The sequence below is a fragment of the Rhizobium sp. GR12 genome (genome assembly GCF_036596185.1).
Classification (GTDB): Bacteria; Pseudomonadota; Alphaproteobacteria; order Rhizobiales; family Rhizobiaceae; genus Agrobacterium; species Agrobacterium nepotum.
The window spans coordinates 230687-343436 of record NZ_JASXTH010000003.1; the positions used below are offsets into that span (position 1 = coordinate 230687).

At 57.9% G+C, this 112750-nt stretch carries 118 protein-coding genes and 3 pseudogenes (1 of these 121 only partly in view); 69 read left to right on the forward strand and 52 right to left on the reverse strand.

What is annotated here, in order from left to right:
- The first annotated feature begins 25 nt into the window (after positions 1-25).
- The 4 genes from QSK43_RS06925 to QSK43_RS06940 all read left to right on the forward strand — a co-directional run bounded on the left by QSK43_RS06925 (position 26) and on the right by QSK43_RS06940 (position 1893).
- Positions 26-778: an NADH dehydrogenase ubiquinone Fe-S protein 4 gene (locus QSK43_RS06925; RefSeq protein ID WP_332302828.1), complete on the forward strand. Its 753-nt coding sequence runs from the start codon at positions 26-28 to the stop codon at positions 776-778.
- Positions 779-787: 9 nt separating this feature from the next.
- Positions 788-1108, forward strand: coding sequence for a DNA-directed RNA polymerase subunit omega (rpoZ, locus tag QSK43_RS06930; RefSeq protein WP_332302829.1), 321 nt, complete (start codon positions 788-790; stop codon positions 1106-1108).
- Positions 1109-1140: 32 nt separating this feature from the next.
- Positions 1141-1506: an SPW repeat protein gene (locus QSK43_RS06935; RefSeq protein ID WP_332302830.1), complete on the forward strand. Its 366-nt coding sequence runs from the start codon at positions 1141-1143 to the stop codon at positions 1504-1506.
- A gap of 96 nt (positions 1507-1602) precedes the next feature.
- Positions 1603-1893 (forward strand): hypothetical protein, encoded by a 291-nt coding sequence (locus QSK43_RS06940; protein WP_332302831.1) that lies wholly within the window; start codon positions 1603-1605, stop codon positions 1891-1893.
- A gap of 76 nt (positions 1894-1969) precedes the next feature.
- Here QSK43_RS06940 and QSK43_RS06945 read toward each other — a convergent pair whose 3' ends face one another.
- Positions 1970-3772: a diguanylate cyclase gene (locus QSK43_RS06945; RefSeq protein ID WP_332302832.1), complete on the reverse strand. Its 1803-nt coding sequence runs from the start codon at positions 3770-3772 to the stop codon at positions 1970-1972.
- Between the two features lie 349 nt (positions 3773-4121).
- Between QSK43_RS06945 and corA the strand changes: the two genes are divergently transcribed.
- Positions 4122-5087 carry a magnesium/cobalt transporter CorA gene (gene corA / locus QSK43_RS06950; RefSeq protein ID WP_332302833.1) on the forward strand — a complete coding sequence of 322 codons (966 nt, stop codon included), beginning with the start codon at positions 4122-4124 and terminating at the stop codon, positions 5085-5087.
- A 515-nt stretch (positions 5088-5602) separates the two neighbouring features.
- On the opposite strand, the gene QSK43_RS06955 is transcribed toward corA, so the two are convergent.
- The 6 genes from QSK43_RS06955 to QSK43_RS06980 form a co-directional block, all read right to left on the reverse strand.
- Positions 5603-6241: a nucleotidyltransferase family protein gene (locus QSK43_RS06955; RefSeq protein WP_332302834.1), complete on the reverse strand. Its 639-nt coding sequence runs from the start codon at positions 6239-6241 to the stop codon at positions 5603-5605.
- Positions 6238-7140 (reverse strand): XdhC family protein, encoded by a 903-nt coding sequence (locus QSK43_RS06960; protein WP_332302835.1) that lies wholly within the window; start codon positions 7138-7140, stop codon positions 6238-6240. The genes QSK43_RS06955 and QSK43_RS06960 overlap by 4 nt, the downstream gene beginning before the upstream one ends.
- 68 nt (positions 7141-7208) lie before the next feature.
- Positions 7209-9413, reverse strand: coding sequence for an aldehyde oxidoreductase molybdenum-binding subunit PaoC (paoC, locus tag QSK43_RS06965; RefSeq protein ID WP_332302836.1), 2205 nt, complete (start codon positions 9411-9413; stop codon positions 7209-7211).
- A 5-nt stretch (positions 9414-9418) separates the two neighbouring features.
- Positions 9419-10369, reverse strand: a complete 951-nt coding sequence (locus tag QSK43_RS06970; protein WP_332302837.1) for an FAD binding domain-containing protein — start codon at positions 10367-10369, stop codon at positions 9419-9421.
- The gene (gene paoA, locus QSK43_RS06975) at positions 10366-11013 is read right to left on the reverse strand and encodes an aldehyde dehydrogenase iron-sulfur subunit PaoA (protein ID WP_332302977.1); all 648 of its coding nucleotides are present in this window, start codon (positions 11011-11013) and stop codon (positions 10366-10368) included. Before paoA ends, QSK43_RS06970 begins: the two co-directional genes overlap by 4 nt.
- 742 nt (positions 11014-11755) lie before the next feature.
- Complete coding sequence (locus QSK43_RS06980; RefSeq protein WP_332302838.1) at positions 11756-11980, reverse strand: hypothetical protein; 225 nt, start codon at positions 11978-11980, stop codon at positions 11756-11758.
- Positions 11981-12454: 474 nt separating this feature from the next.
- Here QSK43_RS06980 and QSK43_RS06985 point away from each other — a divergent pair.
- From QSK43_RS06985 to QSK43_RS07050, 14 genes and pseudogenes are all read left to right on the forward strand, one after another.
- Positions 12455-12649, forward strand: a pseudogene (locus tag QSK43_RS06985) (SDR family oxidoreductase); the annotation flags it as partial.
- A 56-nt stretch (positions 12650-12705) separates the two neighbouring features.
- Entirely contained in the window at positions 12706-12879 is a 174-nt protein-coding gene (locus QSK43_RS06990) for an SDR family oxidoreductase (RefSeq protein ID WP_332302978.1), read from the forward strand.
- A gap of 680 nt (positions 12880-13559) precedes the next feature.
- Positions 13560-14333, forward strand: a complete 774-nt coding sequence (locus QSK43_RS06995; protein ID WP_332302839.1) for an aspartate/glutamate racemase family protein — start codon at positions 13560-13562, stop codon at positions 14331-14333.
- A gap of 21 nt (positions 14334-14354) precedes the next feature.
- Positions 14355-15284: an ABC transporter permease gene (locus QSK43_RS07000; protein WP_332302840.1), complete on the forward strand. Its 930-nt coding sequence runs from the start codon at positions 14355-14357 to the stop codon at positions 15282-15284.
- Positions 15284-16087, forward strand: a complete 804-nt coding sequence (locus tag QSK43_RS07005) for an ABC transporter permease (protein ID WP_332302841.1) — start codon at positions 15284-15286, stop codon at positions 16085-16087. The genes QSK43_RS07000 and QSK43_RS07005 overlap by 1 nt, the downstream gene beginning before the upstream one ends.
- A gap of 63 nt (positions 16088-16150) precedes the next feature.
- Complete coding sequence (locus QSK43_RS07010) at positions 16151-17254, forward strand: ABC transporter substrate-binding protein (protein ID WP_332302842.1); 1104 nt, start codon at positions 16151-16153, stop codon at positions 17252-17254.
- A 73-nt stretch (positions 17255-17327) separates the two neighbouring features.
- A complete protein-coding gene (locus QSK43_RS07015) occupies positions 17328-18386 on the forward strand; it encodes an ABC transporter ATP-binding protein (RefSeq protein WP_332302843.1) in 1059 nt (352 codons plus the stop codon).
- 104 nt (positions 18387-18490) lie between these two features.
- Positions 18491-20032, forward strand: coding sequence for a hydantoinase/oxoprolinase family protein (locus QSK43_RS07020; protein WP_332302844.1), 1542 nt, complete (start codon positions 18491-18493; stop codon positions 20030-20032).
- Between the two features lie 11 nt (positions 20033-20043).
- Positions 20044-21132: a DUF917 domain-containing protein gene (locus QSK43_RS07025; protein WP_332302845.1), complete on the forward strand. Its 1089-nt coding sequence runs from the start codon at positions 20044-20046 to the stop codon at positions 21130-21132.
- Between the two features lies 1 nt (position 21133).
- On the forward strand, positions 21134-22222 hold the full coding sequence (locus QSK43_RS07030; protein WP_332302846.1) for a DUF917 domain-containing protein: 1089 nt from the start codon (positions 21134-21136) through the stop codon (positions 22220-22222).
- 71 nt (positions 22223-22293) lie between these two features.
- Entirely contained in the window at positions 22294-25038 is a 2745-nt protein-coding gene (locus tag QSK43_RS07035; RefSeq protein WP_332302847.1) for a LuxR C-terminal-related transcriptional regulator, read from the forward strand.
- 285 nt (positions 25039-25323) lie between these two features.
- The gene (locus QSK43_RS07040; RefSeq protein WP_332302848.1) at positions 25324-25497 is read left to right on the forward strand and encodes a hypothetical protein; all 174 of its coding nucleotides are present in this window, start codon (positions 25324-25326) and stop codon (positions 25495-25497) included.
- Positions 25494-25694, forward strand: a complete 201-nt coding sequence (locus tag QSK43_RS07045; protein ID WP_332302849.1) for a type II toxin-antitoxin system RelE/ParE family toxin — start codon at positions 25494-25496, stop codon at positions 25692-25694. The genes QSK43_RS07040 and QSK43_RS07045 overlap by 4 nt, the downstream gene beginning before the upstream one ends.
- 4 nt (positions 25695-25698) lie before the next feature.
- Positions 25699-26067, forward strand: a complete 369-nt coding sequence (locus QSK43_RS07050; RefSeq protein ID WP_332302850.1) for an XRE family transcriptional regulator — start codon at positions 25699-25701, stop codon at positions 26065-26067.
- A 429-nt stretch (positions 26068-26496) separates the two neighbouring features.
- On the opposite strand, the gene QSK43_RS27120 is transcribed toward QSK43_RS07050, so the two are convergent.
- Both QSK43_RS27120 and QSK43_RS07055 read right to left on the reverse strand, forming a co-directional pair.
- Positions 26497-26679: a response regulator transcription factor gene (locus tag QSK43_RS27120; protein WP_442967791.1), complete on the reverse strand. Its 183-nt coding sequence runs from the start codon at positions 26677-26679 to the stop codon at positions 26497-26499.
- Positions 26680-27083: 404 nt separating this feature from the next.
- Positions 27084-27998, reverse strand: coding sequence for a LysR family transcriptional regulator (locus QSK43_RS07055; RefSeq protein ID WP_332302851.1), 915 nt, complete (start codon positions 27996-27998; stop codon positions 27084-27086).
- 99 nt (positions 27999-28097) lie between these two features.
- Between QSK43_RS07055 and QSK43_RS07060 the strand changes: the two genes are divergently transcribed.
- From QSK43_RS07060 to QSK43_RS07090, 7 genes and pseudogenes are all read left to right on the forward strand, one after another.
- Positions 28098-28994, forward strand: a complete 897-nt coding sequence (locus tag QSK43_RS07060; protein ID WP_332302852.1) for a pirin family protein — start codon at positions 28098-28100, stop codon at positions 28992-28994.
- 21 nt (positions 28995-29015) lie between these two features.
- Positions 29016-29615 (forward strand): annotated as a pseudogene (locus QSK43_RS07065) (NADPH-dependent F420 reductase); the annotation flags it as partial.
- A 117-nt stretch (positions 29616-29732) separates the two neighbouring features.
- Positions 29733-30341, forward strand: a complete 609-nt coding sequence (gene wrbA / locus QSK43_RS07070; RefSeq protein WP_275791413.1) for an NAD(P)H:quinone oxidoreductase — start codon at positions 29733-29735, stop codon at positions 30339-30341.
- A gap of 73 nt (positions 30342-30414) precedes the next feature.
- Positions 30415-31188, forward strand: coding sequence for an SDR family NAD(P)-dependent oxidoreductase (locus QSK43_RS07075; RefSeq protein ID WP_332302853.1), 774 nt, complete (start codon positions 30415-30417; stop codon positions 31186-31188).
- Between the two features lie 25 nt (positions 31189-31213).
- Positions 31214-31660, forward strand: coding sequence for an ester cyclase (locus QSK43_RS07080; RefSeq protein ID WP_332302854.1), 447 nt, complete (start codon positions 31214-31216; stop codon positions 31658-31660).
- Between the two features lie 11 nt (positions 31661-31671).
- Entirely contained in the window at positions 31672-32448 is a 777-nt protein-coding gene (locus tag QSK43_RS07085) for an SDR family oxidoreductase (RefSeq protein WP_062579293.1), read from the forward strand.
- A 181-nt stretch (positions 32449-32629) separates the two neighbouring features.
- Positions 32630-33064, forward strand: a complete 435-nt coding sequence (locus QSK43_RS07090; protein ID WP_332302855.1) for a DoxX family protein — start codon at positions 32630-32632, stop codon at positions 33062-33064.
- 55 nt (positions 33065-33119) lie between these two features.
- On the opposite strand, the gene QSK43_RS07095 is transcribed toward QSK43_RS07090, so the two are convergent.
- The 9 genes from QSK43_RS07095 to QSK43_RS07135 form a co-directional block, all read right to left on the reverse strand.
- Positions 33120-33890 (reverse strand): SDR family NAD(P)-dependent oxidoreductase, encoded by a 771-nt coding sequence (locus tag QSK43_RS07095; protein WP_332302856.1) that lies wholly within the window; start codon positions 33888-33890, stop codon positions 33120-33122.
- Positions 33891-33963: 73 nt separating this feature from the next.
- Positions 33964-34803 (reverse strand): oxidoreductase, encoded by an 840-nt coding sequence (locus QSK43_RS07100; RefSeq protein ID WP_332302857.1) that lies wholly within the window; start codon positions 34801-34803, stop codon positions 33964-33966.
- A gap of 20 nt (positions 34804-34823) precedes the next feature.
- Entirely contained in the window at positions 34824-35126 is a 303-nt protein-coding gene (locus tag QSK43_RS07105; protein ID WP_332302858.1) for a putative quinol monooxygenase, read from the reverse strand.
- Between the two features lie 37 nt (positions 35127-35163).
- A complete protein-coding gene (locus QSK43_RS07110; protein ID WP_332302859.1) occupies positions 35164-35448 on the reverse strand; it encodes a DUF1330 domain-containing protein in 285 nt (94 codons plus the stop codon).
- A gap of 52 nt (positions 35449-35500) precedes the next feature.
- Complete coding sequence (locus QSK43_RS07115; protein ID WP_332302860.1) at positions 35501-36049, reverse strand: flavin reductase family protein; 549 nt, start codon at positions 36047-36049, stop codon at positions 35501-35503.
- A gap of 57 nt (positions 36050-36106) precedes the next feature.
- Positions 36107-36856 carry an SDR family oxidoreductase gene (locus QSK43_RS07120; RefSeq protein ID WP_062579306.1) on the reverse strand — a complete coding sequence of 250 codons (750 nt, stop codon included), beginning with the start codon at positions 36854-36856 and terminating at the stop codon, positions 36107-36109.
- A gap of 144 nt (positions 36857-37000) precedes the next feature.
- Positions 37001-37996 carry an AraC family transcriptional regulator gene (locus tag QSK43_RS07125; protein WP_332302861.1) on the reverse strand — a complete coding sequence of 332 codons (996 nt, stop codon included), beginning with the start codon at positions 37994-37996 and terminating at the stop codon, positions 37001-37003.
- 293 nt (positions 37997-38289) lie between these two features.
- Positions 38290-38541, reverse strand: coding sequence for an Atu4866 domain-containing protein (locus QSK43_RS07130; protein ID WP_332302862.1), 252 nt, complete (start codon positions 38539-38541; stop codon positions 38290-38292).
- Entirely contained in the window at positions 38538-39104 is a 567-nt protein-coding gene (locus tag QSK43_RS07135; RefSeq protein WP_332302863.1) for a hypothetical protein, read from the reverse strand. Before QSK43_RS07135 ends, QSK43_RS07130 begins: the two co-directional genes overlap by 4 nt.
- A 139-nt stretch (positions 39105-39243) precedes the next feature.
- On the opposite strand from QSK43_RS07135, the gene QSK43_RS07140 reads away from it, so the two are divergent.
- The 10 genes from QSK43_RS07140 (at position 39244) to QSK43_RS07185 (ending at position 52233) form a co-directional block, all read left to right on the forward strand.
- A complete protein-coding gene (locus tag QSK43_RS07140; RefSeq protein WP_332302864.1) occupies positions 39244-40164 on the forward strand; it encodes a LysR family transcriptional regulator in 921 nt (306 codons plus the stop codon).
- 694 nt (positions 40165-40858) lie between these two features.
- Positions 40859-41341: an RNA polymerase sigma factor gene (locus tag QSK43_RS27125; RefSeq protein WP_442967794.1), complete on the forward strand. Its 483-nt coding sequence runs from the start codon at positions 40859-40861 to the stop codon at positions 41339-41341.
- 94 nt (positions 41342-41435) lie between these two features.
- Positions 41436-42380 (forward strand): FecR family protein, encoded by a 945-nt coding sequence (locus tag QSK43_RS07150; protein ID WP_332302866.1) that lies wholly within the window; start codon positions 41436-41438, stop codon positions 42378-42380.
- A 140-nt stretch (positions 42381-42520) separates the two neighbouring features.
- Positions 42521-44956 (forward strand): TonB-dependent siderophore receptor, encoded by a 2436-nt coding sequence (locus QSK43_RS07155; protein WP_332302867.1) that lies wholly within the window; start codon positions 42521-42523, stop codon positions 44954-44956.
- Between the two features lie 110 nt (positions 44957-45066).
- Complete coding sequence (locus tag QSK43_RS07160; protein WP_332302868.1) at positions 45067-45852, forward strand: ABC transporter substrate-binding protein; 786 nt, start codon at positions 45067-45069, stop codon at positions 45850-45852.
- Positions 45845-47830, forward strand: a complete 1986-nt coding sequence (gene fhuB / locus QSK43_RS07165; RefSeq protein ID WP_332302869.1) for a Fe(3+)-hydroxamate ABC transporter permease FhuB — start codon at positions 45845-45847, stop codon at positions 47828-47830. Before QSK43_RS07160 ends, fhuB begins: the two co-directional genes overlap by 8 nt.
- Entirely contained in the window at positions 47827-48546 is a 720-nt protein-coding gene (fhuF, locus tag QSK43_RS07170; protein ID WP_332302870.1) for a siderophore-iron reductase FhuF, read from the forward strand. The genes fhuB and fhuF overlap by 4 nt, the downstream gene beginning before the upstream one ends.
- A 118-nt stretch (positions 48547-48664) precedes the next feature.
- The gene (locus tag QSK43_RS07175; protein ID WP_332302979.1) at positions 48665-49471 is read left to right on the forward strand and encodes an ABC transporter ATP-binding protein; all 807 of its coding nucleotides are present in this window, start codon (positions 48665-48667) and stop codon (positions 49469-49471) included.
- Positions 49472-49895: 424 nt separating this feature from the next.
- Entirely contained in the window at positions 49896-50885 is a 990-nt protein-coding gene (locus tag QSK43_RS07180) for a phosphotransferase enzyme family protein (RefSeq protein ID WP_332302871.1), read from the forward strand.
- Between the two features lie 10 nt (positions 50886-50895).
- A complete protein-coding gene (locus tag QSK43_RS07185) occupies positions 50896-52233 on the forward strand; it encodes an aspartate aminotransferase family protein (RefSeq protein ID WP_332302872.1) in 1338 nt (445 codons plus the stop codon).
- A 49-nt stretch (positions 52234-52282) separates the two neighbouring features.
- Here the strand turns inward: QSK43_RS07185 and fabG are convergent, their stop codons facing one another.
- Positions 52283-53056, reverse strand: coding sequence for a 3-oxoacyl-ACP reductase FabG (gene fabG, locus QSK43_RS07190; RefSeq protein WP_332302873.1), 774 nt, complete (start codon positions 53054-53056; stop codon positions 52283-52285).
- Between the two features lie 305 nt (positions 53057-53361).
- Here fabG and QSK43_RS07195 point away from each other — a divergent pair, with 305 nt between their 5' ends.
- The 10 genes from QSK43_RS07195 to QSK43_RS07240 all read left to right on the forward strand — a co-directional run bounded on the left by QSK43_RS07195 (position 53362) and on the right by QSK43_RS07240 (position 62569).
- Complete coding sequence (locus QSK43_RS07195; RefSeq protein WP_332302874.1) at positions 53362-54498, forward strand: ABC transporter substrate-binding protein; 1137 nt, start codon at positions 53362-53364, stop codon at positions 54496-54498.
- Between the two features lie 29 nt (positions 54499-54527).
- Complete coding sequence (locus QSK43_RS07200) at positions 54528-55658, forward strand: ABC transporter ATP-binding protein (protein WP_332302875.1); 1131 nt, start codon at positions 54528-54530, stop codon at positions 55656-55658.
- A 1-nt stretch (position 55659) separates the two neighbouring features.
- On the forward strand, positions 55660-56556 hold the full coding sequence (locus tag QSK43_RS07205) for an ABC transporter permease (protein WP_332302876.1): 897 nt from the start codon (positions 55660-55662) through the stop codon (positions 56554-56556).
- A gap of 3 nt (positions 56557-56559) precedes the next feature.
- The gene (locus QSK43_RS07210) at positions 56560-57366 is read left to right on the forward strand and encodes an ABC transporter permease (RefSeq protein ID WP_332302877.1); all 807 of its coding nucleotides are present in this window, start codon (positions 56560-56562) and stop codon (positions 57364-57366) included.
- A 10-nt stretch (positions 57367-57376) separates the two neighbouring features.
- Positions 57377-58129 carry a cysteine hydrolase family protein gene (locus tag QSK43_RS07215; protein WP_332302878.1) on the forward strand — a complete coding sequence of 251 codons (753 nt, stop codon included), beginning with the start codon at positions 57377-57379 and terminating at the stop codon, positions 58127-58129.
- Positions 58130-58243: 114 nt separating this feature from the next.
- A complete protein-coding gene (locus tag QSK43_RS07220; RefSeq protein WP_332302879.1) occupies positions 58244-58819 on the forward strand; it encodes an adenosylcobinamide amidohydrolase in 576 nt (191 codons plus the stop codon).
- Positions 58816-59577 (forward strand): DeoR/GlpR family DNA-binding transcription regulator, encoded by a 762-nt coding sequence (locus QSK43_RS07225; protein ID WP_332302880.1) that lies wholly within the window; start codon positions 58816-58818, stop codon positions 59575-59577. The genes QSK43_RS07220 and QSK43_RS07225 overlap by 4 nt, the downstream gene beginning before the upstream one ends.
- 28 nt (positions 59578-59605) lie before the next feature.
- Positions 59606-60772 carry a DmpA family aminopeptidase gene (locus QSK43_RS07230; RefSeq protein ID WP_332302881.1) on the forward strand — a complete coding sequence of 389 codons (1167 nt, stop codon included), beginning with the start codon at positions 59606-59608 and terminating at the stop codon, positions 60770-60772.
- Positions 60773-60969: 197 nt separating this feature from the next.
- Positions 60970-61254: a helix-turn-helix transcriptional regulator gene (locus tag QSK43_RS07235; protein ID WP_332302882.1), complete on the forward strand. Its 285-nt coding sequence runs from the start codon at positions 60970-60972 to the stop codon at positions 61252-61254.
- A complete protein-coding gene (locus tag QSK43_RS07240; RefSeq protein ID WP_332302883.1) occupies positions 61244-62569 on the forward strand; it encodes a type II toxin-antitoxin system HipA family toxin in 1326 nt (441 codons plus the stop codon). Before QSK43_RS07235 ends, QSK43_RS07240 begins: the two co-directional genes overlap by 11 nt.
- Before the next feature lie 141 nt (positions 62570-62710).
- On the opposite strand, the pseudogene QSK43_RS07245 reads toward QSK43_RS07240, so the two are convergent.
- Positions 62711-63252: pseudogene (locus tag QSK43_RS07245) on the reverse strand (DDE-type integrase/transposase/recombinase); the annotation flags it as partial.
- Between the two features lie 488 nt (positions 63253-63740).
- Complete coding sequence (locus tag QSK43_RS07250; RefSeq protein ID WP_332302884.1) at positions 63741-64712, reverse strand: alpha/beta fold hydrolase; 972 nt, start codon at positions 64710-64712, stop codon at positions 63741-63743.
- Positions 64713-64790: 78 nt separating this feature from the next.
- On the opposite strand from QSK43_RS07250, the gene QSK43_RS07255 reads away from it, so the two are divergent.
- From QSK43_RS07255 to QSK43_RS07265, 3 genes are all read left to right on the forward strand, one after another.
- Positions 64791-65399, forward strand: coding sequence for a TetR/AcrR family transcriptional regulator (locus QSK43_RS07255; RefSeq protein ID WP_332302885.1), 609 nt, complete (start codon positions 64791-64793; stop codon positions 65397-65399).
- A gap of 314 nt (positions 65400-65713) precedes the next feature.
- Positions 65714-66049 (forward strand): helix-turn-helix domain-containing protein, encoded by a 336-nt coding sequence (locus QSK43_RS07260; protein WP_332302886.1) that lies wholly within the window; start codon positions 65714-65716, stop codon positions 66047-66049.
- Positions 66042-67289 (forward strand): type II toxin-antitoxin system HipA family toxin, encoded by a 1248-nt coding sequence (locus QSK43_RS07265; RefSeq protein ID WP_332302887.1) that lies wholly within the window; start codon positions 66042-66044, stop codon positions 67287-67289. Before QSK43_RS07260 ends, QSK43_RS07265 begins: the two co-directional genes overlap by 8 nt.
- A 497-nt stretch (positions 67290-67786) precedes the next feature.
- On the opposite strand, the gene QSK43_RS07270 is transcribed toward QSK43_RS07265, so the two are convergent.
- The 7 genes from QSK43_RS07270 to QSK43_RS07300 all read right to left on the reverse strand — a co-directional run bounded on the left by QSK43_RS07270 (position 67787) and on the right by QSK43_RS07300 (position 73246).
- Positions 67787-68191 (reverse strand): RidA family protein, encoded by a 405-nt coding sequence (locus QSK43_RS07270; RefSeq protein WP_205837081.1) that lies wholly within the window; start codon positions 68189-68191, stop codon positions 67787-67789.
- A 111-nt stretch (positions 68192-68302) separates the two neighbouring features.
- Positions 68303-68950 carry a LysE family translocator gene (locus QSK43_RS07275; RefSeq protein WP_035201353.1) on the reverse strand — a complete coding sequence of 216 codons (648 nt, stop codon included), beginning with the start codon at positions 68948-68950 and terminating at the stop codon, positions 68303-68305.
- Between the two features lie 384 nt (positions 68951-69334).
- The gene (locus QSK43_RS07280; protein WP_035201636.1) at positions 69335-70093 is read right to left on the reverse strand and encodes an alpha/beta fold hydrolase; all 759 of its coding nucleotides are present in this window, start codon (positions 70091-70093) and stop codon (positions 69335-69337) included.
- A 105-nt stretch (positions 70094-70198) separates the two neighbouring features.
- Positions 70199-70933, reverse strand: a complete 735-nt coding sequence (locus QSK43_RS07285; RefSeq protein ID WP_035201355.1) for a L,D-transpeptidase — start codon at positions 70931-70933, stop codon at positions 70199-70201.
- Positions 70930-71460 carry a VOC family protein gene (locus tag QSK43_RS07290; RefSeq protein WP_035201356.1) on the reverse strand — a complete coding sequence of 177 codons (531 nt, stop codon included), beginning with the start codon at positions 71458-71460 and terminating at the stop codon, positions 70930-70932. The genes QSK43_RS07285 and QSK43_RS07290 overlap by 4 nt, the downstream gene beginning before the upstream one ends.
- Positions 71461-71525: 65 nt before the next feature.
- Positions 71526-72374, reverse strand: coding sequence for an alpha/beta fold hydrolase (locus tag QSK43_RS07295; protein WP_092990745.1), 849 nt, complete (start codon positions 72372-72374; stop codon positions 71526-71528).
- A gap of 47 nt (positions 72375-72421) precedes the next feature.
- The gene (locus QSK43_RS07300; RefSeq protein ID WP_092990744.1) at positions 72422-73246 is read right to left on the reverse strand and encodes an oxidoreductase; all 825 of its coding nucleotides are present in this window, start codon (positions 73244-73246) and stop codon (positions 72422-72424) included.
- Positions 73247-73353: 107 nt separating this feature from the next.
- Between QSK43_RS07300 and QSK43_RS07305 the strand changes: the two genes are divergently transcribed.
- Entirely contained in the window at positions 73354-74217 is an 864-nt protein-coding gene (locus QSK43_RS07305; protein WP_105431417.1) for a LysR family transcriptional regulator, read from the forward strand.
- 67 nt (positions 74218-74284) lie between these two features.
- Here QSK43_RS07305 and QSK43_RS07310 read toward each other — a convergent pair whose 3' ends face one another.
- From QSK43_RS07310 to QSK43_RS07345, 8 genes are all read right to left on the reverse strand, one after another.
- Positions 74285-74578 (reverse strand): chorismate mutase, encoded by a 294-nt coding sequence (locus QSK43_RS07310; protein ID WP_332302888.1) that lies wholly within the window; start codon positions 74576-74578, stop codon positions 74285-74287.
- 39 nt (positions 74579-74617) lie between these two features.
- Entirely contained in the window at positions 74618-75202 is a 585-nt protein-coding gene (locus QSK43_RS07315; RefSeq protein WP_332302889.1) for a DUF308 domain-containing protein, read from the reverse strand.
- A 51-nt stretch (positions 75203-75253) separates the two neighbouring features.
- Complete coding sequence (locus QSK43_RS07320; RefSeq protein WP_092990740.1) at positions 75254-75577, reverse strand: hypothetical protein; 324 nt, start codon at positions 75575-75577, stop codon at positions 75254-75256.
- 34 nt (positions 75578-75611) lie between these two features.
- Positions 75612-76388: a molybdopterin-binding protein gene (locus QSK43_RS07325; protein WP_092990739.1), complete on the reverse strand. Its 777-nt coding sequence runs from the start codon at positions 76386-76388 to the stop codon at positions 75612-75614.
- Positions 76385-77236, reverse strand: coding sequence for a cytochrome b/b6 domain-containing protein (locus QSK43_RS07330; RefSeq protein WP_092990738.1), 852 nt, complete (start codon positions 77234-77236; stop codon positions 76385-76387). The genes QSK43_RS07325 and QSK43_RS07330 overlap by 4 nt, the downstream gene beginning before the upstream one ends.
- A gap of 109 nt (positions 77237-77345) precedes the next feature.
- A complete protein-coding gene (locus tag QSK43_RS07335) occupies positions 77346-77972 on the reverse strand; it encodes a hypothetical protein (protein WP_105431418.1) in 627 nt (208 codons plus the stop codon).
- A 66-nt stretch (positions 77973-78038) separates the two neighbouring features.
- Complete coding sequence (locus tag QSK43_RS07340) at positions 78039-78629, reverse strand: TetR/AcrR family transcriptional regulator (protein ID WP_105431419.1); 591 nt, start codon at positions 78627-78629, stop codon at positions 78039-78041.
- 54 nt (positions 78630-78683) lie between these two features.
- A complete protein-coding gene (locus QSK43_RS07345) occupies positions 78684-79511 on the reverse strand; it encodes an oxidoreductase (RefSeq protein ID WP_035201380.1) in 828 nt (275 codons plus the stop codon).
- 76 nt (positions 79512-79587) lie between these two features.
- On the opposite strand from QSK43_RS07345, the gene QSK43_RS07350 reads away from it, so the two are divergent.
- The gene (locus QSK43_RS07350; protein ID WP_371411970.1) at positions 79588-80514 is read left to right on the forward strand and encodes an AraC family transcriptional regulator; all 927 of its coding nucleotides are present in this window, start codon (positions 79588-79590) and stop codon (positions 80512-80514) included.
- 70 nt (positions 80515-80584) lie between these two features.
- Here QSK43_RS07350 and QSK43_RS07355 read toward each other — a convergent pair whose 3' ends face one another.
- The 5 genes from QSK43_RS07355 to QSK43_RS07375 form a co-directional block, all read right to left on the reverse strand.
- Positions 80585-81274, reverse strand: a complete 690-nt coding sequence (locus QSK43_RS07355; RefSeq protein WP_105431420.1) for an aspartate/glutamate racemase family protein — start codon at positions 81272-81274, stop codon at positions 80585-80587.
- Positions 81275-81455: 181 nt separating this feature from the next.
- Entirely contained in the window at positions 81456-82211 is a 756-nt protein-coding gene (locus QSK43_RS07360) for an SDR family oxidoreductase (RefSeq protein ID WP_092990734.1), read from the reverse strand.
- A gap of 128 nt (positions 82212-82339) precedes the next feature.
- Positions 82340-83758, reverse strand: coding sequence for an MFS transporter (locus QSK43_RS07365; protein WP_332302890.1), 1419 nt, complete (start codon positions 83756-83758; stop codon positions 82340-82342).
- Positions 83759-83838: 80 nt separating this feature from the next.
- Positions 83839-84450 (reverse strand): TetR/AcrR family transcriptional regulator, encoded by a 612-nt coding sequence (locus QSK43_RS07370; protein ID WP_244529431.1) that lies wholly within the window; start codon positions 84448-84450, stop codon positions 83839-83841.
- A gap of 81 nt (positions 84451-84531) precedes the next feature.
- Positions 84532-84912 carry a winged helix-turn-helix transcriptional regulator gene (locus QSK43_RS07375; RefSeq protein WP_131586769.1) on the reverse strand — a complete coding sequence of 127 codons (381 nt, stop codon included), beginning with the start codon at positions 84910-84912 and terminating at the stop codon, positions 84532-84534.
- A gap of 46 nt (positions 84913-84958) precedes the next feature.
- Between QSK43_RS07375 and QSK43_RS07380 the strand changes: the two genes are divergently transcribed.
- Entirely contained in the window at positions 84959-85768 is an 810-nt protein-coding gene (locus QSK43_RS07380) for an SDR family NAD(P)-dependent oxidoreductase (RefSeq protein WP_131586771.1), read from the forward strand.
- Positions 85769-85812: 44 nt separating this feature from the next.
- Here QSK43_RS07380 and QSK43_RS07385 read toward each other — a convergent pair whose 3' ends face one another.
- The 3 genes from QSK43_RS07385 to QSK43_RS07395 all read right to left on the reverse strand — a co-directional run bounded on the left by QSK43_RS07385 (position 85813) and on the right by QSK43_RS07395 (position 88214).
- Positions 85813-86799 carry an alpha/beta hydrolase gene (locus tag QSK43_RS07385; protein ID WP_105431424.1) on the reverse strand — a complete coding sequence of 329 codons (987 nt, stop codon included), beginning with the start codon at positions 86797-86799 and terminating at the stop codon, positions 85813-85815.
- 193 nt (positions 86800-86992) lie between these two features.
- Positions 86993-87649 carry an NrsF family protein gene (locus QSK43_RS07390; RefSeq protein WP_092990772.1) on the reverse strand — a complete coding sequence of 219 codons (657 nt, stop codon included), beginning with the start codon at positions 87647-87649 and terminating at the stop codon, positions 86993-86995.
- Positions 87642-88214, reverse strand: a complete 573-nt coding sequence (locus QSK43_RS07395) for a sigma-70 family RNA polymerase sigma factor (RefSeq protein ID WP_332302891.1) — start codon at positions 88212-88214, stop codon at positions 87642-87644. The genes QSK43_RS07390 and QSK43_RS07395 overlap by 8 nt, the downstream gene beginning before the upstream one ends.
- Before the next feature lie 158 nt (positions 88215-88372).
- Between QSK43_RS07395 and QSK43_RS07400 the strand changes: the two genes are divergently transcribed.
- On the forward strand, positions 88373-89149 hold the full coding sequence (locus tag QSK43_RS07400) for an alpha/beta fold hydrolase (RefSeq protein WP_105431426.1): 777 nt from the start codon (positions 88373-88375) through the stop codon (positions 89147-89149).
- A 311-nt stretch (positions 89150-89460) separates the two neighbouring features.
- On the opposite strand, the gene QSK43_RS07405 is transcribed toward QSK43_RS07400, so the two are convergent.
- From QSK43_RS07405 to QSK43_RS07415, 3 genes are all read right to left on the reverse strand, one after another.
- On the reverse strand, positions 89461-90723 hold the full coding sequence (locus tag QSK43_RS07405) for a type II toxin-antitoxin system HipA family toxin (protein ID WP_092990774.1): 1263 nt from the start codon (positions 90721-90723) through the stop codon (positions 89461-89463).
- On the reverse strand, positions 90720-90947 hold the full coding sequence (locus QSK43_RS07410; RefSeq protein ID WP_062590678.1) for a helix-turn-helix domain-containing protein: 228 nt from the start codon (positions 90945-90947) through the stop codon (positions 90720-90722). The genes QSK43_RS07405 and QSK43_RS07410 overlap by 4 nt, the downstream gene beginning before the upstream one ends.
- A gap of 149 nt (positions 90948-91096) precedes the next feature.
- Positions 91097-92008 carry an HNH endonuclease gene (locus QSK43_RS07415; RefSeq protein ID WP_332302892.1) on the reverse strand — a complete coding sequence of 304 codons (912 nt, stop codon included), beginning with the start codon at positions 92006-92008 and terminating at the stop codon, positions 91097-91099.
- A 159-nt stretch (positions 92009-92167) separates the two neighbouring features.
- On the opposite strand from QSK43_RS07415, the gene QSK43_RS07420 reads away from it, so the two are divergent.
- The gene (locus QSK43_RS07420; RefSeq protein ID WP_332302893.1) at positions 92168-94516 is read left to right on the forward strand and encodes a hypothetical protein; all 2349 of its coding nucleotides are present in this window, start codon (positions 92168-92170) and stop codon (positions 94514-94516) included.
- 326 nt (positions 94517-94842) lie between these two features.
- Here the strand turns inward: QSK43_RS07420 and QSK43_RS07425 are convergent, their stop codons facing one another.
- Positions 94843-95718: a LysR family transcriptional regulator gene (locus QSK43_RS07425; protein ID WP_236731850.1), complete on the reverse strand. Its 876-nt coding sequence runs from the start codon at positions 95716-95718 to the stop codon at positions 94843-94845.
- Between the two features lie 172 nt (positions 95719-95890).
- Here QSK43_RS07425 and QSK43_RS07430 point away from each other — a divergent pair, with 172 nt between their 5' ends.
- The 9 genes from QSK43_RS07430 to QSK43_RS07470 all read left to right on the forward strand — a co-directional run bounded on the left by QSK43_RS07430 (position 95891) and on the right by QSK43_RS07470 (position 105916).
- Positions 95891-96787: an AraC family transcriptional regulator gene (locus tag QSK43_RS07430; RefSeq protein ID WP_080865299.1), complete on the forward strand. Its 897-nt coding sequence runs from the start codon at positions 95891-95893 to the stop codon at positions 96785-96787.
- 244 nt (positions 96788-97031) lie between these two features.
- The gene (locus tag QSK43_RS07435) at positions 97032-97928 is read left to right on the forward strand and encodes an AraC family transcriptional regulator (protein ID WP_060727482.1); all 897 of its coding nucleotides are present in this window, start codon (positions 97032-97034) and stop codon (positions 97926-97928) included.
- A gap of 515 nt (positions 97929-98443) precedes the next feature.
- Entirely contained in the window at positions 98444-99922 is a 1479-nt protein-coding gene (locus QSK43_RS07440; protein ID WP_332302894.1) for an aldehyde dehydrogenase family protein, read from the forward strand.
- A gap of 30 nt (positions 99923-99952) precedes the next feature.
- Positions 99953-100465: a nuclear transport factor 2 family protein gene (locus QSK43_RS07445; protein WP_332302895.1), complete on the forward strand. Its 513-nt coding sequence runs from the start codon at positions 99953-99955 to the stop codon at positions 100463-100465.
- 226 nt (positions 100466-100691) lie between these two features.
- Positions 100692-101387 (forward strand): hydrolase, encoded by a 696-nt coding sequence (locus tag QSK43_RS07450; protein WP_080865453.1) that lies wholly within the window; start codon positions 100692-100694, stop codon positions 101385-101387.
- A gap of 64 nt (positions 101388-101451) precedes the next feature.
- Entirely contained in the window at positions 101452-101742 is a 291-nt protein-coding gene (locus QSK43_RS07455) for a XapX domain-containing protein (RefSeq protein WP_332302896.1), read from the forward strand.
- Positions 101742-103724, forward strand: coding sequence for an amidohydrolase (locus QSK43_RS07460; protein WP_332302897.1), 1983 nt, complete (start codon positions 101742-101744; stop codon positions 103722-103724). Before QSK43_RS07455 ends, QSK43_RS07460 begins: the two co-directional genes overlap by 1 nt.
- A gap of 153 nt (positions 103725-103877) precedes the next feature.
- Positions 103878-104321: a DoxX family protein gene (locus QSK43_RS07465; RefSeq protein WP_332302898.1), complete on the forward strand. Its 444-nt coding sequence runs from the start codon at positions 103878-103880 to the stop codon at positions 104319-104321.
- Positions 104318-105916 (forward strand): MFS transporter, encoded by a 1599-nt coding sequence (locus QSK43_RS07470; protein WP_332302899.1) that lies wholly within the window; start codon positions 104318-104320, stop codon positions 105914-105916. The genes QSK43_RS07465 and QSK43_RS07470 overlap by 4 nt, the downstream gene beginning before the upstream one ends.
- Before the next feature lie 155 nt (positions 105917-106071).
- Here QSK43_RS07470 and QSK43_RS07475 read toward each other — a convergent pair whose 3' ends face one another.
- Positions 106072-106851 carry a carbon-nitrogen hydrolase family protein gene (locus tag QSK43_RS07475; RefSeq protein WP_332302900.1) on the reverse strand — a complete coding sequence of 260 codons (780 nt, stop codon included), beginning with the start codon at positions 106849-106851 and terminating at the stop codon, positions 106072-106074.
- Positions 106852-106982: 131 nt separating this feature from the next.
- Positions 106983-107552 carry a TetR/AcrR family transcriptional regulator gene (locus QSK43_RS07480; RefSeq protein ID WP_332302901.1) on the reverse strand — a complete coding sequence of 190 codons (570 nt, stop codon included), beginning with the start codon at positions 107550-107552 and terminating at the stop codon, positions 106983-106985.
- Between the two features lie 132 nt (positions 107553-107684).
- On the opposite strand from QSK43_RS07480, the gene QSK43_RS07485 reads away from it, so the two are divergent.
- The 6 genes from QSK43_RS07485 to QSK43_RS07510 all read left to right on the forward strand — a co-directional run bounded on the left by QSK43_RS07485 (position 107685) and on the right by QSK43_RS07510 (position 111904).
- On the forward strand, positions 107685-108542 hold the full coding sequence (locus tag QSK43_RS07485) for an alpha/beta fold hydrolase (protein WP_332302902.1): 858 nt from the start codon (positions 107685-107687) through the stop codon (positions 108540-108542).
- A 264-nt stretch (positions 108543-108806) separates the two neighbouring features.
- Positions 108807-109547, forward strand: a complete 741-nt coding sequence (locus QSK43_RS07490) for an SDR family NAD(P)-dependent oxidoreductase (RefSeq protein ID WP_077979869.1) — start codon at positions 108807-108809, stop codon at positions 109545-109547.
- Positions 109548-109670: 123 nt separating this feature from the next.
- On the forward strand, positions 109671-110072 hold the full coding sequence (locus tag QSK43_RS07495) for a RidA family protein (RefSeq protein WP_111834985.1): 402 nt from the start codon (positions 109671-109673) through the stop codon (positions 110070-110072).
- A 125-nt stretch (positions 110073-110197) separates the two neighbouring features.
- The gene (locus QSK43_RS07500) at positions 110198-110542 is read left to right on the forward strand and encodes a hypothetical protein (RefSeq protein ID WP_020808276.1); all 345 of its coding nucleotides are present in this window, start codon (positions 110198-110200) and stop codon (positions 110540-110542) included.
- 53 nt (positions 110543-110595) lie between these two features.
- Positions 110596-110745, forward strand: a complete 150-nt coding sequence (locus QSK43_RS07505) for a hypothetical protein (protein WP_020808275.1) — start codon at positions 110596-110598, stop codon at positions 110743-110745.
- Between the two features lie 202 nt (positions 110746-110947).
- Positions 110948-111904, forward strand: a complete 957-nt coding sequence (locus tag QSK43_RS07510) for a quinone oxidoreductase family protein (protein ID WP_127583241.1) — start codon at positions 110948-110950, stop codon at positions 111902-111904.
- An 81-nt stretch (positions 111905-111985) separates the two neighbouring features.
- Here the strand turns inward: QSK43_RS07510 and QSK43_RS07515 are convergent, their stop codons facing one another.
- Positions 111986-112384 carry a nuclear transport factor 2 family protein gene (locus QSK43_RS07515; RefSeq protein WP_332302903.1) on the reverse strand — a complete coding sequence of 133 codons (399 nt, stop codon included), beginning with the start codon at positions 112382-112384 and terminating at the stop codon, positions 111986-111988.
- Positions 112385-112508: 124 nt separating this feature from the next.
- Positions 112509-112750 carry the 3' portion of an NmrA/HSCARG family protein gene (locus QSK43_RS07520; protein WP_332302904.1) on the reverse strand. Its footprint extends 712 nt past the window's final position, so the window shows 242 of its 954 coding nt (coding positions 713-954); the start codon falls outside the window, past its right edge — the gene reads right to left on this strand; the stop codon is at positions 112509-112511.

Consider the following 112750-nt stretch of genomic DNA (forward strand, 5'->3'; position numbering starts at 1 on the left):
TTCGCCAACAGGGAGGGATAACATGATGAGGATTTTAAAAGAGACGCATCACCCCAGCCGGAGGCCTGCCAGCATTAACCAGGCCTCCAATGACAACCGGCGGAAAGCGTTGTCTTTCGGGCGCTCTGTATTTCCCGAGGATGCCGTTGCCCGCATCTTCAGGCCATCCCGCTCGTTGACGACATCAGGCAAGGCGCGGACGAGAGGCTGGCGGCTTGTCTTTGAGCGTCGAAGCGCTCCGTTCATCGAACCTCTGATGGGCTATACGGGCGGTGCAGACACGCTGACGCAGGTGGAGCTGGAATTCCCAACACTTAGATCCGCCGTCCGCTATGCCGAGCGGCAGGGTCTGAACTATGTCGTGCAGCGTCTGGCAAGCAAGGCTGCGGTCCGGACAACGCAGAGAATTCGCCCCCGACGGACTCCGCCATCCCACGCATTCTCGGATGCGACATTGAAGCGGCTCGGCCTTTCCGAACTTCGGGAGAGTTACGGTGAGGCAATCGATGAAGCGGCGGAACGGAATGATGCCTCAGGCCCGGCAACATGGTCGTCGCCCATGGATGTCGTCCGTGATCCGACGCTGCCTCTCGAAGCGAAGCGGTCGATCCTGATGAACTGGGCCTGGACCGAATATCTGATCGACCAGGCAACCAACGAAGGCATGCCTGAGAACAATCGTCCATCGTGCCTCCATCAAGTGGAGCAGGCACTGATCGCACTCGAGCGAGACGTCGAGAGCGGGCAGGATCGTACCCCCGATCGGAAAGTCGCATGAGGTGCACCCATGGACCCACATGTTGTTTTCGATTGCCAGGACGTTGTTCCGAACAGGTTTGCGCTGACGGTGGCTGCAGCCGCGCGAGCCCGTGCGCTCATCCGCGGTGCGCAGCCGAGGCTTGACCTGCCGGATGCCGGCACAACCAGCCTTGCGCTGCATGAGATAGCCGCGGGCGCGTTCCGTCAGGACGAACTGAAGCCGTTCCTCTCCGGATCGGCATCCCCGGCACGCCTGCCGGCTCCCAATCCAAAATCAACCGAGCTTCGCGGCGGCGCATCGACCACTGCCGCCGCCGACCCCTCCGCTTCTCCGGAAGCGGTTCATTGATGATGTAACCAACTGAAGAGGAGAAATGTAAGATGCTGAAGTCCCTTTCTTCAAACAACCGGACCGTTTTCGATATCGTCAATATCGTTGCCGGTCTTGCTCTTCTGCTCTCACCGTGGCTGCTTGGCTTTGCTACGGAGACCTATGCCGCCTGGAACGCCTGGATCGTTGGCGCGGCCCTTGCGGTGATCGCTGCGGTCGCCCTCTATGCCTTTTATGAGGCGGAGGAATGGGTCAATCTGGTAGCCGGTATCTGGACTGTGGCTGCGCCATGGGTTCTCGGCTTCTCGGCCATGACGGCCGCGATGTGGGTTCATGTCGTGGCGGGTATTGTTGTCGCCGTGCTTGCCGCCGGCAGCATCTGGTTCAGCCATAACCATCCGTTGTCGACCGCCTAATCCGTGGAAGCGGGTCCGGATCTTCGGGCCCGCTTCTTTTCGGTCCTTCGTGTGTCATCCCCGGAGAGAAACAAATCAAGATCCAAGGAGCAATCAATGTTCGATTTTGCCCCGAGGCTCCACTCGATTGCCATTTCTGTAGCCTTCGCTGCCGGAGCCATTCTGTTCACGACGGGTCCCACACCTGCGCAAATGGCGGAGCCGGCCTTTTCTTCCACCGGTATGCCGACGTTAGCGCCGATGCTGGAACAGGTCACGCCCGCCGCCGTCAATATCGCGGTCGCCTCGCGAGCGTCTGAGCAGGACAATCCGCTTTATAGCGATCCCGCCTTCCGGCGATTCTTGTTTCTTGGTAACCGGCAAGGAAACCCCATCTGGCGCGGCTGATGCTGAGTAGGGTGGCTGCAGGTCCGATCTCTCCGGAAAGACGTCTAGTTCTCGAAGTCCGTTCGTATCGAACCGATCATGCATCCGAGGGCCCTATTCTCATGACCATCTTGCCCGCGGCGACGGCCTTATCACGTCCACTCGCTTTGGCGTACAGCAACGCCGCATCTGCGCGAGACACGAGCGTTTCAATCGAACCGCCGTGTTGCGAAGTCGCAATGCCCAATGACACAGTCACGGTCCCTAACGTGCGGCCCGCATGGGCGAGTGTGACGCTGCTGATTGCCCGTCTTAAGGTTTCAGCGAGAGCCTCTCCTTCGTCTTCGCTTTGCCGCGGGAGGAGCACCGTGAATTCTTCGCCGCCGTAGCGGCATGAAATGCCATTATCGCCAACGATGTCGCGGATGGTCTGACCGACATACTGCATGACCATGTCGCCCGCATCGTGACCGTATTCGTCGTTGAAGCGCTTGAAATAGTCGATGTCGATCATAAGGCAGGTCAGCGGTTCCAATCCATTGTCATCTGCCCACCGCTGTAGCGTCTCGTCCAGATGGCGACGATTGGACAGGCCGGTCAATGGGTCGCGGATGGCCAGAGATGTGAGTTTCTCCCTCAGCTGTAGGTTGGCAATCGCAAGCCCGACATTCTCGGCTATCAGTTCGAGATAAAGCCTCGACTGTTCGAGCTGGATGGCCGCTCCTTTACACTCCTCCAGGTAGATCAGGCCGATCATGTCGCCCTGAGCAGTAAGCGGAACGCACAAAGCAGCCGTGCTGTCACCGTCCATGTGCTGGCAGGGAACGTCGCCGTCGGACAGGCCGCTTGCATGCGGTCGCCCGCGCCGCAGGCCCCAGCACTCCGACGCAGGAAAGCTATCTGGTGAATGATGCGGCGCCAGCCATTCTGCGGCCCGATCGAGCACGGTTTTGCTGAGGTTCAAGACGTAGAGGCCGCCGGCGGTGCCTGGAAAGATCTGGGGCGCGAAGCGCGCAACGATATCGGCGAGTTCGCTTTGGTTCTGGCACGCCTGAAGGCGGTGCATCATCTGCAAGATCAGGTCTTTTGTATGCTGATCGGCTTGCCGTTCCGCATCGAGCCGGTCCCTTTCGATGCCATTGGCACGAAAGATTTCGATGGCGGTATTCATCTCGCCGATTTCGTCACGACGGCTGTCGGTCGGGACCTCAACCGTGTAATCCTGTTTCGCAAGTCGTCCGACGATGCCAGTCAACCTGATGAGCGGCATGGCAACGCGTCGTCTCAAAACGAAATAAAGCACCGCGAGGAAAAGAGCGCCGGTCAGACCGAGCATGGTCTTGGCGACCAAACTCCACCAGTCGCTACGCTCCCGCGCAGCATCCAGTTGAGCACCAGTGCGAGCCGCGGTCAGGTCCCGCAGGTGCGAGACCGTATCGACCAATTCCGTTTGGAGCCGTTCATGCTCCGGCCCGAATATCCTAGCCTGGGCGGATTCCTTGTCGCCACGCTGGTAGGCCTCCACTGCCTCGATCTCGATCTTATCGAGATCCTCGGTACCAGCCTCGATCTTTCTCATCGCATCCGCCTCTGCAGACGGCAAGCCAACCGACAGAAGCTGATCGGCAGCCGCTTCGCGGCGACGCTCGGCTTCCTCATCCCGCTGAAAGGCCAAGAGGTGACGCTCCTCTCCACGCATCACGTAGAGCCTCGCGTCATCGCTTCTGACCTCCGCTCCGAGCGCAAGCTCCTCCGCAAGGGAATCAACCTTCAGGTGTTCTTCGACGGCGATCCGCTCGTCGACGGCGCTACGGACCGACATGATGAAGGCGGCGCCGGATAATGCCGTCAATACGACCGTTACGCCGTAGGCCCAGTTGGTGATGGTGCTTATTCTCATTCGCTAATGATACCACGGGATGCTTGAACGAGAATTTAAGGAGAGAGCAGTCCAGCTCGCGGCAAGGTCCTTCGCAACAGCCGGGAAAATCGGCAAGAACCCGATGGAATGAGGTCTTAAATCGAGGAGTGCTTGGGTTCGAAGGAATTAGGCATTCGCGATCATGCGCGCAGCACCCTTTTCCCCGGCTGCGAACACTGATGGGCAATCCGAATTCGCAACGCCCCAAGTTTGTCGAGATTAGCGGGCAGTTCAGCATCTATATGGCGGCCTCGATGCAGACTATCGTACGATAAGAGGTCTCTCGCGTTTCATCGATCCGTTCGTTCACCCCTGTTCCGAGATATCAATGACAGTTGTTGCATCCTACATCTACCGGAATGGCAAGCGGGCCGAGGAAGTGCCGCTCGCCCAGCAAACTTTTGAAGCTCGTGATGGCGAGTTCGTCTGGATCGGCATTACCGAGCCGACACCCGATGAGATGGAAAGTCTCCGAGCCATGTTCGGCCTGCATCCGCTTGCCGTCGAAGACGCTTTGAATGGCATGCAGGTCCCGAAGATCGACATTTATGGCAACCAGCTGTTTGTCGTCATCAAGACGGCACATCTGGAGGGCGACAAGATCGCCTATGGCGAGACTTGCATCTTTGTCGGAAAGCATCACCTGATTTCCGTCAGGCATGGTTCGGCCCGGTCGCACAAGGAGTTGCGGGAACAGCTCGAACATTCACCGCAGCTTCTTGAACATGGTCCCGACTATGTCCTTCACGGCATCATCGATTTCGTCGTCGACGGATATTTGCCCATGGTCGAGACCATGGAAGACAAAGTGCTTGAACTGGAAAAGCACGTGCTGATTTCGTTTCTGGAGCGCGAGCAGATCCGGCGGATCTTCCGGATGAGGCGTCAGGTGATCAAGTTCCAGCGCGTACTCGGGCCGATGTCGGAAGTGGTCGGGAAGCTCACCCATCTCGATCTTCCCTGTGTCGATGAAAATGCAAAGCCCTTTTTTCGCGACGTCCACGACCATGTCAGACGCGTCGAAAACGTTGTCGGCGGGCTTCGGGACGTCATAACCTCGGTGTTCGAAGCGTCCAATCTTCTTGAACAGCAGCGGCAGGGGACGATCACTCGCCAACTTGCCGCGTGGGCCGCTATTCTCGCCGTGCCGACCGCAATTGCCGGCATCTACGGCATGAATTTCGAGCACATGCCTGAACTAGCAACACAGTACGGCTACTATGTGGTCCTCGGCGTGATCGCGGCCATCTGTGCTATACTCTATGCACGTTTCAAGAAAGCAGGATGGCTGTAGGCAAGCCGCAGGCTGCGGGAAACAGGGCTATACCTCATTGGAGCGGCGTCTCTGCCATGTACTTTGATTCGTTTTCCCGGCGGAAAGACCGGGTCCATGATGGCGCTCTTGACGGGATGCGAACCTACGACCCAACTATCTCATGAAGTCGATTCGCGAGAAGGCCGTGCCTGCGTTGTCATAATGGTGGGATGGCAAGAATACGTCACAAGCAGACATCACCTTGGTCAGTCTATTACTTCTTCGGCGCAGAGGTTTCGACCCACAGGCCGTGCACACCGGGATCAAATTTTGACTGCGCTGGGCGGCTCCGCGCCAAGCTTGAAGGCAGAAAGCGGGCCGAATCTACCCGTTCTGAGTCTTATGTAGGATCCAGTTTCGCAAGATCAGATGCTCGGCCAGGACTCATGGCCTTTGAAATGGGCCTCGATTCGTGAGCGGAATGATACCAGTAGCGTTCCTCTCCCGCACCGGCCTGAACCCCAGCCAACGCTACAGGAACGGGACGCCCCCGTTCAACCTTGGGCGGGCAACCAGCCCCTTTCCCGCAACGACTCGAGCGTATCCAGATCGGTCGTGGCTGCTGGTCCGATCTCGACGTCGACTATCGACGTCCTATGGCGCCGAACCACCGCGCGCGCGCCGACATCTCCAGCCAGCTTCACTAGCTCCGGATACGTGTTATCAGGAAAGATTATCGGGTGGCCAGGTTCGCCGGCAGCTACAGCCCGGACGATTGATTTTCCATCGCATTGTCGAAACTTGGTGGCAAGGAGATCGAGATGCTCACTCGTGAGATCGGGCATGTCGGACAAACAGATCATAACCCCGGCGGCCCGCAAGCGGATCGCTTCCCGCAGGCCGACGATGATCGACGTTGCCATTCCTGACTCGAAGTCCGAATTGTGGACAACTCGTGCCGGAATATCCTCGATCACGGAACGGATTTCGTCATCCAAGTGTCCAGTAACCACGACCACGTTGTCACATTCTGATCTACTCGCCGCCAAGACGGATCGCCGAATGAGTGGGATGCCATCGAATGTCGCCAACAGCTTGTGCGAGCCACCGGTTCGGGTCGATCTCCCTGCAGCAAGGACGAGCGCGGCAATAGTGGGACGTCCGCTCATCTGATCACCCCCGCGTATATTCATGCATAGGTGGCCAGTCTGGAAGCGGCGACATCGGCCAAGACTGACAATGCCAGCGAGGTTGTGTCCCTGGTCGGTCCAAACAATCCGATGGGCGCCTTGATGCGGTCTATCTCAGCTTTCGAAAACCCCGCGCGCCGCAGACGCTCCACACGCTTCCGATGGGTGCGCGTGCTTCCAAGCGCGCCGATATAAAAAGCATTCGAATGCAGCGCATGTTCAAGGATCCGCTCCTCCATATCGAGATCGTGGTGCAGAAGCACGACGGCTGTGAACGGGTCGATCGCCGGATCGCGGCCATCGCATGTTTCACCGTTGCTCAAAACTGTGACGTCGTGCCCCGCCGCTTCCGCAATCCTTGCGACCACCAGTGCCTCGGCGGTCTGGCCCGACACGACAATGCTGGTCCTCGGGCGGTAAACTGTCTCGAAGCGTCCGCACATCCAACGCGCCCGCGAAGGCGGTTCCATGCAGGCGACTGTCTGGCTGTTCGGGCAATACCAGAGTGCGGCAGGCCGACGATGCCGCACTTCGCTTATAACACTTTCCAGCGCCTTGACGTCGCGCAGCACGTGAATGGCGACCGTGATCCCGCCTCCGCAAGGAAGAACGATATCGAAGAACGGCGAACCGTTGCCATAGACCACGGCCCGGTCGCGGCCTTCAGCCATAGCCGCGAACGCTTCCGAGGCGACCGCCGCTTCGACGCATCCGCCGGAAACGTAGCCGCAGAAACTGCCATTGGCCGCCACGGCGACGTTCGCACCAAGAGCGCGGGCGGCCCCTCCCCGGATTTCGACGAGCGTCGCAAGCGCCGCCCCGCCTTGACGAAAAGAGGCAATGGCGAACTCCAATATGTCCAAAGGATCGTCGGTGGTCGACGATCTCCCTGGAACCCGCATTTCCTTCGTCTCCAGCATCACGTTCGTGGACCTTATTCCTGTCAAAGCCAGCTTGACGCCAAGCATGGTTACACAATGTCGGGCAAACCGCCGATCAGCTTGTCCAAGGTCATCGGATAGTTCCGGAGGCGAATACCTGTCGCGTTGTGGATCGCGTTCGCGATCGCCGCCGAGACGCCGCATAGTCCGAGTTCGCCAATGCCCTTCGCCTTCATCGGCGAGGAAATCGGATCGGTCTCATCCATAAACACGACGTCCTGATGCGGAATGTCGGCATGGACCGGCACCTCGTAGCCAGCCAAGTCATGGTTGACGAAGAACCCCCGACGGGTATCAACCGCAAGCTCCTCCGACAATGCCAGACCTGCGCCCATCGTCATCGCACCAATCACCTGGCTGCGCGCAGTGATCGGATTAAGGATGCGGCCGGCGGCACATACCGCAAGCATGCGGCGGATTCGGCTCTCGCCCGTAGCCGCATCGACACCCACCTCCACGAAATGTGCTCCGAAGGTCGACTGCTGATGGCTGTCGGAAAGCTTCCCCCACTCGACCCTGTCCTCGGCCACCAGTCCTTCGGCGCTCGCCGCTTCGGCAAGAGGAACCGAGCGCGAACCGGAGAGGACCCGACCGCCCTCGAAGACGACGTCCTGTTCATTGAACCCGAGTTTCTGGACAATAGCGTGCCGAAGCTTGACGCAGGCCGCATAGACGCCAGAGGTCGAACAGTTCGCGCCGAACTGTCCGCCGGAGCCTGCGGATACGGGAAAGCGAGAATCGCCAAGCTGGACCGCGACCTTGTCGATCGGTAGCCCCATCATTTCCGCAGCGGTTTGGGCGATGATCGTGTAACTGCCGGTTCCGATATCGGTCATGTCGGTCTCGACGGTGACGACCCCTTCACTGTCCAGACGGACGCGTGCGCCCGATGGGAGCAGGAGGTTGTTGCGGAATGCGGCCGCAACACCGAAACCGATCAACCAGTTGCCTTCGCGACGCGAACCAGGACGAGCTCTTCCATGCCAGCCGAAACGTTCCGCTCCAAGCTTGAGACAACCGACGAAATCGCGATGGGAAAACGGACGGTCTGGCTTCTCCGGATCCACCTGCGTGTCGTTGAGGATACGGAACTGTACCGGATCAATGCCGAGCTTTTCGGCCATCTCGTCGATGGCGATCTCGAGCGCCATTAGCCCCGGCGCCTCGCCGGGCGCGCGCATGGCGTTGCCCTCGGGAAGGTGCAGCGTCGCCAGCCGCATCGCCGTCATGCGGTTCTCGCCCGCATAGAGAAGCCGCGTCTGCATGGCAGCTGTCTCAAGCTGGCCATCGGGCTGGTCGCCCGACCAGCTTTCATGGGCAATTGCTGTTATTTTTCCATCGCGAGCCGCACCAATGCGGATGCGCTGGATCGTCGCTGGACGATGCGTCGTGTTGTTGACGAGGAACGGCCTCGGCAGCGCGACCTTTACGGGCCGCTTTGCTGCCTTCGCACCGAACGCGGCCAGAACCGCGTCGGCGCGAAGGAACAGCTTGCCACCGAAGCCGCCGCCGATGAACGGCGACATGAGGTGGATTTTCTCCTTGTCGACGCCAAGCGTCGTTGCGAGGTCGGACCGCCACCAGTCGATCATCTGGCTGGAAGTCCAGATCGTCAGCTCATCACCGTCCCAGGCAGCTATGGATGCATGCGGCTCCATCATCGAATGCGACTGATCCGGGGTCGTGTAGGTCTCGTCCAACGTCACTTCGGCGGACTTGAACGCACCTTCGAAATCTCCAACGGCGGTATCGGGTGGAGCACCGCCGGCGTCTTTCGGCTTGACCGCCGAATCCATCGCCTCGGCGAGATCATACGTACCCTGCTCCTGCATGTAATCCACCTGCACGAGGGCTGCTGCTGCCCGGGCCTGTTCAAAGGTTTCGGCGACAATCACGGCGATTGCCTGGTGGTAGTGCTGGACCTCATCGCCCCCGAAGAGTTTCGCCGTATTGAACTTGCCCTTTTCGCGTTTGCCGACGTCAAGCGTCGTGACCACGGCGAGCACGCCCGGCGCGCGTTTGGCAGCATCGACATTCATCGAGGTGATGCGACCCTTGGCTATGGTCGATCCCACGGGATAACCGTAGGCGTAAGGCATGTTCGGATCATGCCATTCATAGGCGTACATCGCCCGCCCCGTCGTCTTGAGTTCGCCGTCAATACGATGGACCGGCTGGCCGACTATTTTGAGCTGGTCGATCGGATTAGTGGTTGCTGGTGTATCGAACTTCATGGCGATTATCCCCTCGCTTCGGCGATTATGGCGCCAATTACGCGCTCGACGAGATCGATCTTGAACTTGTTCTGCTCGGTAGGACGAGCGTCGGCGAGGAGAAGCTTCGCTGCGACATTCGCTCCCTCGGCGAGTTCTGCGTCAGCAGCTTCGACACGCCACGGCTTGTGAGCAATGCCACCAACTGCCACCCGCCCCGTGCCATCAGGCTGAATGACTGCTCCGACCGAGACCAGCGCAAACGCGTAGGAAGCACGGTCGCGGACCTTGCGGTAGATATGCTTTCCTCCAATCGGCGGCGGTAGCACCACTGCGGTAATGAAACCGCCCTTTTCCAGCACTGTTTCGATTTCGGGCGTATCACCGGGCAAGCGATGGAAGTCTGCGATCTGGATTGTTCGGCGACTACCATCCGGCTTTACGGTCTCGACGACCGCGTCGAGTGCGCGCATGGCGACGGCCATGTCGCTTGGATGCGTGGCGATACAGGTATCACTCACACCCACGACAGCGTGCTGGCGACTGAAGCCGCCGATGGCGGAACAGCCACTTCCCGGCGAGCGCTTGTTGCAGGGCTGTGCGGTGTCATAGAAATATGGACAGCGTGTGCGCTGCAAGAGGTTACCTGCGGTCGTCGCCTTGTTGCGAAGCTGGCCCGAAGCGCCCGCAAGCAAGGCGCGCGATAAAAGCCCATAATCGCGCCGGACGGTTACGTCGGCGGCAAGGTCGGTGTTGCGAACCAGCGCTCCAATGCGCAGGCCTCCCTCAGACGTCTTTTCTATTGTCTCGAGCCCCAGACCATTCACGTCGATCAGATGTGTCGGCGTCTCGATTTCGAGCTTCATCAGGTCGAGAAGATTGGTGCCACCAGCAATAAACTTTGCCTCGGAGTTCGAAACGGCCGCCTTGACTGCAGCCTCTATGGATGAGGCCTTTTCGTAGGTGAAGGCTTTCATGCTTTTGTCCCCGCTACTTCGACGATGGCCTCGACGATGTTGGAATAGGCGCCGCAGCGACAGATGTTGCCGCTCATCCGCTCGCGAATTTCCGCCTCGCTGATCAATGTCTGCGCGTTGAGGTCGCCAGTGACGTGGCTCGGGATGTTCGCCTCGATCTCCTCAAGCACCGCCACGGAGGAACAGATTTGTCCTGGCGTACAGTAGCCACACTGGAAGCCGTCGTGCTTGACGAACGCGGCCTGCATTGGGTGCAGATTGCCGGGCTGTCCAAGTCCCTCGATCGTCGTCACTTCGTCGCCGTCGTGCATTACGGCCAGCGAAAGACACGAGTTGATGCGGCGTCCACCGACCATCACCGTGCACGCCCCACACTGACCGTGATCGCACCCCTTCTTGGTGCCGGTCAGGTGGAGATGCTCGCGCAGAGCGTCGAGAAGCGTCGTCCGATTATCAACGTCGAGGTCGCGGACTTGTCCGTTGACCTTCAATGATACGCTTGATGTGTGATTCATGGTTTCTCCTGCGGGCTGGGCTGCCGCCGCCTCGATGACAGTGGTGGCAGCGACGGTCGCGGCCGAGGAGATAAGTAAATTCCGGCGTGAAAGTTCAAATTGACTAGTGCCTGGCATGGTCAGTTCCACTTCATCGATTGGAGAAACCAAAAGTCGCGCATCACCGGAGCGAGATCGCGGATCATTAAACACTAACGCATCAACGAGTGATCGGTAGTGGGAGTTCCCCGATAGGTCTTATCGATAGGACGCATAAATCAGCGACGGGTCGGGATCCCCTCCTGCGGCGCATTGTGGCGGATCCCCGAACGTCGGTTGCTCAGCTCCCAAGCCTGAGGTGCGACCATCGACGCGAATAAGGCTTGTCGGAGCAACCTTCCAAGCCGATGGAGATATCCTCCACTTAACGAGCGGAGCGTAAAATTTGGCTGAAGAGATTTTTTGCGCGCCGACGCGCTGAGAAACCGGGAGCGCATCCCGGCTGTCGCTGAGGAATTGTTTTTAGAAAAGTCGTTGGTATATCTCTGGACGACAGCCGATGTTTATGGCGGTTAAGCGAAGGATGGCTGTTGAAATGAGCGCCCGTCGTTAGAGACGCAAACCGACCGAGCTGACGCCGTCCTTTCGAGCTACGCATCGCTCGTCGATAGCGTCCGCGACAAGCATGAGTGTCAAGCCATCACCGTTGGGACTGGTCTCGTCTGGGGCAAGCCAAAACGATAATTGCCCTTGTGAAGGGCAAGCGGGAGACCATGAAAGACTGCTACGCCTGGCACAAAGCCGGCAAAAAACTCTATATGCTTTGGTCTGGTGACAAGGACAGAAATGACGCCTACCGCGACGACGAGCCTGATCGTCGTGTCCAGGGTGATCAGGTCTCACAAGATTTCTTGTCGTTCAAAAAGTAGTCCGGATACGAGACGTCTTGAGAAGTGTCGCATCCGACCAGCACGACGAGCGTTTCGCGGGTCGCCGGTTCGGCTTTTGCAAAGATAGGCGCCTCGACCAGGCCCATCCATTCGCGCCAGCGCAGCTCCGACGGCAGGTCTGAAAGCTCAGTGCCGAGGAGCTGCTCGTGCCGTTTGGTTCGGCTCATAATGACCAGTGTGGATTGCAGGCGCCCATTCGCTGTTCTTCCCCGCTCGGTTGATAAGTGACGTTCCCAATCTGCTGCTGGTGCGGACCGAGCGCCATAGCGAGTTGTCTGGCAAATGGAGACGAGAGTTCCGTCGCGCCCGGCAGTCGTCGCTGCGATATATCGCCAGCGTCCTGCGACACGAAAAAATGAGGCCGTCTCATTGCTTGCGGGTGGGGCTTGCCGGTGCCCCGTCGCATTATAGCAGAAGGCGGCAATGTCATTCTGACGGGTTTATGCAAGGAAAGGTTGGAAGCGGCGCGGGCGGAATTTTCAGACAAGGCAACCGTTGTCAGCAATGATGCTGCCGAGCTTACGGCTTCAGCACTTGCGAAGGCGATGAGTGCCTCGGGTAGATTGAACGGTCTTTAGCTCAACGCTGCCTTTGCTACGCCTGGTTCCCTCGAAGACGTCAACGCTGATGCCTTTGACCGCATGATGGCAACAAACGTGCGCGGCCCTATGCTTCAGCTGGCGGCCCTTTCGCCAATACTGAACTCCGGTGCATCGGCCGTAGTGACATCATCCAGCTCGATCAACGAAGGGACGGCAGCAACAAACCTTTACGCTGCAACGAAGGGCGCTGTCATCGCTATGGGTCGCCCCTGGGCTTCGGCACTGGCTCCGCGTGGCATCCGCGTAAATGTTCTGGTTCCCGGACCAGTCGAGACGATTTTCGGAAATTCCTGCCCGATGAAGCTCGTCAGGGCTTTGAGAAGTTCGTTGTCGATCAGGTTCCGCCCGGGCGCGCCGGAACCGTCGAGGAAGCAGGGGCTGTCGCGCTTTTTCTGCTATCCGATGATGCGTCCTATGTTACGGGCAGCCAATATGCGGTTGATGGAGGACTGGTCATGCAGTGAGGCTGGTTATTCGCCGGATCCTTGAATATTGCAGGGCGCAATGTCCGGGTTAAAATATCAGGAAAAAGACGGAATATTCGCGACTAAAGGAAGATCCTGACTGTGGCGGGCATACGGTCTGGCTGGCGCGTCACCGTTGACTATAAGGCACCGCGGCAATTCTGCAGGCTGTGTAAAAACGCAATGAACTCCTCGTTGGCCAATTTTTATCTGCGATTTTTGGTCAACTAAGATGCTAACAAATGCCGGACCTTTCCTGCATCCGATACTCAAGAGTGGGATAGGCCGGCCCTTCTGGCAATCTCCGCGAATGCATATTGCAGCGCATGACGCAACGTTCGGAACCGGAAAGCTTTAGCGCGACTTTCAAGCCGTGACAGTGCCTAAATACAAGCACTTACCGCTTAATAAATAATCATATAATTGAAATGCATCATTCTAGAGCAGAAAACCTGTCCAAAAGGATGGGAAATCTGTCTTGAAGCCAGCCATACTACCCGCCCGAAAGAACGATGACCCTATTCGTCAAAGCTCTTCCGTCCGGCGGCAAGCCGATGCACCGTAAGCCAACGGAACAAGCGGCGCGGCGCACGGAGCTGAGAGGCCTCGGATACGCAACGTTCAAGGCTTGGATTTGTCCCGCAGACGCAGGTCGTTGCGGCGGTGAGGGAGTATCAAGAATGCGTGACAACATCGTCTATGTTCGTGTCGTATCCCCCCTTGTGACGCGCGGCTTTCGCAAGCTGGCGGATCTCAAGGCGCTGGAATATCCCGGCATCAGCCTTTCTCACGCTGAGATCGCGACGGGGCCGGGCTCGATCGAAAGCGAATTTGAGGCCGCAATGTCCGTTCCCGGCACCCTGCTTGAGGTGGTACGTGCCGAGCGTGAAGGCGTCGATGCCGTTATCATCGACTGTATGGGCGATCCCGGCCTGCGCCCGGCCAGGGAGATTTCGGGCATGCTCGTTCTCGGCCCATGCCAAACCGGCATGCATGCTGCCGCCATGCTCGGCCACAAATTTTCCATCATCACAGTGATGCGACGACTGAAGCCATCCTTCGAAAATACGGCAGCGCTGTGTGCTCTCTCCACCAAGCTGGCATCGGTGCGAAGCGTCGATATTCCGGTTCTCGATTTGGAAATGAACATGGCGGAAACGTTGCGGCGGCTTATCGAGGAAGGACGCAAGGCCGTGGAGGAAGATGGTGCGGAAGCGCTGATCTTCGGCTGCACAGGGCTGATGGGCTGCGCAGCCGGTTTGCGGGCTGGGCTGCTCGCGAAAGGAATCGACGTGCCCGTCATTGATCCGATCCCGACAGCGATCTCCATAGCTTATGGACTGGTCCTTGCCGGGCTATCCCAGAGCAGGACGACTTATCCGAAACCGCCGGAAAAACTATTGATCGGTTACGATGCTTTGCGTGATGCAATGCTGCCGCTTGCAGCGGAATAACCAAATGACGGGGTTAAAGATATGGCAGCAAGCATAATGACCAATGAAGCGGAAGCGAGCACTGTGCCTGTTGGTGTCCGGCTGAGGGATAGCTTCTTTTCAGGCGGACTGTTCTGGCTGCTGGTCCTTCCAGCATTTGTTTTCTTCCTCGTGTTCTTCGTCGTGCCGACCGCCTCGCTTTTCGCGCTCGCTTTCAACAAGTCGACGGCTGGCGTCATCAGCCTGTCCAGTGTCATCACTTTTGATAATTTCGTGCGCATCTTCACACGATCAATCTATTACGAGTCGATCCTGCGCTCGGTCGGTATCGCGGCGGCCGTCTCGCTCATATGCCTCGTCTTCGGTTATCCACTCGCTTATGTCATCGCCAAAACCATGAGCCCCGGTCGCAACGCGCTGCTGATGATTTTGGTGCTTTCATCCATGCAGCTCGACATGGTGATCAGGCTCTACGGTCTCATGGTTCTGCTGGGCGACAATGGCCTCATCAACGGAACACTCATCAAGATGGGTTTCATTTCCGCGCCACTGCCGCTGATGTACAATACCTTTGGTGTCGTGGTCGGCCTTGTGCAGATTACGTTGCCCTTCATGGTCTTGTCGCTGATCGGCATCATCAAATCCATCAACCCCTCGCTTGAGGAAGCGGCACGGTCCTTGGGAGCATCCCGCGCAAAAGCGTTTTCCTCGATCGTGCTGCCACTATCCATGCCGGGAATTCTCGCCGGAACCCTGCTCGTCTTCGCGCTTGCCATCTCATCGTATGTGGTTCCAGCCCTGATGGGCGGCTGGAAGGTCATGGTCATGCCGATCCACATCTTTCAGCAGGTCGCAGAAACCGGTCGCTGGCAATTCGGCGCCGCAATAGCCGTCGTTCTCTTTGTCACCAGCCTCATGGCCATCGCCGTCTACCAGCGGGTCGCCATGCGCACGACGGGAGGACGCAGCTGATGCGCGACGAATCTCCTATTCCTCTGGTCTTCAAGGCGATATCGCTGCTGACGCTGACCATTCTGCTTGTTCCGGTCGTCATCGTGGTGCTGGCTGGGCTGAACTCGGGGGATTACCTGACGTTTCCCCCACAGGGCTTTTCGCTGCGGTGGATCTATGCATTCCTCACCTCACCGGCGTTCCTGTCTGCTTATGGGGTGTCGTTCCTCGTTGCCGCGATCTCGACTGCGATCTCGACGGTACTGGGGACTATGGCAGCGGTCTTCCTGTCGCGAGCGACCAGCAATTTGGTCGGGCCGTTGCGGGCATTCTTCATGATGCCGATCGTTCTACCAGGTGTCGTGCTCGGCCTTGCACTCTATGTCTTCTATGTCACAAGCGGGATCGGGCTTGCGCGCAGTCTCACGGGCCTTGTCATCGGCCATGTCATCGTCACCTGCCCGTTCGTGATCGCAACGGTCACAGCGTCCCTTGTCGGTTTCGACCGCAGCCTGGAAGAGGCGGCGCGTTCACTCGGCGCTTCACCGTTCACGGCATTCCGGCTGATCACGCTGAAGATCATCGCACCGGCCATTTCAGCAGGCACGATCTTCGCCTTCATCATTTCTTTCGGCCAGTTCGAAGTGACGCTGTTTCTGTCGACACCGAACCTCCAGACTTTGCCGATGGCGATGTATGTGGCCCTGCGCTACGCCTTCGAGCCGACCGCTGCGGCAGCCGGCATTTTCGCCATCCTTCTCGTGGTTGTCTCGATGATTGCCACCTCCAAGCTCGTCAATTTGAAACGTATCTTCGGCGGCTGAACAGCTGCCCGAGACTGAGAGACCGATCCCGCATCCATAAGTTCAAAAAAGGGGAACATGGACATGACTGGAAAGACATTCGATCCAAATCGTCGCAAGCTTCTGAAACTGGGTGCCGCAGCTGCCACCCTGCCGCTGTTCAATATCAACCACGCCTTTTCCCAGGACGTGACCTATGACGGATCGGTCTTCGATGCGGGTGGCGCAGTCCTGCGCATCGGCGAATGGGGCGGCCCGTGGGGGGAACTGGTTCACAAGTACCTGCTCACGGACTTCGCCAGGGATTTCAACTGCAAGATTGAATACGACTCGACATGGCCGTGGTTCCCGAAATTCGTAGCGAACGGCCCGCAAAAACCACCGCTCGACGTGACCAACTGGAACCTGCCGGAAATGTTCAAGACGGCAGCGGCAGGTGACTTCTTCCACACGATTGAGGAAATTCTGCCCAACCTTCCGAACGGCAAGAACCTCTGGCCCTTCGCAACGTCAAACGGCGTTGGCGTCACCTGGGCTTTCAACCAGTATGTTCACGCCTACCGCACAGATCTCGTCACTCCACCACCGACAGGCTTCAAGGATATGTGGAAGCCGGAGTTTGCAGGCAAGCGCGGAACCTACATCACTTCCAACACCTTGCAGATGGACTTTTTCCTCGTTGCCTGCAGCCTGTTTGGCAAGGACCAGTATGACCTTAACGCCGGTTACGAAGCGATGCGGGCATTGATGCCCGCCAAGATTTCGGACTTTACCGGCAACATGCAGACGCTGATGGATCGTGGCGAAGTCGTCATCGCCGTGCAGAGCGACGCCGAACCCATGCAGGCCCACGACAAGGGCGCACCTTTCGCCGTCATGTACTGGAAAGAATTGCAGCCAATCCTGACGCAGACCTACACGATCAGCCGCTACTCTGAACCGACCCAGAAGAAGCTGGCCTATGCGCTTCTCAACCGTGCGCTGGAGCCATCCTTCATGACCAGCATGGGCAAGGAATTCTATCTGCGTCCCACGGTTTCCAACGCCGTTCTACCCGACAACCTCGTGAAAGCGGGGATCATCAACAGTGCCGATGCGATCAAGGACTTCTGGCTGCCGGACTGGAAAGCCTATCTGGAGAACGAAGACGAGATCGTAGAGACTGTGAATGAAATCTTCGCAGGCTGATTGAGACAGACGATGGAACCGGTGGCCGCGTGGCGCGGCCGCCAGCCAACGGACAGATGGGAAATACAGGACGATGTCGGATATCCAGCTAAAAAACCTCGTCAAATCGTACGGCAACACGATGGCGGTTGCGGGCATAGAGTTGCATATCAAGCAGGGAGAGTTCTTTTCACTGCTTGGGCCCTCCGGTTGCGGCAAGTCCACAACGCTGCGCATGATCGCGGGCTTCATCCGCCCGGGTGCCGGCCAAATCCTGATCGGCTCGGACGACGTGACACGGCTTCCGCCGGAAAAACGCGATATCGGTATCGTGTTCCAGAACTATGCGATCTTTCCCCATATGAACGTCGCCGAAAACATCGGCTTCGGCCTCAAGCTTCGGAAAAAATCGCCCGCAGAGATTGATAAGGCCGTGGCCTTCGCGTTGAGTCAGGTCGGTCTCGCAGGTTATGAAAACCGTTACCAACGCCAGCTTTCCGGCGGCGAGCAGCAGCGCGTGGCACTGGCGCGCGTGCTCGTGACCGAACCTCGCATCCTGCTGCTGGACGAGCCGCTTTCAGCGCTCGACAAGGCTTTGCGCGAGGAAATGAAATACTGGATCAAGGATCTGCAGAAAAAACTCGGCATCACCACCGTCTATGTCACGCATGATCAGGACGAGGCTCTGACCATGTCCGACCGCATCGGCGTGATGCAGAAAGCCCGCCTGGAACAGGTCGGGACACCACAGGAAATCTACGAGCGCCCGAAGACGCTGTTCGTAACGACCTTCATCGGCCAGTCGAACGTCATCGATGTCACCGTCAAAGGACGGGACGGCGACCGGCTGAGCGTCGGTTTCGCGGATTTTACGGCGCTGGCCCGTGCGCCAACGGCTGATCTTGCGGCAGGAACGGAGGTCAAGCTGGTCGTTCGCCCGGAAAATGTGATTGTCGGCCACGCCGGGACCGGCCTGCCCGCAACCGTGATCTCCGAGACCTATCAGGGAGCACTAGTCCGCTACCGTCTCTCCATCGGCACCAAAGAGATCATCGCCGAGAGGCAGAACCAGTCCCATGTGGAACGGCTCTCGCCTGGACAGGCGGTCGGCGTGACGTGGGATCCGGAACGATCGGAGGCATTGATGGCCTGAGGGCCGCAATCGCCGACACTATTCATTGATGCAGGAACGCAAGCGTTCGGGCTGATGTCCGCGCAACGGCCTTGCATTGTCTAAAGACAAGTCAGGAGCAAGACATGCGTATAGGGATTGATGTGGGCGGCACTAACACGGACGCCGCCCTGATGGACGGAGCCGCCGTCATCGGCGCCTGCAAAAGCCCGACGACGGCGGATGTCGGCTCCGGCATCGTTGCGGTTATGAAGAAGCTGCTGGACATGACCGGAGTATCGGTCATGCAGATCCAGGCGGTGATGATCGGCACAACCCATTTTACGAACGCCGTCGTGGAACGCAAACGCCTGCTCGAAGTTGCCGCCATCCGGCTCGGTCTGCCCGCCACCAAGGGGCTACCACCGCTGACCGACTGGCCGAAAGACCTTGCCAATACGCTCGGCCGTCACACCTTCATGCTGCGTGGCGGCCATGAATTCGATGGTCGCAAGATCGCGCCCCTTGACGAAAAGGGATTGATGGATGTCGCAAGCATTATCCGTGAGCGTGGATTGAGAACCGCAGCCGTGACCTCGGTATTCTCGCCGGTAACACCGGAAATGGAGCTTCGTGCCGCAGAAATCCTGCGCGAGGAAGTGCCCGGCATCGCGCTTTCGCTCAGTCACGAGATCGGTCGTGTCGGCTTCCTGGAGCGCGAAAACGCCTCTATCATGAATGCATCGCTGGCCGACCTGTCGAAGAAGGTCGTATCGTCGTTTCGCGATGCCCTGAAAGAGCTGTCGATCACGTCACCGTTCTACGTCAGCCAGAATGACGGGACGCTGATGGCCCCGGACTATGTCGAACGTTACCCGGTCTTGACCTTCGCCTCCGGCCCAACCAATTCCATGCGCGGGGCGGCACTGCTTGCGGGAGAAAAAGAGGCCATGGTGGTCGATATCGGAGGCACGACATCCGATGTCGGTATGCTGATGCATGGTTTCCCGCGCGAATCCGCCGTCGCCGTCGATATCGGCGGCGTCCGTACCAACTTCCGCATGCCGGACGTGCTCGCCATCGGCCTTGGCGGCGGTTCGCTGGTGCGCGATGACGGCACCCGCATCGGACCGGATTCCGTCGGTTATGAAATCACCTCGAAGGCGCTGGTGTTCGGCGGCGATACGCTGACCACCACGGATATCGTCGTGGCCGCAGGCCTTGAGGATATCGGCGACCGTTCACGCGTTGCCCATATACCTGCCAGCACCATCGAAGCGGCGCTGGCTACCATGCACCGGATGGTCGACGAAGCCGTCGACCGCATGAAGACAAGTGCCGAGCCTCTTCCTGTCATCCTCGTCGGAGGCGGATCCATTCTCGTCTCCCGTGATCTGCCGTCGGCCTCCAAGGTCATCAGGCCGGAAAATGCATCCGTCGCGAACGCCATCGGCGCGGCCATCGCTCAGGTCGGTGGTGAAGTCGATCGTATCTTTTCGCTGGAGGGCACTTCGCGCGACATCGTGCTGGCAGGGGCTAAAGCGGAAGCTTCGGAGCGTGCGATCAGGGCGGGTGCCGATCCGGCTTCCGTCAAGATCATGGATATTGAAGAGGTTCCGCTGGCCTATCTGCCGGGCAGCGCCACGCGTATCCGCATCAAGGCGGTCGGCGACCTGGTGATTGGCTGAGGAGTCCCAAGATGAAACTCACACGCGAACATCTTGCCGATCTGGCAGTCGGCGCTGCTTTTCTCGGTACGGGCGGCGGAGGTGATCCCTATGTCGGTCGGCTCATGGTGCAGCAATGCCTTGATGAAGGCTGCGAGGTCGAACTCATTGACCCGCAGGATATACCCGACGGCAGCCTCGTCATTCCCACGGCCATGATGGGGGCGCCAACCGTTCTGGTGGAAAAGATACCCTCCGGAGACGAGGCCATCGCCTCGCTGCATCGGCTGGAGAAACGGCTTGATCGAAAAGCGTCATTCACGATGCCGATCGAGATCGGCGGCATCAATTCAACGATCCCTCTTGTCGTCGGAGCGCGGCTCGGACTACCCATAGTCGATGCCGACGGCATGGGACGGGCCTTTCCCTATCTCGAAATGGAAACTTTTGGAGTCTATGGCATTTCCGGCTCACCGATGGCCGTCAGCAACGAATGGGGTGATTGCGCCCTGATCGAGGCCGTCGACAATCGCCAGATGGAATGGCTGTCGCGTGCCGTCGCCATGCGGATGGGTGGCTGCGCCTATATCGCCGAATATGCGATGAGCGGTGCCGATGTGAAACGCACGGCCATTCCCAACACTCTGACCCTTGCCATTCGTATCGGAGAAGTGATGCGCAAAGCGCGTGATGAGCACCGCAATCCCATAGAAGCGTTGCTGGGTTTTCTGCCATCGACGCTCTACCGCTACGGCCGCGTGATCTTTTCGGGCAAGATCACCGACGTCATGCGCGAGACGCGGTCGGGCTTCACCATGGGGCGAGCGCGTATCGACGGTATAGCTCCCTTTTCTTCGCAGATGGAAATCGAGATCCAGAACGAGAATCTGATTGCCCGTGTCGACGGCAAGGTGAAGGCCATCGTGCCGGACCTGATCTGCATCATGAATACAGAAACAGCAGAGCCGATCACCAACGAGAATCTGCGATATGGCCAGCGGGTCACTGTGCTTGCCGTCTCCGTGCCGGAGATCATGCGCACTCCCGAAGCGCTCGCCGTTTTTGGCCCCGCCTGCTTCGGGTTGAAAGAACCCTTTACCTCGATAGAAGAGATCGATTGAAATGAAAATCATCACGGATCAGGATATCGACGACCTCGCAGTAGGCGCTGCCGTTCTGGGCACGGGCGGTGGTGGCGACCCCTATATAGGCAAGCTGCTTGCCAAGGCGGCGATCGAAAAACACGGCCCTGTCTATCTGGTGCCTTTGGATGATGTACCAGACGACATCGCCATTGTAGCCTGCGGCGCGATGGGAGCGCCGACTATCCTCATCGAGAAGATACCATCAGGCGAGGAAGGCGATCTTGCACTCGAAACCTATGAGGATCACACCGGCATCGATGTCGACGCGATCATTCCCTTCGAGGCGGGCGGGATCAATTCGATGATTCCCATCGTCATGGCTGCCAAGAAGCGCATACCTGTCATCGACGCCGACGGCATGGGACGCGCGTTCCCGCAACTCGAGATGGAAACCTTCAACGTTTATGGCGTTTCCGCCAGTCCCGTCGCCATTGCCGACGAGCAGGGCAACTGTGTGATGATCGAGACGACGGACGCCGCAAAGGCGGAATGGCTGGCGCGGGGCGTGACGATCCGCATGGGTGGGCAGGCCTATATCGTCAATTACGGCATGGACGGCAAAACAGCAAAGCGGGTTTCGGTCCCCGCCACGATGTCGCTCGCCATCGGCATAGGCCGCACGCTGCGTGAAGCCGCGGGCAGCCATCGTGATCCCGTTGCGGCACTCATCGATTTTTTTGCTGGCACGCATTACGGGCATGCCGAAATCATTGCGTCCGGCAAGGTCGTCGATGTGGCTCGCAAGGAAGAAAACGGCTGGTCGGTCGGTATCGCGACAATCGAGCCTTTCGATACGTCGAAACCGACAGTGAAAATCCGTATCCAGAATGAAAATCTGGTGGCGGAAGAGGAGGGTGGCAAGGTGCTGGCCATCGTGCCCGATCTGATCACCGTGCTGGATCTGGACACGGCTGAAGCCATCACAACGGAGCGCCTTCGCTACGGACAGCGCATCAACGTGCTCGCCGTCAGAGTGCCGCCGATCATGCGTACACCGGAAGCGCTTGCGGTGTTTGGCCCCTCGGCCTTTGGCCTTTCCCAAACGTACCGTCCCCTGGGGACTTGACGGACGACGCGCATCGGGGACTGATGGCGAGGAAGGCGCCTGCCTTCCTGCCGTCGAAACAGAGCAAACCGATGACGAAACTCGTGGCGAGCGAAAAGGCAAAGTATGTCGATATAGGTGTCGAGAACGCCAGATCAGGATTGCGTTTTCGTCCTCCACGCATGTTGTTCAATGCCATAGAGCGCCCTTACCTGCTTTCGAAGCTCATGGATGGGTTGGCGCGCCAGATCGTCATTTTGCGTGCACCACCGGGGTTCGGCAAGACGGCGCTGATGAAGGCCGCCTACGACCGCATCCTCGCCGGAACGCTGCTCCTTCCAGGCGTGCACGAGACCCGGATCGCGCATTGTTCCTGGCTTAGCCTGTCCACTCTGCAATCAACCCAGGACTTCGTTGTCGATCTGCGGCAGGCGCTGGATCTTCCGCAGACCACAGATACGGGGAACGCGTTGCTGGAGACAATGGAGACGGTTGGGCGCCGCAATGGCGTGACGGTTCTGTTTCTCGATAATGTCGATGCCGCTGGCGCGCAGCATCGGTTTCTGGAGCAACTGGTGCTTTCCGCGCCAGATAATCTCTGTATCGCATGCGCATCGTTCCTCCCCGCCCCAATACCACTCGCCCGGTTGAAAGCGCGCGGTACTCTGAGCGAGATCAATGTAAGCGACATGGTTTTCAGGCGATCCGAACTTCAACGACTATTGTCCCGCTCATCGACAGCTGCATCGATCGATCAATTAATGCAGATAACGCTCGGCTGGCCGGCGCTCGCGCAACTTGCCTCGACCATCCCCGCCGCCACGCTTCCGCGGGAAGAGCACAAGCTGATTTTGACCGAACAGCACACAGACATCACTGGTTTCGTACGCGAAACAGTCATCGCACAGCTATCGCCGGCTCTTTACGATATGCTCCAGAAGATGGCGGATTTTGACGAATTTCGCCTGGACCTCGCTACTGACCTCGGCGCTGAACAGCTGGCTCCCAACGACCTTGCCGTTCTCGAGGCACTTAACCCCGTCATCCAGAGAAATACCGGCGGTTGGCTTTCTCTCCATCCTGTCCTGCGCTCCTGTCTCAAAGACGATATAGTGGCGGCGACGGGAGACGACCACCGAGCGCTACACCGACGGGCCGCCACATGGTTTGCAACACGCGGGCTTCTGGAACAGGCTGTTTCTCACGCGGCCCGCAGCGCCGACTTCCGAATGGCCGAAGAGATCATCGATCAAGCTGGCGGCGTCGACATCTTTCTTCGCGCCGGACACAAAGTGTTGGAACACCTGATCGACAACTTTCCTCCAGACATTTTGCATGCCTCCCCTGGATTGGTGGTGTGTTACGCCGTCGTGCTTTCCAAGCGTGGCAATGCCACCGCAGGCAGGGAACGACTGGACCTATTGAAAGAAAACGACGAGTGGTCCAAGGTGGCACTGGCAGCGGTCAACCGCAGCGTCCTGGATCACATCGACAGTCTCATCGATGTCTATGTGGATCGTCGGCTGGACACTGCTCACGCGCAACATCTGGAGCGGGTTGCTGCTACGCTACCACCCCACGCAACATGGGAACTGGCCTGGATCCACAATCACCTGTGCATCGTCTACACGCGGCTCGGCGAGTTGGAGGCCGCACGGCGCACGGCGCTCAGGGCACTCGGCTATTATCGCGAGGAAAAGGCGGCTTACGCGCAGGTGTTCATGCTGGTGCATCTCGGTCTTGTCGGCTCGCTCAGCGGTGAGTTCTCCGCAGCCCTGCAATTCTGTCGTGAGGCGGAGGCTCTCGTCGAAAGCGCACATTGGACTGATCGCAATCTTCTGGCCATCGCGCGGCTGGCCTCTGCCGACGTGCTCTACCATCAAGGCGAGGTGCACCTCGTCGAGCAGATTCTCAGCGAATGCGTAGAGCCGTTGGTGCGTGGAGAAAGCTGGGTAGACCTGTTCACACGGCTTTTTTCGCTTCTTGCGCGCAGCCGCCTGCGTGTCGACGGTTTCGATACCGCGATTTCAGCCATCGACAAAGCAGAAGAAGTCGCCGTTGAACGGGCCATGCCACGTTTGACGATTGCTGCGGGGATTATGCGCATCGACCTTCTTCTCAGGGTCGGTATGATCGAGTCAGCGGTGCAGGCCATTGAAAAGGTGGAGGCATTGAAGGAAAGAACAGAGCCTGATGACTGGACCTGGAGGGAAGCTTATGATTATGAGATCGTCGCGGCCCGGCTGGCCTTGGCTCTTGGTCATGGTCAGACTGCGCTGGATGCAATGGAACGGCTCGTTTCAGACAGCAAGACCTCTGGCAGGGGCTACCACCGACTGATCGCAGAAATCCTGTCAGTGCGTGCAGCATGGAAAGCGGGGAAACAGCAGCAGGCGCTTTTATGTCTGCAATCGGCGATCGCACTGGCACGCGCTCACGAAGTCACTCAATTGTTCGTCGATGAAGGTCAGGAGTTTGCAGCCACTCTACGCGCAATCGTTCGTCGTTTCGGGCTGAAGGCCTTCAGCGTCGATGCGGTGGAGTTCCTGAGCCGCATCGCAGGTCACAGTTTTGGCCGCCAGCCACAGGCCGCTGTCAATATTCGCTCCAGACAGGGTGCCACGAGGCCATCCGCCGGGCTTCTGAGCGGTAGGGAGACAACCGTGCTGAAGCTGCTGACGGACGGTAGCAGCAATAAGGAGATGGCCCGCATCCTTAACCTTTCGGAGGCGACCGTCAAATTTCACCTGAAGAATATTTACACCAAACTGGGAGTCAGCCGGCGGACAATGGCCGTGTCCGTGGGCCGCCGTCTCAATCTGACCAATGGCGACTAGGTTGCGAAAAGCGCCGGTCTCCACGAATTTCATTCTCGCCGGCCCGGATGGAGAGGCTCAAACCCTCGAAGACCGGCTTATCTCTTTCGGAACCGGCAGCCGTTGGAGCGTCCTTGCGAACCGGTTTCCTATCCCCTTCTTTTCCCTCTCCGTTTTACCCTCGTGTTAAATCTGCCCGATCCCGATTGGCCATTCGCACCAGGCATTGTAGGACGTTGAGCTTGGATGCCGAACAGAATCACTTCAAAATATAACCTTGACAGCATATAACTCTGAGATCATATTATGACGAAGGAATGGGCAGCTCTGCTCCACGACGAGTTCGACCCGGAGTTTTCAGCCCTGCCGGAAGAGGTACAGGACGAAATCTTCGCGGCACTGCCGCTCCTGAAAGCTTACGGTCACAACTTGGTCGTCCCTACGCCGATACGCTCAAGGGATCGGCACACGCGAACATGAAGGAATTGCGGTTCAAGGCTGCAGACGGCGTCTGGCGACTGGCTTATGCGTTCGATCCCAAGCGCCGGGCAATCCTCCTGGTGGCAGGCGACAAATCCGGCGGCAGTCGGACGCGGTTCTACAAAGTGCTGATCGCAAAAGCCGATCAGCGATTGACACAGCATCTCGACGCAATGAAGGAGAAAAAGAATGGCTAGATCATTGGATGACGTCCTTCAGGGCCTTCCTGCGGAACGTCGCGAACGGCTCGAACAGCTGGGCAACGAGCGGCTCGAGGAATACCGGACACTGCAGGATCTGCGCAAGGCGCGCGACCTCACCCAGGTCCGTATGGCCGAAACGCTCGGTGTAAAACAGGAAAATATTTCGCGCCTGGAGAAGCGGAGCGATCTGCTTCTGTCCACGTTGCGCAGTTATGTCGGGGCCATGGGCGGCACCCTGGAACTTGTGGCTCGTTTTCCGGACCGGCATCCGGTCGTCCTATCTTCCTTGTTCGATGAAGATGCCGGGCCCGTCACAAAAGAAAACCCGGCAAGAACTCGTGCCAAAAAACGCCGCTCCGCAGCCTGACAGGCTGATAAAAAATTTGGGCGCGATGGCAAAAGTGCTCGCACTTGAAAACGAGAGGGCACTCGACACCTTCGGGGAGCGCCCTTCCGACCCGCACAGCTTGGAACGCGCGGAAATCGCCGCTGCAGGAAACCATCGAAACGGGTGATGACCGATAGATGTGTATCGCTCGACCCGTAATGATGAAGGACCGGCCCACGTTCAACCGTCTCGATACGTACTGTAATGTGCTCAGGTGAATTGATCAGGCCGTTTTCCGGTGTGAAGAACGGGCCGTAGAAGCCGCCGATGGCGTTGTTGCCGGGGGGCAGAAGCTCAAAGTCATCCGCAAGTGCCCTACCAGCACTCATTGCATCGCTGGCGAAAAAGAGTGAACTGCCTAATTGTTAGGCTAGCTCGCCGTGTTGTCTGTCCGACTCATCAGGGATGCTAGTTCCGCGGGATTCGAACACCCTTCTTTTCCTTCGTCTTGTTCAAATGGGTTCGGACAGGTGAGAACCCGATGTTGAGCATGTCGCCAATCTCCCTGTCCCGGCAGCCCTTTGCGACGAGAAATGCGATCTCCCTCTCCCTTGGAGTCAAATTCGAGAATTGGTCCAGACTCTTCGACATCGCCCATTCAAGAATGACGAAATGGTATCGAGAAGCAGCTTTTCGCGCTCATCGGAGTCCGGGCTTTTTGCGGAACGCCAGAGGCGGAAGTAGCCAAGCTCCCGGTCGCCCTCAAAAATGAAAATATTGATGCCGCGATGAAGGCCGTCCCTCTTCAGGAAATCGTTATAGAATTCAGTCCGCACCAGGTCTTCATACGGGTCGCCCATCGCTTGCGAAAGTTTGGGATCGATTACGATGATCCGTAGCGCCGCAATGGCCTATAGGCTCTGTCCCGTGCGTATGGACCTCGGCCGCCTTGAGCGGATACGAACCGCCGACACACTGACGAATCGTTGATATCCATGATGATGAACGGGCGATAGGCCGTAGCTACCGCTCCTTTGCCTTAATCCAGCATATGTCTAGCCAGCCGCTATTGGATCATCGATGTCCTGGCTCTGAAAGTGGTCGATCAGAAAACGCGCAGCAGGTCCTGGCGGCGTATCGGTGCGGTAGATGGCCTGAAGGCGATATGGGCCGCCTTTGCAGTCTGGAAGATCAAGTTGCACAAGGCGACCTGATTCGATGTCATCTCGCACCATCGGTTCCGGCATATTGCCCCAGCCGATGCCTTCCTTGAGCAGCATGTGCTTGGCGCCAAGATCGGCTAGACGCCAGGTATGGTTTCCGACGACAGCAAACTCGTGGCCTTGGGTCAGAGGCGATCTGTCTGTCAGGACTAGCTGGATATGGCCCCGCGCTGCGCCCGGTGGATGCGACCCGCCAGCAAGAGGGTGGTCCGGGGACGCGACAGGGATAAGTTTTACAAAGCCGACCCCGATGCGTTCCAAGCCCGCGATCTCGACATCGAGTGGGCCACTGATGCCTATCGCGGCGGTTCGGTTAAGCACGATCTGCGTTACCGCGCCCAAGGCTTCGACGTAAAGCCGAAGAGATACGCTCGGAAATTCTTTTCGAAACGCTTTCAGAGCGTCCATGACGCGGGCGGCAGGAAGCATGACGTCGAGCGCAAGGTGAACCTCCGGCTCCACGCCGCGGAGCATGCTTTTTACTTTGGCGCGAAGATTGTCGATGCCATGGGCGACACTCTTGGCTTCGGCAAGGACAGTCCTCCCCTCCAAAGTCAGCTGCGGTTTCTTTGTCGAGAGCCGATCGAAGAGTGTGACACCCAATTGCATTTCGAGGTTGGCGATCGTGTAGCTGATCACAGAAGTAGCACGGTTGAGTTTCCTGGAAGCAGCCGCGAAGCTGCCCGTCTCGACAACGGTAATGAAGACTTTGAGCTGATCCAGCGTCGGCTGGCCGGGGTCTGACATTTCTAATTCCTCGATCATTTTCGCCGAAATTATCTGAGTTTTCCGAAACGTCTAGGGGGCTTACCTTCAATCCATCGAATTCAACCGCCGGAGCTGACAATGTCCTATTTGTCCAATGCTGACATCGAGCAGGTTATCCTGCCCTCGACCCGTGACCTCGGAGGCTTCTCCGTTCGCCGGGCGCTGCCTGCGGCCATGCGCCAGATGGTCGGACCCTTCATATTCCTCGACAGTTTTGGGCCGGTGCGGTTCGGCGCTGGCGAGGGGATTGATAGCCGCCCTCACCCACACATCGGTCTTTCAACGCTGACCTACCTTCTCGAAGGTGAGTTGCTGCATCGTGACAGCGAGAGCTACGTGCAGTCGATCAGCCCCGGGGAAGTCAATCTGATGGTCGCCGGTTCCGGCATTGTTCACTCCGAGCGAACTCCGGAACACGTCCGCAAGGATGGGGGCAAGCTCACGGGACTGCAGAGCTGGATCGCTCTTCCCAAGCAATCGGAAGAGACCGCACCGCTTTTTCAGCACCTCGGTGCCCATGAAATGCCAATGATCAATGGTGAGGGCATTGATATGAAGCTTCTCGCCGGCACGCTGCACGGGCGACGCTCACCTGCCAGCACCTTCTCTGACCTTTTCTCTGCAGAGATCCAGCTTGAAGCTGGAGCACGCTACAGGATCGACGGCGAGCATATCGAGCGTGCGATCTTCGTCGTCAGTGGTGCGATCGAGATCATGGGTCAGGACGGCACATACGGCCCGGACCGTCTTATCGTGTTCAAGCCCGGCGCCGAGATTGTGGTGAAGGCAAACACGCCAACCCGGTTCCTCGCCTTCGGCGGCGAGCCGTTACCTGAAAAGCGGTTCATCCGCTGGAATTTCGTGGCCACGAACCAGGAGCGCATTCGCCATGCTGCCGACCAGTGGCGCGAACGACAATTCCCCGGCGTGCCGGGCGACGACGAGTTCATTCCCCTCCCCGACAACTTCAACTGAACCTATCAATCAAGGAGAAATACAATGACGACCTATGCAATCATCGGTTCTGGTGCCATCGGCTCTGCACTTGCTGAACGCTTCCACGCCGCAGGCGTTGACGCCGTAATCGCCAACACACGCGGTCCGGGCTCGCTTCAGTCTGTCACCGACAAGTTCGGCAGCACGGTGAAGGCCGTCGAACTCGGTCAGGCTCTTCAATCCGACGTTCTTATTCTGGCCGTGCCTTATGATGCGGTACCGGAAGTTGCTGGCAAAAAAGCAGTCTGGGATGGCCACACCATCGTGGACGCGACGAACGCTATCGACTTTCCTGCTTTCAAGCCTCGTGACCTTGGTGGTCGACTGTCTTCGGAGATCGTCTCCGATCTCTTCCCAGGCGCCCAGCTCGTGAAAGCGTTCAACACTCTCCCGGCCGCCGTTCTGGCTGCTGATCCGGTGAAAGCGGGCGGAAAGCGCGTTCTCTTTCTGTCGGGTAACTTCCCGGAGGCCAGCAAGAAGGTGGCGGATCTGATCGCTCGTCTGGGCTTTGCGCCGTCCGACCTTGGCAGTTTCAAAGCCTCCGGTTCTCTTCAGCATTTCGGGCAGGCGCTGGTCGCGCTCAGCCTGCTGAGAGACTGAGACGCCCAATCGGTCGATAAAATCGAACGTAATGCGCCAAATTATGCAGCTTTTAGCGAATGATGAAAAAGCAGATGTTGCATTCATCGACACCAACATCCTCACGGAGTTACAGAAATGACCAAGGTTCTCGTTCTCTACTACTCGTCCTACGGCCACATCGAGACAATGGCAGGCTCAATCGCTGAAGGCGCAAGAAGCGCCGGCGCCGACGTTACGATCAAGCGTGTCCCGGAAACTGTCCCGCTCGAAATTGCCGAAAAGTCTCATTTCAAGATCAACCAGGAGGCACCGATTGCGACCGTAGCGGAACTCGCCGACTACGACGCGATCATCGTCGGTACCGGCACACGCTTCGGGCGGATGTCGTCGCAGATGGCGGCCTTCCTCGACCAGGCCGGTGGCCTGTGGGCACGGGGTGCTCTCAACGGCAAAGTTGGCGCAGCGTTCGCCTCGACGGGCACCCAGCACGGAGGACAGGAAACCACCCTGTTTTCGATCATCACTAACCTCATGCACTTTGGCATGATCATCGTCGGCCTGCCCTATAGCCACCAGGGCCAGATGAGCACTGAAGAAATTGTTGGTGGCGCTCCTTATGGGGCAACGACAGTTGCCGGTGGCGACGGGTCGCGCCAGCCTTCGCAGATCGATCTCGCCGGTGCCTTCCATCAGGGCGAAATCGTCGCCCGCACAGCCGCAGCACTCGTCGCTGCCCGCAACTAAACCCGCCTGACTCACTCTTAAAATTCAGCTCCAACCAGACCAGCCGATTGCGATCGGCTGGCAAGGAGAAGTCATGTCCTCGCTTTTCTCAAACAAGGTCGTCGCGGTCACCGGTGCAGGCTCTGGGATCGGTCGGGCGATAGCACTTGGGCTCGCTCGCGACGGCGCGACAGTGCATCTGGCTGATCGCGATGCCGAGGGTCTCACCCAAACGGCAGAGCTCATCCGCGCCGAAGATGGCCGGGCATTCACAACCGAGCTCGATGTCGCGAGCGAACTTCAGGTCGTAGGATGGATCGAACAGATCGATGCCGTATCCGGTCGGCTCGACGCGGCCTTCAACAATGCCGGGATAACCGGCCCTGCAAAGCGGATTGAAGATTACCCATTGGAAGACTTTCAGCGGGTCATCGCAGTCAATCTCCAGAGCGTCTTTCTCGGGATGAAGTACCAGATCCCGCTGATCAAGCGCAGTGGTGGTGGATCTATCGTGAACACGGCTTCCGTCGCCGCTTTGACGGGACCGGGAGGCATGAGTGCCTACGCTGCTTCCAAGCACGGGGTGCAGGGCCTGACCCGGGTTGTCGCGATGGAGAATGCAGCGCACGGCATCCGCGTCAACGCGATCGCGCCTGGCTGGACTGAAACGCCCATGGTTGCGGCAAACAGCCACCAGAACCCGGCGTTTGCGGCACTCGCTCAGAACGCCATTCCTGCCAAACGCGGCGGCAAGCCGGAGGAAATCGCGGCCGCGGCAATCTGGCTTGCCTCCGACGCCGCCTCCTATGTCACCGGACACATGCTGACCGTCGACGGCGGCATGACAATCGGTGGTTTTGAACTCTGACACCGAACCTTGAAAGGAAAATCCCATGTCAGACCAACCTGAATCATTGAAAGCAATCGTCCGCCGCAACACACTCGAGGTGCAGTCCGGCGGCAACTTCGAACTTTTCGACGAGCTTTTCGCCGACGATTTTCTGGACCACACACCGCAGCCAGGGGGGACGCCAGATAAGGAAGGAGCGCGTCGTCTTTACCACGCACTGCGCGAAGCCTTCCCGGACTTCCGCGCGGAAATTCACTGGCAAGCGGTCGACGGCGACATCGTCACCACCTTCAAGACCTATCACGGCACACATAAGGGCGTCGTCCTTGGGATCGCGCCAACGGGCCGCCAGATCAAGTTCGAAACTGTCGATGCCATGCGCATTCGCAACGGCCAGATCGTCGAACACTGGGGTGTCGCCAACCTCTATTATCTTCTGCAGCAACTCGACGCCCTGCCCTCCTCGGCCCCCAAAGTGCCGGAACATTAAGGATCACCACAATGAGCAACAGTAACATTCTCGACGGCAAAGTCGTCATCGTAACCGGCGCATCAAGCGGCATTGGACGTGCGATCGCCATCCGGGCCGCCGAACATGGCGCAAAAGCAGTTATCGTCTCGGACGTCGTGGAAGCACCGCGCGAAGGCGGTGAACCAACTGCCTCCGAGATCAGAAAACTGGGGGCCAAATCCGTCTTCGTGAAAGCAGACGTCAGCCGCAAGGCTGACAACGACGCCCTCGTTGCGGCGGCAGAAGAATTCGGCGGCGTCGATGTCATGGTCGCAAATGCAGGCATTACGCTGAAGACAGACGGGGCGGAGGTTCCCGAAGACGATTACCGCCGCCTGATGTCTGTCAATCTCGATGGCCCGCTGTTTGGCGCGCAGGCAGCTGCGCGTCAGATGAAAGCACTCAACAAGCAGGGCAGCATTGTCCTCATGGCAAGCATGGGCGGGATCTCTGGCGCCGGCATCACCGTCGCCTACTCGACCAGCAAGGGCGGCGTTGTGCTGATGGCCAAATCATTGGCCGACGCTCTTGGCCCCGACGGTATCCGCGTCAATGCAGTTGCACCCGGCACCATCGACACCGAGCTTCTTCGCACGAGCCCCGGTATCGCCCAGGCTTCCGAGGGCTTTCGCCAGAGGACGCCGCTTCGCCGGCTTGGCAAACCGGCGGAAGTCGGAGATGCTGTGGCCTTCCTTGGCTCGGATCTGTCGAGCTATGTGTCGGGCACCGCGCTCCTGGTGGATGGAGGGCTGCTCTCCGTTATCTGATTTCTCGACCCTCCAGTCGGACCCGCGCCCTCAAAAGCGCGGGTTTTTCTTTGCCTCCATCGTTCGATTTTTTCGACGATAATCTGCGATATTATCCAGCTTTTTCGTTCGCTCGGATGGTGGCAATTTCTCCTCACGACGCAGCCACGGTGGCTACGCCCCAAACTTAAGGAGAACGTCCATGTCTTATTCCGATGCAATCGCCCAGCGCGTTGAAACTCTTTCCCATTCGGCCCTCATCAACGGCGTCACGCCTCTCACAGGGCGTGTCCTGCTGGCGGCAATCTTCCTTCTGTCCGGTATCAGCAAGATCTCTGATCCAGCTGGAACGATCGGCTATATCAATATGGTTGGCCTGCCCTTCCCGCCGCTGTCCTACGGCGCAGCGGTCGTGACTGAACTCCTGGGCAGCATTGCCCTGATCCTTGGCTTCCAGACCCGCATCGTCGCTCTGATCCTTGCCCTGTTCAGTGTTGCCACGGCACTGACGTTCCACAACAACCTCAGCGACCTGAACCAGTTCATCCACTTCTTCAAGAACATCGCAATGACCGGCGGTCTGCTGCAGGTCGTGGCGTTCGGCGCGGGTCGTTACAGCCTCGACGCCCGCCGCTAAACTAAGCACCCCATCAAAAGAAAAGCCCGGACGATGGTCCGGGCTTCTCGCGTTTTTACTTACCCCATTCCGGACCACCATCCGTGCAGGTCTGGCCCCCATCGACCGGCAAGACAATCCCGGTTATCCAGGCAGCTTCATCACTGGCAAGAAAAGCGACCGCCGAGGCAATCTCTTCAGGTTGGCCTGCCCGCCTCAACGGAATTCGGTCCCAGGCTTTCTCCAGAAGTCCATCATCGTCCATGATGGCATCCACCATTCCCGTAACAGTAAGTCCCGGTGCCACTGTGTTGGCTCTGACGCCGAACCTGCCCAGGTCACAGGCTGCTGAGCGCGTCAGGTTTGCAACGCCACCCTTTGCAGCATTATAGGCCGCATGGCTCCAGCCACCACCAAGGGATGACACGGACCCGATGTTGACGATCGAACCCTTGGTCTCCTTAAGATGCGGAACCGCTGCACGGCTCATGTAGAAGACACCGGAGATGTCCGAGGCAATGCACTCGTCCCAATCCTGATCGCTCGTCTCTTCGATGGTGCCAACGAGATTCATGCCGGCTGCATTGACGACAGTGTCGATGCGGCCGAAGCGCTCGGCCGTCGCCGCGACAAGGGCGTCGCAGTCCGGCCGTGAAGAAACATTCGCGACAAAGGTGCCGCTGCGCTCAGTCGGCATCTTAGAGGCAGCTTCCGATAATCGCTTCCCGGTTCTGCCGGAGATCATCACGGACGCTCCTTCCTCAAGAAGCCGGTTGGCAATAGCGGCGCCGATACCGGAACCACCGCCGGTCACAATTGCTACTCTTCCTTCAAATCGCTTTGACATGACACACTCCTTCAATCTCCGCGGCGATGGCCGCGGTAGTTTTGGTTTCGTGTTGGTTTTTGACTTGATTGGTTCAGGTTGCCGGGAAGTCGGCCGAACGAGACAAGGCCTCCCAGGCGAGGACGTTTGCCTTCAGGTCTTCCGCCTTCTTCAGGGCAGCGTCCGCGGCGTCATTGCCGAGCGGAAGGTGGTGCGGAGGCAGTTGCGCCAGCACGGCTTCCCGGATGGCTTTTGCCGCACGTGCCGGGTCGCCAGCCTGTTTTCCGACCGATGCGTGGTAAGCCCGACGTGCCTCGCCCGCTGTGCCATCGTAGTCGTCGATGGACGCGGAGACCTCGTTTGACGAACCTGCCCACTCCGTCCTGAAGGCGCTTGGCTCGACAGTCATCACATTGATCCCGAGCTGAGCGACTTCTTTCCGAAGCGTATCCGACAGGCCTTCCACGGCAAATTTCGTGGCGCAGTAATAACCGACGCCTGTGTAGCCGACCAGGCCGCCGATTGATGTCAGATTGACAATCGTACCACTGCGGCGGGCGCGCATATGTGGAAGGACCGCATGGATCGTGTTTGCGGTGCCAAAGAAATTGACGTCAAACAGGCGACGGGCATTCTGTTCATCGGTTTCCTCAATAGCACCGAAGAAGCCGATCCCGGCGTTGTTGATCAGGACGTCGATCCGACCGAAGCGGGCCTCTGCGGCATCAACGACCTTCCGGCACTGATCCCGATCGATGACATCGAGTGGAAGGATCAGGGCGTCACCTTTCTGTTCAAGATCCGCGATCTTGTCGGTCTTGCGGGCGGTGACGACAACCTGTTCACCCGCCTCCAGCAGGTGTTCCGCGATGTGGCGACCGAAGCCTGTAGAGCATCCGGTTACGAGCCAGACTTTGGGGTTTTCCGTGCTCATTTCATATACTCCTTTCTGTTTCAGGCCTGCGGGGACCGTTGCTGGTAGCCGCAGATTTCCACGTCTTCGACGCACAGGTCAGGGACCTTTGCCATGAAGGCTTCGACGTAGTTCGTACTCATATGCAGTTTGAAATCCGAGGCATGCCGCCAGTCTTCGAGCACCATCCAAACGTCGGCGACGTCGTTGGACTGGTGGATTTCGTAGCGCAGGCAGCCTTCCTCATTGCGCGAGGGGGTGACGAGCTGGAGTAGCTCGGCACCCAGATCCTGGGAACGGCCTGGCTTTGCGGTGAAGTAGGCCACGTTTGTCAATTCAGCCATTTCGGGTCTCCCTGTTCAGTAAAGTCGATGCGGTTTTTCAGACGCCGTTGATCGCAATGATACGCGACCCGGCGGCGGCCTGACGTTGAGCCGCAAGCGGCGCATAGTCCGGCGATGCGAAGAGCTCACGGATTGCGTCCTTGTCCGGGAACTCGATGATGAGCATGTTGGTGGCTTTCCAGCCTTCCAGCTCCAGAGGGGTTTCATCGATGGCGATAAGCTTGCCGCCAGCTTTGGCAACGAGCGGCAAGGCCTTCGATCGGTAGTCTTCGATCGACTTCATGTCGTGGATGTCGAGATCAACGACGAGATAAGCAGTCATGGTTTTCTTCCTTTCGTAATGGGTTGCTGGTGCATTTTGGGCCTGGCACCTCTCAGGGGAGATGGCGCCATTTGACCATCCGATCTCGAAGGTCGAGTGTGCCGCCATCGACGGTGAACGTACCGTCACCCCGGTGATGCATCATTCGACGCTCCTTACGGTTCTCGTTGATCCAGATCCTCGTCGCCTCAAGGATGAAGAGGTTGTAAGGATCCGAGAGCCTGGTATCGACGACCCGGCATTCAATGTTGGCCAGGCAGTCTGAGAGGAGCGGGGCTGATACGTCCTTGGCAGGTCGCGTTTTGAGACCATACCTCTGGAATTTATCCACCCTGTCGCCCGAGCAGTTCCCGACGTCGACAACGGTCTCGGCAAGATCAAGACCGGGTACAGCGATGACACATTCTCCGGTATTCCGGAGAGCCTGATAGCTGTGATCCCAGGGCCCGATGACACAACCGATCAGCGGCGGGTCGTGCTGGATCATCATATGGAAGCCCATCGTCATCACGTTGGGCTTGCCGTTGTCACTGGTCGAGACCACGACGATCGGGCCAGGTTCCAGGACGCGATATGCTTGAGATGCGGGTAATTCCTTCATGACAATCTCCCTTGAGAGGTCCCTGCATCAATGCAGGGACCATTCAGGGCCGGTCTGTTACCAACCCTGTTCTACTGGCAGAACGAACAGCTCGGCGACGTCCACATGAGCCGGGGCCTGGGCTGCGAAGACGATGGTGTCGCCGATATCCTCGCCCTGAAGGAAGGTCATCTGGCCGGCCAGCTCATCCATCTGCTTGCGGTAGCCCGGATCTGTGATGTGGTCGTAGAGCTCGGTGGCAACCGCGCCCGGCTGGATGCAGGTCACGCGAATGCCATGCTTCTGACCGACTTCCATACGCAGGCCATCAGAGAAAGCCGTGACCGCATGTTTTGTCGCGCAGTAGACCGACAGGCCCTTGAAGACTTTGCGACCGGCGATCGAGGACATGTTGAACACGTGGCCGGAATGCTGCTTGATCATCTGGGGCAAAACGGCGGCCGTCGTGTTGAGCAGGCCCTTCACGTTCACGTCAACCATCCGCTGCCACTCGTCGACCTTGAACTGATCGATATCGGAAAGCGGCATAAGACCGGCATTGTTGACGAGGATGTCGATCGAACCATAGGCATCAATCAGCTTCTTCACGCCCGCATCGACCGAGGTCGTGTCAACCACGTCCATCTCGATCACAAGAGCTTCTCCGCCCTTGGCTTCGATCTGTTTCTTGAGATCTTCGAGCTTGTCGGTGCGCCGTGCAGCGATACCGACCTTGGCACCGGCTTCAGCAAGCTTTGCAGCGGTCGCAGCGCCAATTCCACTCGATGCGCCGGTGACCAGTGCGATCTTTCCGTTGAGGTTGGTCATTGTCTTCACTCCTTGTCTGAAGCCCACCACCGCGGTGGGCGTTTCGTTTTGACAAGGAGGAATTTAAGCCGATCGTCGGCGCTCTTCTCTCGGGGCCTTGCTCTACCTGTCGCGATCTTGCTCGAAATCGCGACGGGTCAAAAACTAGCCTCGCCGATAGTGGCTCGGCGGCAGGCCGGTTTCCCGACGGAAGACCTGGGCGAAGTGGCTTGGGCTTGAATAGCCGACGGACATGCCAATCTCGATGATGCTGGTATCCGTCTCCTGCAGGAGAAGCTGTGCCCGGGCAACGCGCTGGCGAATGAAGTAGCGCGAGGGCGAGAGCCCGGTTGCCTTCTTGAACAAACGACTGAAATGAAATTCACTCATGCCGACCGTCTCAGCCAACTGGGCCAGATTGAACGGCTCGGCTAGATGTTCTTCGAAGTGGGCCACGGCCCGACGGAGCTTGAATCCGGGGAGCGCGTTCTGCCGATCGTCGGTAGCTTCACTGGCGGCGTAATTCCGGATCAGATGCACGGCAAGGGCCTGGGCGATGCCCTGGATGAACAGCTGGCTCCCCTTGCCTTCAGACGTCAGCTCCTGATGGATCACTGCAAGAATGTGGGACAGCTGCGTGTCCTTGCCTCCGGAAATGTCGCGAAGTGCAGGAGGCGCGGCGCAGCCAAGCACGTCGTAGGAGATGCGCTCGAAAAGCGGAACGGAGAGATAAAGGTGCATGACCTGGAAAGGTGCGTCACCGATGGCGCGCCAGCGCATCTCGTACGGGGTGGGGGAGCGGGTCAGGAAAAAATCGCCAACCGTGACGGTGTTGGCGACCCAGTCGCCATCCAGGTCACGTTCCTCAACGACAGCTTCGCCTGACATCACCCAGACGATCAAGGGCTCCGCGACCGCGGGAACGAGAAACGGCTCCTGCTTGTTCAGACGGGAGTAGACCTGCACGAACATGTCATTCCAGGCGGGGCTATCGCCGCTGACAAGCGTGCGACCGGCAATATATTGTTCAAGCCCGAGCGGAGACGTCCGATCGGGCCTTGCAATAACCTCTTCCAGTTCGGGCACGAGGACCGCTGGATTCTCGGTAACCCCCGGGATCGAGGGCAGGATTTTTTGACGATGTGCTTCGGTATTCACCAATGCGGACCCTTTCTGGAGCGGCACAGCAGCTCTGAACGAGGTGGGAAGCTTCAATGGAACTGCTCGCTGTTCACATCTCCGCCCATGATCATCATAAATGACGCAGTGCAGCATCTGGTTTCTTCCGGCAGGAAGATAAACCGGGATCGCGATGACAAACAAAGATTGCCGGTTCGCTCGCATGTCGGGCCGATCTAACACGGCGTCGTTTTTCAGAAGGCGCGCGCTCGCTGCGTGCGAAAGAAAAAATGGATCACGCCGACAATGACTTTGCCGGCGTGATCATGCCACGCCTACCGCTTTCGATAGAGAACCATTCCCGCGTGGTACAGGACGCCATCGACAAAATCGCCGTCGGCAGTAAAGCCGGTATCGTCCCAGTACTCGATGTGGTCTCCCGACACCTCGTATCGTCCTTGATAGGCGCTTTCGCGTGAGCCGCGCGCCTCGTCGTAGCGGCCGTTCGGAAGCAACTGGTGCCGGATGCGGCCATCTGCGGTCTCCCACATTCCGACATAAGGATGTGAAGGCGTTGAGGTCGTCATTGCGCCGCCTCCGTCTTGCCCAGGAAAGACTGAATGGTCTCGGGTTCGACGACCCAGGCGTAGTTCAGTTCATGGCGGATTTTCCATTTGCCGGCGGTGCATGTCCAGCCGAGCTGCGAGCGACCGTCAAAGGCGATAACCTTGCCGTCAAGACGATCAATGCGGCCAACGAAACCAAGGGTCGTGGAGGCAACGGTGTCATCGATGATGGCGTCGTGACCTCCGGTCAACCCGTGGCGAACGGATCGAGCGGCGTTCTGCAACGCCTCCCAGTTGGCGCCGTAGCGAGCCGAATTGTCAAAAAGCTGTGTGCTGCCAGGCGCAAAATTGTCGTAGAAAACGCCTTTGGTGTTTTCGAGGTCGTAATACTTGTTCAGCTTTTCTGCGAACACGAATTTACCATCACCTTCATTGCGTTCCCAGCCCTTCATGATCCAGTCGGCATGGAGTGCGAGAGGAGAATCGGCGCCGTCCCGAGGGCATGCGCTATCCTGTGCAGCGACGGGTCCGGCGAAGATCCCGAGAGCCAAAGCTGCTGCCAGTCTGATCTGGGTGTGTGTCATGGAAAATATCTCCTTCGATGATCGGTTGTTCTGTCTGCCAGCCGCCAAAGCTCCGGTCGGCTATGAGCAATAGGTAGACAAATTCGATTGTCGCTTGTATTCCCTTTCCGCTAACGGGATTGGTTAACCGGATACGACAATGACAATCGATCTAAACCTGGTGCCAATGTTTCTGGCCGTCGCCGAAGAGGGGAATTTTAGGGCGGCCGCTGATCGCCTCGGCGTCACACGCTCGGCCGTGAGCCAGGCGATCAGACGTCTTGAGGATATCTGCGGCATCGCGCTCGTCAGTCGCACGACGCGTAGTGTGAGGCTGACGGAGGCAGGCAACCGCTTCCGTGAGAAGCTTTCTCAGCCGATGGCAGATGTAAAATCTGCATTCGAGGACGTGGCGGGTGACGCGAGACCCAGCGGCTTGCTGCGGATTGCGGTGACTTCGATTGCGGAGCAGTTTCTGTCCGGCCCGCTAATAGCGTCCTTCGCCCAAGCGCATCCAGGCATCACCATCGACGTCACGGTGACCGACGATATGTTCGACATCGTAGCCGCCGGCTTCGATGCGGGGGTTCGCCTGGGTGAGGTGATCGAGCAGGATATGGTTGCGGTGCTGCTCACGAAAGAAGAGAGAGAAGTCGTGGTCGCGGCACCAGGATACTTCGAGAGCTGTGGAACACCCCGCCATCCTCGGGAACTGGTGCACCACCGCTGCATTGGTTGGCGTCCGTCGCAAAGTGCTGCGCCTTATAGATGGGAGTTCGAAGAGAACGGTATTCCTTTCGACGTCGCCGTCGAGCCGCAAATCACCACGAACGATCTGCATCTGATGATCCGGACGGCGGTCGCTGGCGGCGGAATCACATTTGCTTTGGAAGAGACGTTTCGCCCATACATCGATGGCGGCGAATTGATCACCGCGCTGGACGATTACCTGCCACCGTTTCCGGGGTTCTTCCTCTATTTTCCCGACCGGCGAAATATGGCACCCAAACTGCGCGCACTCGTTGACCATGTCCGCACGCACAAACTGACCCAGTTGCAGTTGCCTGGTGCCCGGCGCTGACTTGATATTATACGGCGTGTTCCACCCACAGCAACGGTACGGCAGCTTCCGACGGAAAACGCCCGTGACCGCGCATGATTGGGGCTACAATCCGTAAGGCGGTGCTGAGGACGAACGGGAGCACCGTCGCAGATATTTCAGCGAGACGGGCGTAGAGATCAGAGCGGGTATAAAGTTTCTAACGCCTTGATAGGCAACGAACTGGCGACCAGAATATTAAATATGCAGCGAAAACAATACTGGGCAATCGTTGTCTCTGAGCGACCAACTTCCGTCAAAAAATCTGGGCTCTCGGGCGACAGAGACCATGTAATTCCAGTCCTTCGTGATGGGAAACAGTTAGCAAATTTGCCGTCACATTCCCCAACTGAACCTGGACAGCTTCGTCCTCCGACTTCTTGGCCCCGACAGGATGAAGCGTTTCGTGCGCTGCCTGCCGTCCATTTTTCTCCCTTGCTTGAAATCGAACCCCCGCCATGCGGTCTCACTATTGTAGAACTCCTCACTTGCCACGCTAGAAGGAACTTAGCGACTCTATAAGATGATCAGAAAACTCCACTATTGATTCTTATCCGGCTCCTCGCTATGCAAGTCCCAACGAACTCAGGATGCTGATCCAGTCACCGGATAGCGACCACATCGGCCGGGGCCGCAACGAATGGCAAGCCACGACGACAAAATGGCAGCAATTTTCATGCGCGAACGCGCAGGAATATCACGCTATCTGTCCAGACGCGGCGGATCCCCTGAAGATGGCGAGGATCTGGCGCAGGAAGCATGGATCCGCTTTTCCCGAAGCAAAGCGATGACGCTTGTCGCTCCCGTCCCCTACCTCCGCCGCCTCGTCAAAAACCTTGCAATCGACCATGGCCGATCAGCTCACCGCCGCCGCCTTCATTCGCATGAGGTTGACGAGCTCCTGAATGTCGATGATAGCCAGCCCGATCCCGAGGCCGTCTTGATATCTCGCGACACACTGTCGAGATTGTTGGAAATCATGGACGAATTGCCGGCAAGGCGGCGAGCAATCCTTTTTTCCGCGCGCGTCGAGGGCGAGCCGCATCGGCAAATCGCTGCCACCCATGGCGTATCGACACGAACCATCGAACTGGAAATTCGAGCAGCGATCGAATATTGCTTCGCACGCCTGCACGAACCCGTCGATCCCAAAAAATAATGTGCTGATTGGTTTCGGCACGCCTGCTGCCAATCGTCTTATCATTATGACATAACACCACCTCGCTGACTGATATCCTGATCGATTTAGACCTATGCCCTTGGACGACGACTTTAAACGCGGCTCAAGCCTCATGCAGGAGGCGGCCGAATGGATTGCGATCCTGACGTCAGGCGATGCCACGCCGGACGACGCAGAGCGTTTGCAAGCGTGGCGCCGCATGAGCCCCAGCCACGAGCAGGCTTTTGTCGATGCGGCCCGGCTCTGGAAAACGATGGGTCCGGCGCTGACAGGAAAACATCCACAGGGCATGGGCCTGTCCCGTCGTATCTTTATCGGTGGGGGCGCCATCGCTGCGTCCGCCGTTGGGACAGCTTTCGTGGGTTCGTTCCTGGGGATAACGCCATCCTATTCAGCGCTTGCAGCCGATTTTGCGACGGCGCGCGGAGAACAGAAGACCGTCGTACTCGCCGACGGCTCGACTGTTGAAATGGATGGTGGGTCAATCCTCTCATGGGATTTCACCTCACACACGCGAGCGTTGACCCTCGGCGACGGCGCCGCTGTGTTCAATGTGGTCCCCGATCCCCAACGCGCATTTCGGCTTACCGCCGAGAACGGCATCACAACCGCACATGCCGCAAACTTTGCCGTAGGACATGGTTCCGATGAGATATCGGTAGATTGCCTGGAAGGGCAGATCGAAGTCGAATGTCGTGGGAAGATGCTGTTGAAGGCTGGTCAGTCAGTCCGCTATTTCGATACGGGCCTGGGTGACATGGATCAGGACGAGCCGCAGAACATGGCGACGTGGAGACGCGGGCTGCTGGTGTTTCGGGACAAGCCCCTGGCCAGTGTCGTGATGGACATCAATCGCCATCGTCGTGGCAATGTCGTTATCGGTGGCAGTACGCTCGGACAACGACGCGTTTCTGGTGTCTTTCACCTGTCACGGCCTGACGAGATCATTACCCAGTTGGAGGCGACACTGAACCTTTCAGCTACGCGCTTGCCCGCCGGCATTGTCATTCTGCGATAGCGCCAACGGCCATTTCTCCACCGGCGGAAAAATTTTTCAGAAAATCATCGAAAGCGATTTCGGCTTGGGCGCGGCAATTCGTTCTTGTCTTTAGTGGTGCCGGCAAAACCGTACTACGAGGTGGCATATTTTTGGGGACTATGATGAGCAAGCACACGGGCGTCGCGGCAAAAAAAAAGCGGTTCCATCTTTCAACCGTCACAACGGCGGTTGCCCTGACAATCGGGACGTCGCTGATGGCCGCAGGACCGAGCTGGTCGCAGCAACAGGAACAACGGATCTCCGTTCCTGCAGGGGCACTCGACACGGCGCTGTCCAGGTTCGGTATCGCGAGCGGAGTTCAAGTTCTCTATGATGCCGGCCTGACGCGCGGACGCATATCCCCCGGCACCAATGGCGCGCGCTCGACGGATGCAGCACTCGGGCAGATCCTCAACGGAACCGGCCTTTCCTATCGGTTCACCGGCCCCACCTCGGTCACCATTTCCAGTGCCGCTGCGGCAACGACTGCCCCTGTCCCGGCGGACGACACGACGGTTTTGCAGCAGATTACAGTCCAAGGACAAAATGCGGTTGGCCCGGTCGAAGGCTATCTTGCCCCAAGCAACTCGTCGGCCACCAAAACCGACACCCCACTCATCGAAACACCGCAGTCCGTCACAGTTGTGACCGCAGACCAGATCAGCACTCAGAAAGCCACCTCGGTCGCCGATACACTCAGTTATACCCCCGGGGTGACGACGCAGTCTGGTACCTTCAGCCGTATTGTCGACGATTTTACCATCCGTGGCTTCAATGTGGCAAACGGCAATACTGGTACACTCCGCGATGGAATGAAATTCCAGTCCAACGTCTATGATGGCGGACAGGAACCTTATGGCCTGGAGAGGGTAGAGGTGCTGAGAGGTGCGTCGTCTGTGCTGTACGGCCAACTGGCACCGGGTGGCATCGTCAACGGCGTATCGAAACGTCCAACTGACACCGAGTTGCGCGAACTCAATGTCGAGTACGGCAGCAACAACCGCAAGCAGCTTTCCGGTGATTTCGGCGGACCTGTGACCGATGACGGCGTGCTGACGTACCGCCTGACGGGCCTTTTACGCAATGCCGACAACTGGGTCGACAACACACCTGACAACAAGACCTATATCGCACCTGCCCTGACCTGGAAGCCCGATGAAGCGACGTCACTGACGGTATTGTCCAGCTACCAGCATATCCATACCCGGTTTGCCACGCCGCTCTTGTACCCGGATGTCAGCGCGGAAAACATACCAAGGGATGCGTTTCTCGGCATCGACAGTTTCGACAAATACAATATCGATATGTACTCGATCGGAACGATCTTCGAGCACGAGTTCGACAACGGCGTGAAGTTTTCAAACAGCAACCGTTATTTCCGTTCTGACCTTGAATGGAACTACATGATGGGCAACATCGCGCCTCTGTCGAGCACAGGTGGCAGGCTGGCACGTCTGGGCAGCGCACGTAACGAGTCATCCTATGGTGTTACGTCGGACAGTTCACTCGAATATTCCTTCGACGCGTTTGGTACCGAACATACCGTCCTTGGCGGATTTGATTACTACCGCCGTTCTTACGATTCCCATCGTTTCCGAGGAGCAGCTACCAGCCTGCTGAACCTCGATACCGGCAGTTATACCGGATCGCCGGCCATCAACTACCGTGTGGATCGTGGCGCTGACGCGGTTGGCGACCAATATGGCATCTATCTGCAGGACCAGATCAAATTCGACGATCACTGGGTCATGCTTCTGGGCGGTCGGCACGACTGGGCCAACAGCTCGTCGAAAAGCTATCAAACAGGGGCCGTAACGGAACAGAGGGACTCCGCGTTGACCGGACGCGTTGGTCTTGTCTATCTGTTCGACAACGGATTTGCGCCTTATCTTAGCGCCAGCCAGTCTTTCCTGCCGCAGGCAGGCATTGATAGTGTCACGAAGGCAGCATTGAAGCCAAACGAGGGTGTGCAGTACGAGGCCGGTCTGCGCTACCAACCACTCGGCAGCAACATGCTGTTCAGCGCCGCCGTCTATGATCTGACCCAGACCAATGTCGTGACGTATGATTCCGCCGGACTTTCCTATCAGCAGGGAAAAGTGAAATCGCGCGGCCTCGAGCTCGAAGCACGCGGCGAATTCGGCAATCTCGGTCTGGTCGCAGCCTATGCCTATACGGATGCAGAAATCACCGAAAGCGCAAAGACGGACGAAATCGGTGAGCAGGTTTCTCTGGTCCCTCGACACAATGTTTCTTTATGGGCGGACTACGCCATGGACGATGTGGGGTTAGAGGGTGTGAAGATCGGCGGTGGTGTCCGCTATGTCGGCGAGACCAATCTCACCGATAACACCGGCAACGTCCCGGGCTACGTGCTCGTTGACGCGATGGCGAGTTTCGACCTGGGCAAATTCAGGAACGAACTCGATGGCGCAACGCTGAAACTGAACGCACGCAACCTGTTCGACAAGCAGTTCTATACATGCGTATCGTCGGATGGATGCCGCCACGGCGAGCCACTGACCGTGTCCGCGACACTCTCCTACAAATGGTAGGATCGCCACTCCTCGACCGGCGAAAGTTCATCGGGGCGGCTTTGGCTGCCCCGGCCCTGTTTGCATGGCCTGGCATTGCCAAGCCGACGAGCCCGCAGCGCATTGTGAGCATGGATCTGCTGCTGACCGAATTGCTCCTGACACTCGGCATTCAACCCGTCGCCATTGCCAATATTCCCTTATACCGGCGACTGGTGGCCGAGCCGGTGCTGTCGGACAAGGTTGCCGATCTTGGGCCATTGAACGAGCCCAGTCTCGAATATCTGCAGATCCTGAAACCGGACCTGTTGCTGATGGCGGATTGGCAAACCGCCGGCCTCGACAATTTGAACCGGATTACCGAAGTACTGCCGCTCGCGGTCTTTCCCAAAAATATCCCGGCGGTCACCTTCGTCCAGTCCGTGCTGAGGCAGCTTGCAGAACTGCTGAGCAGACAAAGAGAGGCGGAAGCCGCGATCGCTGCGTGCGAACAGGCAATCGCAAGTGCCCAACAGACCTTGAGTGGCCTGCACCGTCCCGTCTATGTGTGTCGGTTCACGCGCGACGGTCGCAACGCCGCGGTGTTTGGTGGCAACGGCATGGTCGGGGACACCCTGGCACGTCTGGGCCTGCGCAATGCTTTTGCCGGTCGTGTCAACGGATCGGGGGTGGCCTCAGTATCCCTAAGACGTCTGGCAGACGTTCCCGATGCAATCATCATTCATTTTGATCGTGGAGCAGAGACCGACCGCGCGCTGGAACAGCTGACGCAAAGTCCGCTCTGGAGCGCCTTTCCATCTGTGCGGGAAGGTCGGATCGTGAGGATGCCGGTCATCTACCCCAATGGCGGAGTACGCTCGGTCGAGCGACTGGCGACGCAGCTGGCAAGCGGTCTTGCGCAGGTGAAGCATGTCTGATGCGAGAGCTGGCGGCCCGGCCAGAAACCGGAGTCTGCTGCTTGCAGTCTTGCTGATAGCAGCAGGATGCGCGCTATTTATATTCAATCTGCGATCCACGAACCTCTCTCCGCGCGGATTGGATACCTTGTTCGATCCGGATCTGACGAATATCGAACAGGTCACCGTTCATTTCAGCCTGTTGCCGCGGTTCGTCGTCGCAATCCTCAGCGGGTCGATGCTGGGCCTCAGCAGCACGATCCTGCAGCAGGTGATGCGCAACCCCCTGGCTGAACCAGGTACGCTCGGCATTTTTTCAGGAGCACGGGTCGGAGTGGTAATCGCCATACTCTGCTTCCCTGCCCTGCTGATATTCGGTTTTGCATTGCCAGCCTTTATTGGCGCGGCAATGACCATAGCGCTGGTCTTGGCCCTATCGGCACGAGGTGGTTTTTCCGCATTGTCCCTTGTCCTCAACGGTCTTGTGCTGTCGCTAAGCCTGGATGCGCTGACCGCCATGCTGATCCTGGCCCACTTCGAGGAACTTGCCGACCTCCTCACGTGGCAGATCGGATCTCTGACGCAGGACAATTGGCACATCGCCCTCCTGCTGCTGCCATGTTTGGCTGCAGCCTGGATATCGGCGTTCTGGTTGTGCCGTCCTTTGACCCTGCTTGGGCTGGAGGAGGCTTCCGCCCGAGGACTGGGAGTTTCCCCAGCCCGATTGCGAGCGCTCGCGCTGCTCGTTGCGATCGTTCCGGCAGTGTTCGTCATTGCCGAGTTGGGCGTGGTCGGCTTCGTCGGTTTAGCTGGCGCCGGACTTTCGCAGGCAAGCGGCGCGCGACGGTTCAAGGACCGTCTCCTTGCAGCACCACTGATCTCGGCGGGTCTGCTGCTCGTCACCGATCAGGCTTTGCAGGCATTTAGCGGTTTGATAGAAATCCCGGCTGGTGCCGTGACCGCGATTCTCGGCGCACCCATGCTGATCTGGCTGCTCAATCGGGTAAAAAACGCCCCTGCCGAATACCGACAGCCGCACTTGCGGGCGCACGGCCGAAGTCCTGGAACCAGTTTTCTTGCAGTGGCCTGCGCATTCGCGCTCGTCGCGATGGTTGCCATCAGTGTTGGCAGGCTTCCCGACGGCTGGCACATAACAACCGGGACCCAGTGGGTCGAGCTGTTGCAATGGCGACTTCCGCGTACAGTTGCGGCGGCCAGCGCCGGCGCTATGCTGGCGATGGCGGGTTGCCTTATGCAGCGGATGACCGGCAACGCGCTTGCCAGTCCAGAGCTTCTGGGAGTCTCATCCGGGGTGGCTTTGCTAATGATCCCCGTAGTCTTTCTTCTGCCGCCGCTTGGGCGAACCCAGACCATGCTTCTCGCGACGCTGGGCTGCCTGTTGTTCCTTGCCTTCACCTTGCGAATCGCAAGGCGCTCAGCCTTCGTGCCGGAAAAACTGCTACTCAATGGCGTCGCCGTCACGGCATTGGCGGGCTCCGTCATCTCGGTCTCGGTGCTGTTTGGCGACATCCGCATTACCCGGATGCTGGGCTGGATGTCCGGCTCCACATATTCCGTACGAGCCGGAGATGCCGTTGTCGCCATAGTGGTGCTTTTGGTGTTCCTGACACTCCTGCCATTGACACGTCGGTGGCTGGCCATTGTCCCGCTTGGGGCGTCGGCTGCCACCTCGGTCGGCCTGCCTCTTGCAAAGGCGCGTTTGACCATGTTGCTGATGACCGCCGGGCTGACCGGGACGGCGACAATGATCGTCGGGCCTTTGAGCTTTGCCGGGCTGATTGCACCGCACCTTGCCCGCCTGCTCGGCTTGCGAAAACCAGTTACGCAATTGGCCGGAGCTGCCTTGCTAGGTGCAACACTACTAATTCTTTCGGACTGGATTGGACGCACCATTGCGTTTCCCTGGGAGGTGCCGGCCGGACTGGTATCGATGATCATTGGCGCAGTCTTCTACGGGCTGCTACTGGTGCAGCGATGATTCCAGAGCTGGCAGGATTATTTCTCGGGGATCTCGCCCCTGTGGGAGCCGGGCTCGTCGTCAACGACCACACCCGTAATTTCGAACTGGTCGCCGACCTGACGCAACCTGGTCGTCTATCTGCGATCCTCGAGAGGTTTTCCACCTTTTATCAACAGCCGGAACCAAGAGCGGTTGCGTCGCAATGGTCGAAAATCTACTTTTCAAAACTCATCGTTCCATCTGTCGCGGCCTCGCTTATGCTTGACTGGAGGCTGGCGCTTGATGTCGACGAGACCGGCGTCATACTGGACGAGCTTGGTCGTCCAGAAGCCTTTTGCCTCAGACATGCTGGGTTGGCGATAACTCCCCGGACCGCAGAAGAGCGTTTTTCCTTTGTGATTGACGCCCACATCGCCCCGGTCATCAGCGCCATCGCACGCGTTTCGGGCCTGTCCCGCAAAGTTCTCTGGAGCAATGCAGGCAATATCGTCGAGAACGTTCTCAGCTATTGTGAGAAGTCTGCCCCCGCAAAAATCAGCGTTGAGCAAGCACGGGTGCTCCTCGGGGCTCGCCGGCTGTCTGACGGCGAGGCGAACCCGCTCTTTGAGCCGGTCCGTTATCCTGAATTGGATGGGGCGAAGGTCAGGAAACGACGGGTCTGTTGCATCCGGTATCTCATACCATCCCTAGCCTACTGCAAGACATGCCCGCTTCTAAAACAAGACATGCGATAGTGGCGCTTCACACGGTTATCCGTGGCTGGGTAACAAATTTGGCTTCAAACGGGTACCTACGATCAAATGAGGTTTATGACCGACAGACCGCCGCCAAACGAAAGGAATTGATGTGACGATACCTCAACAGACGGACACACCAGAGCGGATCACCGAAGCCTTTACCGTCCGGAACATCGGACTCGTAGTTGACCGCCGCGTCATCCTGTCGGATGTCACTCTCGACTTTCCAGCCGGCGAGATTGTGGCTTTGGTTGGCCACAACGGCTCCGGAAAATCCAGTCTTCTGAAAATTCTCGCCCGGCAAGCTCGACCAACCACCGGATCAGTCTCATACGACGGCCAAGACCTGCGGAATTTCCAGGACCGAGCCTTCGCGCGTTCGGTTGCCTATCTACCGCAGGACGTCAGCACTGGGTCGGAGATGACGGTCCGTGAGCTCGTAGCCTGTGGTCGCTACCCAAGGCACGGTGCGCTAGGCCGATTTTCGAAAACAGACCAGGAGAAGGTTGGGAACGCCCTTCGAGCAACGCATATTGGGGGCTTTGCCGACCGCATTGTTGGAACCCTGTCAGGTGGCGAGCGGCAACGCGCCTGGATCGCTATGATGATCGCCCAGGACGCCAATTGCTTCCTGCTGGACGAACCCACCGCCGCACTTGACGTCGCTCATCAGATCGAGATCCTCTCGCTTGTCCGACGTCTGGCGCACGAGGGCGGCAAAAGCGTCGTCATCGTCCTGCACGACATAAATATGGCAGCCCGTTTCTGTGACCGCATCCATGCATTGAAGTCCGGGCGGATCATTGCCAGCGGACCCCCGAACGAAATTCTCACGCCAAAGGTGCTGCATGACATTTATGGGATCGACATGAATGTGATTTCTACCGTCAGCCTTGCCCATCCCCTCGCCTATGCTTGCTAAGTTTAGAAGTCGCGCTGAGTAAAGGTGCAGGGTAAACGACTTGAGCGGAATCGAACTCGCGACCTCCGAATGCCTGCCGAACTCATCACATTGACTATCCGTAATGATGTGCTTTTTCATAGATACAGAAGGGCTCATCTGGACATAATATACACATCTCCCCAAACCGCTCTCCCCTCGCCGCGCACGTTCACTTCTTGCTGGCCATGGCCGAGTCCCGCCCGCCATAGCCTCGCATTCTAAACCCACCTTCTCCGCATCCCACGTTCGCAGTATGAAATCTGGGACATCGTCAAGGCACGAGATCAAACCCAAATCAGCCGCCAGCGCCTCGGAACAAAGCTGACATGCCCAATAATAATGTTGCAATTCCAACATTATTATTGTTGTATTTGCCAAGAAAACTCAAAGATGGGCGCGATGCATGTTGTATGATACAGATTTTCTTTCAAAGCTGGCACAAGGCCTGAAAGACCTTTCGTCGGTGTGGCGCCTTTCGCCAGAAGCCACTCTGACGCTCCTGACGATCTCCGAGAACGCGACTTTTCGTATCGCCGACGAGACCACCGGAAGCGACCTGATCGTGCGTGTGCATCGGCCCGACTACCATACTGAAGCGGAGATACTTTCCGAGCTCGCATGGATTGATGCGCTGCGGCAAGATGGCGTGGTTGTTACGCCGCGGCCGGTCACCGCAAACGACGGCAGCCTCCTTCAAATCTTCTCAGACGGCGAAACCACGCGCCACGCCGTCGCCTTCGAATATATGGCCGGCAAGGAGCCCAATGCTGAATCCGACCTCGTCCACTGGTACAAGACGCTTGGAGAAATCAACGCGAAACTGCATGCCCATAGCCGCGGATGGACGCGACCGGAAAAGTTTATCCGCAAGACCTGGAACTTCAACCGCATCCTGGGGAACGGTGCCTATTGGGGTGACTGGCGAGACGCCCTTGGGCTGACAGCCGATGGGAAGTCCGTTTTAGAAAGAACGCATGCGCTGCTCGAAGCTCAGACCTCGGCCTACGGCTATGGCGAGGACCGCTTCGGCCTTGTTCACTGCGACATGCGCGCCGCGAACCTTCTGGTCGACGGTGACAGACTTGGAGTGATCGATTTCGACGATTGCGGTCTGTCCTGGTTCGCTTACGATTTTGCCGCCGCGATCAGCTTCATGGAACATGAGCCCTTCATGCCAGACTTGATGGCGGCTTGGCTCGAAGGCTACCGCCGTGTCGCCCCTCTCGATGCGCGACACGAGGCTGCCCTGCCGATGTTCATCATGCTTCGCCGCATGCAGCTCACGGCATGGATCGCTTCCCATGCCGAAACGCCGACGGCCCAGTCCATGGGCACGGCCTACACCGATGGCACTGTGGCGCTTGCCGAGCGCTATCTGGCCGAGCACAGTTGAGGAGAGCCCAATGAGCGCCACCACTAAGGAAATTCTCGACCTCAACCGTTTTGATGCGAGCCGTACCGAGGGGTTTTCCGCTGAACTTGCAGAGCGCATTGCCAAGCGTCAGGCGACTTTTGGAGCATCATCCGTGCTTTTTTACGAGCAGCCGATCGAGATGGTCCGCGCCCAGGGCGCCTATCTGTATGACGCCGGCGGACGCAAGTATCTCGACGTCTATAACAACGTACCGTCGGTCGGCCACTGCCATCCAAGTGTGGTCGAGGCTGTCTCCCGACAGGTCGGCGAACTCAACATCCACACGCGCTACCTTAACCGCGTCGTCGAGGCTTATACCGAAAATCTGCTGTCCAAATTCCCGGCAGGGCTCAGCAATGTCGTTTTGACCTGCACGGGTAGCGAGAGCAATGACCTCGCCATGCGCATCGCCCGCATTGGAACCGGCGCGGAAGGCTTCATCGTCACCGAGGCAGCCTATCACGGCAACACTGCACTGGTGACCGAGATTTCTCCCTCCTCGCTGCGCAAGCGCAAACCCGCCCCGTTTGTGGCAATCGTTCCAGCGCCTGTGGCTCGTGATGGTATAAGCGTGGCCTCAAACTTCGCCGCGTCCGTGGGAAAGGCGATCAGCGAGCTCAATTCGCGGGGCATTAAATTCGCCGCGTTGATCGTCGACACGATCTTTTCCAGTGACGGAATCTATGCCGATCCCGCAGGTTTCCTGAAGGAGGCGGTTGACGTGGTGCACCGTGCCGGCGGCCTGTTGATCGCCGATGAGGTCCAACCGGGCTTTGGCCGGACGGGAGGTGGCCTCTGGGGCTTCGAGCGTCACGGCGTGACGCCCGACATTGTCACGATGGGTAAGCCGATGGGCAATGGCTTCCCCATGGGCGGCGTTGTAACCCGACCTGACCTGCTCCAAAGGTTCTGCGAGGAAACCGGTTATTTCAATACTTTCGGGGGCAATCCGGTAGCCGCCGCCGCTGGCCATGCCGTGCTGCGAGTGATCGAGGACGAAGGTCTGATCGAACGCTCGGCCACTGTCGGCGGTTACTTCAAGCAATCGCTGCAGGCTTTGCAAAGTCGGCATTTGGAAATCGGCGATGTGCGGGGCGCCGGCCTTTTCATCGGCCTTGATTTTGTCGACCCCGCCACGGGGGAGCCGGACTCCACACGCGCCACCCATGCGATCAATCAGTTGAAGCACAACAGTATATTGATCGGGGCAGCGGGCAAATATGGCGCGACGCTGAAGATCCGGCCGCCACTGTGTTTTTCGAACGAGGATGTCGACCTCTTCACCGGCACCCTGGACAGTATTCTCCAGGCGCGCCGAGCCGCCTGAAGACATTGCAGGCAAGCCGGGCGATGATGTCGCCCGGCTTCTTCCAGTTTCAGCCCATCGCCTCCAGCGCGCTGAGCGATTCCGGCAATACCTGACCGCCATCGACGACGATCGACTGGCCGGTGATATAGGCCGCCTCTTCCGATGCGAAAAACAGCGCGGCATTCGCGATGTCCGCCGGCGTTCCCAGACGACGCAGCGGCACGGAGGCCTCCATCGTGGCGATATAATCTGGACCGTTGCCCTCGAGCCCCTCGGTCATAATATTGCCTGGCATAACGGCATTGACCGTGATGTTCTTTGGCGCCAGCTCAATCGCGGCCGTACGCATGAATCCGAGCTGGCCGGCCTTGCTTGCCCCATAATGCGACCAGCCCGGATAACCGGTGATCGGCCCGGTGATCGAGGACGTGATGATGATACGACCCGCACCGGCCGAGGTCATGGCCGGCAACACCGCGGAAACGCTGAGAAAGGTACTTTTGAGATTGGTCGAGATCACGTGGTCGAAGTCGTCTGCCGACATTTCGCCGAGTTTGGCCGCCGGGAAGATACCAGCATTGGCGCACAGCACGTTCACGCCGCCATAGCGGGTTACGGCTGCGTCGACCATCGCCTTGCAGCCCTCCTCCGTACTGACATCCGCCGCAAACCCCGAACCGTTTGCTCCGATTTCGGACGCCACCTTGTCGGCATCGGCCTGGCTGCGCGACACGACGAGGACATTCAGGCCGGCCTCCCCGAAGCGCAGTGCTATGCCCTTGCCTATTCCTCGGCTTGCGCCGGTAACGATGACGGTTTTTCCTTGCAATGACTTCAACATGTTCCACTCTTTTTTGTTGTAGTTTCCACAAATTCACAGGGCGCCATTGCCTCAATTCGAGGCGTCAGATCAAAACATCGGCACGCGCCGCACTCCATCTGCACAAAACAAATGCAAAGCAATATTAGATTGTTAGTAGTATTGTTCCGCGACGATCGCATTGTCCTTCGCACGCTGCACCACTTGTTACGCTTTCCAACATGAAGCAGAAAATACATGTTGTAAATCACACATTTTTACGACAAAGTTCCAACATAATTGATCCGCGAACCATTCAAGCGGCCAAGAAAAGGGGAACCACGACGATGAAAATCTCCAGACGCAATATGATGCAGATGATGGGTGCGGCCGCTTTTGCTGGTCCGCTGGCAAGCGCCACGCGTGCCTTCGCGGCCCGCGAGAAAGAGCTCAATATCCTGTGCTGGGAGGGCTACAATTCCGCCCAGGTCCTGGATCCGTTCCGCTCCAGCCAGTCTGCTACGGTCAAGGCCGAAAGCCTGACCAACGACCCGACCATGATCAACCGGCTGCGCGCGGGCGAAACCAGAATATGGGACCTCATCAATGTCAACAATCCCTGGGCACGCAAGGTCATGGGGCCGGCCGGCCTGATCAAGCCGCTGCCGCGCGCCGAGTTCGAACCCTATTTCGATGCCATGCTTCCCAACTTCAAGGCACCCTATCGTTGGGCGATGAGCGACAATGGCAAGGACCTGCTCGGTATGGCGCAACGCTTCGGGCCCTATAGCTTTGTTGTCAACACCGATAAGATCAGCAAGTCAACGGCGGAGGAGCAGGGCTGGGACCTGTTCAATGACGCCTCGCTCGCTGGCAAGTATGGAATACAGGAATCCGACGACTGGAACGTCTTCAACATTTTCCTGATCGCCGGCATAGACCCGTTCAAGGAGCACACACAGGAGCAGTTAAAGGCCTTCGCCGAAACCGCTGAAAAGGTGTTCAAGGGCGCCAAAATGGTCGGCGACATGGCGTCACTTAATCAGGCTCTCGTCTCGGGCGAGATCGACCTTTATATGACCGGTGGCACCTATTCCGTTTCTCCCGCGCGCGCCGACGGCTATACGAACTTGCGTGCGATCACGCCACTCAGGGGGCCGATGGATGGCAAGGGCGGTATTTCCTGGATCGAGATCACCTCGACGGTCAACAATCCCGAGCTTTCGCCGCTTGCGGTGGAGTTCCTGAAATACATCCAGGATCCGAAAGTCGCCCACACCGTCGCTTTTGCTGAAGGCACATTCAATCCGGTAACGCAGATGGGCAACCCCAAGTGCTTTGAACTCTTCACAAAGGACGAGATGGAAGCCATCCAGTGGGATACCGTTGAGGAGGATATGGAGCGCTCGGCGCAATACGACATCGTACCCGACTACGACAAGGCACTGGAACTGATGACCGCTGCCAAGCGACTGCGCGGTTGAGCCAAGCCTGTCCCGACGGAGCAAAGACCATGAGCCTTGCGATGATCTCGCCCAGCCTGCCCGACACCTTATCGACAATCAAAGCCCAAGTGCAACCGGCGCCCAAACCGGTACTGCAACTGGTCGACGTTCGAAAGATTTTCGGCGATTTTGCCGCAGTTGACGGCATCAGTGTCGATATCAAGGAGGGCGAATTCGTCACCATTGTCGGACCCTCCGGGTCCGGCAAGACCACACTTCTGCGTATGTTGGCCGGCATGGAATCACCATCAGAAGGCTATATCACGCTGCGTGGCGAGGTGATCAACAGCGTGCCGGCCGACAAGCGGCCAACATGTCTCGTATTCCAGTCACTTGCGCTTTTCCCGCACAAGACCGTTGGCGAGAACATTGAGTTTCCGCTGAAGGTCCGTAAAATACCGGCTGCCGAACGTAAAATCCGCGCGCTCGAATTCATGCGCATGGTGCGCCTGCCCGAGAGCTATTATTCCAAGAACGTGATGCGTTGCTCCGGCGGCGAAAAACAGCGCGTGGCGCTCGCCCGCGCGTTTGCCTATGATCCCGACGTTCTGTTCTTCGACGAACCGCTGTCGGCGCTCGACTACAAACTGAAGAAAGTTCTGGAAAAAGAGCTGAAGGACCTGCACCGCGAAAGCGGAAAGACCTTTGTCTACATCACCCATTCGCTTGAGGAAGCCATGGTCATGTCTGACCGCGTCGGGGTGATGAGTCGCGGTCACCTTGTTCAGATTGGCACGCCTGAGGAAATCTATACCAAGCCGGCAACGCGCTTCGTCGCGGAGTTTTTTGGCGAGGTCAACAGTTTCGAAGTCAAGCGCGAGGGTCGGGGCGCCTGGACGCTTGCCGACGGCAAGCCACTCACCGTTGCGCCCGTCGCAGAAGCGATTGGCGAGACGGCAACTGTCATCGTCCGGCCCGAAACCATGCGCTTCGTCACCGGTTCATCGAGCGCCGACAACCTGATTTCCGGCACGATCTACAACGAATACTCTCTCGGCTCGCGCATGCAGTATCAGGTTCATTCGGGGGACCGGATTTACCTGGTCGAGGCCACACGCTCCGCCGTCTCCGATGTCAGTTCAGGCGACATCGTTACCATCGGCTGGGATGCCAGCGATGCCATCGTGGTGGGAGACTGATATGGCAACCATGACCCAAGCTGAAACGGTCGGCGAAAAAAGCCCTTCGCCTTCCCTCTCTCCAGGGTTGCGCGCGGCCGCGCCTGTCACGATCCTTCTGCTGCTTGGTTTTCTCGCTCCGCTCCTGACGGTGGCCGCCTACGCCTTCGCCACGCCGAAGAGCTTCGCGGTATTTCGCTCATTCACATTCGCCAACTTCGCGGTGATCTTTGACACCTCTAACACCGTTTGGATGTCATTTGCCTGGTCGATCGCCTATGCCTTCGCCACAGTCGTATTATTGGCGGTAATCGCCTATCCGATCGCCTATGGACTCAATCGCATGTTCGGCAAGTGGTCTGGCCTTATCGGCGTGCTCTTCGTCTTTCCGCTGTTCGTCTCGGAAAATGTCCGCCTCTACGGTTGGGTACTCTTCTTTATCAAGAACGGTGTGCTCGACGGCGGGCTGAAGTGGCTCGGCTTCTCAGGCGGACCTGAGCTTCTTTACACGCCCGGTGCCATCCTCTTTGGCATGATCTATGTCTATCTCCCTTTCATGCTGTTCCCAATGTCGCTTGGCATTGCCATGATCCCCAGGGATCTTGTCGATGCGGCCCGCGATCTTGGGGCTGATCGGCTGATGATCTGGCGGGAGATCGAGTTGCCACTCGCCATGCCCGGTATCCTGATCGGCATGTTGCTCACGTTTGTGCTAGGCGCAGGCGCGATCGCCGAATCCAAGATCCTCGGCGGCCAGTCGGTCATCACCATCGCCCAGGATATCGAGGTTGCTTTCACTTACGCGCAGAATTGGCCGCTTGGCTCGGCGCTCGCCCTCCTGCTCGTCGCCATCGTCAGCGGGCTTGCCCTTTACGTCCTGTCCAAGCTCGATCTCGACCGCATTCTGGGAAAGAAGTGAGACATGGAAACCCGCTCGCAAATCCGCGCCCGCGCTTTCGTCAAGACCTGGACCGCCTTCGTCGTCCTTGCCGTATACCTCCCGATCCTTTGCGGAGCGTTGGCCGGCCTGTCCAAGGGGCGCTATTTCGGCTTCCCTATCCGCGTCTTTTCAACGGAATGGTGGGGAAAGACCCTGGCCTCGCTTGAGATCCAGACGCTGGTACAGAACTCCATTCTGATTGCTTTCATCGTCACTCTGGTCTCCGTGATCCTCGCCTTCTTTGGCGCGCTCGCCTTTGCCCGCTACGAGTGGAAGGGACGCAAGCTGTTCCAGAAAGCCATTCTTCTGCCTGTGTTCTTTCCGCAGCCGGTGCTGGGGCTCGCGCTGCTCCTGTGGTTCAACGCGCTTGGCATCAATCCGAGTTGGCAGACAGCCGTCGTCGCTCACCTCGTCTGGATCGTTCCGGTGGTGACACTGGTCATCGCCATTCAGGTCTATTCCTTCGATCCCACGCTGGAGGAGGCCGCCCGTGACCTTGGAGCGAGCCGCTGGTTCATTCTGCGCGAGATAACCCTGCCAATCCTCTGGCCGGGCATCTGGTCAGGCGCGCTGTTCGCGTTCCTGCTCTCCTGGGGCAATTTTCCGCTATCGCTCTATACGGCAGGCGTCGACTCGACGATCCCGAAATGGCTCTATTCGAAGATGGTTGCCGGCTATTCGCCGATGGTTCCGGCGCTTGGCACGATGAGCACGCTTTCCGCCGCCGTATTGTTGCTGGCGGGCGGGCTTGCCATCATGCTGGTTCGCCGCCGGCAGGCGGACGTATGAGGACGTCCCGATGAACTGGAAAACCGAACGCCGTTCCTTCTATTATCAGGGCGCGCCGGAGCCCGAGGACCCAGTGCTCGAAAAGGGCAAGGTGGCGCTCCTCGTCATTGACATGCAGAACACTTATCTTGATCGCCCGGATTCCGGCGCTCTGTCGGGTGACGATCTCGACCGTTACCATGCCTGGGCGCCGTTCCACGAGCGCATGCACGGTACCGTCATTCCCAATACCCAGCGTCTCCTGGAACGGTTTCGCGCGCTCGGCCTCGACGTGTTTTTCGCGCGAATTGCCTGTCTTCGCAGCGACGGACGGGACCGTTCACTCAGTCAGAGGAAACCAGGGTGGAATAACCTTCTGCTCCCGAAGGATGAGCAAGCCTCGCAGATCCTGCCGCAAATCGCTCCGCGAGACGGCGAGATCGTTGTCACCAAAACCACCGACAGCGCACTGACAGGCACGAATCTCAGGCTAGTGCTGGCGAATATTGGGATCACCCACGTCGTCTGCGCTGGCATTTTTACCGACCAGTGTGTCTCCTCAACCGTACGCAGCCTCGCCGACGAGAGCTTCGACGTCATCGTTGTCGATGATGCCTGCGCCGCCGGTTCGATGGACCTACATGAAAGCGAGCTCCAGCGGCTGCACATGATCTATGCCAACGTAATGACCACGGACGAGCTGATCGGCTATCTGCCGGTAACGGGGCATGAGACAATCGGGGATGGAGTGCAGCCTGGACTTGTTCGCCCGGAACCTTCCTGACACAACTTGGCCGATGAAAGCATCTGAAGTCCTTTGCGTCGACAAGATCCTCCGCGTCCGTTTCGCCGCTGAACAGCTCGTACTGAGTTGGTCCCTCACTCGGCCGGGTTTCTTTTGCGCCGATACCGCTGCCTGGGTGAGGTATCCGATGCAGACCTGCCGATCGATGTCGATCCGGCGGAACTGCTTCGCGCGGGGCTCACCTTGGCGGACTATGGCGAAGCCGTGCGGCTCATGACCTCGCGTGACGTTGGAAAAAATCATCAGGCAAAACGGCAATGTGGCGACGCCATTGCCTTCTGCCTCGCGACCGTTGACCTTGCCCATGCCGGCCGGGTCGGCGCGGACACGCCTCATTTGGGACAATCAGGCACGATCAATCTGGTCGCGCAGGTCAACCAGCCACTGAACGAGGCGAGACTGATCGAAGCCCTGTCGATCGCCGCCGAAGCCAGTAAGGCAGCGGCAATGGATATTGACTGGACGCGGGACGGATTGTTCATCAACGGAACCGGCACTGATTGCATAGCCGTCGCGTGTCCGGTAGGCGGTCGCCGGCAAAGCTTTGCCGGGCTTCATACCGAGGCGGGCCAAGCGATCGGCGTCGCGGTTGACGACAATGTGCTGGCCGGCGGCCGGGCGTGGGTGGCGGAGAAGACTTGTACAAGCCAGGGGAGCCAGGAGCGATGAAAAAACCAAAGAGCGTGCGCCAGGAGCGTATCCTGATTGAACTCAATCAGGCGCCGAGCCTGCGCGTTGCAGAACTCGCGCGGCGGCTCGACGTCTCGACCGAGACGATCCGGCGCGATCTCGACGAGATGACCGGACAGGGCCTGCTCAACCGCACCTATGGCGGTGCCGTGCGTTCGCTTTCCACCGAGCCTTCGGTAACCGAGCGCCATACGCTTTTTGTCGGCGAGCGCGAACGGATCGCCAGGGCGGCTGCGCAAATCCTGAAAGGCACTCAGGTCCTGATGATCGGCTCCGGCTCGACGACAGTGCACACCGCACGGCGCATCGCAGTCGAGATGAAGAACATTACCGTACTCACGCATTCCTTCGGCGTGGCAACCGTGCTTGCCATCAATCCGACCATCAAGGTGGTCATGCTTCCCGGCGACTATCATGCCACCGAGGGCGCGACCGTCGGCGCGCACGCGGTGTCGTTCCTCAATTCCTTCTACGCCGATTTCGCCATACTTGGCGCGAGCGGTCTGGGTCCCGATGGCCCCTCGGACGCCCTGCTTGAATGTGGCGCTGTCTATAGTGCGATGGTCTCCCGCGCAGCGCGAACCATCGTGGTCGCCGATCATTCCAAGCACGACCGCTTGTTTCCGGCGCGCTATGCACCTTGGCGTGACATTGCCCATGTCGTTACCGACAAAGCACCGGGTGAAGATTTAACGGAAAGCCTGGATAGCAGTGGCGTGACGCTGACTGTTTGCTGAAAGAGACGGCTCGAAACCGGAGAACGCAATGATCAACGAGACGAACAAAGCGGGCCAGAAACGCGCGCGCGACTTCGGCATTGCCTTCGACGGCAGGCCCGGGCCGCTTAACGCCATAACCGACATCGCTGGCATCCATGTCGGCTTTTCGACGATCCATGAGGAGGTGCCCCGCCCCGGCCGCAAACTGCCAGTGCGCACCGGCGTGACAGCGATCCTGCCGCATGCGGCGGCAAGCGAACCGGTACCCGTGTTTGCCGGCATCCATCGTTTCAATGGAAATGGCGAGATGACAGGCTCGCACTGGATCGAGGACGGAGGCTACTTTGTCGGCCCAGTCCTGATTACCAACACCCATAGTGTGGGCATTGCCCATCATAGCGCCGTGCGCTGGATGATTGATCGTTATACCGCGACCTACGAGGGCAATGAACACCTGTGGATCATGCCGGTGGTGGCAGAAACCTATGACGGCTTGCTCAATGACATCAATGGCCAGCATGTAACGGTCGATCACGTTTTCGAGGCGTTGAACGGGGCGAACACCGGCCCAGTCGCCGAGGGTAGTGTCGGCGGTGGCACGGGCATGATTGCCTACGGCTTCAAGGGCGGCACGGGCACCGCCTCGCGAAGGATCGCCGTCGACGGTAAGGAATTTACCGTGGCGGCGATGGTGCAGGCCAATCACGGCCAGCGGGAATGGCTGTCGATCGGCGGCTTACCCGTCGGCAAACTCCTGCAACAGACCGATCCAGACCTTTCTGAGCGCGGCTCGATCATCGTCGTGATCGCCACCGACTTGCCGCTCGCACCGCACCAGTTGCAGAAGCTGGCGCGACGCGGCGCGATCGGCATCGGCCGCAATGGCACAGTTGGCGGTAATAACTCCGGCGACATTTTTCTTGCCTTCTCGACTGCCAATCCCCATCCGATGCGCCATAAAGCAGGACCGCTGTTGAACATCGTCATGGTCAATGACGATGTGCTCGATCCGGTCTATCAAGCCGTGGTGCAAAGCGTGGAAGAGGCGGTGGTCAACGCAATGATCGCCACGGAAACGACAGGCGGTACGCTCCATGACCGCTACCTTATCGAGGCAATCGACGGCAACGAGGTCGCCAGACTTCTGGGCTCAAGGATATCCAACCTTCAGCCTCAATCGTCACTTCATCGTACTGTCGCCATTCAGCCCTAGCTATGTACATAATTCTGGACGCGAGATGCGTTTATGACCAGTTAAATGTACGAAACTTGACTTTGCCCCAAATGTTATGGCAAAATGTACGAAATTCTGAACATAAACGACCCTTACGTCCACTCAAATGAACAAAGCAGATTATAGTTATGCCCCGTCAAAGAAGCTACTCCCGAGTAACGCACCAGGCGCTAGCCATGCTCGGCAAGTTGATCCGCGTCGGCCGGGCCGAGCGCGGCCTGACCGCGCAGGAACTGGCCGACCGCGCCGGTATCAGCCGCACGACCCTGTCCAGTATCGAAAAAGGCGCGCCGGGCCCTGAAATTGGCATCGTCTTCGAGGTCGCCTCCATTGTGGGCCTGCGCCTCTTTGACTACGACGAGCGCACTCTCCAGATGCACAATACCCGTCTTGACGAAAAACTGACCCTGCTGCCCAAGAGCATCCGCCATAGCATGAAAGAGGTCGATGATGATTTCTAAGACGGACGCTACGGAAGCTTTTGTCTGGATGTGGCTGCCCCGGGCAGCTGAACCGGTAGTGGTCGGCCGCCTCGACAAGGATGGCGAACGCCTGCTTTTCACCTACGGCGCCAGCTACCGCCGCCGTGACAATGCCATTTCCATCTATGATCCGGAGCTGCCGCTTAAGGAAGGCGTCATTGCCCCCATAAATGGTCTGCAGATGGCAAGCTGCATTCGCGATGGCTCGCCCGATGCGTGGGGCCGCCGGGTCATCATAAACAGGCTGACGGGCAAGAAGCCCGACGCTGTCGGCGTACCCGAGATCAGCGAGCTGACCTTCCTGCTTCAGTCAGGCTCCGATCGGATTGGCGCCCTCGATTTTCAGGCATCGGCCACAGAGTATGTCCCCCGCCTTGCCGCGCAGGCTTCCCTTGACGAACTCATGGAGGCCGCCGCCCTTATCGAAAAGGGGGTGCCGCTGACTCCAGCACTCGACCAGGCTCTCAATCACGGCACCTCAATTGGCGGCGCGCGCCCGAAAGCGCTCATCGAAGACGGCACCAGGAAATTCATCGCAAAATTCTCGGCGGCCAACGACACCTACAGCGTCGTCAAGGCCGAGTTCATCGCGATGAAGCTGGCAGGTGCGTGCGGGCTGAATGCAGCCTCGGTATCGATGACCAATGCCGCGCATAAGGATGTCCTGCTGATCGAGCGCTTCGACCGCACTCACACAGGCAATGGCTGGACGCGGCACGCCATGATATCAGCCCTGACCATGCTGGGCCTTGATGAGATGATGGCCCGCTACGCCTCTTACGAGGATCTCGCCGAACTCATCCGGCACCGCTTCACGGATCCGAAGGATACGCTCAAGGAACTCTACGGGCGGATCTGCTTCAACGTGCTGTGCGGCAATACTGACGATCATGCCCGAAATCATGCGGCCTTCTGGGACGGCAGGATGCTCACGCTGACACCTGCCTACGACATCTGCCCGCAAGGCCGCACCGGCAGCGAAGCCACGCAAGCCATGCTCATAAAGGGCGAGGCGCGCGCCAGCACGTTCGCCACCTGCCTCGCCGCCGTGGGCGACTATCACCTGAAAGAGGCTGAAGCCGCCGCGCTGATAGAAAGCCAGATCGAGGTCATCGCCGCACACTGGCAAGAGGTCTGTGACGAGGTGGAACTCAGCCCCGTCGACCGTAAACTGTTTGCCGGACGCCAGTTCCTCAACGACTACGCTCTTGAAGGGCTCGAAGGCCACAAGGCGCTGCAGGACGCATACGCCGCAGCACGCGAGACACTGATCGCCTCGTCGCTCAATTCGTGACGGGGCATGGCAATCTCCCTTTAAGGAGATTGAATCACATCACCAGTCCAAGATGAACCCGTTCATGGGGACGCGCCCTAGGTCGTTGTCGTATCGCGACAGACTACAAATATGGAGTTGCCCCATAAAAACCGGACAGGATCAGATTTCTGTTTGACGGTTTAAGAACTCGCGCGGAGATTGATATCCCAAAGCCTTGTGGGGTGAAGCGTGTTGTAATGCTCAAACCACAATGGCAGTTGGGCGATGACCGTTTCGGCGTCCGGGATGGGGTTGACCGAGATGTAATCGCGCTTAAAGATTTTGACGAAGGCTTCGGCCATTCCGTTGGACTGAGGGCTGCGGACCGGTGTCGTGCAAGGCTCTATCCCAATATCCAGCAGCAGCGATTTCGTGTCTGCCGCAGTAAAGCACGATCCATTGTCGGTCAGCCATTCGATGGGCTTAGGAAGGATATTGATACGGCCGAAACGGTTTTCGACGGCCGTTATGACAAGGTCCTGAACATCTTCGCTCTTGATGCCTTCAGTGGTGGCGACATGGGCAATGGCCTCGCGGTCACAGCAGCCGAGCGCAAAGGCAACGCGGACCTTTTCCTTGTTATCGCAGCCGATTTCGAAACCGTCCGAGCACCAACGCAAATTCGACTGAGCGACACCAACGCGACCATCGTGGCGGCGGTTAATCGAGCGCTGCCGCGCGCAGGCGTTTACGTTGCGCGGGAGGTCGCTCTGACTGTCCGCGGTTCAAACTCTGGGCTCTCAATGGCCGAGGCACTCAACGAAGTCTTCCGGCTCCTGCAACACCAGCATGTCCTGCTGCGCCAAGGTTCCCCAGGAAGACATGTGGTTGGCCTTCAGCCCGTAGCGCTCGGCCACCTCGTTCACCATCACGCTAGGCAGTTAGCTCTCCGAAACAATCCACGCCTTGACATCGTCCGGCCATTGGCGGTGAGCCTCACGTCGGTTTCGTTTGTCATGAGAACCGCCACTATAATGCACGCTGAGAAACTACTACCCGCTTGCCTGTAGAGCATCGATCACAGATCAAACCGCAGCAAGCAATGTGGGAGCGGAACACCGGTTACGGACGTTTCGCCTCTGCTCAAGCACTGCTAAAGCATCGAGGTGGCTGACGGCCGGGATCCGTCAGCCACTCGTCACCATTATCGTTAGGGTGTCGAGATAGAGTCCCGAAAATCCGCTAGGTCGCGGTTGAACCGCTGGGGTTCTTCCAGGAATGGAGCGTGTCCGGAATTTGCATAGATCTGAGAGCGGATTGCGGGATTGAGTGCCTTAGCGTGATCAAGGCTCGGCCTGACAGTGACCAGCGCATCCTTTTCACCGTACAGCATAAGCACGGGAACTTTGATCTTGGGTAGCGCTTCCGCGGCAAAGACCGACATCGACGGCATGACTCGCGTCATCATCCATGATGCGGTGGCCGCATTGGACAACAGTCGTTCGAACGTGGGCTGGTCCGGCTGCGTCGCAAAGCATAGCGCCAGGAAGTCGCGCACTGCATCAAGGTGCACTTTCAGATCGTCTGAAGCAAGGCCCGCGTAAACTTGGGGATGTGGCGTTATAAGCTTGGAATTCAACTCGATGACGCCGCCCACATAGACCAAGCCCCCGACCTCTTCATCGCCGAAAGCTGCAAGATAGTTAGTAATGACAGCTCCGCCGAGCGACCACCCCACCAAAACCGGATTTTCGGCCCTCGTCGAAGCTAGCACTGCACGCAGATCGCCAGCCCAGCGACGTCCGTCGCGATAGGCCTGCTCATCCTGTGGCTTGCCCGAAAGGCCATGGCCGCGAAGATCAAATGTAATCAATCGGTAATGCGAAAGCTCGGGGCTGTTCAACTGCCCGTCCCAGTTCAGGTGGCTGCCGAGCAATCCATGAATGAAAACGATTGGCGGCCCGGCAGGATCGCCCGATTCCTGCACTGCGATGTCGACACCGTCGGGCGACTTCACGACATAGTTTTTCTGCGCCGCCATCGCGTTCAAAGGCGTGATCATCATCAGGACGGCTAACAATAGAGCGCTCATCATCAAGGCGAGGACAGTGCGCTGGGAACGACTGACGCTAGGCCCCGTTTGCGGTTCGTTGCTCTGCATCAACAGAATCAGTTTGTTCACATCATTCACCCTTGTTTGTAGTAATCACTAAACATTAAACACTTGCATTACCGCGTCAAGTTGTCTTTAGTGATCACTATGGATAATGTCGTGAAGAAACGTCGAGGCGGGCCGCGCACCTTTGACAGGAATCAAGCGGTCGACATCGCCATGCGCCTGTTCTGGCGGCATGGATATGAGGGCGTTTCGCTAAACGATCTGACGGCGGCGATCGGGATCGCGCCGCCGAGCCTCTATGCGGCCTTCGGCAGCAAGGCAGGCCTCTACCGCGAGGCGCTGGATCGATATTCCGGCCTGCCGCGGGCACTGAGCAATATCGGTGAGACGGCCAGCCTTCTTGAAACGGTCGAAACTCTCCTAAACCGCGCCGTCTATGCCGTCACCGAGCTCGACGAGGAACGGGGCTGTATGATTTCCAGTGGCATGATCCAGTGCAGCGAGGATCATGCCGATCTAGCCCGGGAACTGGCGGAGCGCCGAGGCATGATGCGTGACACCATCACCCTAAAGCTCGCGTCCTGGCTGGATCGGGATCATGCCGCGCACCTGTCCCACTACCTCGTCACGGTTCTGCAGGGTCTTTCAGTCCAGGCACGCGACGGTGCCTCCCGCCAAGACCTGAAGCAGGTCGCAAGTGAGGTCCTAGCCGGCATCAAGGCTCGGAGCCTTTCGGATTACGAGGGATGAACACCGTAAAGACTTTGGCAAACGTAAAGCTTCAAACTACAAATCGAGAACTTACCCTGACGCCTGAACGAATTGCGGTCACTAGCGCCGCACCGTAATCAGAATTGCTCCTGTGATGATTTCGAAGAGGCGTTCACCGCGTGACGCGAACGATGGTTTCTCAGCGCGCAAATCGCGGCATGTGATCTGCTTATGTTCAAAGTCACGCTAGTCGCACCACGAAACAATCAGCTAATTCCACCCGACCATCCCTCTGGAGTAATTGTAGGCTTCGTGCTACATATATGGCCAATCTGTAGTGCGAAGGTGGCAAAATGCCGACACCTCATAACCCTCCGGCCGCCGTGCGGCGCGCGCTGCGCAAGCTGGGCGCAGACATCCAGGACGCACGCCGACGTCGCCGCCTACCTATGGCGGTCGTAGCCGAACGTGCCTTCACCTCACGCTCAACGCTTCAAAAGATCGAGGCCGGCGACACCAATGTCAGCATCGGCATCTATGCAGGCGTCCTCCAGGCACTGGGCCTGCTGGATGGGCTGAGCCAGGTCGCCGACATCAGTAACGACAGCGTCGGTCAGTCACTCGCCAGTGCGGAATTGCCCAAGCATGCTCACCCAAAGCGATCGCCGGGATCGTCACGCGATGGCTGATTTTGAAATTCATCTCGACCTTCACGGCCACACACGTCCGATCGGACTGGCGCGGAGCAATCGCGTCCGTGGTGCCGAAACGATCCTGTTTGAGTATGACCGCGCCTGGCTTGAGGACTCCGACCGCTTCTCGCTGGAGCCCGCTCTGGCTCTGAGCCGGGGAGCGTTCGCCCCACCTGCCGGACTCGCAACCTTTGGCTCTATTGGCGATTCAGCACCCGATACCTGGGGCCGACGCCTCATGCAACGCTCGGAAAGACGCATGGCTCAGCGCGATGGCCGGGCCGTTCGCACGTTGGCCGAAAGCGACTACCTCCTTGGCGTCGCCGACGAGACACGGCTCGGCGCGCTCCGGTTCCGCTGGGTCGGCGGCGAGGAATTCCAGGCGCCGATCCGTGCCGGCGTCCCCGCCCTCATCGAACTCGGCCGCCTGCTGCAGATCACCGAACGTATTCTGCGCGATGAGGAAACCGACGAAGACCTCCAACTTATCTTCGCGCCCGGATCCTCGCTCGGTGGAGCGCGTCCGAAGGCTTCTGTTATCGATCAACATGGTCATCTCTCGATCGCCAAGTTTCCTAAGGAAACCGACGAGTACAGCATTGAGACATGGGAAGAGGTCGCTCTGCAACTGGCTGAACAAGCCGGCATTGTTACGCCCCTCCACGAACTCATCGACGTCGCCGGCAAGAAGGTCATGCTCTCGCGTCGCTTCGACCGCGATGGAGCTGTCCGGATCCCCTTCCTGTCCGCGATGGCGATGATGGGTGCAAAGGACGGCGAGCGTGGTAGCTATCCGGAGATTGTGGATGCCCTGGCCGAACACGGCGCGCAGGGAAAGACCGATGCGCATGCGCTTTATCGCCGCGTCGCTTTCAATGTGCTGATTTCCAACGTCGATGATCATCTGAGAAATCACGGCTTTCTGTGGCTCGGCAAAGCTGGCTGGTCGTTGTCCCCGGCCTATGACCTCAATCCAGTGCCTACCGACGTCAAGGCGCGCGTCCTGACGACCAACATAAATCTTGATGAAGGCACCTGCTCCCTTGACCTGCTGGAAGAAAGTGCCGGTTTCTTCGCCCTCACCCTCCCCCAGGCTCGCGCAATCATTAAGGAAGTCGCGACCTCTACAGCTAAGTGGCGTCAAACCGCAAAGGCGCTCGGTGCGCGGACAGCTGAGATCAACCGTATGGCCAGTGCGTTCGAGCACGATGAGTTGCAGCGAGCGCTAGCGCTGTGACGAGAACCTTCCGCCGCAGTTTCGATTACCTTCGGCAACTCTGCGTGGCGCCTCGTCCATTCTCGACGCGCTCCTGACACTAACCCGTGCGGGGATGTGCTTCACCTTCTGCGAGCCGGGCCGGCCAACCTCGATAGGCAATGGTCGTACTACCGGTGTTAGAGACTTGACCACCCCGCACCAAGAGCTGACCAGAGTATTCTCGCCTTGAGCGGAATCGAACCATCTGCCCACGCGTTGGTTCGTCAAGCGATTGAAAGTTCAATGGCTTCATGCAAGCGGAGCGTAGGCTGGAGCGTGACCGTTAATTATGGAACCGCTAATTCCAGCCGACCAAGGAACATTATGGTGAGCATACACACCTGTCGCAGCCGCGCTATTAGCGATACAAACCGCGGCTGGTCGTCCACCAGCTGCGTCGTTTTGTTATGTCTTCTACACCAGCTGTCCAGTCCAATTTGTGCACTCTAGGACTTCGGCGGGCATCAACTACCGCTCTATTCCAACGGGTGCGAAGGTATAGCTGCCACAACTTTGATTTCCACAAGAAGACCGGGATGGGCAAGTTCAGAGACGCCAATGCAAGTCCACGCGCATGTTCCGCGGGGGAAAATTCGGTCCTTTACCTTGCGAAAGGTATGCATGTGCTGCTGCAATCCGACATGGTACGTAGTCATTTCGACAACATCTTCGAAGCTGCAACCTGCCGCTGACAAAACGGTAGCTAAGTTGTCCCAACACGCCTCGAATTGCTTCTCTGGGTCGTTGATGACATTCATGTTGGCATCACGTCCAACCTGCCCCGCGCAGAAAACCAGGTTTTCGAAGCGTACTGCAGGGGCATAGCCTGCCCGCTCAACAATGGGCTTCATTGCCAGCGGCACGATAATTTCGCGTTTCACTAATGATCCTTTCTTCGTCCGCATCGGCTAAACCAAATTAGCTAAGTGAATGCACTGATGCGATGAGGTCGTTGTGTTGAAGCCGCCTTCGCCCGGATTAGGTTGAGACGATCAGGCAGGGCTCTTTGCCAATAACAAGCGACCGCCCAGCAAAATCAAAGCCGCCCCGGAGATCGTTTTGATCCTTCTGGCGATGTGCGGGCGATTGAGAAAACCAGTTACGCTGCCGACAAGGAGGACAATTGCGCCGTAAAAGCCTAAAGCGATCAGAGCATGTGTCAGAGCAAGCGCGGCGCCATTTGCAAGCACATCCTGTTGGTGGCCCTCCAAGAATTGGGGGAAGACGGCAACGTAAAAGATCGCCGGTTTGGGATTGAGGAAGTTGCTGAGATATCCGCGAACGAAGGCTCTCGGAGCTGTCAGGATCACTGGCGCCCGGCTTGGATTCCGGACAGGTGCCGTCAGACTTCGCAGCGACAAGAGAGATTTAATCCCCAGCCAGATGAGATAGGCTGCGCCCAACAATTTCATGACTGTGAACAAGATTGCCGACGCTGCGATCACCGCCCCCACTCCAACAAGTGCCAACGCGGCATGCGAAACGATGGCTGCGGCGAACCCTAATACCATCCCGAAGCCGGTTAGCTTCGCGTTGCTCGGCGCATTGGCTAGGAGCAGAGCAAGGTTAGGTCCTGGTGTCACCACGATCATGGTAACGATAGAGATAAATATGAAGTATTGATGCAGAGGGATGGACATGGCAACGACCTTGCGGTTTAGGCACGATTAGGGGGTACTGCATTCGGCCGTTCTTCGGCCTGCATCATACGAAGGAGTTCGAGTCGAGACGAAGTTACCGGGCACAGTGCTCCCGGGCAACAGATATGCAGAGCTGCGTTTCAACGGGACTGAAAATTTGAGACGTTCCGCGCATCGGAGCGCGCTCCTGCTGTACCTTCCATGGCGCTCTACATTGAAGGCCCGCGACGACATCAGGCTTCAAAGCGCGATGTTGGATCGCGGGGACTCTCTGATGACAACGTTTATCCTTGGTGTAGCGATCACATCACTAGCAAGGCACGAGTCCAAACTCGCAAAACGCTGCAGCTAGTGAATTTGCAGAGTTACCGCGGTCCTTTTCTGTCAGTCGACAGCTTCCGCGGCCTCCTCGATCACCTTCGCAACTGCAGCCGCCTGCGAGATATAAATAGCGTGACTACCATCGATCTCCGTCACAGTTGAACCGGCGCGCTTGTACATCCAGCGCTCAAGGTCCGGATTGATCGTCATGTCGTCCTTCGCAACAATCCCGTAGCTAGGTTTGTCGTGCCAAGCGGCAATAGACACCGGCGCACTGGTGGCCGCGACGGCGACAGGCATCTGAGACCGGGCCATAAACTCGCCCTGCTCTTTGGGTAGATCCGCCCCGAAATCAGCTGCGAACTTTGCCGGGTCGATAAGCAGGAAGCCATCCTTTGTCGGCTTGATATCATTGGTGGGTGACGGCATCGATTGGAGCAGTTGTGCGGTGCTTTCGCCCTTTTCGGGCTGCAGTGCCGCAACATAGACAAGTGCCTTGACCTTGGGATCATTACCTGCTGCCGTGATGATCGTGCCCCCATAGCTGTGGCCGACGAGAACGACGTCCCCGTCCTGTTGATCAAGCACGCTCTTCGTGGCTGCAACGTCCTGATCCAGGCTTGTCAGTGGCTGCTGGACGATGCTGACATGATAGCCGTCGCGGGTCAGGATGTCATAAACGCCGCGCCAGCCCGAACCATCTACGAGCGCGCCATGGACAAGCACGATGTTGCGCGCCTCCGCTAAGGCTGGGGCTGTTAGGACAGCAGAAGACAAAAGCGCGGCAATGAGGCCAACGGCCGCTTTACTGAAGTTGGACATGGTCGGTAGTTCCTTGAGTTTTGTGCGTGGAATTGCGGAGGCTTTGAAAGCGCTGAACGACATGTCTCTCCTGGTCCAGGGAGCGATGGACATGATCGCTTGCGCTTACTGCTTGACTACAATTGGCGCCTTGATCGGCACGCGTTCATAGAGGTCGATAATGTCCTGGTTGAGCAGGCGCACACAGCCGGACGAAACGGCCTTGCCAATCGAGCGCCATTCCGGATTGCCGTGCAAACGATAGAGTGTATCTTGGCCGCCGGAGTAGATGTAGAGCGCACGCGCCCCCAGCGGGTTTTTCAGGCCCGGCTCCATGCCGCCATTCTCGATCGAATATTTGGCCAATTCCGGCTGGCGGGCGACCATCTCGTTCGGCGGCTTCCAACGCGGCCATTTCTGACGCCACTGAATGATGCCGTTACCCTGCCAGGCAAAGCCATCGCGCCCGATCCCGACACCATAGCGCATCGCGGTCCCGCCCGGCTGGACGAGATAGAGGAAGCGGGAGGGGGTGTCGACGACGATCGTGCCGGGCGCCTCGCCAGTCGGGTCGAGGACCTGCTGGCGATAGTAGCGCGGATCGATCTGCTTGTAGGGAACCGCCGGGATCAGAAAGCCGCCATCCTCGGTAGGACCGTACATGACAGCCAGTTCGGCATCTGTCGGCGCAGGAGCGATGTGGACAGGGCCGATCGGATCCTGGAGAGGCGTCGACTGTCGCCCCACCATCCGGCTCTTGCCGGCGGTGGAGACGCACCCTGCTAGGGCCGAGACCGCAGCCATCACCGAAAGCGACAGGAGGCTGCGGCGGGATAACGAGGTATCAAAGCTCACGCTCATTCCTCGTCCTGCCATCTGCGCAGATCCGTCTGGTCATGATAGGCCATGCGATCAGGCGTGGTGATAAACTCAATCATCGTGCCCCACGGCGCTCGGCAATAGCAGACCTTGTTTGCAGGACCTTTTTCGGTTGCGTAGGGAATAGCTCGTGGTGCCGTAAGGGCTGTTCCGCCAGCCTTCTCAAAGCGCTCTACCGATGCGTCGATGTCGTCGGTATAGACACCAAAATGCGTGATGCCGAAGTCGCTCGGTGTAACCGGTTGCGCTTGTTTGGGGCCGTGCATTTCAAAGAGCTCGATGTCAGGCCCGGTTCCGATCTTGACCATCGCCTGCGCACGCACAACCGTTCCCGGGTAAGCACCAGTGGCCCGCTCGAACTCGGGTCCCTGCCTGGCCGGATCCTGCGGCCCGAACGATTGGTAGATCACCTGGCCGCCAAAGGCTTCCACCAGGAACGATTTTGCCGCTTCGATGTCAGGCACCGTGATGCCGATGTGATTGACGCCGCGAATGACAGGTGCGGTCATGACAATTTTCCTTTCTTGTTAAATCGATGAACGCGATCGAGCTCAATTTGCCCGGTTCGCAGAGTTCACTTGGCCTTGAGGAAATCGATGAGAGCAGCGGCCACTTCATCCGGGCGCTCGTCCGCCACATAGTGACTGCAGCGGGCAATCGAGCCGCCAGTTACATCTGTGGCGAACTCCTTGAGCATCGCGACCATATGAGCACCGAAACGCTGCTCGCCGCCGAGACCTAAAACCGGAATCCGGAGCGGTTGCTTTTTGTATTCAAGCGCGGCCGCATGGTCGCCGGTCAGTGTGCGGTACCATTCCATGCCACCGCGCGTGCGACCAGGAAGTGCCATTGCTTTCGCATAGATGTCGATATCTTCAGGATTAAAGGTGCTGTGATCGTAAAACCGCTCCGCCATGAAGGCCGAAACATAGTCATGTTCGCGGCCATAAATCAGGCGTTCCGGCAGATCCCGATTAGCATGGAACGCGAAGTGCCAGATCTTTGCCGTCGTCGCCTCCCACTGGCTCCAGCCAGGAAGCGGAACATCGAGGACGGCAAGGTGAGTAACCGCATCTCGATAGATAGCGGCCTGCGGAAGCGCCACCATTCCGCCGATGTCATGGCCGCATACGGCATAGCGTTGATGCCCAAGGGCAATCATGACCTCGTGCGCGTCGCGCGCCATCGTCGCCTTATCGTAGCCGTCAAGCGGGCATTCGGAAAAGCCTGCGCCGCGTAGATCAATCGCCACCACGCTGAACTGCTCCGCCAGCAGCGGCATCACATGGTGCCATTCCCACCATGTTTCCGGCCAACCGTGAAGCAGAAGGATCGGGGGGCCGGAGCCGCCCGTGACGGCATTGATCTTGATGCCGTTCACCGGCACCAATTGCTGGGTAAACCCTTTCAATGTTGGGATCATGATGACTTTCCAATCGATGTGACGTTCAAGCAGAGCTAGCGATCAGATCAGGGCTGATCGAAATCGGTGGCAATCGAGATGTCGCGCCAGGTGTCGATATCGCGGCGAAACGAAGCCAGCTTTCGCTCAGCGATTGAATGCGCGACGGGCCCAAGCGGCAGATGAAGCGGGGCATTATCGGCGTCGACCGCCTGCAGGATCACTGCAACCGCCTTGTCGGGATCCCCTGCTTGATTGCCGTTGTTGGTTTCCCGATAGTGCCTGCGCGAACTCGCGGCGTATTCCGGCATCTCGTTGACCGCTATCGTGATCGAACGGCCGAGGAAATCGGTGCGAAACGGGCCAGGCTCGACGATCAGCACACGGATGCCGAACGGCTTCAGCTCACCGGCGAGCGCCTCGGAAACCCCTTCAACCGCAAACTTGGCGGCATTGTAGTATGCTGCGCCGCCGCTGCCCGCGATCCCTGCGCCGGACGACATATTGACGATCATTCCGCCCGAACGTCGCAAGGTCGGCAGCGCTGCTCTGGTGGTTTCGATGAGACCGAAAACGTTCACCTCGAACATCGGTCGATATTCTTCGGGTTTGCCTTCCTCAAGCGCCCCAAACAATCCGTAGCCGGCATTGTTCACAAGCACGTCAAAGCCGCCGAATGTCTCGACCGCCTTTGCGACTGCGGCTTTGGCTGCCGCCACATCCGTCACGTCGAGCGGCAAAGTGATCATGCGGTCGCCGAAAGGCTCAGCCATTTCTTCGATCGAGTTGACGTTGCGGGCAGTAGCGACAACCTGATCGCCCCGCTGTGCCGCAGCGATCGCCAGCCGTTGTCCGAAGCCGCTCGAGCAGCCTGTGATGAACCATGTTTTCATGACGTTTTCTCCGCGTGTTTTCGAACATGACTTGAATCTAGATGTTTAGATCTGTACTTGAAGTGACAGTTTTGTATTTTCAGCGTTCATTTTTGTAAGGGTCTGCCGTGGAATGGAGTGACGTAAAAATCTTCCTTGCGATTGCGCGATCCGGCACGCTCGGCGGCGCTGCGCGTGCTCTTCATACTAGCCATCCGACTGTCGGCAGACGGCTGCGTGCCCTTGAGGAGGCGATCGGCCACACGCTCTTCCAGCGGACCGCGGACGGTCTAGTGCTGACCGAGGAAGGCCATGGGATCATCACTCTGGCAGAGCAGATGGAAGAAGGCGCGCTGGCCATGGAGCGCCGGCTCGCCGGGCAGGAGCAAAACCTCAAAGGTAATCTGCGCATCTCGTCAGCAGACTGGTTCGGGGCCTATGTCCTACCTCCCATCGTGGCAGATTTCTCGAAAGCCTACCCCAATGTAGACGTCGAGATCCTGACCGGTACTCGCCTGTTCAACCTCGCCCAAAGGGAGGCCGACGTTGCCTTTCGCATCGTTCCGTTCGACACTGCCGATGTCATTCAACGGCGGCTCTTCAGGCTCGAATACGGCGTCTACATCGCCGAGGAGTCGCCTGACCCCAAATATGGCGACGGGACTGGTTTCCGTCTGATCACCCACGACACTTCGACCGGGCAGTTCCCCGACATAGCCTGGCTTGCCGAGAGTTTTCCGAACGCGAGACCCGTGCTGCGATCAAACAACCGAAACGTCCAGGGGCGAATGTGCAGGCAGGGTGTTGGGATCGCCGTCCTGCCCCGCGCAGTGGGCAATCAAATCCCGGGTATCCGCAGACTTGAACTACCCAAGCCCCCGCCGGCGCGAGACATCTGGATGGGATATCACCGGGACCTGCGACGTCTTCAGCGTCTTCGAGCATTTATCTCGACCGTCTCGGACCACCTCACAAATGCCCCTGCGTGGTAAGCCGCCCGAAAAAGATCGATTTTCCCCGCCGATCCACGGCTGCGCTTGGACAGCCGCGACAGACAACTTACTTCTTGGTCGCAATCTCCTCATGCCGCTCCACTACAGCGCCCACGATCATTGTCATCAGCCCTTCGACAAAGTGCCGACTGAGGCCAACATCATTGGCGATGCTCATCAGTCGATCCAATTGACGTCGCTCTCGCTCATTATCGATCGCCGGCAACGCCTGCTCGGCTTTCAAGTGGCCGACTAGCTCGGTACAGCGAAAGCGTTCGGCCAGAATATAGAGAAGGGCTGAATCCAGATTGTCGATGGTTCTCCGGTAGGACGCAAGTTGCTCTGCCGTATCATGTGTCATTTGAGTGTTTCCAAGCGGTTTCATTGGGGGCCGCAAAGCTTACGAGACAGGATGCATACCGCGACGCGAAAGGGCTATGCTCAGCCATATTGCCGACACCAGGAAATAAAACGCCCCGACCCCCGCATATCCGGCGACTGTGGAAATTGAAGGCTCCTGGGGCATTTGTGCTTGAAAGATAAAGAGACCGCCCGCTAATGCGGATTGGCCACCGCTCAAAATCATCGCCCACTGGCCGCCACTTGTTTTCCAACGTCGGACGGCAGTCCCAAGCTGCAGCAGCCCGGAAAAGATGGCCCATAGGCCGAAGGCGCCGAGAACCCAGTTCATGCTCATTGTCAGCGCCAAGATCACGGCAATCGTCATGATAGAACTTGCTGTGACGTTGATCATCTGGCTCCGGTTGACGGCAAAGCCACCGCTCCTGGCGGCATCAACGACGTTAGCGGCAGCATCCCAAGCCGGGTAGATAATCAGCAGTACGGCAGCAAATGCGAAGGAATGCTGTCCGAGAGTCAACGCAGCCGCGACCCACAGCACCGAGAAGGCCGCCCGGATAAAATAATACTGCTTGAGCCACTGGTCGTTGTCGCGTGTGGCGCGGGAGGTCCGATTGTTCGACATTATTTTCTTCCACTTCCTGAATTGGTTTATGGATGGTTTGCGCAAGCGTCGTCAGACGAAGCCGACATGCTTGCCGAACGGCGTGTTCTCGTCCCATTCAGTACGTCCGATCCGCTCGCTTTCGCCGGAAAGTTTCCCGACTTCGGAAATACCAAAGTCCCGCGGTTCGTCTTGGGAATGAGCCTTTGCCTCGCCGGACTTCTCGCTCTCCAAGCGCATGCGCTTCTCGAACGCCTCGTTGATCGCCCCTTGCCGCTTTGCGACCCATCTGCCGTCAGGATCGGTTAAGATCGAACTAGTCTGGTTGATCTCGACCTGCCGTGACGACGCGACCGCGGGAATCGGCATCACTTCCTGAATTCTGCGTCTAGTCATGAACTATGATCCTTTGATTTACCGGGCGAACGCCTTAGATGCCGGCGTACCATTCGTACCCGCGATCTTCCCAATAGCCGCCGTTGCCGCCCCACAGGCCGGCGAAGCTGTCGACCAGCTCAATGCGCATGATGTACTTCGCCTGTTTGTAACCGAGCTGCCGCTCGACCCTCAGACGCAAGGGGGCGCCATGGCCAACGCTGAGATCCTGGCCGTTCATCTGGTAGGCAAGGATGGTTTGCGGATGAACCGCGTCGATGAGATCAATGCTCTCATAGTAGCGGCCGCTTCCATCGAGCGTCTTTTCGAGCTCGTCTGCACAATGCAGCACGACATAGCGCGCCGTGGGCTTGAGCCCGGTCAGATGCAGCAGGCTGCCGAGCGGAACTCCTGTCCATTTGCCGATCGCACTCCAGCCTTCGACACAGTCATGGCGCGTGATCTGCGTCCGGGACGGAAGCACCCTCAGATCGGCAAGCGAAAATTCTCGAGGTTGATCAACAAGACCGTCGATCTTCAGCCGCCAGTTTGCAAACTTGCCTTCCAGCAGTTCCGCATATTCCTCGCTATCGGGAACACTCGTTCCATTGACGCGAAACGATGGAGAAATGTCCTTCTCATCGAACTCGCGCGCCAGAGCATCGCGCCCCTGAAGCAGTCTTTGGGCCTTCATGGTCAATTGCTCGGCCGAACGAAGGATATTGGCGACGTCTGCGTTTTGGTCCAGCAGATCACATCCGGAAAGAGTCAGAGCACTGGCGCCCAGGCTGCTGCCAATCAGGAATCTGCGGCGAGTGAGAAACGTGCTCATGCGTTCGGTCCTTCCTCGTGGATAGCGTAACGTCCGGTGACCATCGAGCGGATGTTGTTCCAGGTCCCCGACAACACGACCATCGCCACATGCACGATGACGAAGATGACGAGCGCCGACGCTGTGATGAAGTGGATGGTACGCGCGGACTGGCGTCCGCCGAAGATATCGACCAGGGCGGGGAGAGCGGCGTCGATTCCGGGTGACATCGTGAGCCCGGTCAGCACCATCAGAGGCAGCAGAATGACAACCACTGCAAGGTAGGCCAGCTTCTGAAGGGCATTGTAGCGCTTGGCCTCCTCCCCTTTCGGAAAGCGCAGCCGAGCATGGTCGAGGACTTCACGGCCGAGGTGGCTCGGTGAGAGCTCATGCGCCGTTGGGGCGAGGTCGCGCCTGAAATGGCCGCTCAGCAAGCTGAAGCCGAAATAGACGATGCCATTGATCACAAACAGCCAGGCGAAAAAGAAGTGCCAGCGACGACCGGCCGCAAGATCCTGAAACGACGGGATCGTCGCCCAGGACGGGAAAGCGCGTGCAGTCGGCTCCCCATCAACCTCGGAAACACCAAGCATACCGGTCGTCGGTATCTGTACCCCCACAACACGCACGAAACCGCTTGGCCCGGCCGCATCATCGGCACCGATCGTCAAGACAGCAGGATCACCGTCGGCGCCATAATGGCCCCAGTAGAGCTCGGGATGGGCGTTGAAGATCTGCAGACCGCTCAACAGAAGAAAGCTCAGGCAGAGCACGTTTAGCCAATGCGTGAGCCGGGTCACGACGGAGTGGCGGCGGATAAAGATCGTCCGAGGATATTGAACATTGTCATTGGAAGCGTCTGCGCTCATCTCAGCGTCTTTCATCTGTGCATTTAACGGCTGCAGACCAAGCAGCGTCGATCTGTAGTCGCTGGCCGAAGCAGTAAGGCGGCTGCTCCGGCCAGTGACGGCGTGGTCTTCACATGGGGGGAACCACGCCATTCTTGCCGACGACCACCTGGTGGGCGATCGGGCCTGTTGCAGCCTTTTCGGCGGTGATAAAGACAACGGCGCCGGGAATGAGATCATCCTTGGTGGCGGCGGCAATGGTCACGACAGGCGTTCCATCCGGAATGGCGATCTTCTTTTCCTTGCCATGATAGGTAACGGTGACCGTCCGGCCATCGACCCCTCTGACGGCATCTGCGACAGTCGCATTGGTCATGCTGCTGTCGGGCTTCAGATCCCAGCCGTAGCTGCCTTCGCCAAGGCCTTTCATTGCCGGCGGGAAAATGAGGACCTCAAGCGCGCCATCGCCACCATCGGCTTTTGGCAAGGATGCGATACCCACAAAATCGCCCGGCTTGATGTCGGTTACATTGGCATCCGCGACGCCTGCCACCTTCCAGTCGTCGGCAAGCGCCACATCGATTGTCTCGCCTTCGCGCGTCTTCACTTTGAGCTCTGAACCCTGGTAGTCGACGATGCTGCCGCGCACATGGATCGGCGCGGCTTTCTTATCTTCAGCAGATGCGGGTGTTGAAAAGACGGTTACAGAAAAGACGCTGGCCAGCCCGAGGGCCAAAGCGGGGAAAGCATTTTTCATTTTTATCTTCCTACTAGTTGGTAGTTTCGAGGGATGTAATTTACCTGGGGTCTTGGCACCCTAGGGTTAGTGAGGGACGGTAGGGGTAAGACGGGCGAGAGCTGGTGCAAGTATCGTCGAAAACACCTCCGGTTTCCCGTAGGCTCTCGCCGAGAGCATCGCGCCATACACCGTTGCTAGAAATGCTTCGGCTTCAACGTGCGGTTCGCTTGTGAGATTGAGCGCTCCACTTTTGCTTCCACGCTCCATCACCTTCGTCAGCCATGATGAAATAAAGCGAAAGAACTTCGTCACCTCGGTTGCAACTTCCGGCGGAAGAGATGGCAATTCACTGGCCAGCAAAGCGCATATGCAATATGGCCTGCTCGCATCTTCAATGCATTTCGACCAATGGTTTGCATAAACCTTGAGCGTGTCTAGTGCGTCCGGCACGTTCTGCTCAAGCGTAACGATGCTCGCCTCGCCATCTTCCCGGTAACGCTTGACCAGTTCACGCACCAGATCGGCCTTACTCGGGAAATGATGGTGGATACTGGCTTTGCGAATCCCGACCATTTCGGAGATATCTGCATAGCTGAAGCTATTGTAGCCCCCGCTCATCAAAAGACTGCGCGCGGAGGCCAGGATGTCGTCGGAAGTGGTCGAAAGATTGCTCATGTGAGCCCTCTACCTTCTAGTAGGCAGGACGTCAAGAGCAATCCATCTTTTTGTTTAGCCGTCCGTCGAAATTGTGAGAGCTTTCCAAGCGTCGAGTTCTTGTTGCAAACGCTCGATCCGCGCTGTCACATGCCTGAGGGCATCGCTGCCGAGGAGGAGCTGCGGCGGGGGATTGTCCGATCCGATGAGAGTAAGCACCGCTGCGGCCAGCTTTTGGGGGTCACCGAGCTGCTTGCCGCTCGCGGCCTGGCGCGCCTCGCGAATCGGATCGAAGAGGCTATCGTAATCCGCGATTGACCTCTCCGTCCGGATCATGGAACGTCCCGCCCAGTCCGTGCGAAATGAGCCGGGGCAAAGCGTTGTCACGTGAACTCCGAACGGCGCCATTTCCGAGCGCATGACCTCGGAAATGCCTTGAAGAGCAAACTTGCTGCCGCAGTAATAAGCGATGCCGGGCATGGTGATCATCCCGCCCATCGACGTGACATTGACGACAAAGCCACGGCGGCGCTCGCGGAACCTCGGAAGAAACGCCTTAGCCACGGCGACGGCGCCGAACACGTTCACGTCGAACTGACGGCGCATCTCTTCGATTGGCGATTCCTCAAGAACGCCCTCATGACCGTACCCGGCATTGTTGATCAGCACATCGACCGGCCCGTGTTCGTCCTGGACTTGTCGGACGACGTCCGGGATGCGGTCGAATTCGGTGACGTCGCAAAGAACCGGGTGTAGCGTCGGAAGAGTGTCCGCCAAGGCTTTGCGCGAGGCCTCAGAGCGGATGGTGCCGATAACCTTGTGACCGGCGTCAATAGCGGCAGTGGCGATCGCCAACCCGAAACCCGAACTTACACCCGTTATGAAAAACGTTTTGCTCGACATTTTCGAAACTCCTTGATTTATACATGTTGACAGATAATCTGATGGCTCTCTTAGCTCGATTGCGAATCCTCTCGATATTTTGCCAAATCCTATGATTTATGAAGAACCGTCCGTTGGCCATGACCGGCTTGTCGCCCTGGCGGGGCAACTTGCTCCTCGTCTCGGCTACAATCAGACGGCAATCGGTTGTGTCCGTATCCTGCGCACTGAAGCAGTCCTCAACGACGTGCCGGTTCTCTATAAGCCGGGGGCAGTCTTCGTATTACAGGGAAGCAAGTACGGCATCTTGGATGGGGAAGCCTACCTTTACGATGAGGATCACTATCTTGCCGTTTCGGTACCCGTTCCCTTCAGGATGACTTCCAGAGCCAGTCAGCAGAGGCCGTTGCTGGCGATCTATCTCGAGTTCGACATGCAGGTGGCGGCAGAAATCGCCATGCAGGTCGAACAACATGCAGGTTCTCCGAGCGCCACGCCGAAAGGGCTATTCTCCAGCAGGATGGACCGCAGCATCCAGGACGTGCTGCTACGCCTGGTCAAGGCGCTCCAAAGCCCGGCCGAGGTCGCTGTGATCGGAAGCTCCATCCTGCGCGAATTGCACTACCGCGTCATGGTCGGCCCGCAAGGCGGCGCGATGATCGCGGCCCTTCAGCGAAAGGGGACGTCTGGAAAACTGGTCGAAAGCGTAGCGTGGCTGCGCGAGAACTATGGTTCTGACATCACTGTCGCGGATCTTGCCAAAAGCGTGGGCATGAGCGTCCCTTCGTACCACGTTCATTTCAAAAACCTGACCGGCTCAAGTCCGATGCAATACGTAAAGGCGATGCGACTCCACGAGGCGAGACTCATGATTGCGCGCCAGAGCGGGACCATTGCTGCCGTGGCTGCATCGGTCGGTTATGTCAGTCCCGCTCAATTCAGCCGCGATTTCAGACGGCATTTCGGGCGTACGGCATCGGAAGAGGTGAAATGGGTCCAACAGCACCTTGGAGAACAGGTTTAACCCCATTCGCCAAGACCTGAACCCAGAGCGCCTCGTACGAGATATCCGCCGAGCCACAACCGGCAGCACATCAATCCAGTGCCGCCCTAAGAGCCGCTTCACAGTGAATGAGGGTCGTATCGAAGACAGGGACGGCGACATTATCCTGGTCCAACAGCATGCCCACCTCCGTGCAACCAAGGATAAGACAGTCGCAGCCTCGATCGATCAGTCGCTGCGCAATCAATTCGTACGTCGAACGGCTTGCATTGGTTACGACATCGCAACACAGCTCGTCGTAGATGATGCGATGAGTCTCCGCTCGATCTCCGGCTTCAGGAATTGTCGGCAACAGTCCCCGGGCAGCCAGGCGGTCGGTATAGAAGTTATGCTCCATCGTGAAGGCGGTCGCCATCAGGCCCGGCTTGCGAAAGCCGCCGTCGAGGATCGCCGTCGCCGTGGCGTCCGCGATGTGTACGAACGGGATCGACACCCCGGCCAGGATCCTGTCCGCCACCTTGTGCATGGTGTTCGTCGCCAGGATGAGGAGCTCGGCGCCACCACGCTCCAAAGCAATGGCTTTCTCATTCAGGATATCTGCCGCCGCTTCCCAATTGGAAGACACCTGCAACCTTTCGATTTCATCAAAGTCGACGGATCGTATGAGAAGCTCAGGAGAATGAAGTCCTCCCAGGGTCTCGCGGGTGAGCCGGCAGAGTTCACGATAGTAAATCTGCGTCGAGGCGGCGGACATTCCGCCAAGTATGCCGATGGTCTTCAAATGCTTTCTCCGGTTCCATCTGTTTCAGGTTCGCGCAAAAGTATGCATCCAGGGCGGAGGCGCGAAATCCCAAGGCTAGCGGTTCTAAGGCGTGTATACTCCATGTTTCTCCACCTTTTTTCGGTGCCGTTGAACAGAACGCGGTGCTCGAAGCGTACGGTCCGCCGCCTCGCGCCAATACTCAGGCGCTTATGCCGCCATCGACAAGAATACCCGAGCCGGTGATGTAGGCTGCACCTGGACCAGCGAGGAACGCAACGGCCTCTGCCACTTCCCTGGTTCTGCCGTACCGGGCGATCGACAGTTTTGGCAGGATGGCAGGCGCGAGAGCACCGTCGGAAGGGTTCATCTCAGTGTCGATCGGCCCCGGTCGGACCAGATTGACGGTAATCTCCCTCGGACCCAGTTCACGCGCCAGACCGCGCGTGAAGCTTTCCAGCGCTGATTTGGTCGCCGCATAAACCGCGATTCCTGCAAATGGCACCGCCAGGCCTGCATTGCTTCCGGTGCTGATGATACGGCCGCCATTCGGGATGTGTTTCAGCGCTGCCTGAGTGATCAGAAACACGCCGCGAACATTGACGTTCAGTTGCAGATCTATTTCCTCCAGTGGCTGTACCGCGAAATCTCCTGCGAAGAGGACGCCGGCATTGTTAACCAGAATGTCGAGGCCGCCAAGTTCAGCGACGGTCCGCTCGACGGTAGCCGTCGCGGCGGCCGTGCTTGCTGCATCGGCCTGAATGGCCACAGCTTTGCGGCCCATAGTTCTGATCTCGGCGGCGAGAGCTTCGGCTTTTTCGGCCGACTTCTCATAGGTGATCGCAACGTCGGCACCATCTTTAGCCAGCTTCAGCGCGATAGCCGCGCCGATCCCGCGTGCTGCACCGGTAACAAGCGCGCTCTTACTCGAAAGAGGAAGATCATGGATGTTGTTCATGGCGGTTTTCTCCGAAATAGTTCTGTTTCAAGCTGTAGAGAATGGTCCTCTTGTGGGGACCGACGTGGAGGCGGGAATGATCAAGCCGTCAATGCAGGGTTGGTCATTGAGCCCGTCAATGCGCGTGCTCATCGGCGCACCGCGTTGTTCGACGGAAGGCCGGCGGAAAGCCATCCTGCGACGAGAAGACAGAGTGCGATTGCGACTGCTGCCAGACTATATGCCCGGCCGATGGATCTGGCATCGGTTGCAGACCCCAAAATCAAGAAGAACAACCCGCCAATGAGTGCAACCGCGAATGCGCCGCCAATCTGAAGTGTGGAATTGATGAGGCCGGAGGCCAGTCCCGATTGCGGTCTGGCGACGCGCTGCACGACGCTCTTCAAAAGGTTTGGAAGCGCGATCCCCTGCCCCGCTCCAATGAGAAAGAGCGCTAGAGAAAGAAACTGGGCATAATCACTTGAGATCAGGGCGGCCGTTGCAAACAGGCCGCCGGCTTGCAGCCCCATGCCAATGGCAGCGGAGTATCTTCCAAAGAAGCGGAGGACGCGCTCGCTTTCAAAAGGGCCAAGGACAAAACCGGCTGCGGCAGGCAGGATGGCCAGCCCGGCTTCAAATGGCGTGCGGCCAAGGCCGCTCTGTTGATAAACCGAGAATACGAGCCAGAATGCCGCCAGAGAGTAGAAGAAGAAGGCAGCTGTCAACCCGCGCTTCAACCCCGAGACGTTCAGCAGGCTTGGTTCAAGGATAGGATTTCCGCCCGCTGTCTCGACGTATCGCTCATACCGCCAGAACAAGACGAAAAGCAGTGGTGAAGCACAGAGCATTAGAAGCAACCAGATTGACCACCCCTGCTCCCGGCCCTCGATCAGCGGCGCGATCAGGGCAGAAAGTGCGAGCGCGACCAGCAAGGCTCCGCCCAAATCCAGCTTGCTTGGGTGTTCCGAGCGGGTTTCGCGCAACATGAAGGAGGCCAGCGGCGCAGCGATCGCGATCACCGGGAGGTTGATCAGGAAAATGGCCCTCCATCCGAGACCGAAGATATTCAGTGCGATTAGCGCTCCGCCGAGAAACAGACCAACCATCGATGCCACCCCAAAAGTCAGGGCATAAAAGCTGAGGGCTTTTGATTTTTCGTGGTCTGGGAAAATCGCATTGATGGAAGCCAAGGCTTGCGGTGCCATAATTGCCGCTGCAAACCCCTGAATGATACGGCCGGCGACCAACGCGGCTGGAGACCAGGCAAACCCGCATAAGGCAGATGCGGCTGCAAACCCGATCATCCCAACCAAAAAGACATTTCGTCTACCATAGAGATCTCCAAGCCTGCCGCCAGTGATCAGCATCACAGCATAGGTGGTGGCGTAACCGGAGATAATCAGCTGCATCGTTGACGCAGAGGCTCTGAAATCCGCCCGGATCGAGGGCAGCGCCACATTGACGATGAAGAAGTCAAGCGGTGGCAAAAAGGCGCCGGTCAAAAGGATGATCAGTGCAATCCATCGACGTGGATCGAGTTTGTCATCGGGATTGCTCGTGTCTCTCATAAGTGTCTCCACATCGACCAAAAAATCGATCGAAGGTTTGCAATGTTAAAAATTTGGAACCTATTGGTTCCAAATTGAAGTCAGCCAAGCGCCTTTAGCGCCAGTTCGACCATGGCCCTCGTCTCAGCGCGATCCGCTCCTGCTTTGGCAAGGACCCGCATGCCCTGAATCTGACACACGAGGAACCTGGCAAGCGTTCGTTCATCCAGCTCGGGATCGATTTCGCCCAAGGCCTGCGCTCTTATTATCGCCGCCGCATAAAGATCTTGCAGCCGCCGGAACAGCCGGGAAATACGTGGTGCGACCTCTTTATCCTCTGGAAGCATCTCGACGGCTGCAAAGACGACAAAGCATCCACGCAAACCTTCCTTTCCCGATGCTTGATCCACTTGTTGAGAAAAAGCTTCTAAAATCGCGGCTTTGGGCGACGGATTGGAATGAAGCGCTTCACCGACCGAGCGAACGGCGTCCTCAATGTAAGCGTCGAGGGCGCGCAGATAGACGCCTCTCTTATCGACGAAAGCCTTATAAAAGCTGCCTCTGGAAAGTTTCATACCCTCAAGCAAGTCGGGAAGGGATGCTTCGTGATATCCACGATCCCAAAATACGTGCATTGCTTTTCGAACTGCTTCATCGAGTTCAAATTCTCTAGGGCGACCAACGGACGCGGATATTTGAGTACGCTTGACCATGGAGACTATATGGAACCATTCGGTCCATAATGCAAGCGATATTTTCGGGATGACGCGGCAAACATTCAGCACCCAACTTAGTTAGCAACGCCGATCGACAGGATAGTCCCGAGAGAATTCCCTGACCGCCATCAAAATCGGCATAAGCCCGCGGCCTGCTGAACTCAGCGAGTACTCGACTCGAGGAGGCTGCTCTTGAAAGTCGTGTCGGATTATGAGGCCGTCAATTTCCAGTTCCCTGAGATGTTGCGTTAGCATCTTCTGGGATATCCCAGGTATGTCTCTCATGAACTGCGATGCCCGCAATGATGGTTCGGCGAACAACCGGAAAAGGATCGGCAGTTTCCAGCGTCCTGTGATCATCCGAAGCACCCTGCTGACATGAAAGACAGAACCGTCGGCTCCGAGACACGTCGCCCTGTCCTCGACAGGCACTTTAAAGTGCGTAATTGCCTGCTTCATCAACGAACCTCATATCTGCAGAAGACGATAACACGGATCAAATATCATGGACTTACAACTCCAGAACAAGGTTGCGCTGGTCACGGGAAGCAGCAAGGGAATTGGCGAGGGTGTGGCCAGAGGCCTCGCAAAGGAAGGGGCAACCGTTCTTGTCCACGGTCGCGACCGAATGAAAACGGAGGAAGTCGCGCATGACATCATATCCTCTGGAGGTCGGGCATTCGCGGTAGTCGGTGACCTGACAGTGTCGGATCAGGTTGACCGTCTTGTTAGGGATTCCAAGGCTACAGCAGGGTCGATCGACATCCTGATCAATAATGCCGGCGGATCTGCCCCGGCAGAGGATTGGACCTCAACGAACTCTGAGACATGGGCGGCTGTCTATGACAGGAACGTGCTCGCATCTGTGAGGATCATCTCGCTCGTTCTGCCCGCAATGAAAGCGTCGCGGTGGGGTCGGATCATAAACATCTCAAGCTTGGCGGCCCTGATGCCGCCTGCAAGTCGACCGGACTACTCTGCCGCCAAAGCAGCCATGATCGCGATGACGGCGTCGCTCGCAAAAGACGTTGCTGCACACGGCATCACCGCAAACACCGTGTCGCCTGGAACGGTGCATAGCATCAGTTTGGATACCACATTTCGTAAGAAAGCCATTGAGAGGGGCGTGGCCATCGACGCCGCCTGGAATGACGTAGAGAGAGAAATCCTGCCAATGTTTGCTGAGGTGCCCCTAGGAAGGGTTGGAACCCTCGAGGAGATTGCGGATGCGATTACATTTCTCTCGAGCCCCCGTGCCGGCTATATCACAGGAGCAAACCTCCGACTTGACGGCGGAATGTGGCCAGGGCTGTAGCAGGACAACAGAGGAGCTGCGTCAAACCTGTCTGGTTCCCCGCCTCAGTTCCAGCTTGCCATGACGAACCGGTGGATCTCCGCTTCGAGTTCCTGGTCTTCCGGCGTCCCACCCATCAAGCCACCATGGGGCATGGCTTCAAAGACGTGCAATTCTGTTTCCACGCCAGCTTTTCGCAAGGCTCGATGCATCCTCACCGTGTTCGATAGGAACAGGTCACGCGTGCCGGTCTGGAGAAATGTCGGCGGGAAGCCCCGCAGATCGCCAAAGAGTGGCGATAGATAGGGATTGGAAAGATCTGCACCACCAGCGTAGAGCAGGTTGCTTGATCTAAGCGGGCGAGGCAGAACCAGATCAAGCATCTGGTTTGTTTGGAAACTGTCGCCCGATTCGGTGAGGTCAACCTGTGGAGAGAGCAAGACTAATCTGCCGGGCATTGGCATGCCTTCATCTCTCGCCCGTAGCAGCATGGCAGTCGCGAGATTGCCGCCTGCCGATCTCCCCAGGATGACCACCTTCTCGGGAGAATGACCGTTCAACACATGACGGTACGTGGCCAAGCAGTCATCAAGAGCGACCGGATAGGGATGCTCGGGCGGCATCCGGTAATCGACGCCGTAGCATCGAACGGCATGCTGGTGAGCTTGGCGTCTCGCACTGACGCGACAGGCCTCTCCGCCTCCGAACACCAATGCGCCGCCATGCAGGTCGATGAGTGCGCTACGCTCATGAAACGATCTGTGCGGCGTCGCGACATGGATCGTTGCTTGTTCGACTACAATTGTCTCGACTGTGGACTGCAAACTCCCTGCAAGATCTTTTGCCGCGGCGGCGTAATGCGCATCTACTGCGGCTTTGATCGCCATCCAGCCTGAAAAATCCTCTGGGGACGGCATTTCATACCGCGCGTTGATCGGGCTGCCGTCCTCGTCTACCAGGCGTGACAGCGACGCCTGGGCTTCTACGCTAATGGATTGTGGGGGATAAATTGTTCGTGCAGGTGTGGTTACGCTGCGTGTGAAATTGCTCATTTTTCTTGCTCTGTCATTGGTCGAAAATCGACATCTTTACCCCTACCTCGGAATATCGGTCTGGCTTATCAAATTACGATCATCTGCACGCGACACGACATCGCATGGAATTGATGCCGATGTCCGGGGCTCCTTCTTTGCCGTATCCCAGAAATGTGTGGGGGACGTTGCATCCATTGCCGACCTCAGCCAGCTACCACCTCAACAATCTTGGGCCAGTAGCCGCTCCCAACGCAGTCACGAACGCGATAGCAACCGAATACCATATTGCGACGAAGGCAGCGCCATCGTTGAGACAAGCGATCGTATAGGCAAGGGCACCGACGGAACCTGCGAGCAAACCCGCGACAGCGCCTGCTCGGCCAAGCCGCGTAGGCGTTCCTGCCCGCATGGCAGCAAGAAAAGCAGCCAACGCAGGAATGGAAGCCATAATGATGATGCCTGCACAACTTGACACCGAATAAGTGTGAACCCCAAGCAATGGAAAGCCGCTCCGGTCGAGCAATGCTCCGGCAAGCAGGAACGCTACGCCTGGAGCAAGACACAGCAACGCACGAAGCGCCCGGCCCGGTCGTACCACGGTCCTAGCGAGCTGAAACGCGCCAGCTGCGATAAGCGCCACGCCGATGACTTTGAACTGGAACGTCCAGGTCGGCAAGATCCGCGCGAGATCTGAACGCGCCCCGGCAATCAGCAGAACCACGCCAGTTGCCGCCAAGATCGAAAAGACCATGGCAGCGGCAAGGACAATGGAGAGACTGGGTGTTGCCGACGATCGTTTTCCTGCCTGCGTTGCCAATCCCTTGATCAGATCGTCGGTCCGCCCCGTCAGCCGTTGGGTGTCATCCATGGTCGAAGCCTTTTCTCCGCGCGGCAACCATCAGTTTCTTTAAGGAGCGATGGAACGCGACCCGCACCGCCCCTTCACTTGATCCGAGCCGTTCTGCCGCATCTTTGGTCGATGCGCCCTGAAGACCGATGGCGCGGACAGCAGCCTGTTCGCCACGAGGCAGGGCAGAAATGAGTTTCTCGACATCTGCCGGATTGCGCTCCGGATCGAACGCCTCCGAAGAAAAGATGCCAGCCCATTCCTCCTCGGTCAGATCAATGCGCACGCGTGCATCCCGTCCTAGGCGCCGGCTTGCATCAATGATCTTGTAGCGCACAATTGCATTCAGCCAGGGAAGCAGAGCCCTCTGCGTATCCCATTGATTGCGACGGGAGTGAACGGCGATCAACACCTCCTGGACGACATCCTCTACCTCTGCGAGACTGAAGCGCATGCGCCGCAGATGTGCTTCGACGATCCTGCGCACCGAAGACGCGAAGTCCCGAAGAAAGGCTTCATAGGCAGCACTATCTCCAGTACGTTCGGCCCGCATCGCTTTCGCCCATCTGTCTTCCCGTGTGTCCATGCATCCGTAACTTCGTTGGACGAGACCTGTTATTACGTGGCATTTCGAAAATATTCCGATTTTGCCCAACGATCACATAATCGTGACAGTGTAATATCGAGGACTCGGCATCGAAAGACTCCCCCGAAGCATGTGCTTTATCACGAAAGGAGTCCCGGATGATCATGAACAGACGCAAATTTTCAACTGCATTGCTTGCCGGTGCGGCGGCATCGCTAGTTTCAACCAACAGCATGGCCGCACCAGCGATTGCCCGCCCACAAAAGACCCGCAACATCGTCTTCGTCCACGGGCTTTTCGCCGATGGCTCCTGCTGGAGCGAGGTCATATCCAGGCTACAGCCCAAAGGTCTGAATATCACGTCGGTCCAGAACCCTCTGACCACCCTACCCGAGTCGATTGCGGCTGCCGAGCGCGTGCTGGCGCGGCAGGACGGCCCAACCGTCCTTGTCGGGCACTCATTCGGCGGAATGGTCGTAACGCAGGCAGGTATGCATCCGCATGTGTCCGCTGTCGTATATATCGCAGCCCGTGCCCCAGATGCGAACGAGGACTTCGCCGCATTGGCCAAGACTTATCCTACACCTCCCGCATCTGCCGGTATTGTTTTCGACGGCGAGGAAGGCAGGCTAACCGAGAGGGCGTTCCTTGAGGACTTCGCCGGCGATATCCCAAGGGCTCGTGCCGAAGTGCTTTACGCAACGCAGTATCCGTTCCGGAAGGCACTACTCTCAGGCAAAGTTACCGAAGCCGCTTGGCGCCACAAGCCCAGCTATTATGCGGTGTCGAGCGAGGACCGCACGATCAACCCGGATCTGCAGCGCTTTCTCGCCAAACGCATGGACGCAAAGGCAATCGAAATAAAAGCCAGCCATCTCTCGCTGATCTCGCACCCGGGCGAGGTCGCGGAGCTTATCCTGGAAGCTGCAGGCTAGAAAGCCTAATCTGATACGCGAAAGCCAGACAGTCAGACACCGCTGGGTGAACTCCCCTAAGCCTGCGCTAATCGTCCAGTGGCCTTTTTGCAAAGCGGATGGTTTCCAGGCAACCAAGCGAGCAGGCAATCGAGAGAGGACGACAGCCAAGACTGGGGGTGTCGTTCTTTCTCCGAGCTGTTAGCCGATGAATATATGTTTGCCAGGTTGTTCGGATTTATCTCTCAAGGAATTTAGCTCTTGAAGGGATACGAACCGCCGGCCCGTTGGTCGAAGGACAAAGCGCTAGATATCCGCGACCATTCAAACACTTAAGATACCTGCTGCGTGACTCTCTGCAATGAACCAGCCCGGCTTGAGATGACCTTGCGAATTGCGCTCAGGATGGGATGATTGATCCCCTCGTCTGCCAACTCTGCAAGAAGGATATCAGCCTCGCTCACAATCCTTTCCGCCATTTGGGCAAGGTCGCGAACAAGGATGCGCTGAGAAGATTTGGTTTCGGGCACAAGTGTCGCCCAATGCTTCAGCTGGATCGTGTCGGGCACATCGCGGCCGCCAATCTTCATGGCGAGCCTCTTTGACAAGCGAGGATAAACGGCCGTGCAAACGACATCGTAGATCGGTGCCAGATCCGGTTCATCGGAGCCATAAAGCAGGGCGTAGTTCTTGCCGTGGGCATCGGCGTTGCCGACGAGATAATGGAAGATCAGCATGCGGATGAATTGCAACCGATCCGCGACAGGTCTAGCGCAGGCCTGGTCGATCAGCCCGAGAGCATGTCCTGTCCCCGGTCCGCCCTCGGCCTCATACTTCAGCTCCGGCGGGACGCTAAGGGCCTGGCAAAAGTCTTCCTGGTGTAAGCGCTCAATGATACCGTCTGCAGCTTTCGTCCGATCATAACGCTCAACCAGGAGAAAGGCAGTCGCCCGGGCTAGGCGTATCTCGACATGGGGTACCGGCAGCTTGAGGCGAGCAGCCAGCCGCATACAAAAATACTCGTTCTCCACCGTGCCTTCCAAAGCCTGGATGACTGGTTTCAAGATATGGGTCGTTGGTCTGCCGTCTTTTGCCAAGGCAATGGAATCTCCATCGACAATGACCGCCAGTTTATCCTGCGCGCCGGCGAGCGATAGGCGAATGCCCTCGTCTCCGCCAAGCAAAGGCCGGGTCCGCAGCCTGCTGAGAATTTCATCCAGACGTTCCGAAGTGAGAATTTCGGCTTGGGACTGGCCGGGAGGTTCGGGCACCGTGCCGGTCGGATAGAGTGACAAGGCACCTGCGCATTCGCCCCCGATAACTTCCAGTAGTCCGAAGGCATTGCCTGCCGAAAGGCCGAGCGCCCCAGCGAGGCGTTGCCGCGCGCCTTCGTCAGGCAAGAGACCGGAGAAAAACGGGCGCACCACCTGATCACCGAAGGCTTCTTCCTGCAGGGGCATCGAGAACGAGATCGCACGCGATCGTTGGTCCAGGAGATACGCGCCATCGTAGGCAAAAGTCAGCAGGCCGTCGTCAAGCCGGCCGAGTACGCCCGCCTTGGTGTCGCGAAAATAGACGTCCAATACCCGGGTCATGATCGCGGGCCCTGGCGACGCCCGACCGAAACAAGAAGGCCAAGACCGGCCAAGACTTGCATCGCACGGCCAATCTGGCAGCTCTCTTTGCCGGCCTCGAGTTCACGCAGAAAACGTACCCCCACACCAATCACCCCGGCGAGTTGCTCCTGGGTTAACCCTTGCTGTTTGCGCTCCTGACGGATTAGCATGCCGAGGCTTTTCGTATCTTTGATCTTTTCCATAATCACCCCTATCGGGATGATTATATCATCAGATGGTGCAAAAGGAAGACAAAAGAACCGATCGGGATGATTTTAGGATTACTGGCGCCAACTGACTGAAATAGAACCGATCGGGATGAATCCACATCACCGCAGGACTACCCAAATGTTTACTGCTTGAAACAGTTCTCACGGTGCCATCTCAGGAACTGGGGATGTGGCCTCTCGAAAACCCTGCTAGGCACGATCGCCTTCCCGGTCTTGTTGAGGAGTCCTTGAATGCTGTCAGGATCATTCGCCTGACGCGATACCAGGATATCAAGATCGTCCGAAAGGCCAATCAGACCGCGGTCAAACATCCAGTGTGCGGTGCCCGAAAGAGCAATTCCGTTGGAAAGAATGTCAGGCCCGCTCGCTTCCACCGGCCGGATATGTGCGGCGTCGACCTCTGCCCGGCCACCACCGTTGATGAGCTTCAATCCCGTGATGGCGCATCGTTTGTCATAAGCGTGAAGAACGAGGCGGCGAAACAGCCGATTTCGAACGATCCGCGACGAGAGTTGCGTAACCCGGTCGCGCTCCTGCTCGAACATGAACGGCGCTTGAGCTTCATCTGCAAATCCATCGACCGCATGCGTCACCCCCGGCTCATCCAGCCGAGGCAGTTCAGGCTCATGCTCGTCTATGCCAATAGATACGATGCGGTTGAAATCTGCTGCGGATATCGGCCGGACTGCGGCCTGTGCTCTGCCCGAAATGCGGCCCTCTTCATTCAGCACGCCTCGCTCTATGACACCGTCTGGTCCGCTGAACGGAACGGGATTGATGAAGTCGAGATAGCTGCCTTGTTCGATCAGCGCCAGATACATGCCGGGGGCCTTCGGATCAGGAATAACCCGTTCAACCTTGGCGACAGCAAAATAGCCGCGGGTCGCTGCGACTTTCCGAGGCTCGTAGTAGACGATCCAGTCACCTACACAGGCGTGGACACGACCGAGATACTGACCCGGGAACTGGTATTGTTCAGCCGGGCTATCGTCGTAAATCGAATCTGACCGGTGAATGAAAACCCCGAATCCCATCTGCAACCTTTAGCATGAGGCTCATGATGCTTCATTTGAAATCTGGGAACCTGAGCCTAGCCCCAAAAGCTCGCCGCTGCGGCAATACCATTTGTTAAACGTCCACTCCTATTCCCGCCCGCCCTCGACACCGGTATTCGAGAGATATGGAATAAGAGCATGGCAACACACGATCTTTCAATTCATCACTTTCAACGAAAAATCTCGGATTTCTGCGAGGTGCGCATCGCGCCAATCGCCTCACAGCGAGTTCTGGAAAGCATTCGGCCCTATCTCGTTGGTCTTGTCATCCACCGCCGGCCACCACCGATCGTTAGTGGCCGTATGGATTGGACGGCCATTGGCGAGGCATGCGGGATCGAAAACCAATTGACAGCCGATTTGAAGAAGGCGCTCCGTCCGGGACTGGACGCGATTATCCGCTGGCTCGGAGAACCGCCTGCCGCCGATGACATACAGTCGACGAAAACACGCACGAAATCGCGCAATACCGTTCGGCGCAAGGTGGAAACTGCGACGCGTTCCAGACCGCGACAGATCCTCTCCGACAAGACCCCGGCTACCTCTTCGTCAGTGCAGAGGGGACCACAACCGAAACCAATTAGTCCATTCCCTGAGCCATTGTTTGAGGCGACCGATGATCCGGCGAGCTTTAACGATGCGCTCGTTTATCACATGCGCCGGTTCGGCGAGAGCTACTGGCAACTCTACCGCGCCGTCGTTCGCCTGGGCGAGACGTTCGATGACAAGACTTTGCTGTCGTGGGTTCAGGGCGAGCGCGTGCCGCGATCTTTGACGAGCTTCGAGATCCTGTCCCGTATAGAGCGGCGCTACCGACTGGGACAGGGGTATTTCAAAGGGAAGCTGCCGCACCAATCCCGCTCCCTATACGGCCATGATATGGGCGACATCAGCGCTGCGGAGCGGCGACGACTTGCATGGCATCTTCCGGATAATTTCAGCAGCTTGCCGTTCTCCAAGCGGGAGGAAATCATCGAATGGGTGCGCCGGTTCATCATCTCGGGCTCAACCGACTATCGTCGCTACCAGGCGGCGGCAATCAAACAGCGTTATGCAATTCGGTTTCCAGGCATCACCTATGGCGTAGGCACCCTGTCTCCACGACCACAAATAAACCCGGACAGCACGAGTCACAATCCCGAGGCCTTTGAAGATCCTGATCTCCTGTCCGCCGTCGTCGATGCGCCGCCGCGGTTGGCTATGGAGATGGCCGATCTGATCCGCTTCAAGACATCGACGCTGACCGCAATCGGCTTCCAACGAAATGGAGTTTGGGGAGAGGAAACCGCATCCCAGAAGGTCGAGCATCTCGGCCTCATGTTCGGTGCCCTCGCTGCCTCACCCGCCAGCGTCGTCAAAGGGCGCGGTGTGCCGCTCCGCCAACTAACCTTTGGCCTGTTGATCTTCCCGGGCGTCTGGGACTGGTACCTCCAATGGCGGGAGCAGCGCCGCGGCTTCTACACCAAGTGGGAAGAAGACATGCTGATGGTGGCGCAAGCTCTCACGCGGGCGGAGGTGGGCTGGATCCGCCAGCATCCGGAGCTCCTGAAGAAGGTTCAGCCAATCGAAGGGCTGATCGCGCCGGAGGAGATAGAATTTGCGAGGCGTGACTGGCACGGCGCCTGCGATGCGTTCCACCGGCACGCTGCCAATCGCTCGAAGGAAATCCAGCGTGTCATGCGCGTGCATCGCGATCCGTTCGAGCCGATCATGGTGATCCTTGAGGCAGACAGCCCATTGTCGGAGTACCGCAAGATTACAGATGAAATCCTGAAGCGCATGCCGGATGAAGATCGCTATCCTCGAGCAGCAGCCGAAGCGGTCCGCTCTTTCCTTTTGCTTCGCCTGGGTCTTCATCTTGGGCTTCGACAAAAGAACCTTCGCCAGCTTCGTTTGTGCCCGCGTGGGCATTTTCCGACATCAGAGCGGCGGCTGGAGGATATGAAATGCGGTGAATTGCGCTGGAGCGATCGGGAAAACGGATGGGAGGTCCTCATCCCATCAATCGCCTTCAAGAACTCAGGCTCATCATTCTTCGGACAAAAGCCGTTTCGCCTGATCCTGCCGGATTTGCTCGACCTCTACAAATATCTTGAGGCCTATATCGATCGCCATCGCGGTGTGCTGCTCGGTTCAGCGAAAGATCCCGGCACCTTTTTCGTCAAGACGGTGAAGACGACCAGTCTGGACGCGGCATACGATTCCACCAAATTCTATGAAGCATGGCGGACAGTGATCCAACGCTACGGCATCTACAATCCCTATACCGGCCGCGGAGCCATCAAGGGCCTGCTGCCGCACGGACCGCATAATCTTCGGGATATTCTGGCAACCCATATCCTAAAGCAGACCGGGTCATACGAGCAGGCGAGTTATGCCATCCAGGACACACCGGATGTCGTTCAGCAACACTACGGTCGCTTCCTGCCGCAGGACAAAGCGGCACTTGCGGCGAAAATCCTCAATCAGGTTTGGGAAGCTGCATAGCCACTCGGATGAATGGCTGATCCACATCGCCCATGCAGATGCAAACCAAGCCCCGCATCTGCATGGGCCCTGCCGGTCGTCTCCGCCTTGAAGGGACTCGAACTACCGACACGCAATATCATCTCGATAAACGCCTGATAATTCGCTTGTTCTCGAAACACCCGCGTCCCGCCCAATTTCTATAAGGGTATTAAATCGACTGATGCGCCTATTGCTTTTGGCGCTCAGACAAAAGCCTACCCGTAGCGGTATGCGGTGCGGATACTACGACGGACCGCGATAACGAGGTCTTGCTGCACAGTATGCATAACACGGTGTTGTACTCGTCAGTACAGCTCGTTGAAGACCCGTTCAGCCATAAAATCAATGAAAGCACGAACCTTTGGAGCCCGCGCAGACATCGGAGGCCACACAAGCGAAACGCTGCCTCGCTCTTCTGTGTAGTCTTCAAGAACGGGTTGAAGGCGGCCGGCCGCTATGTCGTCTTTGACGAGATAGCTTGGTACTTGAATAATCCCCAAACCACCAAGCGCTGCGGATGCAAGTGCCTCGCCATCGTTCAAAATGATAGCGGGTTTAATCGGCTTTAACTGACTGGAGCTCTTAAACGCCCATATCTCCGGACGGCCGGTCGTCGGAAAACGATAAAAAATGCAATCATGTTTCTGAAGATCCGCCGGATCTTGCGGGACGCCAGACCGAGTGAGATAACACGGGGAAGCACAGGTGGTGAACGTATGGGGACCAATCCTCCGCGCCCGCAACGTCGATTCGTCCAACTCACCAAGCCGGAGGACCACGTCGTAGCCGCCTTCGATGATATCGACCTTCACATCATCGAGGAAAATGTCAGTTGTAACATCCGGGAATTTGGCCTGGAAATGTCTCAACGCCGGCATGATGACCTTGCGCCCCAACACGGTCGGTACGCTCACTTTGAGGCGACCTCTCGGCGCAGCTTGAAGCAGATGAAGCTCTTGCTCTGCATCTTGTAGATCTTTCAAGATGCGCGCGACGTATCGATTAAGAACGTCGCCTTCACCGGTCACAGCCAGGGACCGTGTCGTCCGGTTGAGCAATCGCAGCCCTAAACGCGCTTCAAGCCGTTCCACCGATTTGCCAACGGCCGATGAAGACAGCCCAAGCTTTCTCCCCGCGGCCGCGAAACTCCCGGTTTCCACGGCAACTGAAAAAGCGACCAAGCCACTAAGGGACTCTATGGAAAGGACTGACGACATTATGTCCGGGATGATGCGACATGTAACCCTATTCCGTCAACCGTCGTGATCCTCCACATTTCAGCACGGCGATGGCACAGTCTGAGTGGCCGGCGGTTTTGAGCATTTAGCTTTTGAATCCCGTAAGGAAAAAGTCATGACGGCTCCGACCTTCAAAACTTGGGCTGACTGGATCAAGAGAGGCAGCGTTGCTCCGCATATTCTGACTTTTAAGTCGGCGGGCACAAAGCTTGACATGGTGGAGGCCATCCGACCCAAAGGAGATCTTTCTCGGATGGCGTTGCCGAGTATGGTTCTAAATCAAGATTTGGTCGGCGGCTTACACTTGTGCGGCGATTTTGGCGGCGGACCCTTTGCCGGGACGAGCCTCAAAGGAGGCTTCTATCTCGCCCCACCTAATGCAGATTACAAGCTTACCGTCGATGCTGAGCATCATACTCGCGCGCTCGCTTTTTCAATTGAGTACTGGCAAATGGTTGTCGACTGGGCTGCGGATCGCAACTTCTCACTGACGGGCTCGAAGCTTTATAACGGTAGATGCTTCCGCTCACCTTTGATCCATTCGATATTTCGGCAGCTATGGCGGATAGGCGACGAAGAGGGGGCGCCGTCGCGAATGCTAGCGCAAGCAGCTGGGTGCGAAATACTGGCGGAGTTGTGTCGACTGCACCGCGCCCCATTCTCCCCCGCAAATGGCGGCTTAGCGCCTTGGGCGGAGCGGCGTTGCATAGAGATAATGCGGATGCGGCTCGCAGAGGATATAAGCCTCGTCGAGCTAGCAGCGGAAGTGAAGCTGTCGCCTTTCCATTTTGCCAGAATGTTCAAGCAGAGCGTAGGGGTTCCCCCACGGGTTTTTTTAACGCAACTACGCGTGGACAAGGCATGTGAATTACTCCGGTATTCGGATCTCCCGGTTACAGAAATCGCATTCGAAGTTGGCTATTCCTCTAGCCAGGTGCTTGCCCGAGTTTTTCTCAAACATCGGAATACGACCCCGACCGATTACCGCCGCGAACATCGAAAACCGCGATAAATTGTCACTTATGAGCTGAGGCGTATCGAATGTTGCCAATTATGCTTAAGCGGCGAATTCTTGGGCGCTTGTCCAAAATAATCGCAAGATTGGCAACGCCGAAGCAGGTGCCGCGCCGGAATGCGGTGGTTCCATACGTTAGGATAGCCAACGTTGCCGAGGCCGGCCGACACGTCTCGACCAGTTTGCAGTGGAGAATACGGTCCCGGTTTGAAGAGAGTGTTTGTCGGCTGGAGATGACACCATGACACCCCGTACTTTTGCGTCTTTTCCACAATGGTATAGCGAAGGTAGGCTCTCTAACTATTTGCGATCACTGAAATCGCCCGGAGGTCTTCTGAGCATGCTCGAAGCGGCGCCGCCAGCTGGCGACATGTCGCATCCGTCCGTGCCGGATCTTGTCCTGTATCAAGATGTGCTTGGCGGCAATCGCGTAAGCGGCGATATGGGAGGAGGACAATTTGACGTAAGCAGTGGCGCGCAAAGTTTCTTTCTATCCGCCCCAAATTTTGCCAACAGAATTATGCTGAACAGAAGTCATCAGGTTCGAAGCCTGTCATTCCCCATGGCTCAGTGGCGGGACGTAATAGACGAGGCCACCGATGGCGGGTTCTCATTCGAGCGTGCGGCGATTTATGGGGGAACGCTATCTTCGCCCCTGCTACAAACAACGTTTCGCAGCCTATGGGCGATATGCGATCAAGAGGGAGCACCATCTCGCTTGTTAGCCAGAGCTGCCGGTTGCGAGATACTTGCTGAACTTTGCCAATTGGGTGGTCAGCCTATAACGGTTGCCAGGGGAGGTCTAGCTCCTTGGGCGAAACGTCGCTGCCTTGACATGATGAGAGCGCGACTTGCCGAAGACATCGGTCTAGATGACCTCGCGAACGAGGCCCGGCTTTCGCCTTTTCATTTCGCACGCATGTTCAAACAAACTGTTGGGGTGCCACCGCGGGTCTACCTCACGCGGCTCAGGATGGAACGAACTTGCGAGCTGCTCGAGTCGACTGAAGTTCCAGTCTCCGTCATCGCATCAGAAGTCGGTTATTCGTCAGAAAAAGTGCTAGCGCGAGTGTTCCTGAAGCATCGAAGTAGCACGCTGTCGGACTACCGCCGCGCATTTCGGAGCGCATCAAGATGAATTACCCGAAGCAGCGAAATCCCACGCAGCGTTGCCCAATCGCCGAGAAATCACACTCATTTCGCCTGAAATGAGCATGGACCCGCCTTGACGGTAAAACTTCGACGCTTCGTCGTACCTTGCTCTCAGGGAGCGGCGCTCCCAACCAGGTCCACAATCGATGTCCACGTAGATTTGGGGCTTAGCCGCCGATCTGTCCCTCGCACCTCTCGACGTAAATTTTCAAGACGGGTCACTCCGTAAGTGTCCCCCCGCGCGTCGTCCCTGCGTAACGCTTGCTTAGTAACTGCGGCAGCTCGCACTGAAAGTATCAGGGCTTGCGGATCAACAGATGCAATGTACCGCAATATTCGACCCAAACCGCATGATCAGAAACGTACGGTCGCAACTAAAATGCAGAATGCGTCTTGCCCCTCAAGGAGGTGCCACGGGAAGCAACGTGTTTTGATCCTAAGAGGCTGCGATTAGCGCTGTGCCGCTGCGCAACAGCGCTGAAAATGGAAGGTAACTCGATTATGATATTAAAGCCCGTCAGCGCAGCGACTTATGTAGCTTTCAATTGGATCAATGGCTCGCAATGCCAAGAAGGTCGTTTGCAAGAGTCGATCGACCCGGCAACATATGATGTCATTGGTCATTTTCCTGACTGCGGGCTGGAGGCAGCTAAACTGGCCGTAGCAGCAGCTTCTAAAGCCTTTCGTGAGACTTTATGGGCGCACGATCACGAATTACGGGCGCGTGTGCTCGACCAACTAGCGTGCGCTTTTGAGCGCAATCGTGACAAACTGCTCGAGATTCTGTCGTTGGAGAACGGCAAGGTGAAGGCTGAAGCCGCGTTCGAGTTGGACATGGTTGCGAGTAAGCTTCGCTATTCCGCCGCAACAGCTCTGGTCGGAGGCGGACGGGCGAAGACCCCCAAGCCGGGGAGCATTTCCCTAATCCTTCGGCAACCGATGGGGGTCGCCGCAGTCATCGCCCCTTGGAACTCTCCAGTCATTCTGACGATCCGCTCGCTGGCTCCAGCGCTTGCTGCTGGCTGCACCACGGTCATCAAGCTTCCGGCGCAAGTCGCACAGACGGCAAGCGTTATGGCGGAGATAATGGCTGAAGCAGAAGATCTTCCGAACGGCGTGATCAATCTGTTCTTCGAGAGCGGCCCCGAAGGCTCTGCCTATTTAGTAGACTCGCCGGAGGTTCCGGTCGTCAGTTTTACGGGCTCAACCCGTACTGGTCGAGCCATCAGCAGCACCGGCGCAAGGTATCTCAAGCGTTTCGGCATGGAACTCGGCGGCAAGACGCCGATGATCGTCTTTGACGATGCAGACCTCGATGCCGCCTTGCCCGTTCTGGAAAAGGCGCTGACCGTCTTCAGCGGCCAGTTCTGCATGACGGGCTCTCGCTTGCTCGTGCAGGATGGGACATACGAGGCCGTCCGCGACGGCTTGGCCGAGCGGTTGCGCAACGTCAAAGTCGGCCCCGCCGCCGACCCCTCAAGCGATATGGGCCCGTTGATCGACCGCGCTAACGTTGCGCGGGTCGATGGTGTTGTCCAAGCCGCTATCGCAGCCGGGGCGCAGGTCGTCGAGCGTGGCGGTCCCATCAATGTTGGTACGCTTGCAAACGGCGCTTTCTTCCGCCCGGCGCTTCTGGAAGTCTTCGATAACAGTCTTGCCATCGTGCAGGAGGAGACTTTTGGTCCGGTGCTGACGATTCAGCGGTTCTCTGACGAGGCCGAAGCGATCCGGCTTGCCAACGACAACGAATACGGATTGTCAGCCAGCATCTGGACACGCGATGTCGATCGATCCTTGCGCGTCGCGCAGGCGCTCGAGGCGGGCTCGGTGTGGATCAATGACTGGGCGAAGGTCTACGACGGTACCGAAGAGGGCGGGTTCAAGCAGTCTGGCCTTGGCCGCCTGAACGGTCTGGCTGCGCTCGACGATTTCATCGAACACAAGCACATAGCGCTCAAGCCGGGCTTGACGCAGCGCTGACCCAAAAGCCACTCAAAAGGAGGAATTACCATGTCTACCAATACGAACGCCGAGAAGAAGTTTTCGAAAGCAGAACCAGCGTCGTCGACATCGCCTTTGGGGGTGTTGCAGTCGATCTTGTCGAACCCGACTGACCTGGAGTTCGTCAAACAATTCACGACGGACGACTTTGTTTATGTTTCGCTGAACTATGAGCACCCGGAGCTTAAACGGATCATGCCTTGGGCCGGTACGAACGTAGGTACAGAAGGGCTGGTTCAGACTTTCATCGATGTTGGCCGTTACTGGACGACAAACAACTTCGAAATCCAGGACAGTTTCGAAAATAAAGACGGCGCGGCGATCTTCGGCACGTTCACCTACACATCAAACGTTTTGGGTAAAACGGTGACGTCGCCCTTCTCGGTTCTGGCGCGCGGCGAGAACGGCAAATTGTCCTACGTGCAGTTCATGGAAGATACTTTCGCAACCGTCCGCAGTTTCAGAGATGGCGGCGAGTATTCTATCAAAGCGAACCCGGACGGGTCCGAGATCACCGCCTGAGGTAGGTTCGCCTCGCCCGGCTTCAATCACTCACCCGATAAGACGGCGTTTCGAGTGGCGTGTAGTTGGAATGCGAACGAAACTTCGGCAAGTTTTCGAAAGCAGCGCCGAAGAAACAAATCTGATGCAATTTGCTGCCTGGTTTCTTTCCGAGCAGCTTCTCTCAACCGATGGCCACTCAGGCTGGGCGGCGCCCTTCGCCGTGGCTCAATGTAAGGATATTCAGATGGCAAATTTTCTGCAGGTGCTAACTCCATCAAACTCTCAGCTTATCTTCATTGATCAACAGCCGCAAATGGCGTTTGGCGTCCAGTCGATCGATCGTCAAACGCTGAAGAACAATGTCGTCGGTCTTGCGAAGGCTGCGAAGATCTTCAACATCCCAACGACGATTACGACGGTCGAGACGGACAGCTTTTCCGGCAACACATTCCCTGAGTTGCTTGCCGTCTTCCCGGAACACGACATTCTCGAGCGGACCTCGATGAACTCGTGGGATGATCAGAACGTGCGCGATGCGCTGGCGAAGAATGCTGCCGAGGGCCGCAGGAAGATCGTCGTGGCGGGCCTCTGGACTGAAGTATGCAATATCACCTTCGCGCTTTCCGCACTCCACGATGTGCCGGATTACGAGATCTACATGGTCGCGGACGCTTCGGGTGGCACCTCGCTCGACGCGCACAAGTACGCTATGGATCGCATGGTGCAAGCTGGCGTAATCCCGGTGACCTGGCAGCAGGTGCTGCTCGAATGGCAGCGCGACTGGGCGCGCAAGGAAACCTACGACGCCGTCACCTCGCTGGTCCGCGACCATTCTGGTGCTTACGGCATAGGCATCGACTACGCGGTCACTCATGTCCATGGCGGCGCTGAGCGCGTCAAGCACGGCAAGCGGATCGGCCCCAACCCGGCTGCAAGGTAAAGCCTGATCGCACCGCTCCGATAGTCCCTGTCGGAGCGGTTTCCGCCCCTAAAGGAGCTTTGCCGTGAAACTTTATCTTCTCTCGCTTGGCGCTGGCCTGCTCGTCGGCGTCATCTATAGCCTGCTCAATGTCCGCTCGCCGGCGCCGCCAATCATCGCGCTGGTGGGACTGCTCGGCATTCTTGTCGGCGAGCAGATCGGTCCGCTTGCGAAAACCATCTGGGGCAAGCAACCCGCAGCTATCTCGTGGCTCAACCACATCAAACCTCACATGTTCGGACATCTGCCTAAGGGCAATCATGGTAGCTCCGAGATCGCCGGCAACCAGAGCCCGCCCGTAAAGGAGAAAATCTGATGCCTACACGCAGAACCCTTCTCGGAGCAGCATCCAGCCTCGCTTTTCCATCGCTCTTTTCATTGGCCCATGCCGCAGATCCCGTGGAAACCGGGGCTAGGAAGACTCATCCTGATCTGATCCTGCACAACGGACAGCTAACCACGCTCGATCGAACCAACCCGAGCGCAACTGCCGTTGCCATCAAAGACGGTCTCTTCCTCCGGGTGGGCGCGGATGGCGATATCATGCGTCTGGCCGGGCCTCAGACCAAAATCATCGACCTCAAGGGTAAGCGCGTGCTGCCCGGTCTGATCGACAACCATACCCACGTCGTTCGCGGTGGCCTGAACTACAATATGGAGCTGCGCTGGGATGGTGTCCGATCGCTGGCAGATGCGATGGACATGCTGAAGCGGCAGGTGGCGATCACGCCGGCGCCGCAATGGGTGCGCGTCGTCGGCGGCTTCACCGAGCAGCAGTTCGTTGAGAAGCGCCTGCCGACGCTAGACGAAATCAACGCGATCGCCCCCGATACGCCAGTCTTCTTGCTGCATCTTTACGATCGCGCGCTGCTGAACGGTGCGGCCCTTCGCGCCGTTGGCTACACGCGCGAAACGCCGAACCCGCCAGGCAGCGAGATCAGCCGCGATGCCAACGGCAATCCGACAGGCATGCTGATCGCCACACCCAATGCCACCATTCTCTATGCGACACTGGCGAAGGGGCCGAAGCTGCCGCTGGACTACCAGATCAACTCTACCCGCCACTTCATGCGCGAACTCAATCGCCTCGGCGTCACCGGCGTCGTTGACGCCGGCGGCGGCTTCCAAAACTATCCAGGTGACTACCAGGTTATCCAGACGCTTTCCGACGATGGCCAGATGACGGTGCGCCTTGCCTACAATCTGTTTCCTCAGAAGGCGAAGGAGGAAAAGGCCGATTTCCTTAAATGGACGTCGTCGGTCAAGTACAAGCAGGGCAACGATTACTTCCGCCACAACGGTGCGGGAGAAAGCCTCGTGGCATCGGCTGCGGACTTCGAGGATTTCCGTCAACCGCGACCCGACGCACTGCCGGAGATGGAAAGCGAGCTAGAGGACGTCGTGCGCATCCTTGCCGAAAATCGCTGGCCTTGGCGTCTGCACGCCACCTATGACGAGACGATTTCGCGTGCACTCGACGTCTTCGAAAAGGTCAGCAGGGATATCCCCTTCGAGGGGCTGAACTGGTTCTTCGATCATGCGGAAACGATCTCGGATCGTTCGATCGATCGCATAGCGGCGCTCGGCGGCGGTATCGCCACCCAGCATCGCATGGCCTTCCAGGGCGAGTATTTCGTCGAGCGTTACGGTCATGGCGTCGCCGAAGCCACCCCGCCGATCCGTAAGATGCTGGATAAGGGCGTGCACGTCTCTGCCGGCACCGACGCGACCCGTGTCGCCTCGTACAACCCCTGGGTCTCGCTCTCATGGATGATCACCGGCAAGACTATCGGCGGCATGCAGCTTTATCCGCGCGCCAACTGCCTCGACCGCGAGACGGCACTGAGGATGTGGACCGAGAAGGTTACCTGGTTCTCCAACGAGGAGGGCAAGAAGGGGCGGATCGAGAAGGGACAGTTCGCCGATCTGATCGTGCCGGACAAGGATTTCTTTTCCTGCCCCGAGGACGAGATCTCCTTCCTTACGTCTGATCTCACAATGGTCGGTGGCAAGATTGTCTACGGCGCCGGTGACTTCAGGGAGCTCGATGAAAACGAGGTTCCGCCCGCCATGCCCGACTGGTCGCCGGTGCGCACATTCGGAGGTTACGCCGCCTGGGGTGAGCCGGATGGCGCTGGCCGCAACTCGCTCCGCCGAACGGCAATCTCGACATGCGGCTGCGCCAGTGATTGCGGTGTCCATGGCCACGATCATGCCGGTGCCTGGACCTCGAAACTGCCGGTCGCGGATCTGAAGGGCTTCTTCGGCGCCCTTGGCTGCTCCTGCTGGGCGGTGTGAGGTCCGGCGAGAACCGGGCCGGGCAGCCTCGATTGATGCCCGCCCATGTCGACCGCTCCCGACAGACTGCCGCGCCATTTTAAGTCCCTTGTAGAAGCCGCCGCTCCTGACACCGGCAGTTCACGCCAGCAGGACAATTTGAAAGACGCACAGATGACCGATCACCTTCCATCCGCAAGCCGCCCGGGCTCGTTGGCTGCCCGGCTCGTTTCCGCGTCGCCGATCCGCACGCTGGCGCTGCTCGCCCTCTGCGCCGCCTATATCCAGGGTCCGATTACCAAGATCCTCGATTTCAACGGCGCACTGGCCGAGATGACGCATTTCGGCCTACACCCGGCGCCGTTATTCGCTGTCGCCGTCATCGTCTTCGAATTCGTCGCCTCTGCCATGGTGGTGTCCGGCATCCTGCGCTGGGCAGGCGCGCTTCCCCTGTCCGGTTTCACGCTCCTTGCAACCTTCATCGCCCTGCGTTTCTGGGAGATGGCGCCGGGCATGGAGCGCTCGATGGCCGCCAATGCCTTTTTCGAGCATATCGGGCTCGCCGGTGCCTTCATTCTCGTGGCCGCCATCGATCTCGGCAAGGATGCGGGCGAATGAGCCCGGCAAGCCCCCCGCGGGGAAGTATCGCGCCGCTCGCCCAGCCGGTCTTTGCCGTGCTCTGGGCAGCGACCGTGCTCGGCAATACCGGAAGCTTCATGCGCGACGTCGCAAGTTCCTGGCTGATGACAGATCTCTCCGCCTCACCCGCCGCCGTGGCGATGGTCCAAGCGGCGGGAACCCTCCCGATCTTCCTGCTGGCCATTCCCGCGGGGGTGCTGACCGATATCCTCGACCGCCGCAAGCTCCTGATCGCGGTGCAACTCCTTCTGGCCTCCGTCAGCATCACGCTGATGATCCTGGCGCAAACGGGATTGCTCTCGGTCGGCGCCCTGATCGGGCTCACCTTTCTCGGCGGCGTCGGCGCCGCGCTGATGGGACCGACCTGGCAGGCAATCGTGCCGGAACTGGTTAAGCGCGAGGATGTCAAAAGCGCCATCGCACTCAATTCGCTCGGCATCAATATTGCCCGGTCCATCGGGCCTGCGGCCGGAGGGCTGCTGCTTGCAGCTTTTGGAGCGGGCGTGACCTATGGTGTCGATGTCGCGAGCTATCTCGTGGTCATTGCCGCACTGATCTGGTGGCCAAGGGCGAGCAAAGCCGATGATGCGTTGGCCGAAGGTTTCCTCGGCGCCTTCCGGGCCGGCCTGCGATACACCCGCGCCAGCCAACCGCTGCATGTCGTGCTGCTGCGCGCGGCAGTCTTCTTTGCCTTTGCCAGCGCCGTCTGGGCTCTCCTACCGCTGGTTGCCCGACAAATGCTTGGCGGGGATGCGAGCTTCTACGGCATCCTGCTCGGCGCGGTCGGGGCCGGCGCGATCGGTGGAGCCTTCGTCATGCCGAAGCTGCGCGAACGGTTGAGCCCCGACGGGCTTCTGCTTGGTGCTGCGCTGACCGCTGCAGCCGTCATGGCCACCCTGTCGCTTGCCCCGCCGAAATGGATCGCCATCGTGGCTCTCCTGTTCATGGGCGCTGTATGGATCACGGCACTGACGACGCTCAACGGCACGGCCCAGGCTGTCCTTCCCAACTGGGTGCGCGGGCGTGGACTTGCCGTTTATCTGACCGTCTTCAACGGCGCGATGTCGGCGGGCAGTATCGGCTGGGGCGCGGTCGGCGAGGCCGCCGGCCTATCCGGTACGCTGCTGATCAGCGCCGCCGGCCTAGCTGTCGCCGGCATCGTCATGCACCGGCTGAAACTGCCGGCCGGCGATGCGGACATGGTGCCGTCCAACCATTGGCCCGAACCGCTTGTTGCGGAACCGGTCGGCCATGATCGCGGCCCGGTCCTCATTTTTATCGAATACCGTGTCGAAAAGCACAGTCGCACGGCGTTTCTCCATGCGATCTATAAGCTTTCGCACGAAAGACAACGAGATGGCGCCTATGGATGGGGCGTGACCGAGGACAGCGCCGATCCGCAAAAAATGGTCGAATGGTTCACGGTCGAATCCTGGGCTGAGCACCTGCGTCAACACAGGCGGGTCTCGAATGCAGATGCCGATCTACAGGGCGAGCTTCTGACCTATCACAAAGGTCCCGATAAGCCGGTCGTCCGCCACTTCCTGGCGATCAACCGGCCGGGCAAGGCCTGATCCGAACCCACCTTTGGAAGGAGCAAGCCGGATCGAGCCCTCCCGATAGTGGGAGAAGCAGCGACATTGCAGTGCAACGTAGTGGCAGCCTTGCCGAGAACTACGGTGACTGAGTTCTTTGACAACCAAATATCGATATCAGGGGACCTCGAGGCCTACAGCGTCGTGCAATTCGTCCACGTAACAGGGATATTCCTGCCGCTGGCGAGCAGAAACCTGCGGATCAATGTCAATGAGCATGATGGCAGAACCGGTTTGCGTCTGCCCAACCAGATCGCCCCCGGGAGCGATAGCAAAGCCGCCCCCGCCGAACATTGGACCATCCCCAGATTGCCCAATTCTGTTCGAACTGACGACATAACTCCCAGAGCGATTGAGGCCATCTTGCCAGCAGTTATCCAGCTTTCGTGGGAAGAACCGGTCGCTCGAGGAACGGCAATCAAATCGGCTCCCCGTCGGCCATATTGTCTGGCATGTTCGTTGAACATGAGTTCGGTACACAAGAGGACGCCTACGCCTAGACCGCAAATATTCTGGATGTTGAAGCGCCCATCGCCTCGACTGAACCAGGACACCTCGGACCAACCGGGCTCCTGCGGAAGGTATGTCTTCGTATGCAGGGGGCGAACCTGGCCGTTCTCGATGACGATCGCCTCATTGACAAGACGGTCGGCGAACAGCATTGGGCGACTTGTTATAACAGCCGGAATGTTCAGTGCGGCGAGAGCAGCAGTTCCAGCTTCGTGGATCTCAACACTTTGCCGTGCGTCCTCCATGGCAAAATCCTCCTTTCGAGCCAGCCACTGGCCGAAGGGCATCTCATTCATCACCAGTATATCGGGCCGGCGCTTGGCAAGAGCCTGGGCAAATTGGTCCCACGCCGCTCCATGCGGCTGCAAGCCATCCGTCATCTCGACGTAAGCACAAACAGGCATTATTTCCTCCAACTCAAGAGATTGAGATTAGTGCTTGGCGTAGCAGGTCAGAGTTCCTGGGCTGCCATGAGCTTCCCGCTGGACGGCCCGGTATTCTCAATGAGGTAGCGGATCACCGTGACTGGCATTGCTTAGGATGGGCTAGAAAGTGAATTCGCGGCGGCTGCCTTTTGGGCTTCAGCAATGGAAACGCGAACGGCCCTTTTCATGGCATCCTTCTCCCCGAATATCGCAACAAAAGCCGTGGCACCTTCCAAACGGGCTAACGTGTCTGTCGCAATGTCTCGAGCGACATCGACAGGCATGGCGCGGGACAAGATGCTGGATAGATGATCGCGATGCGCTTGAAAAAAGGCTCGAACAGCATCCTTGGCAATTGGGGTCTCGTCACTCGTGCCATACGCAAGATGCAGGCCTACGCATCGCCCGCGATCGGTGAGAGTGGTCGCAATCAATTCTATGATCTCAACGAATTCGGCGTCCCATTGCCTGGAGCCAATATCTCGATCACCGAACGTCTCTTGCAAGGTGAGATCCAGGACCGCCGGAACGAGAGCTTCCTTGTTGGGAAAGCGGACGTATAGCGATGATTTCTTCAGGCCCACGGCATCCGCGAGGTCGTTCATCGACGCCCCGGAATACCCTTTCGATCGAAACAATTCCCTCGCAGTCGATATGATCGTTTCTCTCATAACTTTCATGCGTATCTCCGATCCCGGCGTTCACGACATCCAATATAGGAAACTTCAAGGGTTGACAACCGACCGTTCGGTCGTATTTTACGATGCTTCGTGGACTGTTGGTCTTGGAGACACTTAAGAAGGAGTTCGAAAATGGTCGTAAGCTACAAAACGCAAAAGGTTGGCGACGTCGAGGTTTCCTACAGGGAGGCCGGTTCGAAGGCAGCGCCAGTCCTTCTACTGCTCCACGGTTTCCCGTCATCCAGCCACATGTTCCGTGATCTGATCCCGCTTTTGGCAGATCGATACCGGGTCATCGCACCAGACCTTCCCGGGTTCGGTCGAACGATCTCACCTCCACGCGGAGAGTTTGCTTACACATTCGACAAGCTTGCCGCTGTCATGACAGGCTTTACAGAAGCGCTCGGCCTTGGCCGCTATGCACTTTACGTATTCGACTACGGCGCACCGGTCGGGTTCAGGATGGCAACCGCCAATCCGGAGCGGATCTCCGCCATCATCAGCCAGAATGGCAACGCCTACATCGAGGGGTTCAGCGATGAATGGACGGCGTGGGAGGCATATTGGCGTGACCCCTCCGCTGAAAACAGAGAGGCATGTCGGGCATCCCTGTCGCCTGAGGTGATCGAGAACTGGCAATACCGCACCGGAACATCAAGAGAGCGTCTTTCGCCTGACGGTTATCAACTTGATATCGCGTTCATGTCGCGGCCGGGCGCGGAGGATATTCAGCTGGATCTAATCCTCGATTACAGAACAAACATCGACCGGTATCCGGAGTTTCAGGCGTATTTCCGGGATCATCAACCACCATTCCTGGCGGTCTGGGGCAGACATGATCCAGCATTCGTCCCGGCGGGTGCCGAGGCCTACAAGCGTGACCTGCCGACCGCAGAGGTCCATCTGCTCGGAACCGGGCATTTTGCCTTGGAAACACACGCGGATGAGATCGCTCAGTTCATCCGGAGCTTCCTGATCAGACATGTCTGAGCTCGATACGACAGTCTCGCGGTCAAGCTGAGCTCCAGGGTCATAGAAAAGGAGACAATGATGAAGCTACGCGGGGAAACAGGTACAGGTTTAATTAGCCAGTGCCAGCGTTCCAGCTCACGCAACAGAGTTTTGCGCGTCGCGCACCTACAGCATGCCAGCAGGCTCCACGAAATATTGTGCGCTAGTTCGGTTCGCTGCTTCGGCATCCCCCGCGAATGACTTGAAACACATCACCTTAGCTAGGAAGAAAGGAACAGAAATATGATCAATCTTGAAGGCAAACGAGCATTGGTAACCGGCGGCTCGCGAGGCATTGGTGCTGCGATCGCATTGGCGTTGGCGGAAAATGGCGCGGATGTCGCGTTCACCTATCAACGCTCCGCCGAGAAGGCTTCAAAGGTAACGGAAGCGATCGAAAAGTTGGGGCGCCGTGTGGCTGCGATCCAGGCCGACAGTGCCGACCCTGAGGCAATTGTCAGCTCAGTAAGCGAGGCCGTCTCCGTTTTGGGCGGGCTGGACATCCTTGTGAACAGCGCTGCGATTGGCCACAACGGCATGATCGCAGACCTTGATGTTTCAGCCTATCAGACGTTGATGGATGTGAACGTACGAGCTCCGGTCCTGTTCGCGAAGGCCGTCATCCCGCATCTCGGCAAAGGCGGCCGCATTGTCACAATCGGCTCGGCTCTGGGTGAGCGAGTACCGTTTCCCGGCATTACACCCTACGCGATGTCCAAAGCAGCACTGACATCCTTCACACGCGGTCTTTCGCGGGAACTTGGTCCCAGTGGTATCACCGTCAATCTCGTGCAACCCGGAGCAACCGACACGGAGAGCAACCCGGCGGATGGACCAGCTGCAGACTTGCAGAAGAGCTTGACGTCCTTGGGGCGCTACGGCGAACCACGGGAGATTGCCAACGCCGTGGTGTTTCTCGCAAGTCCAGCCGCGAGTGTTATCACGGGCGCCATTCTGACTGCAGACGGCGGTGCGATCGCCTGATTTTCTCTCGTGAAATCCCGAATGGGTATTGGCACCCACCGTTGATCGCCTGCGCATGCCGGCCATTGATCACTTCGGTGGGCGCCTTCTCCATGCTTCTACTTTTGACAATAGGAGATCTTGATGGCCAGGCCTGAACTTTTCGTCACACCCGGGTACGGGCAGAAATTCCACGAGCTCTTGCACTTTTCGCAAGCGCTCAAGATCGGTGATCGCGTCGAGATATCCGGCCAAGGCGGATGGAACGATGAACTCGAAATCCCCGATTCGATCGCGAGCGAGATCGAGCTAGCGTTTGAGAATGTCCAGCGAACCTTGGCCGCAGCTGGCGCGGAGTGGAAGGATGTCGTGCATGTTAATTCTTATCACGTTGGAGGCTTTCCGCCGATCGTGAACCAGACCATCGCCGGTCTTTTTCGCAAGTACATGCCGGATCGCGCTCCGATTTGGACGCAAACCGGTGTCGAAGCCCTTGGGCTCCCCGCCATGCGAATTGAGATTCGTGTCACTGCCATTCTGGAATGACACCCTGCCACGACCGCATTAGTGCTCAATGACTAGTCGCGCTGATCAACGGCCGATCTATGGCTGTAGCCAGCTGACCGCGTCAAGGCGATTGCTGCCTCAGCCTTCCAGCAAGGAGAACCGTGATGAAGACCGACAGCTGCCCCATTCCCACACCCCAGGAGCGCTCCTTCCTAGATATCCAGCAAGCAGCCGAACAGAAGATGCTTGAAAGGGTGGCGCGCGCCATCTCCGATGCAGCAATCGAAGTTGCAATGAACGTTCGTGACGCCGGATTGAGCTTCGAACCCACCAGTGAAGGTTACTTCATGTTTGCGGTTCAGCAGGCAACGTTCGTGCGCCTTTGCGGTGGCGATCCGGATACGCTGCGGGGAGGAAACCCGGAGGTTGGCGATCATGTCGTTCAGAACTGTCGCAACATCATCGACACCTATTGGAAGAGCCAGTCTGCGCACACCACGACGCGCTGACAGACTCCTCACCTTTCGCAAATAATCGGTTACAGCAATAAACGAGGTCCATCATGAAATGGGAATACCTGACAGTCGACAAAACGCTCGATAATAATCAGATGAACGAACTTGGTGACGCCGGGTGGGAATTGGTTGCGGTCGTTTCGCCAGCGCACTTCGTCTTTCATTATTTCTTCAAAAGAAAAGCTCAGCCGCTGTAGCAACTCTCAAACGACTGAGACGCTTCACGCGTGTGGCCCTTTAGCGATTCAAATGGTGCCGGGTAGCAGGGAGACGACAGCGATCAGGCCTCGCAATCGCTGCGCAAATCCCTGACCAGCTAAGTTGAGCAGAGCGGCTGAGCAGTACGAGTTGGGGTGGGTGAATGACAGTGGGCCCGCCGTTACGGAAAAGGAGAAACCGATGAAGGCTGCAGTCTATGACAACCCTGGTGTTCCAGCCGTTCTCAAATATGTCGATATGCCGGATCCGGCCTGTGGACCAGGTGATGTGCTCATTGCCGTCGAGGCTATCTCCATCGAGGGAGGCGACCTGATCAATCGCCGTACGACGAAACAGCAATCCCGGTGGATTGTCGGTTACGCCGCCGCGGGAACGATTGTTGCCGTCGGCGAAAACGTAAAGCACCGAACCGTCGGACAGAAGGTGGCGGCTTTCGACATGCAGGGATCGCATGCCGAACTCTGGGCCGTGCCGGAAACACGCACATGGCTGGTCCCCGACGGCTTGCGCATGGCCGACGCGGCGGTAATGCCGATCTCATTCGGTACGGCCTATCACTGCGTAATCACCAAGGGGCAGTTGCAGGCGGAAGAGACGGTGCTGATCCAAGCGGCCGCGGGTGGTGTCGGACTTGCAGCGGTTCAGCTAGCACGACAAGCCCGGGCGGAGGTGATCGCCGTAGCCAGCGGCGATGAAAGGCAGGCGCGCCTCCTCGCGCTCGGTGCGACACATCTCATCGACCGCCACAACCAGGATGTGGTTGAAGAGGTTCGGCGGCTGACGGGTGGCAAGGGTGCGGATCTCGTCATCGATCCGGTCGGCTCGACCGTGCAGAGTTCGCTGTTGGCGCTCGCTCCCGAAGGACGCTTGGTTTTCGTCGGCAATGCAGGCGGAGGCGGTTTAGCCGTCGAACTATGGCAACCGATGCAGAATAACCAAACGCTGCACGGCGTCTTCATGGGAGCCCTGTTCGAAAGGCCTGCGGTACACGAAACGGTCGACGCCCTCCTGAAAGCCGCGACCGACCGGCGCCTGGAGGTCGTTATTGATCGGACGTTCTCACTCAAGGACGCAGCCTCGGCGCATGAGCATGCAGAGACGGCAAAGCCTCTGGGGCGGGTCGTAATGAAGGTCTGAAGTCCCGAGTATGAGAAATTCAAGTTCGATAGGTAGTCCGACTGGCTGGCGAGCGGCTTAAGTCGCCTGGGCGCGCGCTGATCACCCGAACACTTCCATGACGTGGAGCAAGTCGGTGTACTCTCTCACCTTTGCGACCTTGCCGTCCCTGATGGTGAACAGGAACGCGTACTCGTTTTCGTAAACTTTCCCGGTTTTCGTTATAGCGTGTGAACGAGTTTCGGCTGCGACGATGTCGCCTTCGCCGACGATGCTGACGATCCGCATGTCGAGGCCGTCGGTATAGGCTGAAAGCATGTTACGGAACATTTTTGCGGCCTCCTCTTTTGTTTTCGTGCCCGATGACGGAAACAGGTGCGGCTTGCCGTTAACCCACCAGGTCGCATCGTCTGTCATCGCATCAATCAGACCTTCGGCATTGGATTTCCTGAAGTGGTCACAGAACTCGCGCACAACGCGCTTGTTGTCTTCAACGGTCATCTCGTCTCACATCTCGGTTGGAGGTGTTTTAAGTTTGGGCAGTGTCCGTCCGGCAGCGGACGCCAAGGCGAAGCCCGCACTTTCTGTCTCAGGCGGGAAAGTTCCTCGCTGTGGTACAGGTTTGTCAAAGTCCAAACTGGTGCTTGCCGCCGCGCCAGCCTGAGGTCTGCAGGTACTTTTCCCAGGAGAGCGTTTCCGGGTTCAAGCGCCGGCTCCATTCCAGATCGTGTTCCTTATCGAAATAGCCATACTCGACGGCGTATTCGACCATTCCGATCAGTTCCTGCACGAGGAGACCGTTTGCGCCAAAACCAGGGAAGTAATGCAGCAGTTCGTCACGCTTGAAGGCGCTGCGGTACTCGGCCT

Coding starts and splice junctions, on each gene's coding strand:
- QSK43_RS06925 (WP_332302828.1), top strand. CDS start 26: ATGAGGATTTTAAAAGAGACGCATCACCCCAGCCGGAGGCCTGCCAGC.
- rpoZ (WP_332302829.1), top strand. CDS start 788: ATGGACCCACATGTTGTTTTCGATTGCCAGGACGTTGTTCCGAACAGG.
- QSK43_RS06935 (WP_332302830.1), top strand. CDS start 1,141: ATGCTGAAGTCCCTTTCTTCAAACAACCGGACCGTTTTCGATATCGTC.
- QSK43_RS06940 (WP_332302831.1), top strand. CDS start 1,603: ATGTTCGATTTTGCCCCGAGGCTCCACTCGATTGCCATTTCTGTAGCC.
- QSK43_RS06945 (WP_332302832.1), bottom strand. CDS start 3,772: ATGAGAATAAGCACCATCACCAACTGGGCCTACGGCGTAACGGTCGTA.
- corA (WP_332302833.1), top strand. CDS start 4,122: ATGACAGTTGTTGCATCCTACATCTACCGGAATGGCAAGCGGGCCGAG.
- QSK43_RS06955 (WP_332302834.1), bottom strand. CDS start 6,241: ATGAATATACGCGGGGGTGATCAGATGAGCGGACGTCCCACTATTGCC.
- QSK43_RS06960 (WP_332302835.1), bottom strand. CDS start 7,140: ATGCGGGTTCCAGGGAGATCGTCGACCACCGACGATCCTTTGGACATA.
- paoC (WP_332302836.1), bottom strand. CDS start 9,413: ATGAAGTTCGATACACCAGCAACCACTAATCCGATCGACCAGCTCAAA.
- QSK43_RS06970 (WP_332302837.1), bottom strand. CDS start 10,369: ATGAAAGCCTTCACCTACGAAAAGGCCTCATCCATAGAGGCTGCAGTC.
- QSK43_RS06980 (WP_332302838.1), bottom strand. CDS start 11,980: ATGAGCCGAACCAAACGGCACGAGCAGCTCCTCGGCACTGAGCTTTCA.
- QSK43_RS06995 (WP_332302839.1), top strand. CDS start 13,560: ATGCGTGACAACATCGTCTATGTTCGTGTCGTATCCCCCCTTGTGACG.
- QSK43_RS07000 (WP_332302840.1), top strand. CDS start 14,355: ATGGCAGCAAGCATAATGACCAATGAAGCGGAAGCGAGCACTGTGCCT.
- QSK43_RS07005 (WP_332302841.1), top strand. CDS start 15,284: ATGCGCGACGAATCTCCTATTCCTCTGGTCTTCAAGGCGATATCGCTG.
- QSK43_RS07010 (WP_332302842.1), top strand. CDS start 16,151: ATGACTGGAAAGACATTCGATCCAAATCGTCGCAAGCTTCTGAAACTG.
- QSK43_RS07015 (WP_332302843.1), top strand. CDS start 17,328: ATGTCGGATATCCAGCTAAAAAACCTCGTCAAATCGTACGGCAACACG.
- QSK43_RS07020 (WP_332302844.1), top strand. CDS start 18,491: ATGCGTATAGGGATTGATGTGGGCGGCACTAACACGGACGCCGCCCTG.
- QSK43_RS07025 (WP_332302845.1), top strand. CDS start 20,044: ATGAAACTCACACGCGAACATCTTGCCGATCTGGCAGTCGGCGCTGCT.
- QSK43_RS07030 (WP_332302846.1), top strand. CDS start 21,134: ATGAAAATCATCACGGATCAGGATATCGACGACCTCGCAGTAGGCGCT.
- QSK43_RS07035 (WP_332302847.1), top strand. CDS start 22,294: ATGACGAAACTCGTGGCGAGCGAAAAGGCAAAGTATGTCGATATAGGT.
- QSK43_RS07040 (WP_332302848.1), top strand. CDS start 25,324: ATGACGAAGGAATGGGCAGCTCTGCTCCACGACGAGTTCGACCCGGAG.
- QSK43_RS07045 (WP_332302849.1), top strand. CDS start 25,494: ATGAAGGAATTGCGGTTCAAGGCTGCAGACGGCGTCTGGCGACTGGCT.
- QSK43_RS27120 (WP_442967791.1), bottom strand. CDS start 26,679: ATGTCGAAGAGTCTGGACCAATTCTCGAATTTGACTCCAAGGGAGAGG.
- QSK43_RS07055 (WP_332302851.1), bottom strand. CDS start 27,998: ATGTCAGACCCCGGCCAGCCGACGCTGGATCAGCTCAAAGTCTTCATT.
- QSK43_RS07060 (WP_332302852.1), top strand. CDS start 28,098: ATGTCCTATTTGTCCAATGCTGACATCGAGCAGGTTATCCTGCCCTCG.
- wrbA (WP_275791413.1), top strand. CDS start 29,733: ATGACCAAGGTTCTCGTTCTCTACTACTCGTCCTACGGCCACATCGAG.
- QSK43_RS07075 (WP_332302853.1), top strand. CDS start 30,415: ATGTCCTCGCTTTTCTCAAACAAGGTCGTCGCGGTCACCGGTGCAGGC.
- QSK43_RS07080 (WP_332302854.1), top strand. CDS start 31,214: ATGTCAGACCAACCTGAATCATTGAAAGCAATCGTCCGCCGCAACACA.
- QSK43_RS07085 (WP_062579293.1), top strand. CDS start 31,672: ATGAGCAACAGTAACATTCTCGACGGCAAAGTCGTCATCGTAACCGGC.
- QSK43_RS07090 (WP_332302855.1), top strand. CDS start 32,630: ATGTCTTATTCCGATGCAATCGCCCAGCGCGTTGAAACTCTTTCCCAT.
- QSK43_RS07095 (WP_332302856.1), bottom strand. CDS start 33,890: ATGTCAAAGCGATTTGAAGGAAGAGTAGCAATTGTGACCGGCGGTGGT.
- QSK43_RS07100 (WP_332302857.1), bottom strand. CDS start 34,803: ATGAGCACGGAAAACCCCAAAGTCTGGCTCGTAACCGGATGCTCTACA.
- QSK43_RS07105 (WP_332302858.1), bottom strand. CDS start 35,126: ATGGCTGAATTGACAAACGTGGCCTACTTCACCGCAAAGCCAGGCCGT.
- QSK43_RS07110 (WP_332302859.1), bottom strand. CDS start 35,448: ATGACTGCTTATCTCGTCGTTGATCTCGACATCCACGACATGAAGTCG.
- QSK43_RS07115 (WP_332302860.1), bottom strand. CDS start 36,049: ATGAAGGAATTACCCGCATCTCAAGCATATCGCGTCCTGGAACCTGGC.
- QSK43_RS07120 (WP_062579306.1), bottom strand. CDS start 36,856: ATGACCAACCTCAACGGAAAGATCGCACTGGTCACCGGCGCATCGAGT.
- QSK43_RS07130 (WP_332302862.1), bottom strand. CDS start 38,541: ATGACGACCTCAACGCCTTCACATCCTTATGTCGGAATGTGGGAGACC.
- QSK43_RS07135 (WP_332302863.1), bottom strand. CDS start 39,104: ATGACACACACCCAGATCAGACTGGCAGCAGCTTTGGCTCTCGGGATC.
- QSK43_RS07140 (WP_332302864.1), top strand. CDS start 39,244: ATGACAATCGATCTAAACCTGGTGCCAATGTTTCTGGCCGTCGCCGAA.
- QSK43_RS27125 (WP_442967794.1), top strand. CDS start 40,859: ATGCGCGAACGCGCAGGAATATCACGCTATCTGTCCAGACGCGGCGGA.
- QSK43_RS07150 (WP_332302866.1), top strand. CDS start 41,436: ATGCCCTTGGACGACGACTTTAAACGCGGCTCAAGCCTCATGCAGGAG.
- QSK43_RS07155 (WP_332302867.1), top strand. CDS start 42,521: ATGATGAGCAAGCACACGGGCGTCGCGGCAAAAAAAAAGCGGTTCCAT.
- QSK43_RS07160 (WP_332302868.1), top strand. CDS start 45,067: ATGGATCTGCTGCTGACCGAATTGCTCCTGACACTCGGCATTCAACCC.
- fhuB (WP_332302869.1), top strand. CDS start 45,845: ATGTCTGATGCGAGAGCTGGCGGCCCGGCCAGAAACCGGAGTCTGCTG.
- fhuF (WP_332302870.1), top strand. CDS start 47,827: ATGATTCCAGAGCTGGCAGGATTATTTCTCGGGGATCTCGCCCCTGTG.
- QSK43_RS07180 (WP_332302871.1), top strand. CDS start 49,896: ATGTTGTATGATACAGATTTTCTTTCAAAGCTGGCACAAGGCCTGAAA.
- QSK43_RS07185 (WP_332302872.1), top strand. CDS start 50,896: ATGAGCGCCACCACTAAGGAAATTCTCGACCTCAACCGTTTTGATGCG.
- fabG (WP_332302873.1), bottom strand. CDS start 53,056: ATGTTGAAGTCATTGCAAGGAAAAACCGTCATCGTTACCGGCGCAAGC.
- QSK43_RS07195 (WP_332302874.1), top strand. CDS start 53,362: ATGAAAATCTCCAGACGCAATATGATGCAGATGATGGGTGCGGCCGCT.
- QSK43_RS07200 (WP_332302875.1), top strand. CDS start 54,528: ATGAGCCTTGCGATGATCTCGCCCAGCCTGCCCGACACCTTATCGACA.
- QSK43_RS07205 (WP_332302876.1), top strand. CDS start 55,660: ATGGCAACCATGACCCAAGCTGAAACGGTCGGCGAAAAAAGCCCTTCG.
- QSK43_RS07210 (WP_332302877.1), top strand. CDS start 56,560: ATGGAAACCCGCTCGCAAATCCGCGCCCGCGCTTTCGTCAAGACCTGG.
- QSK43_RS07215 (WP_332302878.1), top strand. CDS start 57,377: ATGAACTGGAAAACCGAACGCCGTTCCTTCTATTATCAGGGCGCGCCG.
- QSK43_RS07225 (WP_332302880.1), top strand. CDS start 58,816: ATGAAAAAACCAAAGAGCGTGCGCCAGGAGCGTATCCTGATTGAACTC.
- QSK43_RS07230 (WP_332302881.1), top strand. CDS start 59,606: ATGATCAACGAGACGAACAAAGCGGGCCAGAAACGCGCGCGCGACTTC.
- QSK43_RS07235 (WP_332302882.1), top strand. CDS start 60,970: ATGCTCGGCAAGTTGATCCGCGTCGGCCGGGCCGAGCGCGGCCTGACC.
- QSK43_RS07240 (WP_332302883.1), top strand. CDS start 61,244: ATGATTTCTAAGACGGACGCTACGGAAGCTTTTGTCTGGATGTGGCTG.
- QSK43_RS07255 (WP_332302885.1), top strand. CDS start 64,791: ATGGATAATGTCGTGAAGAAACGTCGAGGCGGGCCGCGCACCTTTGAC.
- QSK43_RS07260 (WP_332302886.1), top strand. CDS start 65,714: ATGCCGACACCTCATAACCCTCCGGCCGCCGTGCGGCGCGCGCTGCGC.
- QSK43_RS07265 (WP_332302887.1), top strand. CDS start 66,042: ATGGCTGATTTTGAAATTCATCTCGACCTTCACGGCCACACACGTCCG.
- QSK43_RS07275 (WP_035201353.1), bottom strand. CDS start 68,950: ATGTCCATCCCTCTGCATCAATACTTCATATTTATCTCTATCGTTACC.
- QSK43_RS07280 (WP_035201636.1), bottom strand. CDS start 70,093: ATGTCCAACTTCAGTAAAGCGGCCGTTGGCCTCATTGCCGCGCTTTTG.
- QSK43_RS07285 (WP_035201355.1), bottom strand. CDS start 70,933: ATGAGCGTGAGCTTTGATACCTCGTTATCCCGCCGCAGCCTCCTGTCG.
- QSK43_RS07290 (WP_035201356.1), bottom strand. CDS start 71,460: ATGACCGCACCTGTCATTCGCGGCGTCAATCACATCGGCATCACGGTG.
- QSK43_RS07295 (WP_092990745.1), bottom strand. CDS start 72,374: ATGATCCCAACATTGAAAGGGTTTACCCAGCAATTGGTGCCGGTGAAC.
- QSK43_RS07300 (WP_092990744.1), bottom strand. CDS start 73,246: ATGAAAACATGGTTCATCACAGGCTGCTCGAGCGGCTTCGGACAACGG.
- QSK43_RS07310 (WP_332302888.1), bottom strand. CDS start 74,578: ATGACACATGATACGGCAGAGCAACTTGCGTCCTACCGGAGAACCATC.
- QSK43_RS07315 (WP_332302889.1), bottom strand. CDS start 75,202: ATGTCGAACAATCGGACCTCCCGCGCCACACGCGACAACGACCAGTGG.
- QSK43_RS07320 (WP_092990740.1), bottom strand. CDS start 75,577: ATGACTAGACGCAGAATTCAGGAAGTGATGCCGATTCCCGCGGTCGCG.
- QSK43_RS07325 (WP_092990739.1), bottom strand. CDS start 76,388: ATGAGCACGTTTCTCACTCGCCGCAGATTCCTGATTGGCAGCAGCCTG.
- QSK43_RS07330 (WP_092990738.1), bottom strand. CDS start 77,236: ATGAGCGCAGACGCTTCCAATGACAATGTTCAATATCCTCGGACGATC.
- QSK43_RS07335 (WP_105431418.1), bottom strand. CDS start 77,972: ATGAAAAATGCTTTCCCCGCTTTGGCCCTCGGGCTGGCCAGCGTCTTT.
- QSK43_RS07340 (WP_105431419.1), bottom strand. CDS start 78,629: ATGAGCAATCTTTCGACCACTTCCGACGACATCCTGGCCTCCGCGCGC.
- QSK43_RS07345 (WP_035201380.1), bottom strand. CDS start 79,511: ATGTCGAGCAAAACGTTTTTCATAACGGGTGTAAGTTCGGGTTTCGGG.
- QSK43_RS07360 (WP_092990734.1), bottom strand. CDS start 82,211: ATGAACAACATCCATGATCTTCCTCTTTCGAGTAAGAGCGCGCTTGTT.
- QSK43_RS07365 (WP_332302890.1), bottom strand. CDS start 83,758: ATGAGAGACACGAGCAATCCCGATGACAAACTCGATCCACGTCGATGG.
- QSK43_RS07370 (WP_244529431.1), bottom strand. CDS start 84,450: ATGGTCAAGCGTACTCAAATATCCGCGTCCGTTGGTCGCCCTAGAGAA.
- QSK43_RS07375 (WP_131586769.1), bottom strand. CDS start 84,912: ATGAAGCAGGCAATTACGCACTTTAAAGTGCCTGTCGAGGACAGGGCG.
- QSK43_RS07380 (WP_131586771.1), top strand. CDS start 84,959: ATGGACTTACAACTCCAGAACAAGGTTGCGCTGGTCACGGGAAGCAGC.
- QSK43_RS07385 (WP_105431424.1), bottom strand. CDS start 86,799: ATGAGCAATTTCACACGCAGCGTAACCACACCTGCACGAACAATTTAT.
- QSK43_RS07390 (WP_092990772.1), bottom strand. CDS start 87,649: ATGGATGACACCCAACGGCTGACGGGGCGGACCGACGATCTGATCAAG.
- QSK43_RS07395 (WP_332302891.1), bottom strand. CDS start 88,214: ATGGACACACGGGAAGACAGATGGGCGAAAGCGATGCGGGCCGAACGT.
- QSK43_RS07400 (WP_105431426.1), top strand. CDS start 88,373: ATGATCATGAACAGACGCAAATTTTCAACTGCATTGCTTGCCGGTGCG.
- QSK43_RS07405 (WP_092990774.1), bottom strand. CDS start 90,723: ATGACCCGGGTATTGGACGTCTATTTTCGCGACACCAAGGCGGGCGTA.
- QSK43_RS07410 (WP_062590678.1), bottom strand. CDS start 90,947: ATGGAAAAGATCAAAGATACGAAAAGCCTCGGCATGCTAATCCGTCAG.
- QSK43_RS07415 (WP_332302892.1), bottom strand. CDS start 92,008: ATGGGATTCGGGGTTTTCATTCACCGGTCAGATTCGATTTACGACGAT.
- QSK43_RS07420 (WP_332302893.1), top strand. CDS start 92,168: ATGGCAACACACGATCTTTCAATTCATCACTTTCAACGAAAAATCTCG.
- QSK43_RS07430 (WP_080865299.1), top strand. CDS start 95,891: ATGACGGCTCCGACCTTCAAAACTTGGGCTGACTGGATCAAGAGAGGC.
- QSK43_RS07435 (WP_060727482.1), top strand. CDS start 97,032: ATGACACCCCGTACTTTTGCGTCTTTTCCACAATGGTATAGCGAAGGT.
- QSK43_RS07440 (WP_332302894.1), top strand. CDS start 98,444: ATGATATTAAAGCCCGTCAGCGCAGCGACTTATGTAGCTTTCAATTGG.
- QSK43_RS07445 (WP_332302895.1), top strand. CDS start 99,953: ATGTCTACCAATACGAACGCCGAGAAGAAGTTTTCGAAAGCAGAACCA.
- QSK43_RS07450 (WP_080865453.1), top strand. CDS start 100,692: ATGGCAAATTTTCTGCAGGTGCTAACTCCATCAAACTCTCAGCTTATC.
- QSK43_RS07460 (WP_332302897.1), top strand. CDS start 101,742: ATGCCTACACGCAGAACCCTTCTCGGAGCAGCATCCAGCCTCGCTTTT.
- QSK43_RS07465 (WP_332302898.1), top strand. CDS start 103,878: ATGACCGATCACCTTCCATCCGCAAGCCGCCCGGGCTCGTTGGCTGCC.
- QSK43_RS07470 (WP_332302899.1), top strand. CDS start 104,318: ATGAGCCCGGCAAGCCCCCCGCGGGGAAGTATCGCGCCGCTCGCCCAG.
- QSK43_RS07475 (WP_332302900.1), bottom strand. CDS start 106,851: ATGCCTGTTTGTGCTTACGTCGAGATGACGGATGGCTTGCAGCCGCAT.
- QSK43_RS07480 (WP_332302901.1), bottom strand. CDS start 107,552: ATGAAAGTTATGAGAGAAACGATCATATCGACTGCGAGGGAATTGTTT.
- QSK43_RS07485 (WP_332302902.1), top strand. CDS start 107,685: ATGGTCGTAAGCTACAAAACGCAAAAGGTTGGCGACGTCGAGGTTTCC.
- QSK43_RS07490 (WP_077979869.1), top strand. CDS start 108,807: ATGATCAATCTTGAAGGCAAACGAGCATTGGTAACCGGCGGCTCGCGA.
- QSK43_RS07495 (WP_111834985.1), top strand. CDS start 109,671: ATGGCCAGGCCTGAACTTTTCGTCACACCCGGGTACGGGCAGAAATTC.
- QSK43_RS07500 (WP_020808276.1), top strand. CDS start 110,198: ATGAAGACCGACAGCTGCCCCATTCCCACACCCCAGGAGCGCTCCTTC.
- QSK43_RS07505 (WP_020808275.1), top strand. CDS start 110,596: ATGAAATGGGAATACCTGACAGTCGACAAAACGCTCGATAATAATCAG.
- QSK43_RS07510 (WP_127583241.1), top strand. CDS start 110,948: ATGAAGGCTGCAGTCTATGACAACCCTGGTGTTCCAGCCGTTCTCAAA.
- QSK43_RS07515 (WP_332302903.1), bottom strand. CDS start 112,384: ATGACCGTTGAAGACAACAAGCGCGTTGTGCGCGAGTTCTGTGACCAC.